116 protein-coding genes, 1 rRNA gene, 3 pseudogenes and 1 riboswitch are annotated in these 115343 nt (G+C 56.4%); of the genes and pseudogenes, 91 read left to right on the top strand and 29 right to left on the bottom strand.

From position 1 onward, the window contains the following. The first annotated feature begins 176 nt into the window (after positions 1-176). The 12 genes from HPY58_12340 to HPY58_12285 all read left to right on the top strand — a co-directional run bounded on the left by HPY58_12340 (position 177) and on the right by HPY58_12285 (position 9773). Positions 177-671 (top strand): polysaccharide deacetylase family protein, encoded by a 495-nt coding sequence (locus tag HPY58_12340; protein ID NPV30409.1) that lies wholly within the window; start codon positions 177-179, stop codon positions 669-671. Between the two features lie 286 nt (positions 672-957). Further along, positions 958-1371 carry a transcriptional repressor gene (locus tag HPY58_12335; protein ID NPV30408.1) on the top strand — a complete coding sequence of 138 codons (414 nt, stop codon included), beginning with the start codon at positions 958-960 and terminating at the stop codon, positions 1369-1371. Positions 1372-1398: 27 nt separating this feature from the next. Beyond that, entirely contained in the window at positions 1399-2610 is a 1212-nt protein-coding gene (locus tag HPY58_12330; GenBank protein ID NPV30407.1) for an HD domain-containing protein, read from the top strand. 222 nt (positions 2611-2832) lie between these two features. Then, positions 2833-3549: a nitrite reductase gene (locus HPY58_12325; protein NPV30406.1), complete on the top strand. Its 717-nt coding sequence runs from the start codon at positions 2833-2835 to the stop codon at positions 3547-3549. A gap of 3 nt (positions 3550-3552) precedes the next feature. Continuing rightward, positions 3553-4011, top strand: a complete 459-nt coding sequence (locus tag HPY58_12320; protein ID NPV30405.1) for a hypothetical protein — start codon at positions 3553-3555, stop codon at positions 4009-4011. 399 nt (positions 4012-4410) lie between these two features. Continuing rightward, positions 4411-4626, top strand: a complete 216-nt coding sequence (locus HPY58_12315) for a hypothetical protein (GenBank protein ID NPV30404.1) — start codon at positions 4411-4413, stop codon at positions 4624-4626. Between the two features lie 269 nt (positions 4627-4895). Then, the gene (locus tag HPY58_12310; GenBank protein ID NPV30403.1) at positions 4896-5108 is read left to right on the top strand and encodes a hypothetical protein; all 213 of its coding nucleotides are present in this window, start codon (positions 4896-4898) and stop codon (positions 5106-5108) included. Positions 5109-5413: 305 nt separating this feature from the next. Continuing rightward, positions 5414-6025 (top strand): aminodeoxychorismate/anthranilate synthase component II, encoded by a 612-nt coding sequence (locus tag HPY58_12305; protein NPV30402.1) that lies wholly within the window; start codon positions 5414-5416, stop codon positions 6023-6025. A 26-nt stretch (positions 6026-6051) separates the two neighbouring features. Next, on the top strand, positions 6052-6930 hold the full coding sequence (gene aroF / locus HPY58_12300) for a 3-deoxy-7-phosphoheptulonate synthase (GenBank protein NPV30401.1): 879 nt from the start codon (positions 6052-6054) through the stop codon (positions 6928-6930). Continuing rightward, positions 6920-8356, top strand: coding sequence for an aminodeoxychorismate synthase component I (gene pabB / locus HPY58_12295; GenBank protein NPV30400.1), 1437 nt, complete (start codon positions 6920-6922; stop codon positions 8354-8356). Before aroF ends, pabB begins: the two co-directional genes overlap by 11 nt. Beyond that, the gene (locus HPY58_12290; protein NPV30399.1) at positions 8335-9195 is read left to right on the top strand and encodes a hypothetical protein; all 861 of its coding nucleotides are present in this window, start codon (positions 8335-8337) and stop codon (positions 9193-9195) included. Before pabB ends, HPY58_12290 begins: the two co-directional genes overlap by 22 nt. 152 nt (positions 9196-9347) lie before the next feature. Beyond that, entirely contained in the window at positions 9348-9773 is a 426-nt protein-coding gene (locus HPY58_12285) for a hypothetical protein (GenBank protein NPV30398.1), read from the top strand. Between the two features lie 6 nt (positions 9774-9779). On the opposite strand, the gene HPY58_12280 is transcribed toward HPY58_12285, so the two are convergent. Further along, complete coding sequence (locus HPY58_12280; protein NPV30397.1) at positions 9780-10904, bottom strand: HD-GYP domain-containing protein; 1125 nt, start codon at positions 10902-10904, stop codon at positions 9780-9782. A gap of 169 nt (positions 10905-11073) precedes the next feature. On the opposite strand from HPY58_12280, the gene HPY58_12275 reads away from it, so the two are divergent. The 6 genes from HPY58_12275 to HPY58_12250 all read left to right on the top strand — a co-directional run bounded on the left by HPY58_12275 (position 11074) and on the right by HPY58_12250 (position 17337). After that, positions 11074-12123 carry a DUF1786 domain-containing protein gene (locus HPY58_12275; protein ID NPV30396.1) on the top strand — a complete coding sequence of 350 codons (1050 nt, stop codon included), beginning with the start codon at positions 11074-11076 and terminating at the stop codon, positions 12121-12123. Positions 12124-12138: 15 nt separating this feature from the next. Then, the gene (locus HPY58_12270) at positions 12139-13068 is read left to right on the top strand and encodes an FAD-dependent oxidoreductase (protein ID NPV30395.1); all 930 of its coding nucleotides are present in this window, start codon (positions 12139-12141) and stop codon (positions 13066-13068) included. A gap of 124 nt (positions 13069-13192) precedes the next feature. Continuing rightward, the gene (locus HPY58_12265) at positions 13193-13510 is read left to right on the top strand and encodes an ATPase (protein ID NPV30394.1); all 318 of its coding nucleotides are present in this window, start codon (positions 13193-13195) and stop codon (positions 13508-13510) included. A 131-nt stretch (positions 13511-13641) separates the two neighbouring features. Beyond that, positions 13642-15279, top strand: coding sequence for a multicopper oxidase domain-containing protein (locus HPY58_12260; GenBank protein ID NPV30393.1), 1638 nt, complete (start codon positions 13642-13644; stop codon positions 15277-15279). 298 nt (positions 15280-15577) lie between these two features. Beyond that, positions 15578-15745 carry a hypothetical protein gene (locus HPY58_12255; protein ID NPV30392.1) on the top strand — a complete coding sequence of 56 codons (168 nt, stop codon included), beginning with the start codon at positions 15578-15580 and terminating at the stop codon, positions 15743-15745. After that, positions 15739-17337, top strand: a complete 1599-nt coding sequence (locus tag HPY58_12250) for a recombinase family protein (protein NPV30391.1) — start codon at positions 15739-15741, stop codon at positions 17335-17337. Before HPY58_12255 ends, HPY58_12250 begins: the two co-directional genes overlap by 7 nt. Positions 17338-17399: 62 nt before the next feature. On the opposite strand, the gene HPY58_12245 is transcribed toward HPY58_12250, so the two are convergent. After that, positions 17400-17705, bottom strand: coding sequence for a hypothetical protein (locus HPY58_12245; protein NPV30390.1), 306 nt, complete (start codon positions 17703-17705; stop codon positions 17400-17402). Positions 17706-17999: 294 nt separating this feature from the next. Between HPY58_12245 and HPY58_12240 the strand changes: the two genes are divergently transcribed. From HPY58_12240 to HPY58_12095, 30 genes and pseudogenes are all read left to right on the top strand, one after another. Beyond that, entirely contained in the window at positions 18000-18791 is a 792-nt protein-coding gene (locus tag HPY58_12240) for a methyltetrahydrofolate cobalamin methyltransferase (protein ID NPV30389.1), read from the top strand. 142 nt (positions 18792-18933) lie between these two features. Beyond that, positions 18934-19563 carry a cobalamin-binding protein gene (locus HPY58_12235; protein NPV30388.1) on the top strand — a complete coding sequence of 210 codons (630 nt, stop codon included), beginning with the start codon at positions 18934-18936 and terminating at the stop codon, positions 19561-19563. Further along, positions 19564-20670 carry a uroporphyrinogen-III decarboxylase gene (locus tag HPY58_12230; GenBank protein NPV30387.1) on the top strand — a complete coding sequence of 369 codons (1107 nt, stop codon included), beginning with the start codon at positions 19564-19566 and terminating at the stop codon, positions 20668-20670. 119 nt (positions 20671-20789) lie between these two features. Next, positions 20790-20951: pseudogene (locus HPY58_12225) on the top strand (cobalamin-binding protein). Further along, a complete protein-coding gene (locus HPY58_12220) occupies positions 20952-22058 on the top strand; it encodes a uroporphyrinogen-III decarboxylase (protein ID NPV30386.1) in 1107 nt (368 codons plus the stop codon). 117 nt (positions 22059-22175) lie between these two features. Beyond that, on the top strand, positions 22176-22898 hold the full coding sequence (locus HPY58_12215; protein ID NPV30385.1) for a GntR family transcriptional regulator: 723 nt from the start codon (positions 22176-22178) through the stop codon (positions 22896-22898). A gap of 18 nt (positions 22899-22916) precedes the next feature. Further along, positions 22917-23594 (top strand): cobalamin-binding protein, encoded by a 678-nt coding sequence (locus HPY58_12210; GenBank protein NPV30384.1) that lies wholly within the window; start codon positions 22917-22919, stop codon positions 23592-23594. Between the two features lie 12 nt (positions 23595-23606). Next, on the top strand, positions 23607-24314 hold the full coding sequence (locus HPY58_12205) for a DUF1638 domain-containing protein (protein NPV30383.1): 708 nt from the start codon (positions 23607-23609) through the stop codon (positions 24312-24314). A gap of 14 nt (positions 24315-24328) precedes the next feature. Beyond that, positions 24329-24919, top strand: coding sequence for a cobalamin biosynthesis protein P47K (locus HPY58_12200; GenBank protein ID NPV30382.1), 591 nt, complete (start codon positions 24329-24331; stop codon positions 24917-24919). Beyond that, positions 24906-25256, top strand: a complete 351-nt coding sequence (locus HPY58_12195; GenBank protein ID NPV30381.1) for a hypothetical protein — start codon at positions 24906-24908, stop codon at positions 25254-25256. The genes HPY58_12200 and HPY58_12195 overlap by 14 nt, the downstream gene beginning before the upstream one ends. Positions 25257-25526: 270 nt before the next feature. Beyond that, positions 25527-25697 (top strand): hypothetical protein, encoded by a 171-nt coding sequence (locus HPY58_12190; GenBank protein NPV30380.1) that lies wholly within the window; start codon positions 25527-25529, stop codon positions 25695-25697. Further along, a complete protein-coding gene (locus HPY58_12185; GenBank protein NPV30379.1) occupies positions 25691-26668 on the top strand; it encodes a hypothetical protein in 978 nt (325 codons plus the stop codon). The genes HPY58_12190 and HPY58_12185 overlap by 7 nt, the downstream gene beginning before the upstream one ends. A gap of 200 nt (positions 26669-26868) precedes the next feature. Then, positions 26869-27810: a hydroxymethylbilane synthase gene (gene hemC, locus HPY58_12180; GenBank protein NPV30378.1), complete on the top strand. Its 942-nt coding sequence runs from the start codon at positions 26869-26871 to the stop codon at positions 27808-27810. After that, the gene (cobA, locus tag HPY58_12175; GenBank protein NPV30377.1) at positions 27803-29359 is read left to right on the top strand and encodes a uroporphyrinogen-III C-methyltransferase; all 1557 of its coding nucleotides are present in this window, start codon (positions 27803-27805) and stop codon (positions 29357-29359) included. Before hemC ends, cobA begins: the two co-directional genes overlap by 8 nt. Next, positions 29331-30506, top strand: coding sequence for a putative heme d1 biosynthesis radical SAM protein NirJ1 (gene nirJ1, locus HPY58_12170; GenBank protein ID NPV30376.1), 1176 nt, complete (start codon positions 29331-29333; stop codon positions 30504-30506). Before cobA ends, nirJ1 begins: the two co-directional genes overlap by 29 nt. Positions 30507-30528: 22 nt before the next feature. After that, positions 30529-31569 carry a putative heme d1 biosynthesis radical SAM protein NirJ2 gene (gene nirJ2, locus HPY58_12165; protein ID NPV30375.1) on the top strand — a complete coding sequence of 347 codons (1041 nt, stop codon included), beginning with the start codon at positions 30529-30531 and terminating at the stop codon, positions 31567-31569. Beyond that, positions 31535-31996 carry an Lrp/AsnC family transcriptional regulator gene (locus HPY58_12160; GenBank protein ID NPV30374.1) on the top strand — a complete coding sequence of 154 codons (462 nt, stop codon included), beginning with the start codon at positions 31535-31537 and terminating at the stop codon, positions 31994-31996. The genes nirJ2 and HPY58_12160 overlap by 35 nt, the downstream gene beginning before the upstream one ends. A gap of 1 nt (position 31997) precedes the next feature. Further along, positions 31998-32474, top strand: a complete 477-nt coding sequence (locus tag HPY58_12155) for an Lrp/AsnC family transcriptional regulator (protein NPV30373.1) — start codon at positions 31998-32000, stop codon at positions 32472-32474. 5 nt (positions 32475-32479) lie between these two features. Continuing rightward, positions 32480-33787 carry a glutamate-1-semialdehyde 2,1-aminomutase gene (gene hemL, locus HPY58_12150; protein NPV30372.1) on the top strand — a complete coding sequence of 436 codons (1308 nt, stop codon included), beginning with the start codon at positions 32480-32482 and terminating at the stop codon, positions 33785-33787. Positions 33788-34524: 737 nt separating this feature from the next. Next, positions 34525-35412: a branched-chain-amino-acid transaminase gene (ilvE, locus tag HPY58_12145; protein NPV30371.1), complete on the top strand. Its 888-nt coding sequence runs from the start codon at positions 34525-34527 to the stop codon at positions 35410-35412. 47 nt (positions 35413-35459) lie between these two features. After that, on the top strand, positions 35460-37145 hold the full coding sequence (gene ilvD, locus HPY58_12140) for a dihydroxy-acid dehydratase (GenBank protein NPV30370.1): 1686 nt from the start codon (positions 35460-35462) through the stop codon (positions 37143-37145). Continuing rightward, positions 37142-38809: a biosynthetic-type acetolactate synthase large subunit gene (gene ilvB / locus HPY58_12135; protein NPV30369.1), complete on the top strand. Its 1668-nt coding sequence runs from the start codon at positions 37142-37144 to the stop codon at positions 38807-38809. The genes ilvD and ilvB (HPY58_12135) overlap by 4 nt, the downstream gene beginning before the upstream one ends. Before the next feature lie 3 nt (positions 38810-38812). Next, positions 38813-39304: an acetolactate synthase small subunit gene (ilvN, locus tag HPY58_12130; GenBank protein ID NPV30368.1), complete on the top strand. Its 492-nt coding sequence runs from the start codon at positions 38813-38815 to the stop codon at positions 39302-39304. A 7-nt stretch (positions 39305-39311) separates the two neighbouring features. Then, positions 39312-40310, top strand: coding sequence for a ketol-acid reductoisomerase (ilvC, locus tag HPY58_12125; GenBank protein ID NPV30367.1), 999 nt, complete (start codon positions 39312-39314; stop codon positions 40308-40310). 60 nt (positions 40311-40370) lie between these two features. Beyond that, positions 40371-42047: a biosynthetic-type acetolactate synthase large subunit gene (gene ilvB, locus HPY58_12120; protein NPV30366.1), complete on the top strand. Its 1677-nt coding sequence runs from the start codon at positions 40371-40373 to the stop codon at positions 42045-42047. A gap of 42 nt (positions 42048-42089) precedes the next feature. Beyond that, positions 42090-43649: a 2-isopropylmalate synthase gene (locus HPY58_12115; GenBank protein NPV30365.1), complete on the top strand. Its 1560-nt coding sequence runs from the start codon at positions 42090-42092 to the stop codon at positions 43647-43649. An 11-nt stretch (positions 43650-43660) separates the two neighbouring features. Beyond that, positions 43661-44938, top strand: a complete 1278-nt coding sequence (gene leuC, locus HPY58_12110; GenBank protein NPV30364.1) for a 3-isopropylmalate dehydratase large subunit — start codon at positions 43661-43663, stop codon at positions 44936-44938. Then, complete coding sequence (leuD, locus tag HPY58_12105; protein ID NPV30363.1) at positions 44928-45428, top strand: 3-isopropylmalate dehydratase small subunit; 501 nt, start codon at positions 44928-44930, stop codon at positions 45426-45428. Before leuC ends, leuD begins: the two co-directional genes overlap by 11 nt. After that, positions 45421-46545 (top strand): 3-isopropylmalate dehydrogenase, encoded by a 1125-nt coding sequence (gene leuB, locus HPY58_12100; GenBank protein ID NPV30362.1) that lies wholly within the window; start codon positions 45421-45423, stop codon positions 46543-46545. Before leuD ends, leuB begins: the two co-directional genes overlap by 8 nt. A gap of 9 nt (positions 46546-46554) precedes the next feature. Further along, complete coding sequence (locus HPY58_12095; GenBank protein NPV30361.1) at positions 46555-48174, top strand: citramalate synthase; 1620 nt, start codon at positions 46555-46557, stop codon at positions 48172-48174. A 63-nt stretch (positions 48175-48237) separates the two neighbouring features. Here the strand turns inward: HPY58_12095 and HPY58_12090 are convergent, their stop codons facing one another. From HPY58_12090 to HPY58_12080, 3 genes are read right to left on the bottom strand one after another with little or no spacing between them, the layout of a single operon-like run. Further along, positions 48238-48927: a DUF881 domain-containing protein gene (locus tag HPY58_12090; protein NPV30360.1), complete on the bottom strand. Its 690-nt coding sequence runs from the start codon at positions 48925-48927 to the stop codon at positions 48238-48240. After that, positions 48920-49297: a small basic family protein gene (locus HPY58_12085; protein ID NPV30359.1), complete on the bottom strand. Its 378-nt coding sequence runs from the start codon at positions 49295-49297 to the stop codon at positions 48920-48922. Before HPY58_12085 ends, HPY58_12090 begins: the two co-directional genes overlap by 8 nt. 3 nt (positions 49298-49300) lie before the next feature. After that, positions 49301-50077, bottom strand: a complete 777-nt coding sequence (locus HPY58_12080; GenBank protein ID NPV30358.1) for a DUF881 domain-containing protein — start codon at positions 50075-50077, stop codon at positions 49301-49303. Positions 50078-50325: 248 nt separating this feature from the next. Between HPY58_12080 and HPY58_12075 the strand changes: the two genes are divergently transcribed. From HPY58_12075 to HPY58_12040, 8 genes are all read left to right on the top strand, one after another. Next, the gene (locus HPY58_12075; GenBank protein NPV30357.1) at positions 50326-51117 is read left to right on the top strand and encodes a TIGR00159 family protein; all 792 of its coding nucleotides are present in this window, start codon (positions 50326-50328) and stop codon (positions 51115-51117) included. 20 nt (positions 51118-51137) lie between these two features. Next, positions 51138-52091: a hypothetical protein gene (locus HPY58_12070; protein ID NPV30356.1), complete on the top strand. Its 954-nt coding sequence runs from the start codon at positions 51138-51140 to the stop codon at positions 52089-52091. A 67-nt stretch (positions 52092-52158) separates the two neighbouring features. After that, a complete protein-coding gene (locus HPY58_12065) occupies positions 52159-53499 on the top strand; it encodes a phosphoglucosamine mutase (GenBank protein NPV30355.1) in 1341 nt (446 codons plus the stop codon). 248 nt (positions 53500-53747) lie between these two features. Beyond that, positions 53748-55577 (top strand): glutamine--fructose-6-phosphate transaminase (isomerizing), encoded by a 1830-nt coding sequence (glmS, locus tag HPY58_12060; GenBank protein NPV30354.1) that lies wholly within the window; start codon positions 53748-53750, stop codon positions 55575-55577. 216 nt (positions 55578-55793) lie between these two features. Next, positions 55794-56276: a purine-binding chemotaxis protein CheW gene (locus HPY58_12055; protein ID NPV30353.1), complete on the top strand. Its 483-nt coding sequence runs from the start codon at positions 55794-55796 to the stop codon at positions 56274-56276. Between the two features lie 171 nt (positions 56277-56447). Next, positions 56448-56858: a holo-ACP synthase gene (locus HPY58_12050; GenBank protein NPV30352.1), complete on the top strand. Its 411-nt coding sequence runs from the start codon at positions 56448-56450 to the stop codon at positions 56856-56858. Beyond that, positions 56858-58447: an NAD(P)H-hydrate dehydratase gene (locus HPY58_12045; protein NPV30351.1), complete on the top strand. Its 1590-nt coding sequence runs from the start codon at positions 56858-56860 to the stop codon at positions 58445-58447. The genes HPY58_12050 and HPY58_12045 overlap by 1 nt, the downstream gene beginning before the upstream one ends. A gap of 3 nt (positions 58448-58450) precedes the next feature. After that, entirely contained in the window at positions 58451-59680 is a 1230-nt protein-coding gene (locus HPY58_12040) for an alanine racemase (GenBank protein NPV30350.1), read from the top strand. Here HPY58_12040 and nagA read toward each other — a convergent pair. Beyond that, the gene (gene nagA / locus HPY58_12035; GenBank protein ID NPV30349.1) at positions 59619-60806 is read right to left on the bottom strand and encodes an N-acetylglucosamine-6-phosphate deacetylase; all 1188 of its coding nucleotides are present in this window, start codon (positions 60804-60806) and stop codon (positions 59619-59621) included. The genes HPY58_12040 and nagA overlap by 62 nt on opposite strands. A 139-nt stretch (positions 60807-60945) precedes the next feature. Between nagA and HPY58_12030 the strand changes: the two genes are divergently transcribed. The 8 genes and pseudogenes from HPY58_12030 (at position 60946) to thiM (ending at position 68686) form a co-directional block, all read left to right on the top strand. Next, positions 60946-61806, top strand: coding sequence for a hypothetical protein (locus HPY58_12030; GenBank protein NPV30348.1), 861 nt, complete (start codon positions 60946-60948; stop codon positions 61804-61806). After that, complete coding sequence (locus HPY58_12025; protein NPV30347.1) at positions 61791-62510, top strand: gamma-glutamyl-gamma-aminobutyrate hydrolase family protein; 720 nt, start codon at positions 61791-61793, stop codon at positions 62508-62510. The genes HPY58_12030 and HPY58_12025 overlap by 16 nt, the downstream gene beginning before the upstream one ends. A 386-nt stretch (positions 62511-62896) precedes the next feature. Next, complete coding sequence (locus HPY58_12020) at positions 62897-63202, top strand: nucleotidyltransferase domain-containing protein (GenBank protein ID NPV30346.1); 306 nt, start codon at positions 62897-62899, stop codon at positions 63200-63202. Beyond that, positions 63192-63701: pseudogene (locus tag HPY58_12015) on the top strand (HEPN domain-containing protein). Before HPY58_12020 ends, HPY58_12015 begins: the two are co-directional and overlap by 11 nt. A gap of 219 nt (positions 63702-63920) precedes the next feature. After that, a riboswitch (TPP riboswitch) is annotated at positions 63921-64019 on the top strand. 69 nt (positions 64020-64088) lie between these two features. After that, on the top strand, positions 64089-64871 hold the full coding sequence (locus HPY58_12010) for a thiazole biosynthesis protein (GenBank protein NPV30345.1): 783 nt from the start codon (positions 64089-64091) through the stop codon (positions 64869-64871). Positions 64872-64926: 55 nt separating this feature from the next. Further along, a complete protein-coding gene (gene thiD, locus HPY58_12005) occupies positions 64927-66459 on the top strand; it encodes a bifunctional hydroxymethylpyrimidine kinase/phosphomethylpyrimidine kinase (GenBank protein ID NPV30344.1) in 1533 nt (510 codons plus the stop codon). A 31-nt stretch (positions 66460-66490) separates the two neighbouring features. Then, complete coding sequence (gene thiC / locus HPY58_12000) at positions 66491-67789, top strand: phosphomethylpyrimidine synthase ThiC (GenBank protein NPV30343.1); 1299 nt, start codon at positions 66491-66493, stop codon at positions 67787-67789. Positions 67790-67879: 90 nt separating this feature from the next. Further along, positions 67880-68686, top strand: a complete 807-nt coding sequence (thiM, locus tag HPY58_11995) for a hydroxyethylthiazole kinase (GenBank protein NPV30342.1) — start codon at positions 67880-67882, stop codon at positions 68684-68686. Here the strand turns inward: thiM and HPY58_11990 are convergent. Genes HPY58_11990 through HPY58_11965 form a run of 6 tightly spaced genes read right to left on the bottom strand, consistent with a single transcriptional unit; the run spans position 68683 to position 72695 of the window. Next, positions 68683-69231: an ATP-binding protein gene (locus tag HPY58_11990; protein NPV30341.1), complete on the bottom strand. Its 549-nt coding sequence runs from the start codon at positions 69229-69231 to the stop codon at positions 68683-68685. The two genes, thiM and HPY58_11990, sit on opposite strands and share 4 nt — an antisense overlap. Positions 69232-69234: 3 nt before the next feature. Beyond that, positions 69235-69975, bottom strand: a complete 741-nt coding sequence (locus HPY58_11985; protein NPV30340.1) for a PHP domain-containing protein — start codon at positions 69973-69975, stop codon at positions 69235-69237. Between the two features lie 15 nt (positions 69976-69990). Next, positions 69991-70332, bottom strand: a complete 342-nt coding sequence (locus tag HPY58_11980; GenBank protein ID NPV30339.1) for a serine kinase — start codon at positions 70330-70332, stop codon at positions 69991-69993. Beyond that, on the bottom strand, positions 70329-71762 hold the full coding sequence (locus HPY58_11975; protein ID NPV30338.1) for a 4Fe-4S dicluster domain-containing protein: 1434 nt from the start codon (positions 71760-71762) through the stop codon (positions 70329-70331). Before HPY58_11975 ends, HPY58_11980 begins: the two co-directional genes overlap by 4 nt. Positions 71763-71786: 24 nt before the next feature. Further along, on the bottom strand, positions 71787-72326 hold the full coding sequence (locus HPY58_11970; protein NPV30337.1) for an anti-sigma regulatory factor: 540 nt from the start codon (positions 72324-72326) through the stop codon (positions 71787-71789). Between the two features lie 9 nt (positions 72327-72335). After that, a complete protein-coding gene (locus HPY58_11965) occupies positions 72336-72695 on the bottom strand; it encodes a hypothetical protein (protein NPV30336.1) in 360 nt (119 codons plus the stop codon). A gap of 204 nt (positions 72696-72899) precedes the next feature. Between HPY58_11965 and tsaE the strand changes: the two genes are divergently transcribed. From tsaE to HPY58_11930, 7 genes are all read left to right on the top strand, one after another. After that, the gene (gene tsaE / locus HPY58_11960) at positions 72900-73379 is read left to right on the top strand and encodes a tRNA (adenosine(37)-N6)-threonylcarbamoyltransferase complex ATPase subunit type 1 TsaE (protein NPV30335.1); all 480 of its coding nucleotides are present in this window, start codon (positions 72900-72902) and stop codon (positions 73377-73379) included. Next, on the top strand, positions 73367-74047 hold the full coding sequence (tsaB, locus tag HPY58_11955) for a tRNA (adenosine(37)-N6)-threonylcarbamoyltransferase complex dimerization subunit type 1 TsaB (protein NPV30334.1): 681 nt from the start codon (positions 73367-73369) through the stop codon (positions 74045-74047). Before tsaE ends, tsaB begins: the two co-directional genes overlap by 13 nt. Further along, on the top strand, positions 74016-74525 hold the full coding sequence (rimI, locus tag HPY58_11950; protein NPV30333.1) for a ribosomal protein S18-alanine N-acetyltransferase: 510 nt from the start codon (positions 74016-74018) through the stop codon (positions 74523-74525). The genes tsaB and rimI overlap by 32 nt, the downstream gene beginning before the upstream one ends. Positions 74526-74531: 6 nt before the next feature. Then, positions 74532-74747 carry a DUF3006 family protein gene (locus HPY58_11945; GenBank protein ID NPV30332.1) on the top strand — a complete coding sequence of 72 codons (216 nt, stop codon included), beginning with the start codon at positions 74532-74534 and terminating at the stop codon, positions 74745-74747. 317 nt (positions 74748-75064) lie between these two features. Then, entirely contained in the window at positions 75065-76066 is a 1002-nt protein-coding gene (gene tsaD, locus HPY58_11940; GenBank protein ID NPV30331.1) for a tRNA (adenosine(37)-N6)-threonylcarbamoyltransferase complex transferase subunit TsaD, read from the top strand. A 221-nt stretch (positions 76067-76287) separates the two neighbouring features. Beyond that, complete coding sequence (lgt, locus tag HPY58_11935) at positions 76288-77064, top strand: prolipoprotein diacylglyceryl transferase (GenBank protein ID NPV30330.1); 777 nt, start codon at positions 76288-76290, stop codon at positions 77062-77064. Positions 77065-77112: 48 nt separating this feature from the next. Then, positions 77113-78459 (top strand): DUF512 domain-containing protein, encoded by a 1347-nt coding sequence (locus tag HPY58_11930; GenBank protein NPV30329.1) that lies wholly within the window; start codon positions 77113-77115, stop codon positions 78457-78459. A 119-nt stretch (positions 78460-78578) separates the two neighbouring features. Here HPY58_11930 and HPY58_11925 read toward each other — a convergent pair whose 3' ends face one another. Then, positions 78579-79343 (bottom strand): LysM peptidoglycan-binding domain-containing protein, encoded by a 765-nt coding sequence (locus tag HPY58_11925; GenBank protein NPV30328.1) that lies wholly within the window; start codon positions 79341-79343, stop codon positions 78579-78581. 511 nt (positions 79344-79854) lie between these two features. Between HPY58_11925 and nuoE the strand changes: the two genes are divergently transcribed. The 4 genes from nuoE (at position 79855) to fdhF (ending at position 85346) form a co-directional block, all read left to right on the top strand. Continuing rightward, positions 79855-80343: an NADH-quinone oxidoreductase subunit NuoE gene (gene nuoE / locus HPY58_11920; GenBank protein NPV30327.1), complete on the top strand. Its 489-nt coding sequence runs from the start codon at positions 79855-79857 to the stop codon at positions 80341-80343. A gap of 98 nt (positions 80344-80441) precedes the next feature. Next, positions 80442-80810, top strand: coding sequence for a (2Fe-2S) ferredoxin domain-containing protein (locus tag HPY58_11915; GenBank protein NPV30326.1), 369 nt, complete (start codon positions 80442-80444; stop codon positions 80808-80810). Between the two features lie 26 nt (positions 80811-80836). Continuing rightward, a complete protein-coding gene (nuoF, locus tag HPY58_11910) occupies positions 80837-82630 on the top strand; it encodes an NADH-quinone oxidoreductase subunit NuoF (GenBank protein ID NPV30325.1) in 1794 nt (597 codons plus the stop codon). A 31-nt stretch (positions 82631-82661) separates the two neighbouring features. Beyond that, complete coding sequence (gene fdhF, locus HPY58_11905) at positions 82662-85346, top strand: formate dehydrogenase subunit alpha (GenBank protein ID NPV30324.1); 2685 nt, start codon at positions 82662-82664, stop codon at positions 85344-85346. Between the two features lie 803 nt (positions 85347-86149). Here fdhF and rlmD read toward each other — a convergent pair. Beyond that, positions 86150-87454 (bottom strand): 23S rRNA (uracil(1939)-C(5))-methyltransferase RlmD, encoded by a 1305-nt coding sequence (rlmD, locus tag HPY58_11900; GenBank protein NPV30323.1) that lies wholly within the window; start codon positions 87452-87454, stop codon positions 86150-86152. A 563-nt stretch (positions 87455-88017) separates the two neighbouring features. On the opposite strand from rlmD, the gene HPY58_11895 reads away from it, so the two are divergent. From HPY58_11895 to HPY58_11880, 4 genes are all read left to right on the top strand, one after another. Further along, positions 88018-88245, top strand: coding sequence for a hypothetical protein (locus HPY58_11895; GenBank protein ID NPV30322.1), 228 nt, complete (start codon positions 88018-88020; stop codon positions 88243-88245). Positions 88246-88694: 449 nt separating this feature from the next. Further along, positions 88695-89039 carry a PadR family transcriptional regulator gene (locus HPY58_11890; GenBank protein NPV30321.1) on the top strand — a complete coding sequence of 115 codons (345 nt, stop codon included), beginning with the start codon at positions 88695-88697 and terminating at the stop codon, positions 89037-89039. 66 nt (positions 89040-89105) lie between these two features. After that, positions 89106-89852: a radical SAM protein gene (locus HPY58_11885; protein NPV30320.1), complete on the top strand. Its 747-nt coding sequence runs from the start codon at positions 89106-89108 to the stop codon at positions 89850-89852. Positions 89853-90067: 215 nt separating this feature from the next. Next, positions 90068-90643, top strand: coding sequence for a hypothetical protein (locus HPY58_11880; protein ID NPV30319.1), 576 nt, complete (start codon positions 90068-90070; stop codon positions 90641-90643). 276 nt (positions 90644-90919) lie between these two features. On the opposite strand, the gene HPY58_11875 is transcribed toward HPY58_11880, so the two are convergent. The 9 genes from HPY58_11875 to HPY58_11835 form a co-directional block, all read right to left on the bottom strand. Next, on the bottom strand, positions 90920-91693 hold the full coding sequence (locus HPY58_11875; GenBank protein ID NPV30318.1) for a P-loop NTPase: 774 nt from the start codon (positions 91691-91693) through the stop codon (positions 90920-90922). Next, positions 91690-92961: a hypothetical protein gene (locus tag HPY58_11870; GenBank protein ID NPV30317.1), complete on the bottom strand. Its 1272-nt coding sequence runs from the start codon at positions 92959-92961 to the stop codon at positions 91690-91692. Before HPY58_11870 ends, HPY58_11875 begins: the two co-directional genes overlap by 4 nt. Continuing rightward, positions 92952-94301 carry a hypothetical protein gene (locus tag HPY58_11865; GenBank protein ID NPV30316.1) on the bottom strand — a complete coding sequence of 450 codons (1350 nt, stop codon included), beginning with the start codon at positions 94299-94301 and terminating at the stop codon, positions 92952-92954. Before HPY58_11865 ends, HPY58_11870 begins: the two co-directional genes overlap by 10 nt. A 427-nt stretch (positions 94302-94728) precedes the next feature. Beyond that, on the bottom strand, positions 94729-95763 hold the full coding sequence (locus tag HPY58_11860; protein NPV30315.1) for a methyltransferase domain-containing protein: 1035 nt from the start codon (positions 95761-95763) through the stop codon (positions 94729-94731). Positions 95764-95779: 16 nt separating this feature from the next. Beyond that, positions 95780-96529 (bottom strand): DUF4198 domain-containing protein, encoded by a 750-nt coding sequence (locus HPY58_11855; GenBank protein NPV30314.1) that lies wholly within the window; start codon positions 96527-96529, stop codon positions 95780-95782. A gap of 164 nt (positions 96530-96693) precedes the next feature. After that, positions 96694-97356: a class I SAM-dependent methyltransferase gene (locus HPY58_11850; protein ID NPV30313.1), complete on the bottom strand. Its 663-nt coding sequence runs from the start codon at positions 97354-97356 to the stop codon at positions 96694-96696. 19 nt (positions 97357-97375) lie between these two features. Further along, a complete protein-coding gene (locus HPY58_11845; protein ID NPV30312.1) occupies positions 97376-98665 on the bottom strand; it encodes an ABC transporter substrate-binding protein in 1290 nt (429 codons plus the stop codon). A gap of 92 nt (positions 98666-98757) precedes the next feature. Next, positions 98758-99843, bottom strand: a complete 1086-nt coding sequence (locus HPY58_11840) for an iron ABC transporter permease (GenBank protein ID NPV30311.1) — start codon at positions 99841-99843, stop codon at positions 98758-98760. Between the two features lie 97 nt (positions 99844-99940). Continuing rightward, positions 99941-100726, bottom strand: coding sequence for an ABC transporter ATP-binding protein (locus HPY58_11835; protein ID NPV30310.1), 786 nt, complete (start codon positions 100724-100726; stop codon positions 99941-99943). An 852-nt stretch (positions 100727-101578) separates the two neighbouring features. Between HPY58_11835 and HPY58_11830 the strand changes: the two genes are divergently transcribed. Genes HPY58_11830 through HPY58_11820 form a run of 3 tightly spaced genes read left to right on the top strand, consistent with a single transcriptional unit; the run spans position 101579 to position 103753 of the window. Beyond that, positions 101579-101986: a PadR family transcriptional regulator gene (locus HPY58_11830; protein ID NPV30309.1), complete on the top strand. Its 408-nt coding sequence runs from the start codon at positions 101579-101581 to the stop codon at positions 101984-101986. A 45-nt stretch (positions 101987-102031) separates the two neighbouring features. Beyond that, positions 102032-102961 (top strand): ATP-binding cassette domain-containing protein, encoded by a 930-nt coding sequence (locus HPY58_11825; GenBank protein ID NPV30308.1) that lies wholly within the window; start codon positions 102032-102034, stop codon positions 102959-102961. An 18-nt stretch (positions 102962-102979) separates the two neighbouring features. Continuing rightward, complete coding sequence (locus HPY58_11820) at positions 102980-103753, top strand: ABC transporter permease (GenBank protein ID NPV30307.1); 774 nt, start codon at positions 102980-102982, stop codon at positions 103751-103753. A gap of 43 nt (positions 103754-103796) precedes the next feature. On the opposite strand, the gene HPY58_11815 is transcribed toward HPY58_11820, so the two are convergent. From HPY58_11815 to HPY58_11795, 5 genes are all read right to left on the bottom strand, one after another. Continuing rightward, complete coding sequence (locus tag HPY58_11815) at positions 103797-104012, bottom strand: hypothetical protein (GenBank protein NPV30306.1); 216 nt, start codon at positions 104010-104012, stop codon at positions 103797-103799. A gap of 12 nt (positions 104013-104024) precedes the next feature. Beyond that, entirely contained in the window at positions 104025-104180 is a 156-nt protein-coding gene (locus tag HPY58_11810) for a hypothetical protein (GenBank protein NPV30305.1), read from the bottom strand. After that, positions 104177-105937, bottom strand: coding sequence for an aminotransferase class V-fold PLP-dependent enzyme (locus HPY58_11805; protein NPV30304.1), 1761 nt, complete (start codon positions 105935-105937; stop codon positions 104177-104179). Before HPY58_11805 ends, HPY58_11810 begins: the two co-directional genes overlap by 4 nt. 62 nt (positions 105938-105999) lie before the next feature. Next, a complete protein-coding gene (locus HPY58_11800; GenBank protein NPV30303.1) occupies positions 106000-106395 on the bottom strand; it encodes a winged helix-turn-helix transcriptional regulator in 396 nt (131 codons plus the stop codon). Positions 106396-106552: 157 nt separating this feature from the next. Continuing rightward, the gene (locus HPY58_11795; GenBank protein NPV30302.1) at positions 106553-107305 is read right to left on the bottom strand and encodes a DUF72 domain-containing protein; all 753 of its coding nucleotides are present in this window, start codon (positions 107303-107305) and stop codon (positions 106553-106555) included. A gap of 192 nt (positions 107306-107497) precedes the next feature. Between HPY58_11795 and HPY58_11790 the strand changes: the two are divergent. The 5 genes and pseudogenes from HPY58_11790 to HPY58_11770 all read left to right on the top strand — a co-directional run bounded on the left by HPY58_11790 (position 107498) and on the right by HPY58_11770 (position 110645). After that, positions 107498-107746: pseudogene (locus tag HPY58_11790) on the top strand (TIGR04076 family protein). Between the two features lie 24 nt (positions 107747-107770). Continuing rightward, positions 107771-108253: an NUDIX hydrolase gene (locus HPY58_11785; protein NPV30301.1), complete on the top strand. Its 483-nt coding sequence runs from the start codon at positions 107771-107773 to the stop codon at positions 108251-108253. A 31-nt stretch (positions 108254-108284) separates the two neighbouring features. Further along, positions 108285-109040, top strand: coding sequence for an SAM-dependent methyltransferase (locus HPY58_11780; GenBank protein ID NPV30300.1), 756 nt, complete (start codon positions 108285-108287; stop codon positions 109038-109040). After that, on the top strand, positions 109013-110131 hold the full coding sequence (locus HPY58_11775) for a Nif3-like dinuclear metal center hexameric protein (GenBank protein ID NPV30299.1): 1119 nt from the start codon (positions 109013-109015) through the stop codon (positions 110129-110131). The genes HPY58_11780 and HPY58_11775 overlap by 28 nt, the downstream gene beginning before the upstream one ends. A 106-nt stretch (positions 110132-110237) precedes the next feature. Beyond that, the gene (locus tag HPY58_11770; GenBank protein ID NPV30298.1) at positions 110238-110645 is read left to right on the top strand and encodes a ribonuclease HI family protein; all 408 of its coding nucleotides are present in this window, start codon (positions 110238-110240) and stop codon (positions 110643-110645) included. Here the strand turns inward: HPY58_11770 and HPY58_11765 are convergent. Beyond that, positions 110628-111668, bottom strand: a complete 1041-nt coding sequence (locus HPY58_11765; GenBank protein NPV30297.1) for a bis-aminopropyl spermidine synthase family protein — start codon at positions 111666-111668, stop codon at positions 110628-110630. The two genes, HPY58_11770 and HPY58_11765, sit on opposite strands and share 18 nt — an antisense overlap. Positions 111669-111748: 80 nt before the next feature. On the opposite strand from HPY58_11765, the gene HPY58_11760 reads away from it, so the two are divergent. The 4 genes from HPY58_11760 to HPY58_11745 all read left to right on the top strand — a co-directional run. Beyond that, positions 111749-112897: an iron-containing alcohol dehydrogenase gene (locus HPY58_11760; GenBank protein NPV30296.1), complete on the top strand. Its 1149-nt coding sequence runs from the start codon at positions 111749-111751 to the stop codon at positions 112895-112897. Between the two features lie 82 nt (positions 112898-112979). Then, positions 112980-114224, top strand: a complete 1245-nt coding sequence (locus HPY58_11755; protein ID NPV30295.1) for a tyrosine--tRNA ligase — start codon at positions 112980-112982, stop codon at positions 114222-114224. A gap of 73 nt (positions 114225-114297) precedes the next feature. Then, a complete protein-coding gene (gene yunB / locus HPY58_11750) occupies positions 114298-114948 on the top strand; it encodes a sporulation protein YunB (protein NPV30294.1) in 651 nt (216 codons plus the stop codon). A 312-nt stretch (positions 114949-115260) separates the two neighbouring features. After that, positions 115261-115343: ribosomal RNA gene (locus HPY58_11745) — 16S ribosomal RNA — on the top strand; the annotation flags it as partial.

The raw sequence follows: 115343 nt of genomic DNA, 5'->3' as shown, positions 1-115343 counted from the left end.
GTGGTAGACCGGTTAATGTTCTGCACCAGATGGAAAAACCAGAGCGGGATAAAATCTTGCAGAAAATCAAGGAAATAGAGGGGAGTAGCCTCAGACAGATTGCGAGGATAACATAACAGGGTTGACTGTTAAAATAAAGCCTGAAGGGGACAAACAGCAGAACCGTCCCCCTGTTTGTGCTTGTGTGCTTGGCAGCGAGCGGGCTTGTTACCGTAGGTTCCCACACCCACGAGGGGCACAGTACCGTTGGCGGACAGCCGTACTACCAGGCAAGACTCCATAGTCCCTGGACGGGCCGGCCTGAAACCGGAGACGAACGCCGGGCCCGGATCTGGAACGATCTTGTGGTATCCCGCGCTGTTCTCGAGGAGATCGTGGGGAGGCCGCCGTCCGCGCTTTCCCTGCCCTTCGGTTGCACGGGCAGGGAGGTCCGGGAGGCCGCCCGGAGGGCCGGTTTCCGCTGCATTTTTGCCGGGCGGGAAGGATTGGTGGACCGGAAAACCGACCTCATGGACCTTCCTCGCGTCAGGTGGGAGCGGGGGCCGCTCCTCAAACAATTAAAAAATCTCGGCCACCAACCCGGACTCCCCCGGTACAAGAAAGAGAAGCGTCAAAAACAGGCGGAGGGTTATTTTCCACAAAGCTCCTTCGCCTCTTTCATTCATGGTTAATAACGTAGCGGTTGCGCTTGATAGTAATAAGATGATGCCCAAAGGCTCCCCTTACTGTTCCAGTGGCAACCTGGAGACTAAGGGAGTTTCCTGGCGGGATAGACTGCGGCACAAGGAAAGGCAGGCTGTAGAGGCATCAAAAGACACAGGCTGCGGCTATTTCATCGAATGTCTCAATGATTGCAATTTAATTACTTTTAATCAATAATAATTACAAAAGCGTATTTATTGTAGGAGCCAGATATCTATGGGAGCCAGTACAAAGAATTTCGGCGAAAAAAAGAGGATGGCCTTGTCGGAAAAGCTGAACCGGCTGGGGTTGAAGGCAACTCCCCAACGACTGGCAATTCTTGAATTTCTTGACGGCAATACGTCGCATCCTTCCGCGGAGGAGATCTACCAGCGGCTTAAGCCGCTCTACCCGTCCCTTTCCCTGGCAACAGTCTACGGCACGGTGGAAACCCTCGCAAAAGCGGGGGAACTGCAGGAATTGAATATCGACCCGGTGCGAAAACGTTTCGATCCCAATCCCCAGCCCCACGGTCACTTCCTCTGCCGGGGCTGCGGCAGGGTTTACGATATCGAACTGGATTTTCCCAGGCTGGACTTGCCCAGGGAGCTGGGCGAATTTCTGGCGGAGAGCTACGCCGTCAACCTGTACGGCATTTGTCCCGGTTGCCGAAAGAAACGCCAGAAATAAGGAATGCACGACACAAGGTGATAAGCCATGAAAATTAATCTCGTAAGATTGCTCCTGAACCTGTCCCACAGTCTCGATTTCGCCGGCACGGGAATCACGCACCACCACAAGCGGGTTGCGCTGATGTCCCTGCAGCTGGGAAAGTCCGCCGGGCTGGGCAAAAATGCCCTGTTTGAGCTTTTCAAGGCATCCATCCTGCACGATGCGGGGGCGGTGACCTGGCGGGAAAAGCTGGATCTGGCAAGCTTCGATATTATGGACACATACGATCACTGCTTGCGCGGTTATAAGTTATTTTCCAGCGGGTTCCTCGATTCCATCGCCTGTATCGTCCTCTCCCACCACGATCGCTGGAAGGGAGGAAACCAGACAGGAAAGAGCAGAACGGATATACCGCTCGCCAGCCGCATTATTCACCTGGTTGACCGGGTTGATGTCCTGCTCCGGAGCGATCTCAACATACTCGACCAGCGCCGGGAGATTTTAACCCGCCTGCGGGAACTTGCAGGGGAGGTGTTCGACCCGGATCTCGTCTCCCTGTTCGAAAAGCTTTCGAATAAGGAGAGTTTCTGGCTGGAGCTGCAGTCGCCCTGGATAGACGAGCACCTGATCCCCCTCATTCCTTACCGTTCCATTGCCGTAGAAACGGGCGATCTGCTCAAAATAGCGGAATTGTTCGCCAGGATCATCGACGCCAAAAGCCCTTTTACCTATGGGCACTCCCTCAGGGTCGCCCGGACAGCGCGCCTCCTCGGCCAAAAAACCGGATTGCTGCAAGAAGACTGTGCCTTGCTGGAAGTTGCAGGTTTGCTGCACGATCTCGGAAAAGTAACCGTTCCCGAGGAGTTGCTTGAGAAGCCAGGTGCCCTCACCGAAACCGAGTTCAATATCATTAAACAGCACCCTTATTACACCTACTGGTGGCTGAAGACGGCAGCCCCGCAATCGCCCCTGGCGGAATGGGCGGCGTTCCACCACGAGCGGCCCGACGCCAATGGTTATCCTTTTAGAAAGACCGGCAGAGAGCTGGACCTGCCATCCCAGTTGGTTAGAGCCGCGGACATTTTTACCGCCCTCAGCGAAGAGCGGCCCTACCGGCATCGCCTTAAATGGGAAGAAGTTGAAGGCATTTTGAATCTGCAGGTAAAAGAACGCTTAATGGAAAGGAAAGTTGCAACGGCCCTCTTGTCGAGCAAGACCGAACTTGCCCCGTTTTTCGAGTCGGCATCTCCCGGTTAAATAAAGTGATGCCGACGGGGCTGTGGTAACTGTTGCATTTTTTTGTCCATTAAATTATAATGATTACAAAATTGGATTTGTTCCAATAGCTGTTTTAGATTACTCTGCGCCTGTAAATGCGGACAACTATGCTCTCCACATGAAAAAAAACATAAAGGATAATATTTTTGCTTCCAGTTGCTTGACAGCTGGACAGTATTCAAATAAGAGGAGTGATCAAGAGTGGGAGACGCCATTTTCAGACAACGTTCAGGGGTCCTTGGCGTCGGAATTGTATCCAAATGCGGGCTGCTGACCCCGGCACAGCTCGCCGGACTGGGGAAGCTGGCGGAAACAACCGGTTGCCAGTACTGCAAGATGACCACCCGCCAGACATTGATCTTTTTAATACCGTCGGACAGGCTGGAAGAACTGAGAAAAGGAGTTGCCGCGCTGGGTTTGCGCATCGGGGTTTTTGGAGAAATCGTTCGCAACGTCAAGGCCTGCGCCGGCAACAAAGACTTGTGCCAGCGCGCCCTCAGCGACGTTTTCAGCCTGGGTGGGGAACTGCAGGAGAGGTTTATGAACCGCCCCACACCCCGGGATTTTAAAATCTCCGTTGCCGGCTGCCACCGGGGCTGTACGGACCCGTACTGCGCCGATTACGGCATTGTAGCCACAGGTGAAGATGCGTACAGCATCTACCTCGGGGGACGGGGGGGAAGCCGGAAGCCGGTACACGGAACGCTGATAGCCGAAGGTATTAACGGCGAAGGTGCCGTTGCTTTGCTGGAAGCCATTCTCGAGACCTATACGGAATGCGCCGAGCCGAAAGAGCGGATCTGCAACACCATCGAAAGGGTCGGCCTCGAAAGGTTTCTTCCTTCCGAAGATTTCCTCGCGAAGTACCGCAGCCAGGAAGAAAGCGACTTTCTCAGCTTTGCCGGACTGGGGGGTTGAGCCGTGGCTTCCGGAGACATCAACCTCGAAAAGGTACGGGCGGCAGTGGACCGCTGCTGTAAAACCGAAGCGGAGTGCAACAAATGCGAAAAGGTCAGCTGCCTGATCGGGTACTGCCAGATAGCCCTCGACTATTCTCAACAAAAGCACTCCTTTAGAATTCCCGGGGGCACCCGGCATCTTCCCAGGCGCGACTTCCGGGCCTACTACCAGCCCGACCTGATCCTTGCCCTGGCAGAGGTGCTGCTGCAGTGCCAGGGATGCCGCGACAACCACGAAGAGGAATGCGTCATTAACGTCACCCGCAGCGCCCTGGAACTGGCCTTGCTGGGGGAAAACATCAATTACGAGGGGATTGCACTCCTCTATCTGATGCAGGTCAGCCGGCTCAACCCGGACATCGGCAAGGAACTGCTTCAGTTATACGAGCAGAATAAGTTCGGGAAAATGCCTGTAGTGTGAACTGCAGTAATGAACCTACACAAACAAAGGCACACACAAACAAAGGGACGGTCCTCATGTTTGCGCATCCAAACAAAGGGACAAACAGTAGAACCGCCCCCCGTTTGTAAGCCATGAAGGGGACAAACAGCAGAACCGTCCCCCTGTTTGCCCCCTGTTTGTGCCCCTGTTTGTGTTTGTGCCTTTTTGAACCGTACCGGTCTGTAAGAAAATCAAACGAAGTTCGGTAAAAATCTATGGAACGCTTTTCTTCAGGAAGGCAGGAAGTTAAACAACTAAGGGTAGGAGGAGGACCATGTTTTTTGTAAGCAGGCGGGATTTCTTCTTAAGCTGCGCCCTTTTGTTGCTTGCCGTCTTCCTGTTGCTGCCGGGCGGAAGCTTTCTGTTGCTGAATACCCTGTGGATGCGGATGAGGCTCAGGTGATGGCCGAAAATGCCTTTGAAAGGCAGAACCCGGATCTGGATGCCCGGGGAGGGCGCCATGTCTACTTCGATCTCTTCGCCTACACCATTGAAGTGTACGGCTACGCGAAAGACGGGGAAGATCAGGTTCCGGTGAAAAAGGAAATCTACCGGGTTTACTGGTGGGGAAAAGCCGCCAGGTTTCGATTATGAAGCTGGAAATTTCCTCTCCGGGGCTCCCGAGGTCGTTGAGGGTGCGCTCCGCTGCCAAAATCTTAGCTACTTTTGCCTGCGCGGGAGGCGCCAGGAGGCTGGGATGTTAAGCGTGAGTAAAAATGTCAGGTGGTAGCTATGAATAGGCAATTACCGGTGATAAAAAGTTTGGAGGCAAGGCGAAAGTTTGGGGGTAGGATTATTGAGGCCATGGCACACTAATCGATTGAGAAAAACAGTGATATGACGGGCCGGACCGGGAGCAACTGTTGAATGAGGCCGACAACTGCGCGATAAGCAAAGAGGCTGTGGACAGGTTCAGCGAAGAGTTCTTCGGCAGGAGAATCAAGACGCATCAATCGGTCATGGGGTTTGACTATGTGGACGGGAAGTACTACCCTGCCGGGATGGACGACCACAATTTCAAAACTACTCACATTCAGAAGTTCATCGAAAATGGATACGGCGCACTTGCGGTTTAAGGCTGCCAGCTTGAAACTAAACTTGGGGAGCTTTCGAAATTGAGCCGGAAATGCAGGTTGACACCTGGAGGCGGCTGTGGTAAAGTTAAGGGCAGGGTATAGGAGTGAAATTAAATTAATTTAAAACTGCATAAGATGAGTTGAGACGAGGTGAGCCGAGGGAAGCCGAGATGAGACGACGCGGAGCTGTCTGGGATGCGGACCAGTACTTCGGTACTGGTTTTTTTGTTACTGAAGAGTTGGGCAGGTTGGGAACGTTCGGATTGGTGTAATCCCGATTGCAGGCAATTTAGGGAGGGGATACCTTGCTTTTGATGATCGACAACTATGATTCCTTTACTTTTAACCTGGTTCAGTATCTGGGGGAAATGGGTCAGGAGATCAAGGTCTACCGGAACGATGCCATTACGCTGGCAGAAATTGAGGCGCTGGCTCCAACGGCAATCCTCCTTTCACCGGGCCCCTGCACCCCCAACGAGGCAGGGATCTGCCTGGATTTGATTGCCCGCTTTGCAGGAAAGATCCCCATTTTAGGCGTTTGTCTCGGCCACCAAGCGATCGGCCAGGCCTTCGGAGGGGAAGTCGTCCGGGCGCCCCGCTTGATGCACGGGAAGACCTCCCTCATTTACCACGACGGGCGCACGATTTATACCGGTTTAAAGAATCCTTTCGAGGCGACACGCTACCACTCCCTGATCGTGCGGCGGGAAACCCTCCCTCCCTGTCTTGAGATTGCCGCCGAAACCGATCAGGGGGAGATCATGGGGATCCGGCACAGAGAGTTTTTTGTGGAGGGGGTCCAGTTTCATCCGGAGTCCATCCTCACGGAAGAGGGGAAGCCCCTTCTGCGCAACTTCTTAGAGCAGGCAGAGGCCTGGAACAGGAATTTTGCCCGGGCGGGCAGGCCTGTGCCGTGAACCGATTCGGAAGGGGGGTTATTGCAATGGAAGACCACCTGCAGCCCCGCGAGCCCAAGAAGACGGTCGCGGTGGGAGAGGTTGTTTTCGGGAGCCCCGAGGTCGTCCTGATGGCGGGGCCCTGCGCTGTGGAAGAAAGGGAGTCCCTTCTGGCCTGCGCCCGCGCCCTGCGCCAGATAGGGGTGCGGGTGCTGAGAGGGGGAGCTTTCAAGCCCCGGACCAGCCCTTACAGTTTTGCAGGCCTGGGCAGGGCTGGGCTCCAGATCCTGGCGGAGGCCAGGGAGTTCACGGGAATGGCTGTTGTCACCGAGGTCCTGGACCCCCGGGACGTGGAGCTGGTGGCGGCTTACGCAGACATCTTGCAGGTTGGGAGCCGGAACATGCAGAACTTTGCCCTGCTCCGGGAGGTCGGGAGAAGCGGACGCCCCGTTCTGCTGAAGCGGGGCATGGCTGCAACCTGCGAGGAATGGCTGCTGGCGGCGGAGCACATCAGGGCGGCAGGGAATGAGGAAATTATCTTGTGCGAACGGGGAATCCGCACCTTCGAGACCCAGACCAGGAACACCCTGGACCTGAGTGCGGTGCCGGTCCTGAAAGAGCTGGGCCCCTATCCGGTGGTGGTGGACCCCAGTCATGCCGCCGGGAAGCGGGAGCTTGTCGGAGCGCTGGCGCGGGCCGCCGTTGCCGCCGGGGCCGACGGCCTCCTCATCGAAGTGCACCCCAATCCGGCAGCGGCCCTCTGCGACGGCCGGCAGTCTCTGAACTTGAAAGAATTTTCCCGGCTGGTGCGGGATTTAAGAAGGGTGGCGCGGGCCGTCGGCCGTCTGGTCAGGGATGAAGAGTGGATTTGCCGCGCCGGGAGAACACTGAAAATCAGCCAGGGGGTTGCCAATGATGATTATTAAAGAAACCGGCCCTTTCGATCCGGTTCAGGTCTTCGAACTCTTAAGGGAGCGGCCCTTCAGCTTCTTCCTGGACAGCGGAATGAACCCCGAGCGTTTGGGGCGCTACTCTTTTCTGGGAAGCGACCCCTTCCTGGTCTTCAGGTCGAAAGGGGACCGGGTTGCCATCTGGGAAGGGGGAGCCTGGCGGGAAAGAAGGGCCAATCCCTTTCCTGTTTTGAAAGAACTGCTCCGGCGCTGCCAGGTTCCTTCTTCTGCTCCGGTGCCGGTGGCCGCGGGTGCCTTCGGCTACTTTGCCTATGATCTGGGCTGGCAGCTGGAGAAGCTCCCTAACTGGGCCGAGGACGACCTGGGGTTGCCTGACTGCTATCTGGGATTTTACGACCGCCTGGTGGTAATAGATCACCTGGAGGGGAAGGCATACCTGACCTCCACCGGATTGCCTGAGTCGGGCGAAAATGCCCCGGCGCGGGCGCGCCGGAGGCTGGAAGAGCTTGAGGCCCTTGTTTCCCAGAGCTTTGCCCGGCTTCCGGCACGTGAACAGGAGGAGCCCTTTCTGCCGGGAAATGCCTCGAAGATTACAGGGCACTTCACCCGCGAAACCTACCGGAGGGCGGTCCAGCGGGCGAAGGATTACATTGCAGCAGGAGATATTTTCCAGGTCAACCTTTCCCAGCGCTTTTCCTGCCCGCTGGCAGGCTCACCCTGGTCCCTCTACTGCAGGCTGCGCAGGATCAACCCTGCCCCCTTTTCTGCCTACCTCAATTACCCCGAAGCAGTTGTTGCCAGCGCTTCACCGGAGAGGTTTCTCCAGGTGAGAAACGGGGTGGTGGAGACGCGCCCCATCAAGGGGACGCGCCGGCGGGGGAGAACCCCTGCCGAGGACCGGCGCCTCCGGACGGAGCTTTTAAACAGCGAAAAGGACCGGGCGGAACTGGTGATGATCGTCGACCTGGAGCGCAACGACCTGGGGCGGGTATGCAGCTTTGGAAGCGTTCACGTCCCGGAACTGATCTGCCTTGAGGAGTATGCCACCGTGTTTCATCTGGTCTCGACGGTAAGGGGAACCCTTGCTCCAGGCAGGGACCTGGTCGACCTTTTGATGGCGACCTGCCCGGGCGGCTCCATTACCGGAGCTCCTAAAATCAGGGCGATGGAAATCATCGAGGAACTGGAGCCTGTCAAAAGGGGAATCTATACCGGCTCCCTCGGTTATTTGGGATTTGACGGATCTGCCGATTTAAACATCGTGATTCGCACCTTTATCATCAAAGACGGGACCGCATACTTCCAGGTGGGAGGCGGGATTGTCGCCGATTCGGACCCCGATGCGGAGTACTGGGAAACCATTTACAAGGCGCGCGCCCTTCTCCGGGCGCTGGGGTACGAAGAGGGGGTGGTTGAGGAGTGCCTGGCTTTGCCTGGGTGAGGGGGCGCCTGGTCCCCGAGAACGCTCCCTCGCTGGGGATTGGAGAAAGGGGGTTCCTTTACGGGGACGGCCTGTTTGAGACGGTTCGGGTCTACCGGGGAAAACCTTTTGCCTGGAGGCGGCACCTGGCGCGGCTGGCGGCGGGGTGTCAGGTGCTCCAGATACCCTTTCCAGGTGAAGAGCTTAAGACCGGTGTGGAAGCGCTCCTTGAGGCCTCGGGCCTCGCCGAGGGGTCTCTGAGGGTGACGGTAGCCCGGGGGGAGTCCCCCCGGGGGCTGCTTTCCCCTCCTGGCATCAAACCTACCGTTGTCATTACTGCCCACCCGGGGGAACCCTACCCCCCTGCTGCTTATGCGCGTGGTTTTCGCGCCGCGACCGTCAGCTTTCCCCGCAACCACCTTTCCCCTCTTGTGAGGTTGAAATCCCTCAACTATCTGGAAAATGTGCTGGGGCGCCGGGAGGCGGCCGCGGCCGGGGCGGATGAGGGGATCTTTTTGAACATCAAAGGGGAGGTGGCCGAAGGGACGATCAGCAACGTTTTTCTTGTTTTCCAGGGCCGCTCGATCATCACACCCCACCCGGAGAGCGGGCTTCTGCCGGGGATTACCCGGGAAATCGTCCTTTCTCTCGCCGGCGAACTTGGGTTTTCGGTTGCGGAGAAAATCGTTTTGCCCGAAGACTTCAGGAAGGCCGAGGAGGCTTTTCTCACCAGCTCCCTGCTTGAGGTGATGCCTCTCGTCTCCCTGGACGGGTTCCCCATCGGTTCGGGAAGACCGGGACCGGCTGCGGTGAGCCTGCGCGCCGCCTACCAGGAATACGTACGGCAGAATCCTGTTTAGGGCATTTTAATGCGCGGAACCTGCTCCTGCTGTCGAAGCATGGGGCGAATTTTTTTTCGGTGCAGGAAATTACTATAAAGATAAAGAAATTCTTAAAATTAGCAGGACTGGTTCTGCCAGGCTCAAGCCGTAAAACAGGAGTGCAGGCCCCCGTGATTTCCTATACCGTCCAGCATATCCTGATTTTGCGTCTCCTCATGTGTTATACTTTTGAGTCTGCCCGTTCCCTTCACAACCTTCTTTTTCTGGTCAGCGCCGAAAAAACGGAGCGGCAGCAGCTGGGTTTCTATGATTTTGTCCGCACCCGGACCGGGGCCCACAGCCGGATCGTCCAGCGCATTCTTGAAGATTTAAAGAAGGAAAAGCTTTTTGAAGGGCCCGGCCTGCGGATTACGGATAAAGGAAGGGCGATTTACGCGAACCTGGGCGCCTCCCTTAATCCCTTTTCATCCTTCTGGAATTTGTGCATTGATATTGTGGAACGCTATGGAGGAAATCCGGAAAATTTAAACAAAGCGGTTTTTTATCATCTTGCCTTCAGACGCGCCAAGATCGGGGAGCGGATTCTGCTGCCTTAAAGTTTTTCACGGCCGGGAGGGAGAAACCGTTTCCTCGGCGCAGAAGCTGGTTGGGGGAGGAAACTCCCCCGGAGCCAGCACGCGGGCGATATAGATGTTTTCGTGTTTCGCCAGGTCTATTTCGTGGAAGCCGGGGATTTCCTGGAGGCTGCCGTCGAAAAGAACCCGGACCACCGGACGGTGCTGGCGGCCGCGGTTGACATCCACCACGATCCCGATTTCTCCCGTATTTAACTGTACCATAGTGGTTACGGGATACGGGGCAATGTTTTCTAAAAAAGCATTGACGACAACGCGATCAAACAGCACCCCGGCCTGCGCCGTAATTAAATCAAGGGCTTCGTGGGGCAGGAAGCCCCGGCAGTAAACTCTGTCCGAGGTCAGGGCGTCGAAAACATCGGCAACAGCCGTGATCATCGCGTAGGCGTGAATTTCCTGTCCCCGCAAGCCGCGGGGGTAGCCGCTTCCGTCGAACCGCTCGTGGTGCTGGAAGGCGACGTGGGCCGAAAGGAGCGAAAGTTCCGGATACTGGCGCAGGATCTCGAAGCCTTCTGCGCTGTGTTTTTTGATCACTTCGAATTCGCTGACGCTGAGGGGCTCGATCTTGTTGAGCAGGCTGCGGTCGATCCGGGTTTTTCCGATGTCATGGAGCAGGGCCCCGATCCCCAGTTCGCAGAGTTGATTTCTGCTAAGGTTGAGGGAGATGCCGGTGACGATGGAGAGGACGCAGACGTTCACGGAGTGGGCAAAGGTGTAGTCGTCATAGGCGCGGACTTCCGCCAGATTAATCAGGGCGTTTTTATTGTAGAGAATTTCGCTGATGATGTTGTCTACGGTTTTGCGGGCGCCTTTGATGTTCAGGCGCCGGGCATCCCACGCTTCTTGAAAGAGATTTTTGACCGTGGCAAGGGCCTGCAGCCGGGTTTCTGCAGAAACCACGTCGACGATCTCAATCCCTTCGGTAAGCCGGTCGCAGACGTAGACCGCAGGAATCCCGAGTTCTTTTAGTCTGGCGAGGTAACGCTCATCCAGCCTGACCCCGGCTGCCAGCAGCACTTTGCCCTCGGCGCTGCAGATGTCTCGAGCCAGAATCATCCCCGGCCGGGTGTTTTCAAGGCTGATTCTGATCATCGCCTTCCCCTCTGGACTTTTGGTCTTGTTATTTTTCTTAAAGTCTTATTGAAAAAATAAAGGTTTTAGCATAATTCTTCTTTTAAAAAGCCAGTTCCTGCTGGATTGGCCAGATTGAACCGAAATTTGTTCGTAGGATCCTGCCACAAGTTCAAAGGAGGTTATTGCCTTGCCGGACAGGTTTTCTGTCCTGGCCGTTGATGTCGGGGCCGGGACGCAGGATATTCTGCTCTACGAGGAAGGGAAGGCGGTGGAGAACTGCGTCAAGCTGGTGCTTCCCTCTCAGACCCAGATCTTCGCCGGCCGCGTTGCTCGGGCAACGGCGCGCGGCCAGAGCGTTTTTCTGTGCGGGAATCTGATGGGGGGAGGGCCCCTGGTGCGTGCCTTAAAAAGGCACCTGGAAGCCGGGCTGCGGGTCTACGCCACACCCCGCGCCGCAAAGACCATCCGGGACGATCCCCGCGAAGTAGAAGCACTGGGTGTACGAATCGTTGAGCAGCCTCCCGAGGAAAACTGCATCGGCCTTTACCTGCAGGATGTGGTTCTGGACGATCTCCGGCAGGCGCTGGCTTTCTTCGATGTGGAGCTTCCGGAGACCGTGGCGGTTGCGGTCCAGGATCACGGTGAGGCAATTGGAAAAAGCAACCGGAAATTCCGCTTTGAACACTGGGAGCGGTTTCTTGCCCAGGGGGGACGGCTTGTTGACCTGATTTACCGGGAAATCCCTCCTTACCTGACCAGGATGCGGGCGGTGCAGGAGGCTGTCCCGGGCGCCTTTTTAATGGATACGGGGGCTGCGGCAATCCGGGGCGCGCTTCTGGACCCTGTAGTGGCGGCGCGGCAGCAGGCCGGAGTGATGGTTGTGAATGTGGGAAATCAGCATGTCCTGGCCGCACTTGTCCGGGGGGACCGCATCTGGGGAATTTTCGAGCACCACACAGGCTTGATGACTCCGGAAAAGCTGCGGAATTTCCTGGCCCGGTTCCGGGAGGGGAAAGTGGCCAACGAAGAGGTTTATGCAGACGGCGGGCACGGCTGCGCCTGGCACCCGGAGGCGCCCGATCCCGGCTGTTTTGAGTTCGTGGCGGTTACGGGCCCCCGGCGCAGGCTTGCGGAGGGCCTGGGCTACTTTGCGGTTCCCTGCGGAGATATGATGCTGAGCGGGTGTTTTGGGCTGGTTGCGTCTCTCAAAGAATTTCTAGAAGCTGATAGAGGCTGATGGGGGTGATCGAACTTGAATCAGGCAAAACCTCAAGTTTGGGATTTGCTGATCGTGGGGGCGGGCCCCGCCGGTCTGGCGGCGGCGGTTAACGGGCGGCTCCGGGAGAAAAGCGTGCTCATTTTGAGCGCGGAAATGGGCTCCCGGCGGCTTGAAAAGGCCCCGGAAATCAGAAATTATCCCGGCTTTCCCGAAATTTCAGGCGTGGAACTCCAGCAGCGGTTTCTTGAGCACGCCCGGGGCCTGGGTGCGGTGCTGGAGCGGGAGCGTGTCGAAAACATCTACCCCGGAACGGAATTCACCTGTGTGACGCGGGAGAACCGGATCTACCGGAGCCGGGCGGTGATTCTGGCAACAGGGGTTCAGCAGGCCCGTTTTCTGCCCGGCGAAAAGGAGCTTTTGGGGCGGGGTTTGGGGTACTGTGCCACCTGCGATGGCCCCCTTTACCGGGACCAGGATGTGGCGGTGATCGGGGAGACGCCCCAGGCCGAGGAGGAGGTTAACTTCCTCGCCGAAATCTGCAGGAAGGTCTACTTCTTTCCCCGCTACCACGGGGAAATCAGGGTGGATCCCCGGGTTGAAGTGCGGCGGGAGCAGCCCCTGAGGGTTTTGGGCCGGGAAAGGGTAACGGGCCTTGCCCTGGCTTCAGGGGAACTGCCCGTGGCCGGGGTCTTCATCATCCGGGAGGTGGCTCCTGCCGAGCGCCTTGTGGAAGGGCTCCGGATCCAGGATGGCGCCATTGTTGTGGACCGGGGGATGGCGACAAACATCCCCGGCGTCTTTGCCGCAGGTGACTGCACCGGAAAACCCTATCAGGTGGGGAAAGCGGTGGGTGAGGGCCTCACAGCAGCCTTAAGCGCCGTCCACTACCTGGACCAGAAACGGGAAGAAGCTGCCTTGCCGGTGCAGAAAGCTTCAAAAAAAGCTGATCCTCTTCAGGAATAATTGGGGAGGAGGCCTAATAAATTAAATAAAGATAGTGAGAGGAGCGTCTCGCGGTAGACGCTTTTTTTGTGATCTTTTGTGTGAAGCCTTAGCCAACCAAGTTTTTCGAGAGGGGGTTTTCGTTTTGGGTAAAGGGAAGGTCAGGATGGTTTTTCCCGGCGGGAATACCTGCCTCGGATTCTATTCCTTTTACGACAATATCATCGAAGAGGACGCCGCCAGGATTTTTGTTATTAAAGGGGGTCCCGGTGTCGGGAAGTCCACTTTTATGCAGCGGATTGGGGAAGAGATGCAGGAACGGGGTTATGATATCGAGTTTCACTGGTGTTCCTCCGACAACGAATCGCTCGATGCCGTTGTGATCCCGGCTTTGCGCGTTGCGCTGATCGACGGCACAGCCCCGCACGTGGCGGTTCCCGTGTGCGAACGTGGGTTTACTTAGGTAATCGGTTGTTGCCATTCGTCGGCGCTTCAGCATCAGTGCGGAGATCGAAAACCGGGAACCGATTGTACCGGTAAATCATAAAATATAAAAACCATCAACCACTGACTTGGTTTTTAAGGGGGTTAATCATGCCAAAAAGGTATTTCTGGAACCTGTTTGCAACTGACGGTTTCATCAACCTGCCGACCGACCCCACCGGGACAGCACCACGCAAGAAAGTCTATGTTTTCGGGTTTGTTGGCGGGCTCTATAAGGTGCAGTCAATCGATGACTGCGGGAGACCTGCGGGTCCTGAAAAAATAGTTAATCCTCAGTTTGACACGACGCTGCCGGAAAATCTGGATGCTCTGAGGGGGAAGGCAGTAATACCTTCTCCGAGAATCGACATTGAGGTGGGGGATGAGCTGTATCTCACTCTCACCAATCTCGGATTGTTCCTTACCGACCCGCCGATACTCGATCTCCATACGATTCATATCCATGGCGCCCACATCGCGACCCAGCTCGATGGCGTTCCCGAAACTTCGTTTGGTGTGCCTGTAACACCGCCGGGTACACCGGGAATCACCGTAACATATTTCTTCAAACCGGAACGCCCCGGCTCGTTTTTCTACCACTGTCACCACGAAGCCTCTGAGCACGTCCAGATGGGGATGTACGGCGCCTTGATTGTTTACCCTTCCATGAAAAGCCTTGCCGAAGCGGGAATCCGGAAAGATAAACGTAGAGGCTGGACCTTGAATTGGATACCGCAGCCCCAGATTCCCGTTACGGCTACTAACAGGAACTTTGCCTATAACGATATAAATACCTTTTTCAATAGCGATTGGGTTGTACTTCTCTCAGACATTGATTCCAGATGGCACCAGGCGGTGTTCGAGCAGACCGAATTCAACCCGGTTGATTACAAACCTGATTGGTGGCTCATTAACGGCCGCGCCTTTCCCGATACCCTCCTCCCAACCACCTTGCCGGAAAACCTGGTACCCGATTTCGGCTACAGCATCCCTGATGGTTATGATGCTTATGTCAGGGTATCTACAGGAAGAAAGAAGCACTCAAAAACGCCTTTCTTTGGGGACTCAGAACATGAGGATTATGAATACCTGGACGATGCCGAATCTGCCGAAACCCTTCATCAGAATAAGATACGGCCTCCAGATAAATTCCTGCTTCGCCTGATTAACGTGGGGTATCAACCCGTACCTTTCCATACACACGGGTGGATGGGCCTGATCGTCGGGAAAGATACCCACCCAAGGGTAGCTGATATGAATAATCCGGCTCACGAAATGAATTTTACCACCCTTGTCGGTTCCGGCGAGAGCTACGACGTCCTTTACACCGCCGACGATAAGCGGAGCACCTATGCTGATTACATTTTCTGCGGTAAAGCGGGTTTCCCGTCACTGAAACAGCAGGTTGCCAGCGCCACAGAACGCTCAAAAGAAGCCGGTACCTTTATACCGCCTTCCCCCGGTGCAAGAGATTTGTGGACGGACATCATCTTGCAAACAGGTCTGGGGCGCGGCTCTTTTATCTCTCCGTATAACTGGGCCGCCTGGAACTATGGTTCGGCTACGGCGGACAACTTTTTCTTCCCGCAGTTTTACATCGCCCATAATCATGACGATTACAAGGTCACCAATAATGGTGTCTATCCCGGCGGGCAGTTGATGATAATCGAAACCGATTTCCCTGGATCTGACTATAAGGCGGACCCGCCTGCCATAACCGAACCGCCCCATACATGCCCTCAGGATTGAAGCAGGGAACGGTTCGTGTTGTGGTTCCATGTTTATGGGCAGCGGTTGACAGATGCTAAAGGGGGTGCCGCATGGCGCCCTTTATTGTGCGCCGGCATGGGCACTCCTAACCCCGATGAAAAGGGGACTGAGATTACATACAGTGCCACTAAAAAGATGGAGAGTACCCGGGTCAATGACCGGGTTTTTCGTTTTTCGGGGGTGATTTTTTTGTGAAAGACGGCAGCAACCAGAATTTTTTCCTGTCTTAATAAGACAACCTACCGCCAGCGTAGAATTTAGGGGGTGGATGGAGTGCATGGCGAAGAAAAAGGTGGAGCGGAAAGCGCCGGTACAGTACACCGTCCGGGTAGTTTTCACCGGCACCGAGGAAGAGAGCCGGAGGGTCCTGGCTGAAGCGCGCAGGTACGCCTTCGCCCGGGTCCTCGAGAAAATCCGGCGGGAAAAGGGTGAACCCCTGTGCTAGCCGTAGTGTACATCAGGGTTTCTACAGAAGACCAGGCGCGGCACGGGTACTCCCTGGAGGCACAGGAAGCAGCCTGCAGAAAAAAGGCCCGGGAACTGGGCGCAGCGCAGGTGGAGGTCTACCGCGACGAAGGGGTTACCGGGGAGATTCTGGAGCGCCCCGGTCTCCAGGCGGCCCTCACCGCTGTCAACGCAGGAGCCGCCTGGTTTGTCGTCTACGACCCGGACAGGCTCTCCCGGAGGCTGGCCCACCAGCTGCTCCTGATGGAGATGATCGAAAAGGTCGGCTGCAGGCTTGAGTTCGTAACGTGCGAATGGCAGGACACCCCTGAGGGAAGGCTTTTCTACTCCCTCCGGGGCGCCATCGCCGAATACGAGAAGGAGAAGTTTAAAGCGCGGAGCCGCTTCGGAAAGCTGGCGAAGGCGCGCCGCGGCCTTTTGACCCACGACCCGAGGGTGTACGGCTACAGGCACTCCAGCGGAAAGCTGGAGGTAGACCAAGACCGGGCGGCGGTATACCGCCGCATGGTGGAGATGGCCCTGTCAGGGATGTCACCGGAAGCGATAGCAGCGCAGTTCAACGCCGAAGGGGTGCCTGCACCGCAGGGGGATAAATGGTACAGGGCGACGGTGCGGCGGATATTGAAAAACCGAACCTACGTCGGCGAACTGTATCTGAACCGTTACAACGCCGAGGGAATCAAGGCCGCCCGGCAGCGCGGCCAGAAGGCGACCTGCCGGGAGCGCCCTAAAGAAGACTGGATTGCCGTGCCCGTTCCCGCCCTCATAGAGCCTGAGAAGTGGGCTGCCCTGCAGGAAAAACTTTCTAGAGCAAAGAAAGGCCGCCGCGGGGGGCGCGTCCACAGCTACCATTTGTCGGGGCTGGTGGCCTGCGGTCTCTGCGGCCGCGCCATGGCAGGCCAAAGCGGCCACTCTAAAAACAGGACGTACAGGTACTACGCCTGCCTGAACACCTGGGACCGGGCCAACGGAGACCGCCGGGAGCCTGCACCCAAATGTGCGAACAGAATGCACCGGGCAGACGTTCTGGAGGAGGCGGTCTGGGCAAAAGTGAAGGAATGGCTGAACGACCCCGAGGCGCTGTTCAGGGACGCACACCAGGAGGCAGGCGGACGGATTGAGAATGAGATAAACCTTGTGCAGAAGAGATTGGAACAGTTGAAGCGGGAGCGGGAGCGGGCCTTTGAGGCCTACCGCCGGGGGCTGGTGGATGTGGAGATGTTCGAGCGGGCGGTGCTGGACGTCGGGCGGGAAAAGGCCGTCCTGGAGGCGCGCCTGAAGGAGCTCGAAGAGGCGCGCCAGGCCGCTCTTCTTGCCGAGCGGGGAGTAGAGGCCCTGCGGGAGCTTGCCCGCCAGGTAGCCGGGCGGCTTGACGACCTGAGCTGGGGAGAAAAGGAAAAACTGATCAATCTTCTTGTTCGACGGGTGGTTGTGCGCGAAGGAGAGGTCCTGGTGGAGGCCCGTGTTCAGGCCGCAGCAGGTGTTTCGCGTTCCGGAACGGCGCCGCACGTGGCTGTTCCTCCATCGAAACCCTTCGAGGCGGCCGCGGCGGCGCAGCTGCCGCGGCGTTGATGTCATAAGCAGCAGTTTGCGCGGCCGGCCTGCTTGATTTTCTCAACTGGCCGGTTTGTTTTTCAAGGTAACGGCAGGTCTGTTTTTATTTTTTTGCGGAACGGGAACATTTCGTTGCTCATCGTTTTTCTTGCGTATTGATGGAGCAGCAGTTCGTTCTTCAGGTAATCGAACTGCTTGAGAAAAAGGGGGATGGCAGGATTGGTGTTGCTGGATTTGTATATTATGCTTCTTGTAATGACGCAGTCTTCGTCCTCAATATCGACAAAGGTGCTGCACGGATTGCTTTGTTTTTTCATGTTGGCCGACAGCACCGCTATTCCAAATCCCGATTGGATCGTCAGCAGCAACGTTTCGTAATCGTTCACAAGTGCGGGTTCTTTCGGTTCGAAGCCGTGCCTGCGGCGTAATTTTACTTACTTCCCCTTGTTTGAGCGGGGCCTGGCTTGAGGCCCGGGCCGGTTTTCAACACCGAGGAAGCGGACAATAAATTGGTTGATCTCCCGGCAGAGTTATCATATAATTAAAGTAATCTAGTTATATATCCATGTTGAAGAAGTTGGTGCGGGCTGTGCTCCGGCTCCGGAAGCATCGCCGGGGCGGCCCCGGTGAAAGAGGGAGAATTCCCGAGGAAACTTTAAGCGCAAAAGGGGATTGGCCGGATGATTATCATCGGTGAGAAGATTAATGGCACCCTCAAAACCGTGGGTGAGGCCATCGCGAGGCGGGACAGGGAGTTTATCCAGAAGCTGGCCCGTGACCAGGAGGCTGCCGGCGCCGATTATCTCGATCTCTGCGCCGGGACCGAGCCGGGCAGGGAAGTGGAAAGCCTGCGGTGGCTGGTGGAGACGGTGCGGGAAGTGGTGCACATCCCCCTGTGTCTGGACAGCCCCAGCCCCGAGACTCTGGCTGAGGTGATCCCTTATGCCGGTGAGCGGGGGTTGATCAATTCCGTTTCCGGGGAAGGGGACAAGCCGGAGAGGATTTTCCCCCTGGCGAAGCAGTACGGCTGGGATGTGATTGCACTCACCCTCGACGACAGAGGGATCCCGAAAGACGTGGAGACTCGCCTGGACATTGCCAGAAGCCTGCTCGGCAAGGCTCAGGAATTCGGGATCTCGCCCGACAGGATCTACATCGACCCCCTCGTGATCGCCCTTTCTACCGACGGCCAGTCGATGTTGAAATTCGTGGAAGTGATGCGCCGCATCAAGAAAGAGTTTCCGCAGGTGAAGATCACTTCCGGTTTAAGCAACATCTCCTTCGGACTGCCGAAGCGAAAGGTAATCAACCGCCATTTCCTGATCATTGCCCTCTACGAGGGAATGGATTCGGCGATTCTCGATCCCCTCGATCGAGACCTGATGGGGAGCATTTACACCACGGAAGCCTTGATCGGGAAGGACCGCTACTGCCGCGCCTATCTGAACGCTTACCGCAGAGGGATGATATGAAAGTCTAGGTGGCACGCCTTCAATTTTCCGGTGGGGAGGTGGAGATGGGGTAAACGGTTAAACCGAAGTTTCCTTCGATGTATGCGCTTCCGGCGGTGAAGCAGGTGTGAAGAGACTATTTCAGACTGGAGGGGAAGCAAAAATGGGCGAGTCTTTGGCTACCTTCATGGGCGACCTGATGGAGGAAGAGGTTTACGCCGAGGTGAAGAGGCAGCTGGAGGAGGGAGTTCCTCCGGAGCAGATCTTCGGAGCACTGCAAAAGGGAATGGAGATCATCGGAGAACGCTACCAGGCCCAGGAGTATTACCTTTCCGAGCTGATCATGGCAGCAGATATTTTTAAAAAGGCGGTAGAGCCCTTGCAGGAAAAACTCAAGGGAAGGACGGGGGAGACCGTCGGGACGATGGTGCTGGGAACGGTGGCCGGCGACATTCACGACATCGGCAAGAACATCGTGGCCCTTGTCTTCACCAGCAACGGCTTCAACGTGATCGACCTGGGAGTGGATGTCCCCGTCCAGAAGTTTGTGGAGGCGGTAAGGGAGCACAAACCGCAGCTTGTGGGTTTATCCTGCCTGCTGACCACCAGCTTTGAAAGCCTGAAGGCCACCGTCGAAGCCCTGGAGCAGGCCGGGCTCCGGGAGGGAGTGAAGGTCCTGGTGGGCGGAGGACCCGTGGATGAGGCCACCTGCAGATACGCGAGGGCGGATGCTTACTGCGTGGACGCCCCGGCAGGTGTGGAGATTGCCAAAAAGATGCTGGGGGTGGCGTAAATGGCAACTGCCAGGGAGCTGTACGAGGAGCGCTTAAACCGCATCAAGACGGCCGTGGCCCTGGGCAAGCCCGACCGGGTGCCGGTGGTGCCCCTGGGCAACGCCGTGTTTGCAAAGTACATGAACGTTAAGCTCTCGAGGTTTTGTACGGAGCCGATGCTTGCCAATGAAACCATTCTCAGGGCCGTTGCGCAGCTGGGGGATGTGGACGGGATCCAGCAAACCACGTACAATGTTTACTCCCTCTGCCTCCTGTGGCTTTCCGATGTGAAAATACCTGGACGCGATCTCCCTGATGACGACCTCTGGCAGGTTAATGAACAGGAATTGATGAAAGAAGAGGACTACGACGTTATCATCAACAAGGGGTATGGTTATTTCCTGAACGATTATTTCACCAACAGGCTGGGCAACGTGCAGGAAAAAGTCAGACCCTTTTTAGAGAGCATCCCGCAGACCATCAGGGCTACGGAAGAGCAGGGGCTCGTTCCCCTGTCGCCGGGGGTTTTAACCATACCTTACGAAAACTTTTGCGGCGGTCGCTCTTTGAGCGTTTTTCTGAGGGATCTTTACCGGCTGCCGGACAAGGTAAGGGCTGCCATGGACGTAGCCATGGCGGAAATCATCAACGACGCAAAGGCTCTTTGCCAGAACCTGAAGCCGATTGCCGTCTGGGTCGGGGGCTGGCGCTCTGCCAGCGAGTTTCTGTCCCCGCGGCTGTGGCAGAAGTTCGTTTTTCCGTATTACAAGCAGCTGGTTGAAGCCGTCACGGACGAAGGCGTGATCGCGATTCTGCATTTTGATTCCAACTGGACCCGGGATCTTGAATACCTGCGCGCCTTCCCGAAGGGAAAGTGCGTGCTGGCGCTGGACGGAGCCACCGACATCTTCAAGGCCAAGGAGATCCTGGGAGATCACATGTGCATCATGGGGGATGTGCCTGCCTCTATGTTTGCCCTGGGAACCCCGGATGATGTGTATAGTTACTGCCGGAAATTGATTGACAACATCGGCCCCGCCGGCTTTATTTTGTCATCAGGCTGCGACATACCCACAACTGCGAAGCTGGAAAACGTCAAGGCGATGATCGAGTCTGCCAAGGGTTGAGTCCTTCCGGATTTGCCTGTCCGGGTGCCCGCATCTCTTCCCCCCGGAAGCGGGCGCCCGGGTCTGTATCGACCTGACGGGATTCCTTGGGGGAAGGCCCTGACGAACCGGAGATTGCCGTCGAGGTTCCGGAGCAGGCCGGGCTCCGGGAGGGAGTGAAGGTCCTGGTGGGCGGAGGACCCGTGGATGAGGCCACCTGCAGATACGCGAGGGCGGATGCTTACTGCGTGGACGCCCCGGCAGGTGTGGAGATTGCCAAAAAGATGCTGGGGGTGGCGTAAATGGCAACTGCCAGGGAGCTGTACGAGGAGCGCTTAAACCGCATCAAGACGGCCGTGGCCCTGGGCAAGCCCGACCGGGTGCCGGTGGTGCCCCTGGGAGATTCGTTCTGCGCCAGGCATATGGGTGTCAAGCTGGCGGATTTTTGTATGGACCCCGAATTGTCTCATAAGACCATCCTTGAATCCTTCTCCAGGCTGGGTGAGGTCGACGGCTTGCAAGGGGCTTCATTCTATGTTCTGACCCTCCAAACCCTCTGGCTCTCTAAAATTAAGATACCGGGCAGGGATCTGCCGGATGACGAACTCTGGCAGATCGACGAGCAGGAACTGATGACGGTGGAAGATTACGATGCTATAGTTGAAAAGGGTTACAACCGTTTTCTCATGGAGTACTACAGGGACAGGCTCGATAATTTAGGGGAAAAACTGCAGCCGTTTTTGGCGTATCAACCTAAGGCTGCAGAAAATTTGAAAAATCGGGGGATTGTGCTTTTCAGGGGAGGAAACCTCACCATCCCGTATGAAAACTTCTGCGGAGGCCGGTCTTTGCAGGCTTTTTTGAAGGACCTTTACAGGATTCCCGATAAAGTTCAGGCTGCCATGGATGCGGCCATGGTGGACATAGTTGAAAACGCCAGAAAGTCGCTGCGCGCCACCAAACCCCTCGGTGTCTGGGTAGGGGGCTGGCGTTCGGCGAGCGAGTTTTTGTCTCCGCGGCTGTGGAGGAGGTTTGTTTTTCCCTATTTCAAGCAGCTGGTGGAAACGGTGGTTGAGGAAGGAGTAATTGCCATTCTGCATTTCGATTCCAGCTGGACCAGGGACCTGGAATACCTGCGGGAGCTTCCCAGGGGTAAGTGCGTCTTCTCCCCGGACGGGTCCACCGACATCTTCAAGGCCAAGGAGATTCTCGGGGACCACATGTGCATCATGGGGGATGTGCCGGCGGCCCTGCTGTCCCTGGGAACTCCGGATGAGGTTTACGGCTATTGCAGGCGTCTGATCGAGAACATCGGGCCCTCCGGATTCATCCTCGCCCAGGGCTGCGACATTCCTCCCAACGCCAAACCGGAAAACGTCAAGGCGATGATCGATTCAGTCAGGGGTTAGACTGCCTGCCTTGGGGAGAGTTTCCGGATTTATCGGGTGTATTAAAAAAACATAGACCGGGCACCTGTCTCTCCGCCGGGGCGGCGGGTGCCCGTGTTCACGGGAGTGTGTAAGATTTTGATGAAGACCCGCACCTCTTTTGTTCCCGCCTACTACCGGGTGGCGGAAGACCTCAAAACCAAAATCGACCGGGGCGAACTGAAGCCCGGAGACATGATCCCCTCAACAGCCCAGCTCGCCAGGCAGTACGGTGTCAGCCACATGACCGTGCGCCACGGGCTGGAGCTGCTGGCAAAAGACGGCTATATCGAGTCCGTCCAGGGGAAGGGGAGCTTTGTTGCATCCCCCCGCATGGACACCCTGGTGCTGGATTTCTCTGAAGAAAAGATCTTTGAGAAGAACAGGGGGTTCGGCGTCCAGCTCCATGAGGTGGAAATTATTCCTGCAGATGAAAAGATTTCGCACAAGTTGGGTGTGAAAAAGGGGAACAAAGTTCTGAAGATCAGGCGCATCCTTTCTGATGAAAGGGGGCCGGTTGCCGTTGACTCCCGCTTTCTGCCTTATGTCAGAGGAGCTCCTCTGCTGGAAAAGGAAATCGCCTACGCCGCCTTTCCGGACCTGGTAGCCCGGCACACCGAGCTGGTATCTGTGAAAAATGTCCTGGAGGTTTCTCCCTGCATCCTGACAAAGGAGGAGGCAGAGCTGCTGGATGCCAGGGCAGGACTTCCCGCCCTGTGCATAGAACAGATCATCTATGCCGCAAAGAACCGGCCCATCGGATGGTCGAAGATGATCTGCCGCGGCGACCGTTTTACTTTGAAGGCTGTTTCACGACCATGAGAGGGGAAGTGATCGGCGATGGAGGCGGTGCGCAAGCTCATAGTTTCTGCTGTTGCAGGGATCCAGGAGGAAAAGGCCATTTCCCTGGTCCGCAACGGCCTGGCAAGGGGGATGGATCCCTTTATGCTCCTGGAGGAGGTAAGGACCGGGGTGGAGATTGTGCTGGAAAGGTACAACAGGGGGGAGTACTTCCTGGCCGATGTGGTGATGGCCGCCGATATCTACAAGCGCGCCCAGCAGGTTGTGTTGGGACCCGCCGGTGGGGCCGCAGGCCAGGGCCGGCCTCCTCAGGTTGTGTTCGGCACCGTGGAAAAGGACATCCATGATATAGGCAAAAACATTACGATTGTGACGATGCGCCATTACGGGCTGGAGGTGCTTGATGTGGGCGTCAACGTGTCTCCGGTGACATTCCTGGAAAAGCTCCGGCAAACCGGCGCTCCCATACTCTGCCTGTCCGGCCTGATCTCTGACGCATACGATTCCATGAAAAAGACCGTTTGCCTGATAAAGAGGCGGATGGGGAAACGGCGCCCGGTGATCGTCATCGGGGGCCTGGTGAATGAAGTCGTCTGCAGCTACACCGGCGCAGACTACTGGGCGAAGAATTGCACAGAAGGCGCCGAACTCTGCAGCAGGCTGCTTAAGGAACGCGGCAAGGGCAGGTACGCTGCCTGCCACAGGACGGCCAGATGAGGTTGCGCGGCCATGAGCACGATCGTTATCGCATGTCAGACCATAAGCGATGAGGTTAATATGGCAATTGCCGAGACCGGGGTGAGGCACCCGGTAATCTGGGTGGAATCGGGGCTCCACAACCACCCGGAGGCCCTGCGTATGAAACTGCAGGAAACGGTGAGCAGAATCACCAATGTGGAGGACATCATCCTCTGCTACGGGTACTGCGGCAACTCGCTGCTGGGCCTGCACTCTCCCGGCGCCCGGCTGATCGTGCCCAGGGTTGACGACTGCATCTCCCTCCTGTTAGGGTCCTATGAAAAGAGAGAAGAGTTGTCACGGGAAATGGTCAGTTACTTTTTGACCAGAGGGTGGATCGTTAACGAAAACAACATTATCAAGGAATTTGAGCGCTGCGTCGAACGCTACGGCAGGGAGCGGGCGGAGCGGGTTTTGAAAATGATGCTGGCGCACTACAGGCGGCTCGTCCTGATCGATACGGGGGCCTATCCCCTTGACGATGCCTGTCTGGCCAAGTCTTACGAAATCGCCGAAATGCTGGGGCTGAAGCACCAGGTGGTGAAGGGATCCCTCCAGATGCTGAAGCAGCTGCTGACCGGCCCCTGGGATGAAAGATTTATCGTTCTGGAGCCCGGGGAAAAGCTTTCCATGGACTACTTCATGGACATAAAGGATTCCATTTTGAACCTTTCGCAGTTTGATTTCGGAAGGGGGTAGGCATGAGGGTCGTTCTGGTAGGCGGCTTCCTGGGCTCCGGAAAGACCACGTTCATCAGGCATCTTGCCGGGTACCTGGTCGTGCAGAAGGAGCAGAGAGTTGTCATCATCGAGAATGAGGCCGGAGAAGTAGGGATCGACGACCGGTTTCTTGCCCGGGAGGGCTTCCAGGTACGGGAGATCTACGGGGGCTGTATATGTTGTCAACTGACTGGTGAACTGACCCTTGCGGTGAACCAGATCGCGGAACGGTTTAACCCCGACTGGCTGATCATCGAAGCCACCGGGATTGCCAGACCCAGCACGATACTGAATACTCTCGGGAAGTACGGGAAAGGAATTGACAATATATTCACCCTGGTTATTGCCGATACCGGCCGCTGGGAAGAGCTTACGGAGATCATGCCGGAACTGATCTTTGCCCAGATCTCGGAGGCAGATCTGGTCGTTGCCAGCAAGATCGACGAAGCGAGTGAAAGTGCCCTGCAGAGCCTCATGGCGAAGGCAAAAGAGATCAATCCTCGGGCGGAGGTGCTGGCCGCTTCCCTCATTAAAGGCCTTGAGGAACCGGTCCTGAGGAGGTTGTTGCAATATGCATATGCATGAGGCGGCGGTTTCCAGAACGATGGAGTTGAAGCCGTCCCGGCCGATGAGCGCCGAGGAGGTTGAAAAGATCGTTTCCAGGCTGCTGTTGCGCTTGGCGGAAAGGCTGAGCATCAAAGGAGTGGTGCCCGGCCACATCAAGGCCTTTGTTACAGAAGGGGAGCCTTACGCCGCTTTCAGCTGCACAAAGCCCGGTAAGGTGATCACCCGGGCCTCGAAAGACTGGAGCGGCGCCGTTTTTTTTAAACCCTCTCTCAGCCTGAATGTCGTGGTGTTCGGCCCTGCAAAGGATGAGGTGCAGAATCTGGTGGAGGAGTGCCTGGCCGGCTTGCAGCAATAGACCCCTGCCGGGCGACTACCGGTGCAAAGGTTTGGTCTGCAGCCCTGAGGGAAGATCCGGAAAGGGAGGATGCGGGCAGGAGATCTGGACGGTTACGGCCCTCTGCATGGCGGACCCGACCACGGTGCCCCCTTTGTGCCGCAGCCAGAAGGAGCTGCGGCGACACCTTCCTTCCCGGTCGGGTGTCCGGGCTTTTCTTTTTTTTCGGGGAATTTTTCCTGTCTTAATAAGACAACCCACCGCCAGCGTAGAATTTAGGGGGTGGATGGAGTGCTGGCGAAGAAAAAGGTGGAGCGGAAAGCGCCGGTACAGTACACCGTCCGGGTGGTTTTCACCGGCACCGAGGAAGAGAGCCGGAGGGTCCTGGCTGAAGCGCGCAGGTACGCCTTCGCCCGGATCCTCGAGAAAATCCGGCGGGAAAAGAATGAACCTCTGTGCTAGCTGTGGTATACATCAGGGTTTCGGGCGCCATCGCACTGTTCGATCTTCTTGTTCGACAGGTGGTTGTGCGCGAAGGAGAGGTCCTGGTGGAGGCCCGTGTTCAGGCCGCAGCAGGTGTTTCGCGTTCCGGAACAGCGCCGCACGTCTTCGATCCCAGGAACCCCGGAGCCGTTGACGAGATCGTCCACCTCGGGGACTACTGGGACGAGTCGAAGCTGCGGAGCCGCAAACAAGAAATCATCGCGGCCAACAGGCGGGTGGCGCGCCATTTTGCAACTGCCTACAGCAGCCTCCGGGTGGCGAAAATCGCGCGAGAAGAAGAAAAGTCCTGCCGGAGCGAGGGGATCAGGATTGAGCGGTTGAATCAACTGGCCGGAGACCTGATCCGGCAGGTCTTCGGGAAAGAGATTCCCTGCGGGAATGGAGCACCGAAAGATCGGCACCTTTTTGCCTCGGCCCTCACGCCTGGAGGGATCGTTCACCACCTTCCGACGATTCTGGAGGTGGAGCGCCTTTTCGTCCTCAAGGGGGAGCCCGGGGCCGGGAAAGAGAGGGTTCTTCAGGAACTGGCCGGGTTTGCTTACCGCTGCGGGTTCAGATTTGAGGTTTACCACTGCGCCTTTGACCCGGCCCAGATCGACCTGCTCCTCCTCCCGGAGCAAAGAACTGCGGTTTTGAATCTCTTTCCGGAGCTTGATTTTGTCCCGACGTCTCTGCCTGGTTTGAACCTTTACCGGGAGTACGATTTCGATTTCTGTCTGGATCCGGACTCTATAAATGCCTGCCGGGAGGAGCTGAGAGAGGCCCGGGAGGTGTTTGCCCGGTCCCTGGCACGGGCGATTGCCTACATTAAAAAGGCAAAAGAGGTGCACGATGAGATGGAGCAGTTTTACGTTGAGGCAATGGACTTTGAGGGAGTGGAAAGGCGCCGCCAGGAGATTCTCGCCCGGATCCTGGCCTTTGCCCCTTAATAAGGACATTTCTTTGCTGCCAGGCGGCAACGGCAGGCGGCTTAGAAGGAATTTGGGGCCGGACCCTCGAAGTCTTTTATCTGGCCGTTTGAGGGGTCTGCCGGGGCGCCCGGAGGAGTGGCGGCGCCTGCGCCGGAACGGTGCTTCCGGGCAAAATTTCGGAATCACCCGGCCAACTTTTTTGGATAGGGGGCCAGGAGGTGAAAAAAGAGATCATCATCGGCACCCGCACAAGCCGGCTTGCCCTCTGGCAGGCACGCTGGGTCCTGCGGCAGCTCGAAGAGATGCACCCTGACCGGGCCTTTGCCCTGCGCGGAATGAAAACAACAGGAGACCGGATTCAGGATGTCTCCCTCGCCAAGATCGGAGACAAAGGGTTGTTCACTAAGGAGCTGGAAGCAGCCCTGGCGCGGGGAGAAATCGATCTGGCGGTGCACAGTATGAAGGATTTGCCAACCAGGCTGCCTCCAGGTCTGGCGCTCGGTGCCATCTGCAGGCGGGAATACCCGGGGGATGTGCTCATTTCCCGCACCGGATCAACCCTCGAGCACCTTCCACCCGGGGCCCGTGTTGGCACCAGCAGTTTGCGCCGGACCGCCCAGCTGCTCCATTTTCGGTCCGACCTGGAGATCGTCCCCCTGCGGGGGAACCTGACCACCCGCTTGCGCAAGCTCGAGGCAATGAACCTCGACGCCCTGGTGCTGGCCTACGCCGGGGTGCATCGCCTGGGCCTGGACGACCTGATTACCCAACGCATCCCTTTTAGCGTCTGCCTGCCGGCGGTAGGTCAGGGAGCCCTCGGGATCGAAATCCGGGCGGCCGATGAAGAGATCCAGGAAATGGTAAGACCGCTGGATGATCCCGCCTCCCGCGCCTCCATCACTGCCGAACGGGCCTTTCTGAGAAGGCTGGAGGGGGGATGCCAGGTTCCGGTCGGGGCCCTGGGAGAGGTCAGGGGCCGGGAGCTGGTGCTGGAGGGAGTTGTGGTTAGTCTTGACGGCAGGCATCTGGTGCGGGACCTCGTCCGGGGGCCTGCCGGCCGGGCGGAGAGCCTGGGGGAGGGGCTTGCAGAGAGGCTGGTTTCCCGGGGTGCGGGAGAGATTCTGAAAAAGGCGAGACAGGAGTTCGGTATCGATGCGTAAAGGGATGGTTTATCTGGTGGGAGCAGGCCCCGGGGACCCGGGACTGATTACGGTAAAGGGTCTGGAGTTGATCCGGAAGGCGGAGGTGATTGTTTACGACCGCCTGGTCAACCCCTGCCTGCTGGCCCAGGCTGCTCCCGGGGCCGAACTGATCTATGCCGGAAAAGGCCCTGCCGGCCATGCCATGACCCAGCAGGAAATCAATGCTCTTCTGGTGGAAAGAGCAGCGCGGGGAAAGGTGGTGGTGCGCCTGAAGGGAGGAGACCCCTTTGTCTTCGGCCGGGGGGGAGAGGAGGCCGGGGCCCTGGCAGAAGCCGGGATCCCCTTTGAGGTGGTGCCGGGGGTTACTTCGGCCCTTGCGGTGCCGGCCTATGCCGGGATACCTGTGACCCACCGGGACTGCACCTCCACTCTTGCCATCATTACAGGAAACGAGGACCCCGCAAAAGAACGCTCCAGGATCGACTGGGACCGGATTGCAACCGGTGCCGGGACGCTGGTCTTTCTCATGGGGATGGCCAGCCTCCCGCAAATAGCAAGCCGGCTGGTGGCATGCGGACGCTCCCCCCAGACGCCGGTTGCCGTGATTTCCTGGGGGACGCGCGCAGAGCAGCAGACCCTGGTGGGTACACTGGCAGACATCGCCCCAAGGGCCAGGGAAGCGGGCCTGGCAAACCCGGCGGTGATCGTGGTGGGGGAAGTGGTGGCTTTCAGGGAAAAGCTGGCCTGGTTCGAGAAGAAGCCCCTCTTCGGAAAGCGGGTGCTGGTCACCCGGGCGCGGGAGCAGGCCGGCGCCCTTTCCCGGGCGCTCGAGGCCCTGGGAGGGGAAGTTGTGGAATTCCCCGCCATTCGTGTGGTGGAACCGGAGAACTATGAAGCACTGGATGCCGCCATCGCCCGGTTGGAATCCTACAGTTGGGTTGTTTTCACCAGCGTGAACGGTGTGCACTTTTTTGTCCGGCGGCTGCGGCAAAAGGGAAGGGATATCCGGGCTCTTCACAGAGCAAAGATTTGCGCGATTGGACCCAAAACCGGACAGGCCCTGGAGAATTACGCCCTTCGGGTTGCCTGCATCCCCGGGGAGTACCGGGCAGAAGCGCTTGCTGCCAGTTTGCAGGGAAAGGTCAAACCAGGCGACCGGGTGCTCCTGCCCCGGGCCGATCTTGCCCGGAAGGTGCTGGGGGATGCCCTGAGCAGCCTGGGGGCGGAAGTTGATGAAGTGGCGGTCTACCGAACCCTTCCGGGGGAAGGTGACGGCCGCCTGGTCCGGGAGCTGCTTGCAGCAGGGAGGATCCACGTGGTCACCTTCACCAGTTCCTCAACAGTTCGCAACTTTGTGCAGCTCCTTCAGGAGCCCGACCTCTCCCGGCTGCTGGCGGGGGTGACGGTGGCCTGCATCGGCCCCGTGACCGCACGCACCGCCCGTGAGGTGGGCCTCCCCGTCCATATTGAGGCCCGCAGGTATACTGTTGAAGGCCTGATAGAGGCTCTTTTAGAAGCGAGCCAGGGGAGAGGTGGAGATGATCAGCATCAGCAAGCTGCTCTGTGAAAGCGAAAATTTCGGCGATTTCCTGCGTTACAGCCCCTCCTCCCGGGAGCAGCGCCATGGGGCGGCGGCAGGGCAGGGCCCGGTGGTGGTGTGGAACATGACCCGCGCCTGCAACCTCCGCTGCATGCACTGTTATGCCAGCGCTCATCCCGAAAAACACCCCCGGGAACTGAGCACCGCGGAGGGGAAAAAGTTTATCGACGACCTGGCCGCCTTTAAGGTGCCGGTGCTCCTCTTTTCCGGCGGAGAGCCGCTGATGCGCCCCGATTTTTTCGAGCTGGCCGCCCATGCCGCCGGCCGGGGGATCCGCGCTACAGTTTCCACCAACGGCACCCTGATTACCCCGAAGGCAGCCCGCAGGCTGAAGGAGATCGGTGTAGGGTATGTGGGAATCAGCCTGGACGGGATCGGAGAGAGCAATGACCGCTTCCGGGGGAAGGCGGGAGCCTTTGAAGCTGCCCTGCAGGGAATCCGTAACTGCCTGGAGGCAGGAGTGCGGGTGGGCCTCCGTTTCACCATCAACCGGCACAATTACAACGAGCTGGAGCCGATTTTCGAACTGGTCGAGAGGGAGGACATCCCCCGGGTCTGTTTTTACCACCTGGCATACAGCGGCCGGGGGAAGGGGATGCGCGGGGACGACATTTCTCATGCCCAGTCCCGTGCCGCCCTCGATTTGATTATGGAGCGGACCCTGGACTTTCACCGCCGGGGGAAGCCCCGGGAGGTCCTGACGGTGGACAACCACGCCGACGGGGTTTACGTCTACCTGAAGCTGCTTCAGCGAGACCCCGCCCGGGCGGAGCGGGTCTACCGGCTGCTCAGGCAAAACGGCGGCAACCGCTCAGGTGTTGCCATCGCCGCCGTGGACTGGGAGGGTTGCGTCCACCCGGACCAGTTCACCTTCCACCACACCTTCGGCAATGTGCGGGAGAGGAGCTTCGGCGAAATCTGGACCGACCTTTCCCACCCCATCCTGGCGGGCTTGAAAAACCGGCATCCCCTCTTAAAGGGGCGCTGCGCCCGCTGCCGCTGGCTGGAGCTCTGCAACGGCAATTTCCGGAGCCGGGCGGAAGCCGTCTACAACGACTTCTGGGCCCCGGATCCGGCCTGCTATTTGACTGACGAAGAGATTGGCATTGCCTGATTTCGCGGGAGGAGTGAACCTGATGCTGGTCTCCTGGAACACTACCAACGCCTGCAACCTTGCCTGTGTCCACTGCTACCGGGATGCCGGCGACCGCGTCCGGGAAGAGCTGGACACGGCCGGAGGCATGGCTTTGATCGACGAAATCGTCCAGGCCGGGTTCAAGGTCATGATCTTCAGCGGGGGAGAGCCTCTGTTGAGGCCGGATCTTTACGAACTGTTGGGGCACGCCTCCAGAAGGGGCCTGCGGCCGGTTCTGGGCAGCAACGGCACCTTGATTACCGGGGAGGCGGCGAGAAGGTTGAGGGAGGCCGGCGCCCTCACCGTTGGCATCAGCCTGGACTCTACTAGTCCGGAGCAGCACGACCGCTTTCGGGGCACTCCCGGAGCCTGGCAGGCGGCGGTGGAGGGGATGGCAGCCTGCCGGAGGGAGGGTTTGCCCTTTCAGGTTCACACTACTGTTGTTGAGTGGAACTATGAACAGGTGGAGGAGCTGACCGATCTGGCAGTCCGGATGGGGGCCGTGGCCCACCACGTCTTCTTTTTGGTTCCTGCCGGTCGGGCGGTAAACATCGAAGAAGAGTCCCTGAGGGCCGCCCAGTACGAGCGTTTGCTGCACCGCCTGATGAGAAAGCAAAAGGAGGTGCCAATTGAGGTTAAACCTACCTGCGCCCCCCAGTTCATGCGGATTGCTGCCCGGCTTGGCCTGAACCTGCGCTTTCAAAAAGGGTGCCTGGCCGGGACCGGCTACTGCGTTGTCACTCCTGCAGGCGAGGTTCAGCCCTGTGCCTATTTGAACATTCCGGTGGGGAACGTACGGGAGATCCCTTTCAGCCGCATCTGGCAGGAAAGCCCGGTTTTGAAGCGGCTGCGCACGGAGGATTACGGGGGTGGGTGCGGCGTTTGTGATTACAGGAAGATTTGCGGGGGCTGCCGCGCCCGGGCCTACTTTTATTACGGTGATTACATGGCGGAGGAGCCCTGGTGCCTGTACCGCAAGAGGAAGTCAAGACAGGGGAGGGGCGGCCGTGAGGCTGGACAGTCTGGACAGGCAGCTCCTTAATTTAATCCAGTCATCTTTCCCCATCACGCCGGAGCCCTACCGCGAGCTGGCGGAAACCCTGGGCACCAGTGAAGAGGAGGTCCTCGCCCGTCTGGAACGCCTGATCGCCTGCGGAGTGATCCGGCGGCTCGGCCCCGTTTTCGACTCCCGGATGCTGGGCTACTGCGGCACACTTGCCGCCCTGAAAGTGCCCCTGGAGCGGATTCCGGAGGTTGCCGCCGTTGTCAACAGCTTTCCCGGGGTGACCCACAACTACCTGCGGGAGGGGGACTACAACATGTGGTTCACCCTGCTTGAGGAGAATCCTGACCGGCTCGAAGCAGTCCTTGAGGAAATAAAAAAGCGCACCGGAATCACGGAGGTCCTGAACCTCCCTTCAAAAAGGGTCTTTAAGATCAGGGTGAATTTCGACCTGGGGGAGGAGTGAGATGCTCTCACCAAGGGAAAAGGAAATGATCCGGGTGCTGCAGGAGGGAGTTCCCCTGGTAAACCGCCCTTACCGGGTACTGGCGGAAAAGCTCAGGATGAGCGAAGAGGAACTGCTGGATGTTGTTAAAGATTTCATCAGGCGGGGGATTATCCGGCGCTTCGGGGCGCTGGTCCGCCACCAGGATTTAGGGTATGGCGCCAACGCTCTTGTAGTGTGGCAGGTTCCGGAGGAGCGCATCGAGGAGGTGGGGCTGCTGATGGCTGCCTTTGACGAAGTGAGCCACTGCTACCAGCGCCCTCCCCGCCTGCCCGACTGGCCCTACAACCTCTTTACCATGATCCACGGGCGCAGCCCGGATGACTGCCGGGAGATTGCCGCCCGGCTCGCCCGGGCGAGCGGTATCGAGGACTACCTGCTGCTTTTCAGCACTGCCGAGTTAAAAAAAAGCTGTATGAATTATTTCCTGGAGGAGTGATCCGGATGCAGCGGGAAAGATTTCAGCGGTCGCGGGAAATGTTTGCGGAGGCCTGCCGGTATCTGCCGGGTGGCGTAAACAGCCCGGTGCGGGCCTTTAAAGCGGTGGGAGGCGGCCCGGTGTTTATCGCCCGCGGGGAGGGGGCGCTGCTCTATGATGTGGATGGGAACGAATATATAGACTACGTGGGTTCCTGGGGGCCGCTGATCCTGGGTCACCTGCACCCGGAGGTGGTGGCGGCCCTGCAGGACTGCCTGAAAAAAGGGACCAGCTTTGGAGCTCCCACCGAACTGGAAACAGAACTGGCGCGGGCGATTGTGGAGGCGGTCCCTTCCGTGGAAATGGTGCGCCTGGTCAACTCCGGGACGGAAGCCACCATGAGCGCCCTGCGCCTGGCGCGGGGCTACACAGGAAGGAATAAAATTGTCAAGTTCGAGGGCTGCTACCACGGGCACGCGGACTTTTTGTTAGTTAAGGCGGGATCGGGAGCCCTGACCCTGGGTGTACCCGACAGCCCGGGCGTTCCTGCCGGCACGGCGGCCAGTACCATTGCCGCCCCCTACAACGACCTGGAGGCTCTCAAGATGATCTTCGCGCGGGAAGGGGAAGAGATTGCAGCAGTTATTGTGGAGCCGGTTGCCGGCAATATGGGTGTGGTGCCCCCGCGGGAGGGTTTCCTGGAGGGTTTGCGGGAAATCACCCGGCGCTACGGGGCCCTCTTGATTTTCGACGAAGTGATCACGGGTTTTCGCGTTGCTTACGGGGGCGCCCAGGAGCTTTACCACATCGATCCCGACCTCACCTGTCTGGGCAAGGTGATCGGAGGCGGGCTGCCGGTGGGCGCCTACGGCGGGAAACGGGAGATTATGGAGCAGGTGGCCCCCGCAGGCCCGGTTTACCAGGCCGGCACTCTCTCAGGCAACCCCCTTGCGGTGACTGCCGGGCTGGCGACCCTCGCGGTGCTCAGGCGGCCGGGAACTTATGTGGAACTGGAGCGCAAGTCCTCCCTTCTGGAGGCAGGGCTGCGCGAGGCGGCCCAGGAGGCAGGCCTTCCGGTGACCTTCAACCGGGTCGGGTCGATGTTCTGCACCTTTTTTGCGGAAGCGCCGGTGGTGGACTATCAAACCGCCTGCACCTCTGACCTCCGGCGTTATGCTGCCTTCTTCCGTTCCATGCTGGAGCAGGGGATTTACCTTGCCCCCTCCCAGTTCGAAGCAGGCTTCATGAGCCTTGCCCATACAGATGAGCAGATCGAGCGCACGGTAGATGCTGCTCGCAAGGCTTTTTCGGCTGCCAGGAACAACTCTCTATAATAGTTGTTTTTTAATCTCTCCCGGGTCTTCACCTGACAATCAGCATTGGCGTTACTTCGCTCTGGAATTTAAACCGGCGCCAGGAAGAAAAACAGGTGGAGGAAGTAGTGGATCTCTTGTTGACCAGTGCGGATCAGGCTCTTTACGCGGCAAAACGGGAGGGGCGGAACAGGACCAGGCGCCAGTTGCATCCCGAACTGTATTCTCTTCCTTTTTGAAGGAATTTTTTTATTTACAAAAAAACCTAAAAGCTATTGACATGAACCCGGTATTTTTCTATACTGGTTAGAAAATATTTTGCTTTGAGTTCATCTTCATCCTGTTTATTTTATAGAAGAAAAGTGCAATAGAAGAAAAGCCATGACGGGAGCACGCCCCACTGGCGCGCTTGGGTTCAGAGAGCTGGGGGAGCTGCGAACCAGTCCCTGTCGCAGTGGTGGTATCGTCCCGGAGAGCTGCCATCCGAACGGCTTTTTTGCCCAGTAGGTGGTGCCGGACTTGTCCAGACTTGAGGTCCGTTAAGATTTTGTGGACACACTGAGAGGTTGTCCGGGAGGACAGCAAGCAGGGTGGTACCGCGGGGTCCCTCTCGTCCCTGACAGAGATCTGTCTTGGCGGGAGGGGTTTTTTGTAATTATTTTCATGTATACAGGATTTTTTAATCTGCAGGGGGTGGAAGAGGCCCGGTTGTCGTTTTGCTGCCTGGAAAGTTAAGAGGGGGAAGGAGAGGAACTCAGTTGGGGCTTGTCATCTATTTAAATGGAGCCTTTGTCGACGAGGAAGAGGCAAAAATTTCCGTTTTCGACCACGGACTGCTTTACGGTGACGGGGTTTTCGAAGGGATCCGCGCCTACAGCGGGAGGGTTTTTCGCCTCCAGGAGCATATTGACCGCCTCTATGAATCCGCCAAGTCCATTCTCCTGGAAATCGGGATGCCGAAGGAAGAAATGTTTGAAGCTGTTCTGGAGACCCTGCGCCGCAACAACCTCAGGGATGCCTACATCAGGCTTGTGGTCACCCGGGGAAGGGGGGATTTGGGGCTCGATCCCCGCAAGTGCCCGAAGCCTACCGTTTTTATCATCGCGGCCCAGATTCAGCTCTACCCGGAGGAAATGTACGAAAACGGCCTGGAGGTGGTAACAGTTCCCACCCGCCGGAACATTGTCGAAGGTGTCAACCCCAGGATCAAGTCCTTGAATTACCTGAACAACGTGCTTGCCAAGATCGAAGCAAACCTTGCAGGGGTGCCCGAGGCAATTATGTTGAACAACGAAGGATACGTTACCGAGTGCACGGGGGACAACATTTTCATCATCAAGAAGGGGGAAGTAATCACACCACCATCCTTTTTGGGAATTTTAGAAGGAGTTACCCGTAACGCAGTCCTCGAACTGGCAGCGAAAATGGGGTATAAGACCGCCGAAAAAGTTTTTACCCGCCATGATCTTTTTGTTGCAGATGAATGTTTCTTAACCGGAACGGCAGCTGAGTTGATTCCGGTCGTGAAGGTAGACGGCCGCGTCATCGGGCAGGGGAAACCGGGCGAGATTACAAGGGCCTTGATCAGGGAGTTTCGCAAGTTAACGGAGTGGGATGGTCCGGAAATCTACCCCTGTGTTCGTTGAACGGGGAGGGTACCAGGACCAGAGAAAAATTGGGGGAGGGGTAAGCTATGATCAGCAGCAGGGTTAAGCATGGTGTAGAAAAGGCCCCCCACCGGTCCTTGTTGAAAGCACTTGGCCTTACGGAGTGGGAGATGGGGCGTCCCTTTGTGGGAGTTGTAAACTCGCAAAACGAACTGGTGCCCGGACATCTTCACCTGGATCAGATTGCTGCGGCCGTGAAGGCAGGCATCCGGGCAAACGGGGGAACACCTTTTGAGTTTCCGGCAATTGCAGTTTGCGACGGCCTTGCCATGAACCATGAAGGAATGTGCTGTTCCCTCGCGAGCCGGGAACTGATTGCGGATTCCATCGAGGTGATGGCGGTTGCCCACGCCCTGGACGCCCTGGTACTCATTCCCAATTGCGATAAGGTGGTCCCGGGGATGCTGATGGCGGCGGTCCGGTTGAATCTTCCTGCAATTGTGATCAGCGGAGGCCCCATGCTGGCCGGGAGGTTCCAGGGCCGGGAAGTGAGTCTCAGCACCGTTTTTGAAGGGGTGGGAGCTTTCAGTGCCGGAAAGATCACGGCAGAAGAACTCTCCGAACTGGAGGCCCAGGCCTGTCCCGGCTGCGGTTCCTGCGCCGGAATGTTCACGGCGAACACGATGAACTGCCTGGCGGAGGCCCTGGGCATGGCTTTGCCGGGCAACGGAACAATTCCCGCCGTCGCTGCAGCGCGGCTCAGGCTTGCGAAACAGGCCGGCTGGCAGGTGATGGAACTGCTGAGAAACGGGATCCGGCCCCGGGACATTCTCACTCAGGCCGCCCTTTGGAATGCCCTGGCCGTTGATATGGCGCTGGGGGGTTCCACAAATACCGTCCTCCACCTCCCGGCCCTGGCGAGGGAAGCGGGGTGGGAGCTTGAACTGGATCTTGTGGATGAGATCAGCCAGAAGGTGCCGAATCTGTGCAAGCTGAGCCCGGCCGGGAACCAGCACATCCAGGACCTCGATGAGGCCGGAGGGATCCCTGCAGTAATGAAGGAGCTTCTCGGGCATGGTTTGATTTCTGGGGATGCCCTGACGGTTACAGGGCGGACTGTGGCAGAGAATCTTGAGGGAGCGGAGATTAAGCGGCCGGACGTGATCAGAAGCGCTGCCGATCCCTACAGCCCCACCGGGGGTTTGGCCATCTTGAAGGGGAACCTGGCACCTGAAGGGGCCGTTGTCAAGCAGTCTGCCGTTGCTCCGGAAATGCTTGTGCACACGGGGCCGGCGCGGGTGTTCAACGGCGAAGAGGAAGCCGTTGCTGCAATCTTAGGGGGTCGGATCCGGCGCGGGGACGTGATCGTCATCAGGTACGAAGGACCAAGGGGAGGGCCCGGGATGCGCGAGATGCTGACACCGACCGCTGCCGTTGCGGGAATGGGGCTGGACCGGGAGGTCGCTCTCATTACCGACGGGCGCTTTTCCGGGGCAACCCGGGGCGCTTCCATCGGTCACATCTCTCCGGAGGCAGCCGTGGGAGGGCCAATCGCCCTGGTGGAAGAAGGGGATCTCATCAAGATTGATATCCCGGGCCGGAAGCTGGAGCTTCTGGTCTCCGAAGAAGAGCTTGCGCGGCGCAGAAAAAACTGGAGGGAGCCTGAACCCAGGGTGAAGTCGGGCTATCTTTCCCGCTATGCGGCGCTGGTTGCCTCGGCCAGCAAGGGCGCCGTCCTGTGCCCAGGAGGGCATGGGGGGTGGCCGGCTTGAAGCTTACCGGCGCCGAAATCATTGTGAAAGCCCTTGAGGCCGAGGGTGTGGAAGTGGTTTTCGGGTACCCGGGCGGTGCCGTGCTTCCTCTCTACGATAAGCTTTATGACTCCTCCATCAGGCATATTCTGGTCCGCCACGAACAGGGTGCTGCCCATGCCGCGGACGGCTATGCCCGGGCGACGGGAAAGCCCGGTGTCTGCATCGCCACTTCCGGCCCCGGGGCAACCAATCTGGTGACGGGGATCGCGAACGCCTATATGGATTCGATTCCGATTATTGCCCTGACGGGTCAGGTTGCCGTTTCCGCGATCGGACGCGACTCTTTTCAGGAGGCGGATATCACCGGAATTACTTTGCCCATCGTCAAGCACAGCTACCTGGTAAAAGATGTGCGCCAGCTGGCTCCTGCTATCCGGTCTGCCTTTCACATTGCCACAACAGGAAGGCCGGGCCCGGTTCTCATCGACCTCCCGAAAGATGTGACGCTGGCCCAGGCGGAGTTTGAATACCCGCCGCAGATTTCCTTCCGCGGTTACCGCCTGCCCGAAAAATACAGCGCCACTCAGATTTACCAGGCCGCCAAAGCAATTGGGGAATCCCGCAGGCCGGTGATCTACGCGGGCGGAGGCGTGGTTTCTTCAGGGGCCGCCAGGGAGCTCCTGGAGCTTGCAGAGAAGGCCCAGATTCCCGTAACCACCACTCTGCTTGGGAAGGGGGCGTTCCCCGAAACCCATCCCCTTTCCCTTGGGATGCTGGGGATGCACGGCACGAAATATGCGAATTACGCCGTTTCCTACAGCGATCTCATCATCGCGGTGGGGGCGCGCTTCGACGACCGGGTGACGGGCAGGCTGGATACCTTTGCGCCCCACGCCCAGGTGATCCACATTGACATCGATCCGGCCGAAATCGGAAAAAACGTCCGGGTGCACTACCCCCTGGTCGGCGATGTCAAGGAGGTTTTAAGGGATTTAATCCCCCGCGTTGAAGTTCCGCAGACCAGGGAGTGGCTGGAGCAGATCGCGCAGTGGAAGGCGGAGCATCCCCTCACTTATGCAAATGAGGAGGGCATACTTAAGCCCCAGTATGTCATTGAGCAGATCTGGGAAGTCACGAAGGGAGAGGCGGTCATTACCACCGAGGTGGGGCAGAACCAGATGTGGGCCGCCCAGTATTACAAAGCAATTCATCCCCGTACTTTCATCTCTTCAGGCGGGCTCGGGACCATGGGCTTCGGTTTGCCTGCTGCCATCGGCGCCCAGGTAGGGCGGCCGGATGCCGTTGTTTTCGATATTGCGGGAGACGGAAGCATCCAGATGACGTCGCAGGAACTGGCGACTGCGGTTCAGTTCCGGCTGCCCATCAACATCGCGATTCTGAACAACCGTTATTTGGGGATGGTGCGGCAGTGGCAGGAACTGTTCCACGGCAGGAGGTATTCCCAGACGGATCTTGCCGATACGCCCGATTTTGTGAAGCTGGCGGAGGCGTACGGGGCCGAGGGAATCCGCGTCACCCGCGCCGAGGAGGTAAGGCCTGCCCTGGAGCAGGCGATTGCCTCGCCGAAGCCGGTTGTGATCGATTTCGTGATTGCCCGGGAGGAAAATGTTTTTCCGATGGTCCCGCCAGGGGAGTCACTAACAAAAATGCTGGGGGGGTAAGAGATGAGACATACACTGGCGGTTCTGGTGGAGAATCAGCCGGGTGTTTTAACCCGGGTGGCCGGGTTGTTCAGCCGGCGCGGTTATAACATCGAGAGCCTGGCCGTAGGTCAAACCCACGAACCGAGCATTTCCCGCATGACAATTGTGGTAGACGGCGATGACAGGGTGATCGAGCAGGTTACAAAGCAGCTTGATAAACTCATCGATGTCATTGAAGTACAGGATATTACAAACGTCGAGTATGTGGACCGGGAACTGGTTTTAATCAAGGTCAACGCCGAACCCCCAGTGCGCGGGGAGATTATGCAGATTGTGGACATTTTCAGGGCGCGTATCGTGGACATCGGCCAGCGAACTCTCATCATCGAGTGCACCGGTGATGAAGGGAAGATCCGGGCAATCGAAAAATCCCTGAAACCTTTTGGGATTCTGGAGCTGGTACGCACGGGCAAAATTGCCATGGTCCGGGGCCCGAAGTACGAAGAAGACTGAGAGGAGGATGTATACCATGAAAATTTATTACGATCAGGACGCAGATCTGAAGTTTCTCGAGGGGAAAACCGTTGCCGTGATCGGCTACGGGAGCCAGGGCCATGCCCAGGCCCTCAACCTGAGGGACAGCGGGGTAAACGTGATTGTGGCCGAGGCTCCGGGGAGCGGGAACTGGAAAAAAGCAGCCGAGGCCGGCTTTCGGGTAATGACCGCGGCTGAGGCTGCCGCCCAGGCCGACGTTGTTCAGATTTTGATTCCCGATGATAAGCAGCCGGCCGTTTTCCGGACCGACATTGCCCCTCACTTGAAGCCGGGCAACGCAATTGCCTTTTCACACGGTTTCAACATCCACTACGGCCAGATCGTTCCGCCCCCCGAGGTTGATGTGTTTATGGTGGCGCCAAAAAGCCCGGGACACCTCCTGCGGCGGATGTACGAGCAGGGGGCCGGGGTTCCTGCCCTTGTGGCGGTAGCTCAGGATTATACGGGGCAGGCAATGCAGCTCGCGCTGGCGTATGCCAGGGGAATCGGTTCGACCCGGGCCGGGGTTATCGAGACCACCTTTAAAGAGGAAACGGAAACCGATCTCTTTGGTGAGCAGGCCGTGCTCTGCGGCGGGGTTACCGAACTCGTCCGGGCCGGTTTCGATACGCTGGTGGAGGCCGGGTACCAGCCGGAAATTGCCTATTTCGAGTGCCTGAACGAACTGAAGCTGATCGTGGACTTGATGTACGAGGGCGGGATCAGCTGGATGCGCTATTCCATCAGCGATACCGCCGAGTACGGCGATCTGACGCGGGGGAAGCGGATCATTACGCAGGAAACGCGCGCCGAAATGAAGCGCATCCTCGAGGAAATCCAGAACGGGAGTTTTGCGCGGGAATGGATTCTGGAGAACATGACAGGGCGGCCCGTCTTCAATGCGCTGGCAAAGAAGGAAGCAAACCACCTGATTGAAGTCGTGGGCAAGAAACTCCGGGAAATGATGCCTTGGCTGAAGAAGTAGGGAAGCGATGAGGCCTCGCCCGAATCTGGCAGCAAGAAAGGAGGCCGTAAAGTGAAAACGATGATTTCGGGCGCGGAAGCCCTGATGCGGGTTTTTCGCGAGGAAAATGTGGAGCTCATTTTCGGGTACCCCGGCGGCGCCCTCCTTCCGGTCTACGACGCCCTCTACCATACCGACTTCAGGCATGTTCTCGTCCGTCAGGAGCAGGCTGCTGTCCATGCGGCGAGCGGCTACACGAGGACGACGGGGAAGCCTGCAGTCTGCATGGCAACCTCGGGCCCCGGCGCCACAAACCTTGTTACCGGAATCGCGACTGCCTACATGGATTCGATTCCGGTGGTGGTGATCACCGGCCAGGTGGGCACCGGAATGGTGGGGACCGATGCCTTTCAGGAGGTCGATACAAAGGGGATTACCCTTCCCATCACAAAGCATAATTACCTTGTCAAGCACCCTCAGGAACTGCCCCGCGTCATCCGGGAAGCCTTCTACATCGCACGCACAGGGAGGCCGGGGCCTGTTGTCATCGACCTCCCCCGCAACGTTGCGGAGGCCCAGATCGAATGGCGCGAGAGGGAGAGGACGGAACTCCGCAGCTACCACCCCCGGTACGAGCCGGATCCCGACCTTGTAGATCAGGCTGCAGAAATGCTGAACAGGGCGGAGCGCCCGGTTATTCTGGCCGGGGGTGGGGTTCTGAGTGCCCGCGCCCCTGAAGAACTGCTTGCACTGGCGGAAAAAATGCGTGTTCCCGTTACAACCACTTTAATGGGAATCGGGGCCTTTCCCGAGGACCACGAGCTTGCGCTGGGAATGCTGGGGATGCACGGGACCGCGTACGCCAACTACGCGGTCAGCGCGGCCGACGTTTTGCTGGCCCTGGGCGCCCGTTTTGCAGACCGGGTAACGGGAAATGTCAAGAAATTTGCTCCCCATGCGAAAATAATCCACGTTGACATCGATCCTGCAGAAATCGGCAAAAACATCCCGGCGGCCCTTCCCGTAATCGGTGATGTCAGGTGCTTCCTGCGCGCTTTGCTTCCCCTCGTTCAGGAAAAGGACAATCCGGCCTGGCTGAAGCAGATCGCCAGGTGGAAGGAGGAGCACCCGCTGCGTTTTTGCGAGGACGGAAGCCTGAAACCCCAGCAGATCATCCGGGCCCTGGGCGAGATCACGAAGGGGGACTGCATCGTCGCGACGGATGTGGGGCAGCACCAGATGTGGGCTGCGCAGTTTTTCAAAGTCCGGAAGCCCTACACCTTCCTTTCCTCGGGCGGACTGGGAACGATGGGCTACGGACTCCCAGCGGCCCTGGGCGCCCAGCTTGGCAACCCTGAAAAGCTGGTTCTCTCCCTGACCGGAGACGGAAGTTTTCAGATGAATATGTTTGAGCTGGGCACCGCCATGCAGGAAAAACTCCCCCTGAAAATCTTTATCTTCAACAACCACGCCCTGGGAATGGTTAAACAGCTCCAGTATTTTTACTGCGCCAGGCGCTACAGCCAGGTTAACTTTACTTTTTGCCCGGATTTCGTGCAGCTGGCGCGGGCCTACGATGCGGTGGGGATACGCCTCGAGCGAAGCGAAGACATCTATCCGACCCTGGACGAAGTCCTGGCAAACGGGAGGCTGACGATCGTAGACTGCATCATCGATCCCGATGAACTGGTCTACCCGATGGTCCTGGCCGGGAAGGGAATCGGGGAATTAATCGAACTTCCAGATAGTGTTAGATGATTTTGCCCCGAAAAAGGGATGTTCTTGGGAGGTTAAACGGCTTTGTCAGAGCGGATTTACATCTTTGATACAACGCTCCGGGACGGCGAACAGTCTCCCGGGGTGAGCCTGAACCTGCACGAAAAACTGGAGATCGCCCGCCAGCTTGCAAAGCTAAACGTAGACGTGATTGAAGCAGGGTTTCCCATTGCTTCACCGGGTGACTTTGCGGCGGTCCAGGCGGTTGCCAGGGAGGTGCAGGGCCCCGTCATCGCAGGCCTTGCCCGCGCCAACCGGACCGACATCGACCGGGCCTGGGAGGCTCTGAAAGAGGCGGAGAGGCCCCGGATCCACACCTTCATCGCCACCTCCGACATCCATCTCCAGTACAAGCTGCAGAAGAGCAGGGAAGAAGTCCTGAACCTTGCGGTGGCTGCGGTGAAGCATGCCAAGGGCTACACCGAGGATGTGGAGTTTTCCGCCGAGGATGCTTTTCGCAGCGATCTCAGTTTTTTGTGCGAGGTAATCCAGGCCGTAATCGAAGCCGGGGCAACGGTTGTCAACATCCCTGATACCGTAGGGTACGCCACTCCCTACGAATTTGGGGATTTTATTGCCCAGATCCGGGCGCGCGTGCCCGGCACCGACCGGGTGATTTTAAGCGTCCACTGCCACAACGACCTGGGGCTGGCGGTTGCAAATTCCCTGGCTGCGATCCGGAACGGAGCCCAGCAGGTGGAATGCGCGGTCAACGGCCTGGGGGAGCGGGCCGGGAATGCTGCCCTGGAAGAGATCGTGATGGCGCTTTATACCAGGCGCGCCTACTACCAGAAGGAGACGAACATCAGGTACGACGAAATTTACCGGACGAGCAGACTGGTCAGCACCCTGACCGGGATGCCCGTCCAGCCCAACAAGGCAGTTGTGGGGAAAAATGCTTTCCTCCACGCCTCGGGAATCCACCAGGATGGTGTTTTGCAGGCGCGCGCAACTTATGAAATTATGAATCCCGAATTGGTCGGGTTTCCCAAGGCCAACATCGTTTTGGGGAAGCTCTCGGGGCGCCACGCCCTCAGGGAGCGCCTGGCAGAACTGGGATATATCCTTTCTGACGAGGAACTGGAAAAAGCCTTCCAGCGTTTTAAAAACCTGGCGGACCGCAAAAAGGATATTACCGACCGGGATCTGGAAGCAATTGTGAAAAATGAGATTAAGGTTGCTCCGGAGCTGTACCAGCTTGCCTACCTCCATGTCTCGAGCGGCACGACGGTTGTTCCCACGGCGACGGTGGGCTTGAAGCGGAACGGGATCGTCAGGGAGGAGGCGGCCTGCGGGGACGGGCCGGTGGACGCGGCCTTTAAGGCTGTTGATAAAATAACCGGAATCAACAACCTCTCTCTGGCCGATTACTCCCTGAGCGCAATTACAGGAGGCAAAGATGCTCTGGGCGAGGTTGTGGTCCGGGTGGAGTACGGAGGGAAGACCTTCATTGGGCGGGGTTTGAGCACCGACATCATCGAAGCAAGTGTAAAAGCTTATTTGAACGCCGTAAACAAGGTGATTTGCGAAGTGGGGGAAGATGCAGCTTTCTTTTCCGCCGCAACAAATCAGGATGGGGAATAGGAGGACATGACATGGGAATGACCATTACCGAAAAGATCCTGGCGGCTCACGCCGGAAAGGAGCGGGTTGCTCCGGGGGAACTGGTCAACTGCCGCCTGGATCTTGTCCTTGCAAACGACATCACGGCGCCTGTTGCCATCAAGGAGTTTCTGAAACTGGGGCTTGACCGCGTTTTCGATCCCGCCCGGATCGCCCTGGTCCCGGACCATTTTACACCGAATAAGGATATCAAATCTGCCGAGCAGTGCCGGGAAGTGCGGGAGTTCGCACGGAAATTTGGAATCGTTCATTACTTTGAGGTAGGGCGCATGGGGATTGAGCACTGCCTTCTTCCCGAGCAGGGGCTCGCGCTCCCCGGCGACCTGATCATCGGAGCCGATTCCCATACCTGCACCTACGGGGCGCTGGGGGCTTTTGCAACAGGGGTCGGGAGCACTGATCTCGCCGCGGGAATGGCCCTGGGTGAATGCTGGTTTAAGGTGCCGGAGAGCATGAAGTTCATCTACCATGGAAAAATGCTCCCCTGGGTTACCGGAAAGGACCTGATTCTCTACACGATCGGGGACATCGGGGTTGACGGCGCCCTTTACCGGGCGATGGAATTTACCGGGGAGGCGATTGAAGCTCTTTCCGTCGAAGGGCGCCTGACCATGTGCAACATGGCCGTCGAGGCCGGAGCAAAAAACGGCATCATTGCTCCGGATCAAAAAACCCTTGCCTACGTGCGGGAGAGGGCCCAGCGTTCCTTCCAGATATTTGCCAGCGATCCCGATGCCGCCTACGTTGAGGTGCGGGAGTACCAGGTGGAGGAGATCGACCTTCAGGTTGCCTTTCCCCACCTTCCCGAAAATGCCCGGCCGGTTGCGGAGGCTGCAGGGATCGAAATCGACCAGGTGGTGATCGGCTCCTGCACGAACGGGCGGCTCGAGGATTTGCGAATCGCGGCGCGGATTCTCAAGGGAAGGAAGGTTCACCCGCGCCTGCGCCTGATCGTGATTCCGGGGACCCAGGAGATATATTTAAGCGCCCTCCGAGAGGGGCTGCTGGAAATTTTTGTTCAGGCCGGGGCGGTTGTGAGCACTCCCACCTGCGGCCCCTGTCTCGGCGGGCACATGGGGATCCTGGCGCGGGGCGAGAGGGCCCTTGCCACTACGAACAGGAATTTTGTGGGCCGGATGGGACACCCGGAGAGCGAGGTTTACCTTGCAGGGCCTGCCGTTGCCGCAGCCTCGGCGGTAACCGGCTGTATTTCACACCCGAGGGAGGTTGTGGCGAACAATGCAGATTAAGGGGCGTGTTTGGAAATTCGGCGCCAACATCGATACGGATCTGATCATACCGGCGCGTTATTTAAATACGACCGACCCGGCAGAACTGGCGGCCCACTGCATGGAGGACGCCGACCCCGACTTTGCCCGGCGCGTCTCTCCGGGAGACATTGTGGTTGCGGGAAAGAATTTTGGGTGCGGCTCCTCCCGGGAGCATGCCCCCATCGCGCTGAAAGGGGCAGGGGTAGGCTGCGTCATCGCCGCCTCCTTTGCCCGGATTTTCTACCGCAACGCCATCAACATCGGACTTCCCATCCTGGAGTCTTCTGAGGCTGCAGCAGCCCTGGAAGAAGGGGATCTGGTTGCGGTGGATCTGGCCTCCGGCATGATTAAGAATCTTTCGCGGGGCGGGGTTTATCAGGCGGCTCCCTTCCCTCCCTTCATGCAGGAAATCATGCGGGCAGGTGGATTGATCAATTACGTGCGGGAAAGGATGACGAAACGTGCCTAAGATTTTGCTTTTGCCCGGAGACGGAATCGGACCCGAGATCGTCCCCGAAGCGGTCAAGGCCCTGGAAGCGGTGGGAAAACGCTTCCAGATCTCCTTTACGTTCCAGGAGGCCCTGGTGGGGGGCGCCGCCTACGACGTTTACGGCGTCCCCCTCCCCGAAGAAACCCTCAGGCTCTGTGAAGAAAGCGACGCCATTTTGCTGGGAGCAATCGGGGGGCCGAAGTGGGATCACCTGCCCCCTGCCCTGCGCCCCGAGGCCGGTGCGCTCCTCCCCCTGCGCAAACACCTGGGCCTCTACGCAAATATCAGGCCGGCTGTTCTCTTTCCTTCCCTGATCGAGGCTTCGCCTTTAAAAGAAGAAATCGTTGCAGGGCTCGATCTTGTTGTGGTCCGGGAGTTGACCGGAGGGCTTTACTTCGGCGCGAAGCAGAGGGAAAAGATAGGCGAAGAAGAACGGGCACTGGACACCCTCGTCTATTCAACAGGAGAGATCGTCCGCATTGGGCGCCTCGCCTTCGAGATGGCACGCAAGCGGCGGGGCAAAGTCACTTCTGTGGATAAGGCAAACGTTCTGGAAAGTTCGCGGCTCTGGCGCGAGGTGATCACAGAACTTGGGAAAGATTACCCTGATGTGGAGCTTGAACACATGTACGTGGATAACTGCGCCATGCAGCTTGTGCGCAACCCCCGCCAGTTTGATGTGATCGTTACGGAGAACATGTTTGGGGATATTCTCACAGATGAAGCCAGTGTTTTGACCGGCTCCATCGGAATGCTCCCTTCGGCCAGCCTCGGGGGGAAGGTTGCCTTGTATGAGCCGGCGCACGGTTCGGCCCCCGACATTGCCGGCCAGCAGAAGGCAAACCCTCTTGCCACGATTCTTTCTGCTGCTTTGATGCTCCGCTATTCCTTCGGTTTTGAGGAGGGGGCGCGCGCCATTGAGGAGGCCGTCCGCAGGGTGCTGGAAGAGGGGTACCGGACCCCCGATCTGATGAAGCCGGGCGCGCGGGAGGTTGCAACCGCCGAAATGGGCTCCCTGGTCGCTGCTTTTTTAAGAGAAGCGGGCAGCCTTGATGCTGCGAAGAGCGGCAACGCCTTGTTCGGAACCGAAGACTGACAAGAAAGGATGAGAAGTGGTGGGGATTTAAAAGAGAAGTGCGGGGATGTAAAGGTATTTGTTTACGACACGACGCTGCGGGATGGGGCACAGGGTGAAGGAATCAGCCTGACGGTCGAAGATAAGCTGAAGATCACGAGAAAACTGGACGAACTGGAGGTTCCTTACATCGAGGGGGGATGGCCGGGGTCCAATCCCAAGGACCTGGAGTATTTTTACCGGGTCCGGAGGCTTCCTTTGAAGCACGCGAGGATCGCGGCGTTTGGCGCGACCCGAAGGGCAGGGGTTCCCGTGGCGCAGGACGCCAATATCAGGGCGCTGCTTCAGGCGGAAACCCCCTGTGTTACAATTTTCGGAAAAAGCTGGGATTTCCATGTGACAACAGCCCTCCAGACCTCCCTGGCAGAGAACCTGAACATGATCCGGGAGAGCGTGGGCTACCTGAAGGCGCAGGGGCGCGAGGTAATTTACGATGCCGAGCACTTCTTTGACGGCTTCAAAGCGAATCCGGACTACGCCCTGGCGACCTTGAAAGCGGCGGCCGAGGCCGGTGCGGACTGGATCGTCCTGTGCGACACCAACGGCGGCAGTTTGCCCCACGAGGTTGAGCAAATTTTTGAACGGGTCTGCCGGGCCGTCAAGTTGCCGCTGGGCATCCACGCCCACAACGACGGAGATCTGGCCGTCGCCAACAGCATTGTTGCAGTAAGATGCGGGGCGCGTCAGGTTCAGGGGACGATCAACGGTTTTGGGGAGCGCTGCGGCAATGCCAACCTCTGCTCGATCATTCCCAATCTCCAGCTCAAACTAGGATTTTCCTGTCTGAGCCCCGAAGCCCTGCGCCGGCTTACGGAAGCGTCTCATTATGTGAGCGAGATCGCGAATATGACCCCCCACAACAACCAGCCCTTTGTCGGAGCCAGCGCCTTTGCTCACAAGGGGGGAGTCCACGTCAGCGCAATTTTAAAGGACCCTGCGACCTACGAGCACCTCAACCCCGAACTGGTTGGAAACAAGCGCCGCGTTTTGGTTTCGGAGCTGTCGGGAGCCAGCAACCTGTTTTACAAGGCGCAGGAGCTGAACCTCGATCTCACTCAGGACAGTCCCCGGGCGAGGGAAATCATCCAGAAAATCAAAGAACTGGAGTACCAGGGTTACCAGTTTGAGGGAGCCGACGCTTCCCTGGAGCTTTTGCTGCGGCGGGCCTTCGGGCAGTACGAAGAATTTTTTACCCTCGAAAGCTTGAAGCTCCTGGTTGAAAAGCGGCCCAACGACGGTGATCTGATCAGTTCCGAGGCCACGATCAAGCTGCGCGTCGGGGACCAGATCATCCACACTGCGGCCGAAGGGAACGGCCCCGTGAACGCCGTGGACAATGCCCTCAGGAAGGCTCTTGAAGGCTTCTACCCGGTTCTCAAGGAGATGCACCTGGTTGATTACAAGGTCCGCGTTCTGGACGGAAAAGACGGGACGGGGGCAAAGGTGAGGGTTCTGATCGAGTCTGCCGATGCCGCCGGTTCGTGGAGCACCGTCGGGGTTTCGGAGAACATCATCGAGGCAAGCTGGCAGGCCCTGACCGACAGCATGAACTACGCCCTGCTCCGCAGCCTTAATAAGGTTAAAAGTTAAAAATTGAGGCAAGTCTGACTCGAGATCGAGAGGCCCGGACAGGTTTAAACCCTGCTCCGGGTCTTATGTTTGGGATCTAGGCCGGAGATAATGCAGGGTGGGCGGGGGTGCGGCGGGAAGTTCTATTTCCTCAACCCGCCTGATCACGGGGTAGACCTTGTAGATGGCAAGGTCGTCCAGAACTCCTCCGAGCAGCCGCAGTCCCGATTCCAGCTTTTCCTGGTCCCCGATGGCTTTAATGGTGCAGGGAAAGAGGACTTCTTTTCCGTTGATGGTGAGGGTTAAATCCTCTTTATTCCAGAAAATGCTTGTCCAGGGGGTAATGCGCTGGTTGTTGATGGCAATTGCTTCTGCCTGAGATGCCCAGAGTTCGTTGACGATGTCAACCAGATCAAGATAGACGATTGGGGAATCGGTGGTAATGGTGATGGTAATCCCCGGCCCTTTGACAGGGTCGAGTCCAAGGGCATTTCGCAGGCGCGCCGATTCCTTTTTCAGGCCTTCTGTCAGGGCCTCTCTGCTGCTGACATCCGCCTGGAAGGTTTGCTGCTGCCGGTCCAGCTCCCTCAATTCTTTTTCCAGTTCGCCCCTTTTATCGTGGAGTTTTTTCAGCATGAGCACAAGGACGTCAGTCTTCTGGAGCGACAGATCGCTGAGGAAGTTCTGCTGGGTCTGGAACTGGACGGAAAGGAGGAAGCCCAGGAAGAGAAATACAACGAAAACGGGAAGCTGCCACCGCTTGAGACTACCCATTTTTTCCTCCTCCCGGCGACGTAAGGTGCCTCTTCCGCAGCCAGGCTGCCAGAACCTCTCTCCTGATAATGGCGAGGTTCTGGAAAAGCCGGACCCCAAAAACGAAAACTGCTGCGAGGTAAAGATCGACGCCAAGGCGGTCTCCTAAATAGGCTAGAAGCGCGGCAAGCAGAGCATTGGTAAAAAAGCCGGTGAGGAGGACCGCGCTGTCAAATTTTTCTTCGAGGATTGCCCTCAATCCCCCGAACGCCGAGTCCAGAGCGGCCAGTACTGCCACTGATAAATATTTTACATACGCACCGGGGATCGGGAAGGCAAGCGCAGAGCCGATTCCGATTCCAATGAGCAGGCCCAGGAGAGGCAGCCACATCAGCTATTCCTCCTTTGGTTGCGTAAAGGTGAACTGGTAGCTCCCTTTGTAAGGGGGGATTACAATATTCGGGTGCTTTTCGAGATTAACGGGGAAACCCGCCATTTTGAGAATATTATACTCGCTCTCCGGCGCCTCCAAAACCCTGGCAAGGCTGTCCGGATTCCCGATTGCTTTAACGACGTAGGGTGGAGCAAGGCGGGTTGTATTCACCAGGATCATTGGCCCCACACATCTGATGTCCGAAGAAGTTACAATGCGCTGGTCGTTGACGGAAATGGCCTCTGCCCCTCCAACGCGAAGTTCGTTAATGATGTAGAGGATGTGTTTATCATGGATCAGAAAGTCTTCTGCCTGAAACTGGCCCGGGTTTTTCGCCTGGGCTGCTTCGGCTCCCTTCCGGTTGTCATCCAAAAATACTACAATGCCCGGCCCTTCCACCTCGACAAGGCCCGCCTGGACTTTTAGCTCCCGCAGTTTGTTCTGCAGGTTTTGCAGTTCTGCTTCGCCTGCGGCGAGGGCCTCCTGGGAGCGGGCGAGGGAGGCTCTCTTTTCTTCAATTTCTGCCTCCAGCCTTTTGATGATCCTTTCCTGTGTTTGGATCATGGCCACGAGGTTTTCGTTTTTCTGGCGCCAGGGGGTTTGGTTGCTTGCCGCCAGACTGCGCAGCACTGATACCAGCAGGATTCCGGAAATCAAAAAAACCAGGGTGAGGGGAAGCTGCCATTTTTTGAGTTTAATCTTGTTGCAAAGGGCTTTCAGATTGTGATGAATTCTCATCTTCTTTCCCTCCTCGGGGCCAACTTTAGTATTTTTTCTAGACCGTTTGCAAAACTCCTTCTTGGGTGTTGCTTCAGATGCCGGGAGGCTTTTCCATGACCTGGAACCTCAGGAGCTTGATTTTTGACAAGGAAAATGGGAGGGAGGCGGAGAAGTTGTAATCGTTTCCGGAGGGAATAAAGATAAGCTGGCATACCAGGTGATTTTGGGGTATATTTTTTCAGAAAAGGTTTTTGAAGGTGGGTGTGATGGCGAAGGTTCTGGCCTATTTGAATTATTTCGATCTGCGAACGGTTATCGATATTCTCATTGTGGCTTTCGTTTTGTACAAGTTCCTGATGCTGATCAAGGGGACGCGGGCCGTTCAGCTTTTGAAAGGGCTTGCAGTTCTCGTGATTGCATCCAGTTTGAGTGAGCGCCTTAATTTATATACAACTAACTGGATCCTGGACAAAACCTGGACGATGCTTTTTGTGGCGCTCCCTGTGGTCTTCCAGCCGGAACTGCGCCGCGCCCTGGAGCAGCTGGGCCGGGGTGGTTTTTTCGGCCGCTCCTTTTTTCTGGCGGAGGCGGAAGCGAGGCGGGCTGCCCATGAGGTTGTCCGGGCAGCGGAAGCCCTGGCGCGGCGCCGCGTGGGGGCTCTTGTAGTCTTTGTGCGGGAGACCGGGTTGCAGGAATACGTGGAAAGCGGGGTCAAACTTGACGCCCTGGTTTCGGCCGAGGCCCTTGTCAACATTTTTGAGCCGGGCACCCCCCTTCATGACGGGGCGGCGATCATTTACGGGGACCGGATTCTGGCGGCGGGCTGTTATTTGCCCCTCACCGAGAACCCCTTTTTAAACAAAGAGCTGGGAACACGGCACCGGGCTGCGCTGGGGGTTACGGAGCAGAGCGATGCGGTTGCGGTGGTGGTTTCCGAGGAAACAGGGCTGATTTCCCTTGCTCAGGGGGGGAAACTTCTCCGGGGATTAAAAGGAGCTGAGCTGGAGAGAAAACTGGAGGAGCTCACCGGGCCCGGAGGCAAAAAGGTGCGGGATTGAAAGGAAGCAGAGGAAAAAAGATGAAAGAGGGAACGATTAAAAACTGGTTTCTCCGTTACAATATCGGCTACAAGGTGCTGGCTCTGCTGCTTGCCTTTCTGCTCTGGTATTTTGTCACGGGGCAGCGCGACCCCCTCGTGGAACGCACCTTCTCCCGTCCTTTGGAACCGCGCGGTCTCTCCTCACAACTGGTTCTGGCTTCATCCCTTCCCGAGGTAAAAGTTACAGTGCGAGGAGCAAAAAGTGTAATCCAGGGCCTGGGTCCAGAAGAGATCCGTGTTTTCGTAGATCTTGCAGGCCAGAGCGCAGGAGAGGCCCTCCTGCCGGTTAAAACCGAAGTGCCCTTTGGTGCTCTCGTCGCCAATCTTGAACCCGAGAGGGTGCGGGTTTACCTGGATTTTTGGGGGGAGAAAAAGGTTCCGGTTCGGGTCGCGGTCCTCGGGGAACCGGCGGCCGGCTATCTTCTGCTGACTCCCGTCGCCACCCCCTCCCAGGTCTTGGTGGAGGGGCCGAGCTCCCTCCTGGCGCGGGTTCAGGAGGTTCAGGCTGTTTTGCGGGTTAATGAGGCGCGGCAGAATGTGACTCAGAGAGTGCGCATCCGGATACCTGGCGCATCGGGGGAAAAGCTTAAGGCCCGGCCTGAGGTTGTGGAGGTGCTGGTTCCCGTAACGACGCGGGGGCCCGTCAAGTCCGTTTTCGTGGCTGCGGATATTCGGGGTGAACCCCAACCCGGGTTTGCTGTAAAAGAAGTTCTGGTGGATCCGCCCCAGATTCAGGTCACAGGCCCTCCGGATGCCCTGGCCGCCCTCACCGAAGTGCGCACCCGGCCGGTAGATATTTCCGGAACCGGGGCGAGCATGGTTCGAGAAACGGAGTTATCTCTTCCTCCGGGGGTTTTTTCTGTGACCCAGAATCAGGTAAAGGTGACCGTGGAGGTGGGCCGCTCTGACACAGGGCAATTACCAGAAGAGTAAAATAATGATAAAAATAAAAAAATGAGATATAATAAACTCTGCAATCTGGAAGGAGGGTCTGCGCAGGATGGGGCTTCTTTTCGGAACAGACGGCGTGAGAGGGGTTGCCAACCAGGAGCTGACGCCTGAACTGGCCTTTCGTCTGGGGAGGGCCGGGGCTTTTGTCCTGAGCCGGGACGGAAAGCGCCCCCGGATCATGCTGGGAAAGGATACGCGGGTTTCGGGAGATATGCTGGAGGCTGCTTTAATTGCAGGGATTCTCTCCGTAGGAGGCGACTGCCTCAGGGCCGGGGTGATCACGACACCAGGCCTGGCCTACCTCACAAGGGTCTCGGAATGCTGTGCTGGGGTTGTGATTTCTGCCTCCCACAACCCGGTTCCCGACAACGGGATTAAATTCTTTGGCGGAGATGGCTTCAAGCTCCCCGACGCGGTGGAGGAAGAAATCGAGCGACTGGTTTTAACGGATGACTTCGCCTTTCCCCAGCCTACCGGCGCCGGGATCGGAAGGGTCTATGAGGAGGACGGGGGGCTTAACCGGTACCTGGCCTTTCTCAAAGAACAGGCTGCTGTTGATTTAAGCGGGATCAGGCTGGTCATCGACTGCGCCCACGGGTCTGCTTCCAACCTGGCACCCCGCCTCTTTGCGGAGCTCGGCGCGGACCTGACGGTCCTGCACAATGAGCCGAACGGGGTCAATATCAACGAAGGGTGCGGATCCACCCACCCCTATCCTCTCCAGCAGGCTGTCGTGAGCCTGGGGGCCGATTTGGGGCTTGCCTTTGATGGTGATGCCGACCGGGTGGTTGCCGTAGATGAAAAGGGTAACCTGGTAGATGGAGACCAGATTCTTGTAATCTGCGGCCTGGCCCGGAAGCGCAAGGGCCTGCTCCCGGGCGGCAGGGTTGTGGTTACGGTCATGAGCAACCTGGGTCTGCGAGAGGCTTTTCAGAGAGAAAATGTTGAGGTTATCGAGACAAAGGTGGGGGACCGCTACATCCTCGAGGAGATGCAGAAAACGGGGGCGGTGCTGGGAGGCGAGCAGTCAGGCCACATCATTTTTCTCGACCGCACGACAACCGGAGATGGTCTCCTGACGGCGCTGGAGCTTTTGAAAGTTGTCAGGGAATCGAATGAGCCTCTATCCCGACTGGCGGCCCAGATGACCCGTTTCCCTCAAGTACTGGTGAACGTTCCGGTTCAAAACAAGCGGGGGCTTTTTGACAACCCTGTGATCGCCGAGGCCATTCGTCTTGCCGAGGCGCGGCTTGCCGGGCGCGGCCGGATTCTGGTGAGGCCGTCCGGAACCGAGCCGGTGGTCCGGGTCATGGGGGAGGGGCCCCACGAAGAGGAACTGAAGGAGGTGGTTGGCGGGGTCGCGCAGGTAGTGAAGGCCAGTTTGGGGTAACGGTGCAAGGTTAAATTAATCAAAATTAAATTTTAATTGCTTTCCACGCCGAAAACCGATTTCTTAGCGCCTGGACCGGTTTTTTCGGCCGGTTGACGAGGAAGGGGTTAATCGAAGGATTCGGCGGGTGCCCCTCGGTGGCCCACCACCGTGAGAATACCTTCAAATCCGGAAAGCAATTTCCGGGACAAAGAGGTATTCGGTGGGAGGAAACCGCGTGGGAAGCAGCAGGGAGGAGAAACTGAATCATGTGCGGAATCGTCGGTTACCTGGGTAATCAAGACGCGGTTTCGGTTCTTCTCAACGGTTTGAAGAGGCTGGAGTACCGCGGGTACGACTCTGCAGGGGTTGCTTTTTTGAACGAGGGCGCCCTCAAGGTGCACAAGAAAGCCGGGCGGATCGCGGTTTTAGAGGAATGCCTGGGGGCGCTTGCACCCCAGACCCGGATCGGGATCGGCCACACCCGGTGGGCGACGCACGGGCGCCCCTCGGACCGGAACGCCCACCCTCACTGCGACTGCACCGGGAAGTTTGCCGTTGTCCACAACGGGATCATCGAAAACTACGGAGAACTGCGGGAACAGCTGGAGGGGCGCGGGCACCGTTTTACCTCCGAAACCGATACGGAAGTCCTGGCGCACCTTGTCGAGGAGGCCTACGCCGGGGACCTGTGTGCGGCTCTCAGAGAGGCCCTGAGGCAGGTGCGCGGCTCCTACGCAGTTGTCCTTTTGAGCGAATACCACCCCGACCGGCTCGTTGCCGCCCGGAAAGACAGCCCGCTGGTGGTCGGGCTCGGCCAGGGAGAGTATTTCCTGGCTTCGGACATCCCCGCCTTGCTTCCCTATACCCGGCAGGTCTATCTCCTCTCCGAGGGAGAAATGGCGGAACTCACCCTGGATGGAGTCCGGATTATGAACTCCCGGGGAGAGCCCGTTACCAGGGAAGTATTTCACGTGGGTTGGGACGCCGCGGCTGCGGAGCGGGGCGGTTTTCCTCACTTTATGCTCAAGGAGATTTGCGAGCAGCCGCGCGCCCTGCGGGACACTCTGAGAGGCCGGATCACCCCGCAGGGTGACGATGTTGTCCTGAAAGAAATCGCTCTTGCGCCGGAAGAGATCCGGAGCTTCTCAAAAATTGCCGTTGTCGCCTGCGGCACTGCTTACCATGCCGGTCTTGTGGGAAAGTACGTCATCGAGAAGCTCGCCCGGATCCCGGTAGAGGTCGATCTTGCCTCCGAGTTTCGCTACCGGGACCCCCTGCTGGATGCCCGGACCCTGGTTGTTGTAATCAGCCAGTCGGGGGAAACTGCGGATACACTGGCCGCCCTGCGGGAGGCGCGGGCGCGGGGCTGCCGGGTGCTGGCCGTGACCAACGTCGTGGGAAGCACGGTGGCGCGGGAGGCTGACGAGGTGATCTACACCTGGGCGGGACCGGAGATTGCGGTGGCCTCCACCAAGGCGTATACGACCCAGGTTCTGGTGATGTATCTGCTGGGGCTTTTGTTTGCGAAGGCGCGGGGAACGCGCACCGGCGCCGAAGTTGCGGAAATCACAGCAGCACTGAGGAAACTGCCCGACCAGGTGGATCTGATTTTAGAGCAAAAGGAATACCTTGACGAGGTGGCCAGGAAATATTGCCGGTGCGAAGATGTATTCTTCATCGGCCGCGGCCTCGACTACGCCGTTGCGCTGGAGGGGGCCCTCAAGCTCAAGGAAATCTCCTACATTCACGCCGAGGCCTATGCTGCCGGCGAACTGAAGCATGGAACCCTGGCTTTGATTGTCGAAGGGGTGCCTGTGATTGCTCTTGCCACCCAGGACGATCTCCTGGAGAAACTCCTGAGCAATGTGAAGGAGGTCAAGGCGAGGGAGGGGACGGTGATTGGGGTCTGTCTGGGCCGCAGGGAGGAGGTTGCCCGGGAGGTCGACCATGTGATCAGTCTCCCCGAGGCTCCTTCTTTCGTGGCTCCCATTCTGGCCGCGGTTCCTCTGCAGCTTCTGGCTTACTACATGGCGGCAGCCCGCGGCTGCGACATCGACAAGCCCCGTAATCTGGCCAAAAGCGTCACCGTCGAGTAAGCTGCCTCCTTTGCGTTGTAGGCCTGGCTGGGGAAAATCTCTTCCCAACCCGGCTCTTTTCCAGGGGGTTTGCGCGGGCGATTTGGGCTCTTTACCCCATTCTGATTTTAGAAAAATTACCACAATTTAATGCGGTTAGCAGGAATTACCCCCTGTTGCGAAGAATGTAAGCAAAAAAGCTGGTTGAGGAGGTGAGCCCTGGGACAGGGGTCCGGTATGGAAGAGAAAGAAACAGGTGAAATTCAACTGGTTGTTTTTCGTTTGGGAGCCGAGGAATACGGGGTGCCGATTACCCAGGTTCAGGAAATCAACCGTCTTACCACTCCCACCAGGATTCCGAAGGCCCCGGCCTTTGTGGAGGGTGTCATTAATTTGCGCGGCAAGGTGCTTCCGGTAATCGACTTGAAGAAGAGGTTCGGGCTGGAAGGTGCGGCATACACCGATGAGGCCCGGATTGTGGTGGTGGAAATCGCCGGCCACACGGTTGGTGTCATCGTGGATGTGGTCTCCGAGGTGCTCCGGCTTCCCGTGACCAGTATCGAACCGCCGCCGGCGGTCATTGCCGGGATTACGGCAGACTATTTGCGGGGTGTAGGGAAATTAGATGACAGGTTGCTGATCCTGCTCGATCTCAACAAGATCTTGACGGAAACGGAGCAGAGCCAGCTGAGGGAAACGGCGGAAGCCCTTGCGGGCTGATTTCCGGGGAAGCCGGAAGATTTATGAGATCCCGTTTGAGCTTGTCAGGCTTGGACGGGATTTTTTGTCCTTTTGCAATCCTGAAATGGCAGGAACCGGAATGCTCCTCAGGTTTGTGATATAATAACTTCAGGCTGTTTGGCAATTTTTAAAAATTCGTGGCGGGGGATTATGGTTAGAGGGATCGGGATTGATATTATTGAAATTGACCGGATGGAAAGGGCGCTCGCGCGGCAGCCCCGTTTGCGGGAACGCCTCTTCAGTTCGCGGGAAATTGCTTACTGCCTGCAAAAGAGCCGTCCGGCCGCATCATTTGCGGCGCGTTTTGCGGCGAAAGAGGCGGTTCGAAAAGCCTGCGGGGCGGGAGGAGGAATGCCCTGGCGCGAAATTGAGGTCCTCCTCGGGGAAGGTCCCCCCCGGATTCATCTTTCCCAAAATGCGGCCCAACTCGCCCGCCGGCTGGGGGTTGAAGATTTTGTGGTGAGCCTTTCCCACAGCAGAGCCTGCGCCTGCGCCGTTGTCCTGGCCCTGGGGGCCCGCAGGAATTTTTTTGAGAATTTTGCTGCGAAGGGGGATGTTTGATGAGGTTGGTCAAAGCCGCGGAAATGCGGGAGCTTGACCAGGAAGCAACGCGGCGCTACGGAATTCCCGGTATAATCTTAATGGAGAACGCGGGTCTCAATGTGGTTGCAGCTGTCCTCTCGCGGTTCTGGGGGGAGGGCCCCCGGGGGAGGACGGCGCTTGTGCTCGCGGGCCCTGGAAACAACGGGGGAGATGGTCTGGTGGCAGGGCGCCACCTGTTCAACCGGGGGGCGCGGGTGAATATCCTGCTTACAGCCCCGCCGGAGTCTTATCAAGGCGACGCTGCCGCCAACTTGAAGATCGTGACCGAAATGGGGATTCCGTGCCAGGTCTTTACCGGGGAAAAGATCGCCGATTTAAAGGAGGCCCTGGTGCAGTCCGATTTGGTTATCGATGCTCTTTTCGGGACGGGGTTTCGGGGCACCCCCCAGGAGCCTGTCGCCACGGCAATCAGAATGGTCAACGAATCGGGAAAACCTGTACTCAGCGTCGATCTTCCCTCGGGATTGGAGGCCGATACCGGGCGTGTTGCAGGGGAGTGCATCCGGGCGCGGCTTACGGTCACCCTCGGCCTTCCCAAGCTCGGGCTCTACCTGGAGCCGGGAGCCAGCTACGCGGGGGAGATCGTGATCGGCGACATCTCTTTTCCTCCCGAGCTGCGAAATGAAGACGAGGGAACCTTTTTTTTGATCGACCAGGCGATGGTGGCAAGAATCCTTCCTCTCCGCCTTCCTCACCACCACAAGGGTGACTACGGCCACGTGGTGGTGATCGGAGGCTCGCGGGGCTACACCGGGGCCCTGGCGCTTGCGGGCAGCGCTGCCCTCCGGGGCGGGGCAGGGCTGGTGACGGCGGTGGCGCCCGCCTCCCTTTATCCGGTTCTGGCAGCAAAGCTTACCGAGGTCATGACCCGTCCTGCTCCGGAAGCCTCAGAAGGAGGGGGGTTTGCCCGGTCGGCCCTGGCGGCCCTCGAGGACCTTTTAGGGCGCGCCACGGTGCTGGCAGTCGGCCCGGGCCTCGGACAGGATCCCGAAACCGGAGTTTTTCTGCAGAAACTCTTGAAAAAGATCAGGCTTCCTGTTGTGCTTGATGCTGATGCTTTGAATTTGCTGGCGCGGGAGAGGGAGTTCCTGGAGGATCCCGTGCTCCGGGAGCAGCGGAAGCGGTGGGTGCTCACGCCCCACCCCGGAGAAATGGCCCGGCTCCTCAATTTGAGCGTTTCTGCGGTTCAGGCGGACCGGGTTGGGAATGCCGTTTGGGCGAGCCGGAAGTGGGGGGCGATTGTGGTCTTAAAGGGGGCGCGCACGGTGGTTGCGACACCCGAAGGAAAGGTTTTTATCAACCCCACAGGCAATCCGGGTCTTGCCACGGGCGGGACAGGAGATGTTCTAACCGGTTTGATTGCGGCGCTGATCGCGCAGGGAATGGGTCCGGTTCAGGCCGCCTGCGCCGGGGTTTACATTCACGGCCTTGCTGCCGACCGCCTTGCGGCCCAGAGAGGAATGGCTGGAATGGCTGCCGGTGATTTGCTGAACGAGATTCCTTATGTTTTAAAGGATCTCTACGAATCTGCGAAGCGGAGGGAATAGGAAATGGAGCGTCCTGCCTGGGCGGAGATCGATCTTGATGCACTGATGAACAATGTACGCGAAATCCGCCGGGTGACGAATCCCCGGGCCCAGGTCATGGCTGTTGTGAAGGCGAACGGATACGGGCACGGCCTGGAGCCTGTCAGCAGGGCCGCGCTGAAGAGCGGCGCCGCCTGGCTCGGGGTGGCGCTGCTTCAGGAGGCCCTTTTCCTCCGGGAAAAAGGAATCCAGGCACCTATTGTGGTTTTGGGTTACACCCCGGACCAGGATGCCGATGAGGTTGTGAGGCATGAGATCAGCCAGACGATCTTTACCTGGGAAGGGGGGCTTGCCCTGGCGGCAGCAGCCCGGCGGGTTGGGAAGAAGGCAAGGGTTCACATTAAGGTGGATACGGGAATGGGGCGCCTGGGATTTCTTCTCGGAAAGGAAACGGTGGAAACCATCTACCGCCTTGTCCACCTGCCGTCCCTTGAAGTTGAGGGAATCTACACCCATTTTGCGGCGGCCGACGAACCTGACAAAGAGTACACGGAAGAGCAGTTCGTCAGGTTTCAGTGGCTTCTCAAGCAGCTGGCGGCGCGGGGGGTATTCATCCGCTGGCGGCACTGCGCAAATTCTGCTGCAATTCTGGACCTGCCTTATACCCATCTCGATCTGGTCCGTCCCGGGATCACCCTCTACGGTCTTTTCCCCTCCCCGGCAGTGCGCCGCGACCTTGTCAGGCTGCGGCCCGTGATGAGCCTGAAGGCGCGGGTTGCTTTTGTCAAGGAGGTGCCTCCTGGAACCAGCATCAGCTACGGCCGAACCTACATAACCCCGGCGCGCACCCGTGTTGCAACAGTTCCCCTGGGTTACGCCGATGGGTACTCCCGCCTCTTCTCCAACAAAAGCGAGGTGTTGATCAGGGGCCGGCGCGCTCCTGTGATCGGGAGGGTTTGCATGGACCAGCTGATCGTGGATGTGGGTCACATCCCGGATGTGGCGCAGGGGGATGAGGTGGTGCTGCTCGGCCGCCAGGGGGAGGAGGAAATCACGGCAGATGAACTGGCCGCCCATCTGGGCACCATCAATTATGAGATCGTCTGCATGATCAGTGAAAGGATTCCCAGGGTTTACCGGGGAGCGGTTGCGGAAGAGCAGGAAGAGGAGGTGGAAGAGCCGCACATGGAGTTTACCCGGGGAGCCCCGGCAGATCGAGCCGGGGGGACCGGTAGACCACCCTCCCCTGCTTGAGGGTGAGGAGGGGAACCCCTTCCTTGCTGAAGACGGCGAGGTCGCCCTCGTACCCCGGGGCGAGGCGCCCGATTTTGTGGTCCATGCCAAGGACGCGGGCGGGATGGGTGGTGGCGAGAGGGAGCACCTCTGCAAGGGAAAGACCGGTGACCTTCTGGACGTAGAAAACCGCGAAGGAAAGGGGGCGCGCGGAGCCGGCAAGGTGCCCGTGGGAGGTGCGCACCTCGTTTTCCGTTGCGGTTATGGTTTGGCTTCCAAGCCGATAGGTGCCGGGGGGAAGCCCGGCGCACGGGACGGTGTCGCTGGCAAGCACCAGTTTTTCTCTTTTGATGCCGGCGAGAATCTTGAGGAGGGCGGGATGAAGGTGCACCCCGTCCGCAATCGCCTCTACGGTGATTTGGGGGTGGGTGAGGGCGGCGCCCGGCAACCCGGGGGCGCGGTGGTGCAGGGGGGTTGTCCGGTTAAAGAGGTGGGTGGCATAAGAAAGCCCTGCGGCAACTGCACTGAGGGTTTCCTCATAGGTGGCTCCTGAGTGCCCTGCAGCGACGGTAATTCCCAGTTTCACAGCTTCGGGGATCAGTTCCAGGGCGCCGGGCAGTTCCGGCGCAAGGGTAAGAAGGGCAACCGGCCCCCCGTTCTTAAGCAAAAAGGCGAGGTCTTTGCTTGAGGGCCGGCGGAGAAAAGCGGCTTCATGGGCACCCGCATAATCGGGGTTGAGAAAGGGGCCCTCCAGGTGAACACCCAGAAGGGAGGCACCCGGGAGGGCCCCTTTCTTTTTTTGAATTCCGGCGGCCGTGGCCAGGATTTGAGCCAGTTCTTCCAGGGGGGCGGAAAAGGTCGTGGCGAGGAAGCCGGTGACTCCCTGGGATGCCAGTATTTTGCTGAGCCCGGCAAGCTGGAGGGGGTCGGCGCTCACGGTACAGCCCCCGAAGCCGTGGGTATGGAGATCCAGCAGTCCGGGCGCGACGATGAAATCAGGGTTCAGCTTCAGAATGGAAAAGGAGGACCCCCGGGGCGGCCTTTCCGGTCCCGCGCCGGCTATTTTTCCTCCTTCAATTACGACTGTTCCCCCGGGAAAGTGCACCTCCGGGGTGTACAGAGCTGCACCGGTCAAAGCGAGCTTCACGGCTGCTCCGCTCCGCCACTTTCAGAACTTGATGATAAAACAAAACTGAATTTTATAAATTTTAACCTCGCGAGAAAGGAAAATGCAAGTTATTGTTGAAATATTAATGCAATTTGTAATTAATTGCCCATTTCATTCGATGTTCTGGGTGAGAGCTTTGGCCGAACAGCAGGTGCTTGAAGACGAAGCAAGGGGAAAATCTTTAAAAATCGTCTGCTTAAGCGGTTTTGAGCTGTACCGGGAAGGGTGTTTGGTTTCGCGTTCCGTCTGGAAGAACCGGAAGTCGCTCCTCCTTTTTCTCTATCTTGTCATGCACCGCGACCGTCCGCTTTCCCAGGATCACCTGTTGAAGCTCTTCTGGCCGGGCAAGGCGGCCCGGGAAGCGCGCCACAACCTTTCAGTTGCCGTTTACAACATCAGGCACATTCTCGAACCGGAATTAGAAAAGGGGCGGAAATCTTCTTACATCTCAAACCGCTGCCATGTTTGCCAGTTTCATTCCCCACCCCATTTCTGGTATGATGTTGATGTCTTTACCCGCGCCTGGGAGAAGGGGAGCGCCCTCATCCGCCAGGGTGAATACTCCCGGGCCTGGGAGGTTTTTACGGTGGTTGAGCAGCTCTATAAAACCGGGTATCTTTCCGAAATTCAAAACATAGGATGGATTGAAGAGGAGCGCAGGCGGCTCCGCGAAATCTACATTGAAATGGTGTTGTGGCTCTGCAGCGAGGCCTACCGGCGGCAGGATTACAATGCGGCAGTCTGGTACGCCCAGAAGGTGCTTGCCCAGGACGGGTGCCGGGAAGAGGCGCACCAGCTGCTGATGCGCACCTACCTGCGCCTGGGCAAGAGAACTGCAGCCATTCGCCAGTACGAGATCTGCTCTGATCTTTTAAAGAAAAGCTACGGTCTGGCTCCTCTCAGGGAAACCCAGGACCTTTACCGGAGGATTCTCCAGGGTGAAGAAGAGGAGGATGAGCGACCTTGGCCCGGCCCCTGATCGGAATTACAACTGCCCATAATCTCCAGGAGGATTATTTTTTTTGCCGCGGGCAGTACATTGAGGGAATCGAACGGGAGGGCGGCAGCCCTCTTCTGCTCCCGCCGGTAAGAGATGAGGCTTTGATTAAGGCTTACGCCGAACTGATCGACGGTCTTCTTCTCTCCGGAGGGGGAGACCTCCACCCCCTTTATTTTGGGGAAGAGCCCCACTGGAAGCTGGGGGAAGTCTCTCCGGAACGGGATCACTTTGAGGTTCGTCTGATCCAGGAGATCCTGGCGACAGGGAAGCCTGTTTTGGGCATCTGCCGGGGAATCCAGGTTCTTAATGCCGCCCTGGGGGGGACGCTTTACCAGGATCTGCAGAGCCAGCTGCCCCATTCCCTGCAGCACCAGCAGGAGGCTCCCAGGAGGCATCCGACTCACAAGATCAGGGTGCTGGAGAACAGCCGCCTCGCCCGCGTTTTGGGTACAACAGAGCTCCGGGTCAACAGCCTGCACCACCAGGCTGTAAAGGATGTGGCTCCCGGGGTGCAGGCCGTAGCCTGGGCCGAAGATGGTGTAATCGAGGGAATCGAAGCACCTGATTATTCTTTCCTGGTGGGTGTCCAGTGGCATCCCGAAGCCTTGCGGGAGACCGATAAGGCCTCTGCCGCGCTTTTCCGCGCCTTAATTGAAGCCGCTGCAAAGTCAGGCAGGAATTGAGGCGGTCCTAAGAACTCCTGGCCAAGGGGCCTGATGAGTTCATGGTTCCGGAAAACGAAATTCATAGCTGTGAGATAACAAATTAGTTAATCTTGTTGGGTTAGATCTTTAAATGAGTGAGCTAGTGATCTCTGGGTAAGATTTTTTCATGAGTTGACACGTCGCACGTCCTGGTTCGGGGGCGGTAAGGTCTTAGGGTTCCTACAGTGGGTTGACACGATCCCAGCGGCGGAAGGAGTTGAGTTTGAGCATTCTACATGGTATAATCTTACAAAAGAAGCACCGATAACCCAAATAAGTAGTGGTAATTATGACCTTCTTCAAAGAAAAACTCCTAGTTTTAGGGAGTAGTGGCTTTTTCTAGGACAAAAAAAGGGGGGTTCCCTGTGGAAGAAGTACTTAATTTAGTAGTCGAAAAGATAGTGAAGACTGTAAACCCCGATAAAATTATTCTTTTTGGATCCAGGAGCAGGGGACAGGAAGGATCGTATAGTGATTATGATCTTTTGGTACTAAAGCGAGGAATAAATAATCGCCGCGCTTTAGCCCACCAGATCTATAGAATCCTGGTCGATGTTCCAGCTGCCGTGGACATACTTGTAGAAACCCCGGAAAAAATAGAAAGGTACTGTAATTCACGAGGGTTCGTGTATGCTGAGGCCGCAAGAGGGCGGGTAGTTTATGAGCGATGAACTATGGCGCCTGTGGTTCCAAAGAGCAAAAAGTAACCTCGCAAGGGCAGAACTTGGCAGGCAAAACTCAGATATTCTCTACGAAGATCTTTGCTTTGATGCCCAGCAGGCAGTTGAAAAGTCCCTTAAAGGTATAATGGCATTCCTGGAAATGGATACCCCGAAAACCCATTCTATTGGGTACCTCTTGAAGTTAATTGAAGAGTCCGGGAAAGTTTAGGTTCCCGAAAGACTGTAAGAAGCCGCGATTCTTACTGATTACGCCGTAACAACCCGTTACCCGGGAGACTGGGAACCAATAGATGAAGCTGAATACAAACGGGCAGTCTCGTGGCCCAAGAAGTTTACCGGTGGGCGTTATCCCTCACCAACCAGGATGGAGAAAAATAAGCTCCGTAGAAGAACCGTCTTATTACCGGCCCAATCCACAAACATCTTCTCTCCGGCCCGGTGCACCTGGCGCAGGGACGCGTCCAGAGTTTTGCACTACCGGCGGTAGAGGTCGCAAAAACGGCTGTACTGGTAGCCATCTGTATGCTCAGGCTTATACTCCTGCCATAACCCGCGGGGGATCTTTATTAATCCTAAGCAATATTGAGCATTTCTAAGCCACAGCAACTTATTCTATCAAACACACGCGCCGATGTTTCCGGCGTTTTTTCAACGCTTTACAGGGGTTGCTGGCTGTGGTATGATCAAATGCAAAAAATAGATAGGCGGGTCCCACTAGGGGTGCCGGAGAGGCTGAGAGGCAAGATGCCGACCCTTGGAACCTGATCTGGGTAATGCCAGCGGAGGGAAGTGGGGAATTGAAGGGGTTTTTTGCTGCACTCCCTTGGTTGGAGTGCTTTTAATTTTTTGCCTCAGTAAATGCGGAGGTGGAAGAGTGGGTTTCCAGATCGATGACATCCTGATCTCCCGCCTGATCCTCGAGGAGTACGCCGAAAGGTTGAAAGATTCCCTCCAGGTGGACGCGGCCGTTGTGGGCGGGGGCCCTGCCGGGTTGACGGCAGCCTTTTACCTGGCGCGGGCCGGCTGCAAGACTGTGGTGTTCGAAAGCCGCCTGAGCATCGGGGGCGGCATGTGGGGGGGCGGGATCATGTTCAACCGCCTCGTCTTCCAGCCTGCGGCGCGGCCCGTCCTGGATGATCTGGGCTGCCGCTGCCGGGAGCGGGAAAACGGCTACCTCACTGCCGATGCTGTAGAGACTGTGGCCCGCCTGGCGGTCAGAGCCTGCGAGGCAGGTGCCGTAATTTTAAACGGTTTTACGGTGGAGGATGTCATGTACCGGGAAGGGCGGATCTCGGGGGTTGTGGTAAACTGGACGGCGGCCCTCAGGGCCGGCCTGCACGTGGACCCCATCACGGTGGGCGCCCGGGCTGTTGTTGATGCCACCGGGCATGACGCCTCTGTGGTCAGGGTGGCCCACGAGAAGTCAAAAATAGCCCTCAAAACACCCGATGGCGGAATGCAGGGGGAGGGCTCCATGTGGGCAGAAGTGGGGGAGAAGCTGATCGTGGAGAACACTGGCGAGGCTGCACCGGGGCTTTATGTAGCCGGAATGGCCGTAAACGCCGTCTGGGGAGGGCCCCGCATGGGCCCCATCTTCGGGGGGATGCTTTTATCGGGGAAAAAGGTGGCGGAGCAGATCCTCCGGGCCCTGAAATAAAGAGGGAAGCACCTGACGCGGGGGTGCCCAGATGAAGCGAGGAGGTGAATGTTAAATGCCGCAGGGGAGACAGGAAGACCGTGGCGGAATTAAAAAAGCCCTCAGCATCGCCGGGTCCGACTCGGGAGGGGGAGCCGGAATCCAGGCCGATTTGAAGACCTTTGCGGCCCTCGGCGTCTACGGGAGCAGCGTGATCACCGCCGTCACCGCCCAGAACACCCTCGGCGTCCAGGGCATCTCCGGCCTTGCCCCCGAATTCGTCTTGCAGCAGATGGAAAGCGTCCTTGCCGATATCGGGGCCGATGCCGTAAAAACCGGAATGCTCTATAATGCCGCGATCATCAAGGCGGTTGCCGGGAAGCTGAAGGAATCCCCCGTTCCCTGGCTTGTGGTGGACCCGGTCATGGTTGCCACAAGCGGGGACCGGCTGCTCACCCCTGATGGTGAAAGGGCGCTTCGCGAAGAACTGCTGCCGCTGGCCTCCTTCATTACCCCCAATGTGTCCGAGGCCGCCGTCCTGTGGGGCCGCCCCATCGAAGGGGAAGAAGACCTTTGCCGCGCCGCCCGCGCCCTGCACGAACTGGGGCCCAGGTTTGTAGTGATCACCGGGATCCGCCGGAACACGCGCTCCCTTGACCTCTGCTTTGACGGGAAGGAGTTCCGGGAGCTGGAGGGCCCCTTCTTCGAAACCCCCCACACCCACGGGACGGGATGCACCTTTTCTGCAGCCCTGGCTGCCCTGCTGGCCCGGGGCTTTTCTCCCTGGCAGGCCCTGGCCCTCGCCAAGGAGTATGTCGCAGCAGGCCTCCGCTATGCCTATCCGGTGGGCCGGGGAAGGGGCCCCCTGAACCACCTTGCCCCCTTCTTCCCCGGGGACTGGGGCGATCCGGGCATCTCGAAAATCCGCGCCTTCATCTTTCAAAACTGGGGAAGCAGGCCGGACCTGGGCCCCTTCCCCGCCCTCTACTGCATTATCGGGGGTGTTTTGCGCGGCTCGAGGAGCTATGCCGAGCTCGCCAGGGTTGCGGTGCAGGAGGGAGCGCGGCTCGTCCAGCTCCGGGAAAAGGAGGGGGAAAGCCGGGAGCTTGTCCGAATTGCCCGGGAGATGCAGGAGGTCTGCCGGAGCCACGGCGCCCTCTTCATCGTCAACGACCGGGTCGATGTGGCGGCTGCAGCAGGAGCCGACGGCGTCCACCTCGGCCAGGAGGACCTCTCGCCCCAGGCGGCGCGGGCGATCCTGGGGCCCGGGAAGATCATCGGGGTCTCCGTAGACAACCTGGCCCAGGCGGAAGCAGCGGCGGCGGCAGGCGCCGATTACCTGGGCCTGGGGCCGGTTTACCCCACCGCAAGCAAAGACTGCGGTGTTCCCCCCTGCGGCCCTGATCTGGTGGAGGAAGTTGCAAGAAGGGTTGGGCTTCCTGTTTTTGCCATTGGCGGCATTACCCCTGAGAACACCCTTCCCCTCCTCCGGGCCGGGGCTGCCGGTGTTGCCGTAATTTCTTCCTTCCTGGGTGCGCCTGACCCCCGGAAGGCGGTGCGGGCCTTTCTTGACGTGTTTCACGCTTTCAAGTCTCGAAAGGATTCTTGAGGAATGGACTTTGAGATTGGGAGGGGAGAAAATGACCCAAGTGGAGAGAGCGCGGCATGGAGAGATCACCCCTCAAATGCGGGAGGTCGCAGCTGCAGAAGGGGTTGCCCCGGAAACCCTCCGGGATCTGGTGGCGCAGGGGCTGGTGGTGATTCCCTGCAACCGCGAGCACCGGGGGCTGAAGCCGTGCGGAATCGGGAAGGGTTTGCGGACGAAGGTAAACGCGAACCTGGGCACTTCCCCGGCCTTTCCGGATTGGGAAAATGAAATCAAAAAACTTGAAGTTGCCCTCGAGGCGGGGGCCGATACGGTGATGGATTTAAGCACAGGCGGCGAAATCGGGACCTGCCGCCGGGAGATCCTTGCCAGGTCTCCGGTGCCGGTGGGAACGGTTCCCGTTTACGAAGCGGCCGTCCGCGCCCGGGCGCGCTACGGGTCTGTAGTGGAAATGAAAGAGGACGACCTCTTTCAGGTGATTGCCGAACACGCGGCAGATGGAGTGGATTTTCTTACCGTTCACTGCGGTGTAACTCGCCGGATTGTGGAGGGGTTGAAAACCAGGCCCCGCCTGCTGGGGATCGTGAGCCGGGGAGGGGCGCTCCTGGCGGGCTGGATGCTCCACCGGGAAGAAGAAAATCCTTTGTATGCCCGGTTTGAAGATCTTCTGGAAATTGCCAGAAAGTACGATGTTACCTTAAGTCTGGGGGATGGTTTAAGGCCCGGCTGCCTGGAGGATGCTACCGACCACGCCCAGCTTGAGGAACTGATGGTTTTGGGAGAGCTGGTGAAGCGCGCCCGCGCCGCCGGGGTGCAGGTGATGGTAGAGGGCCCGGGTCATCTTCCCCTCGACCAGATTGAAGCAAACGTGAAGCTCCAGAAAAGGCTTTGCTCTGATGCTCCTTTTTACGTTTTGGGACCCCTTGTTACAGATGTAGCACCCGGCTACGATCACATTGCCGCGGCCATCGGCGGGGCGCTGGCTGCAGCTGCCGGAGCGGACTTTTTGTGCTACGTTACCCCTGCAGAACACCTGGGCTTGCCTGCCCTGGATGATGTGCGGGCGGGGGTTGTCGCAGCGCGTCTTGCGGCCCATGCGGCGGACCTCGTGAAGGGGGTTCCGCAGGCACGGGCTTGGGACCGGGAGATGGCCGAGGCGCGCAAAAGCCTGAACTGGGAGAGACAGATGGAGCTCGCCCTCGATCCCAAGGAGGCAAGAAAGCTCCGCCTGGCGCGCAACCCCATTCCTCAGGAGGTCTGCTCTATGTGCGGGGAGTTTTGCGCCATTGACCTGGTCAACCGCTATCTGGGGGCGAAAAGCCCCCGGTGTTGAGCCCAACAGAAGGAAAATTAACCGGAGATAGAGAAAATCACTTAATCAACGCCTGGCAACTGATGAGTTTGCCGGAATGGAGGAGCGAAAATGGAAAACTTGGGGGCACGGGCGGGTGCTCTTCTCGCCAGGCTGCGGGATGAAAGGCCGCTCGTCCACAACATTACCAACTGGGTGGTAACGAATGTCACCGCGAATGTCCTGCTTCAGGTCGGAGCACTGCCGGTCATGGCACACGCGCGGGAAGAGGTGGAAGAAATGGTCGAGGCAGCCGGAGCCCTGGTTTTGAACATCGGGACCCTCACTCCCCAGCTTGTGGATGCCATGCTCCTTGCCGGGAGGCGGGCAAACGAACTGGGGATCCCGGTTGTTTTCGATCCTGTTGGGGCCGGAGCCACAAATTTGCGGACTGAGAGTTCCCATTTCCTCTTAAGGGAGTTGAGCGTCAACATCCTCCGGGGAAACGGCGGGGAAATTTCTGTTCTGGCGGGGTTCGGCGGTGAAGTCAAAGGGGTTGAGGCTGTTGCCAGCGGCGGCGAACGAGGCGAAATCGCCCGCCTCGCGGCGCGCCAGTTTAACACTGTGGTTGCCCTTACCGGACCGCGGGACTACATTTCCGACGGAGAGCGCCTGATCGCGGTGGACAACGGCCACCCTCTTTTGAGTGCCGTCACCGGCACCGGCTGCATGGCAACGGCAGTGATCGGAGCCTTTGCTGCAGTTACCGACGACTACCTCCTGGCCGCGGCGGCAGGGCTGGCGGCCTTCGGCCTTGCGGCAGAAAAGGCGGGAGAGGTGAGCAAGGGGCCCGGCAGCTTCCAGGTAGCGCTTTTTGATGCCCTCTACCGCTTAACGGGGGCCGACCTCGAGGCAGGAGCGAAAATCAGAGTTCTCTAAGCGGTTGAATTGATTTCCTGCAGCCCTTCTTGCAGGTAGCCCCTGATCCAGTTGAGAACAGCAGGGGTGTTTAAGGGGACCCCTTCGAGTTCTGCGCGGAGCTCGCGGGTATCCAGGGTAAACTCATTTTCGTCTACCCGGTGGGTGTAAACGAGATCCATTTCTGGATTTGCTGCAAGAAAAACCACGAGACTCTCGACGAGGTTGCCAAGGGGGGCCCTGTCGATGTGGCTCAGCTGAAAGCAGGCATGGAGGGTGGCTCCTTTGCCGGGTGCGGAGGTAATTCTGGCATCACCGTTGCAACGCTGGGCTGCTGCCTTGAGGAGGGGCAGCCCCAGGCCCACTTTCCGGCAGGTTCGGGTGGTTACAAAGGGGTCGAATACCTTTGCCGCAAGTTCCGGCTCCATCCCGCGCCCGTTGTCGGTAATGGTGATCTCCAGGCGGTCCTTTTTCGTGTCTTCGTTAATTTCGAGTCGAATCAAAGACGCTCCCGCCACCCTCGAGTTTTCGAAGGCATCCAAAATGTGAAGGGAAAGCTCGCGCATTTTTTAATCCACCTCAATCCTTTCCCGGCACCGGTCCCAGAGGGCCTCGGCGAGGGCCTGGAAGCCGGGTTCTCTCATCCTGATCCAGGTCCGGGGCCGGTTAATCTCGGCGAGGCGGTGGGCATCGGAACAGCACAGAAGATGGTAGCCTTTTAGAAAGGGGAATTTTTCCAGAGCCCGCGCCCGGTTGATGTTCCGGGAAATTTCTACAGCAGGAATCTGGAGTTCCTGGGGGATAAAGCCCAGACTTCCGATGACGCTGAAGGCAGGACGGTCCACGTGGGCCGGATAGCAGACCCCGTTTCGCGCCTGCACTTCTGCCACAACCTCTTCAAGCGAAAGGTCTGTTGAGGTGAGGAGGAGCCTTTCTTCAATTCCCGTAACTTCGCCTGCGGCATTGAGCAACTGCTGGACTCCGAAGACCCTTTCGTTGTTTTTTAAGGGGGGCAGGTGGGCGTAAACCACTTCCTGCCAGGCCAGGGCCTCCTCCGTACCTGCAAAGAGGCAGACGAGGTGCACCTCTTCGCGGGTCTGCACCTCCATCCCCGGGATTACGGTTACGGGCCCTCCTGCCGCGGCTTCAACAAAGGCAGGAGTGTTGGCTGCAGAGTTGTGGTCCGTGATTGCGATTACCCGGAGCCCGCTGGCGGCAGCTCGGGCGAGGACGGCCGGAGGGGTCATTTCCCCGTCGGCGCAGGGGGAGAGGGCAGTGTGAATGTGCAGGTCAACGGCGAACTTTTCCATCCCCATCCCCCGCTTTTACTTTGCAGCACCGATCAGCTGGTAAAGGCGTCCCGCCACTTCAAAGGTAGGTTGATTTGTTGTCAGCACAGGGATTCCCTCTTCATCTGCCCTGGACAGGGTTGCAGCTTCCGGTTCTGCCCCCCGGCTGATGATGACGGCTGCAAGATTAAGAAGTGTTGCAACGGCAATTACGTTGGGGTGGATCTGCAGGGTAATCCAGATGTTCCCTTCCTGTGCATGTGCCATGACGTCGCTGAGCAGATCGGAAACGTAGACCCCGCTGACCTCCTGGTCGAGCTTCGCGGCTCCGCTCCGCACCTTGAGACCGAGAGCCTCTGCTACCTCCTTCACCGTCACTCTTCTTCCCCTCCTTTTTTCTGATTGCTTTTCTGGTTCCGTTTTGCGAGCACGGGAGGAAGTCTTTTGGCAAGCTCCAGGACTTCCCGCTGGGTTTTCATGATCTGGCGTTGCACCAGGGTGACGGGGGGGACCTTCAGGGCGAGCGCCAGCATCTGCTCCGCCAGGGACTGAACCTGCTCGCGCAGCTTGAAAATGCAGTCTGTTTCCGTCGCAATCCCGCAGACAATGTCCTCCGCAAGGGTGCGGCAGGTGGGGCAGCCGCAGGAACCGCAGTCAAGCCCCGGCAGCTGTTTCAAAATCTTTTCGGACTGCTCGACCATGTAAATGGCCTTGGCGATGTCCTTGTCAAGGCTCATGATGGAGTAGGGTTCAACCTCTTTTTCGGCCCGGTAATACCCCTTGCGGTTGTACTCCAGAACCTTTTGTTCCTTTTCGGCCTCCAGTTTGGGCCGCAGCTGGCCCGCCATTCGCCTCAGCGTCACCCGCGCCACAAAGGGGTTTTCCACCGTAAACGCGCCGCCTACGCAGCCCCCCTGGCAGCACTGGCATTCCAGAAAGTCAATATTGTTGTCGAATTTGCCCAATTCAATTTCTTCAAGCACCTGGAGGAGGTTGTAGATTCCATCTACCGCCAGGTAGTTGTCGGATTGCACGGCCCGGGTCTGCCCTCCTACCCGCCCCCAGGTCAGACCAAGGGCGGTTGCCTTGACCGGCTCGCCTTGCTCCCGGGCTCCGGCAATTTTTTCCCGGAGTTCGCAGTAGAGGTCGGAAATGGCCAGCGCCCCATCCACATAGGAATGCTCCAGGTGGTAGGGGGCGCGGATCGCGGTGACCTGGGCGGGACAGGGAGTCAGGTAAAAGCAGCCAATCTCCTGCTGGGGGATGTCCAGCTGCCAGCTTGTTTCCTCCTTGGCCAGCTTTGCGGCGACCTCTACGGGGGAGAGGATCGGGAGGATTTGCTCGGTCAGGCTGGGAAACCGCACCTGGATCAGGCGGATGACGGCGGGACAGGAGGAGGAAAGCCACGGCCCCTCACCCCTGTGTTCCCTGATAAATTCCCGGATCGCAATGCTTACCGCGTCGGCCGCCCAGGCCACTTCGTAAACGCCGTCAAAGCCGAGGGCAAGGACTGCTGCAAGGATCTGGCGGGGAGAGGGTTTTGTTTTGAACTGGCCGAAAAGGGCAGGATCAGGCAGGGCGATTGTGTATTTGAACTGCTTTGTTTTTTCTCTGGAATCGGACTGGGGAATAGGCGCGTGGTTTGGGCAGATCCGGATGCATTCACCGCAGTCGATGCAGCGGTCCGCCAGGATCTTTGCTTTTCCGTCCCGGACGCGGATTGCCTCGGTGGGGCACCGCTTGATGCAGTTTGTGCACCCCGTACACCGCTCTTCGTCAAGGAAAATGGAGTACGTGCTTTTTTTCATAGCCACCATCTTTCCGGACCCTGTTTACTTTTCTCTTTCGGGCCCTGTTTTATTAAAGATGACCATTTTCAGCCTGGTTCCTGCCCCGATCACCGTCTCAATTTCAAGGATGTCAGAGCATTTTTTAATATTGGGAAGCCCCATTCCGGCTCCAAATCCCATTTCCCTGATGTAATCGGGTGCAGTTGAATAGCCCTCCTGCATTGCCAGTTCGATGTCCGGAATTCCGGGGCCCTCATCCTCGGCCCAGATCGTCACCGTTTTCGGGGTGATTTCTGCTTTCAGGGTTCCGCGGTTGGCGTGAATGATGATGTTCATTTCCGCCTCGTACGCGGCGACTGCAACCCTGCGAACCAGAGGGGCAGGGAAGCCGATGTGCTGCAGGGTGTGCTTGAGGCGGCTTGAAGCCTCCCCGGCGGCGCGAAAATTTTTTCCTTCTACTGCAAATTCCAGGGTGACTTTATGCTCAAACGGGCTCTCGGCACCGGTTTCGTTCTTATTTTCACAATTTTTAAAATCAGATGTTACTTCCGGTTCCTGAAACAAACAGGAAACCCCTTTCATCTCAAGACTTTAAAACCCTTTATGGGGTTTTTCTTCCCGGAGACCGGCACAGTACAGGATGCCGCAGCTTTCGTAAAGGGGCAGCCGGGTAACCAGCAGGGGAATCCCCTTTTCCTCCGCTAATTCCACCATGTCGCTGTGGGGGCGCTTCCCGCGCACGAAAATGATTGCCGCAAGGTCGATGATTTCCGCCGTCCGGATCACCTGGGCATTGTTAAGGCCTGTGAGCAGCAGCGTTTTGTTGTGGCTGAAGGCCAGCAGGTCGCTCAAGAGGTCTCCGGCGCAGACAGATTTGATTGGGAGGTTGAGCTTGTCTTTTCCGCAGATAACTTCCGCGGATAGGAGTGCTTTTACCTCTGCCAGGGTCATTAAACTAAACTTCTCCCCCCTCTTTTCAAGTCCTGGTCTATATTCGCCAGATATGTTTTTTATTCCTGCTTGCTTTCATTATATCTCTCTCTTTTTAACTGCTTCCTGCTCCGTCGTCCCGCAATCGGGTGTTTTCTTTTCTTTTCTTGTGGGGGCGGTTAAAGAAGGATATAATAAAAAGTGGACGACTAGGTGGTGGACATGATGTGGGAGATAGTTTCTTCCGGCCCCCAGGTTACCCAATTGCTGGGGGAGGAGCTGGGAAAGCTCCTGGCTCCGGGCGATGTCGTCTCCCTGGTGGGGGAACTGGGAGCGGGAAAAACTGTTTTTGTGCATGGAATTGCGCGGGGCCTGGGTGTCAGTTCCCCCGTATCCAGCCCGAGTTTTATTTTAATCCAGGAGTACGAGGGGAAGTACCCGGTTTTTCATTGTGATTTTTTTCGCTTGCAGTCGTACCAGGAACTGGAAGAGATTGGGTGGGACGAGTACCGGAAACGGGGAGGGGTCATTTTAATCGAATGGGGAAATCGGATCCCTGAGGCCCTGCCCGAAGAGTACCTGGAAGTAGTTATTGCTTACTGCGACAGTTCCGAGTCCACCCGTCGGATTCAGTTTCGGCCGCAGGGCGGCCGCTACGAAGCGAAGATCAAGGAGTTGAAAGATGCGTGCGGGTGCTTGGAATAGAAACCTCAACACCGGCAGTTTCTGTGGCCGTGGCGGAAGAAAACCAGCTTCTGGGAGAAGTTACCTTATCTACAAAACAGGCACACATGGAGCGCCTGCTCCCCTTAATTGAGTATCTGCTGTGCGGTTTGGGCTTGAACCTGGAAGATCTGGACGGGTTTGCGGTCACCACAGGTCCGGGTTCTTTTACATCACTTCGGGTTGGCCTGGCGACCGGGAAATCTTTTGCTCACGTTCTGGGAAAGCCTTTAGTCGGAGTCCCAACTCTTGATGCCCTGGCCTGGGCGCTGAAAGGTGTACCGGGCCTGGTTTGCCCGGTTTTGCCTGCCCGTGCTCAGGAGGTTTACGCGGCCTTCTACGTGAGCACGGAAAGCGGGATGAAGCGCCTCAGCAGCTATTTAGCCCTGGACCCTGTTCAGCTGTGCACTTCTCTGGAGGAGGAATTGCGCGCCCGGATCACCTTTACAGGCGAGGGGGCCCAGTATTACTGGGCGCTCTTTCAAGAAAGGTTGGGGGAACGTGCTTGTTTAGCGGAATTGCCCCAAATCCTGCCGCGGGCCGGCATCATTGCAACTCTGGGGGTTGCTGCCCTTCTTGCCGGGGGAGGAAAGGCACCCGGAGCGGTTAAACCCCTCTATGTCCGGCCGCCGGCGATACGGCACAGTTAAGGCAGGGAATTTTGTGGAGGTTACGGTTCGCCCTATGGAAATCGATGACATTCCACAGATCCTTCCAATCGAGAACTGTTCCTTTCCTTCTCCATGGTCTTACCAGGCATTCTGCAATGAATTAAAAAATAAATTTGCTGTCTATTTTGTGGCCCTGATTGAGGGGCGCGTGATCGGCTATGCCGGAATGTGGCTTTTTTCGGGCGAGGCCCACGTGACTACAATTGCAGTGGATCCCGCTTATCGGGGCAGAGGTTTGGGGAGGCTGCTGATGAGCACCTTGATGGAATACGCCAGGGTTCAGGGCGCCGATACCATGGTGCTGGAGGTGCGGCCCTCAAATGTTGCCGCCCTTAATCTTTACCGCAGCCTGGGCTTTCGCCAGATCGGGTTGCGAAAAAATTACTACATCGAAACACGGGAGGATGCTGTAGTGATGCTGCGGAACCTGCAGCAAGAAACTTTTCAAAAGGAATGAGGGACAGTGAGGATCAGAGGAGTTGTGGATCGGATTGAAGGGGACCGTGTTGTCGTTTTGCTGGGAGATGAAGGGTTTGTTTTAAGCTGGCCGCGCATTCTTTTGCCAGATGTCCAGGAGAGCGATCTCCTCTGCTTTGAGGTGAAGCTGGAGCTCCCGGCGTCTGAAGTCCGGAAGCTGTCTCCTAAAAGTCTGCTTGAGCGCTTGACCTGGCGGCGGTAACCTGCACCAGATTCCCTAGTAGAAATTCGGTCCCCCGGGTATACTAGATTCTGGACGGAACTTGCAATTCAGTGGTTGAAAGGGGGAACCAGGGAGATGCCTGAAGGGAAAAAGCAGAATCCGGCTGCTGCCGGGGAAAAGAAAAGGCCGGCTGGAGATGGCTGGGCCGAGCAGACCGGGAAGAACCCAGACGACCTTGAAATCATTCCTGAATCTCAAGACTTGTAAGCTGCAAGCTCAAAGGATGGTGCGTTTTGGGAGAGCGGAGGAAGCTTTTTTCCAGGGAAGAAAGCCCTAAAAACAATCCGCCGGTTGACATTTTAGGGATCGAGACAAGCTGTGACGAAACCGCAGCGGCGGTTGTGAGAGATGGAACTGCAGTTCTTTCAAATGTTGTTGCCTCCCAAATCAGGATCCACCGGCAGTATGGGGGAGTGGTTCCCGAGGTTGCCTCTCGCAAGCATTTGGAAAACATTACAGATGTTGTGGAGGCTGCCCTCCAGAAGGCGGGGGTTGATTTCGCCGATCTCAGCGGGGTTGCCGTCACCGTAGGACCGGGGCTTATCGGTCCTTTGCTCGTGGGAGTTGCTGCCGCCAAAGCCTATGCTTTTGCCCGGCAGATCCCTCTGCTTGCCGTCAACCATTTAGAGGCCCATATCTATGCCAACTTTCTCGCCCATCCTTCGCTGATACCCCCCCTTGTTTGCCTGGTTGTCTCTGGGGGGCACACCAGTTTGGTTCTCGTGCGGAAGCACCTTTCTTACGAATTGCTGGGTTCGACAAGGGATGATGCTGCAGGTGAAGCCTTCGATAAAATCGCGCGGGTTCTGGGCCTTCCTTATCCCGGCGGCCCCGCTTTAGAGGAACTGGCCCGGGGGGGAAACCCCCGCGCCATTTCTTTTCCCCGCGCCTGGCTTGGGGACGAAAGCCTGGACTTCAGCTTCAGCGGCCTGAAAACCGCAGTTATCAACTACCTCAGGCGGGAACAGGAAAAGGGGAAGGATGTCCCGCTGCAAGATGTGGCGGCCGGTTTCCAGGAGGCGGTGGTGGAGGTTCTGGTCGAAAAAACGCTCCGGGCGGCCCGGGCTGCGGGGGTATGGCAGGTGGCGCTGGCAGGTGGTGTCGCCGCGAATCTTGCCCTGCGCACCCTCTTCCAGGCCAGGGCCCGGCAGGAGGGGATTCGTTTGTACTTCCCTCCCGGAGACCTCTGTACCGATAATGCGGCAATGGTGGCCTGCGCCGGTTATTATCATTACCTCGCCGGCCGCTTTGCTCCTTTGACCCAGGAGGCCTTCGCCCGCTACCCTTTGATCCGTTAAACTGGGGGACCCTGTGAATCAAGAATGTTGTGAATTTTGTGGATAATTCTGTGGCTTTTTGAGAAAAAGGAAAAATATAAGAGGAATTATTCGTTTCCATTCAAAACTCAAGATCTGTTAATACTGGGGATAGTGCAGGGGAACCCTGACAGGAGCAGGGAAACGTCTGGGGATAACCCTGTGGATATGTGGATTGCTTGAAAAATCTAGGGAGTGAAATCGTGCATCCTGTTCTGTTTCAACTGGGAGGACTGCGGGTTTACAGCTACGGTTTTTTTGTGGCGCTTGGTTTGCTGGTTGCCGCCTGGTGGCTGGCCAAAAAGGTCAAGAAAAAGGGAGGCTCTCTCCAGTTCGTGATCGACCTCGTTCTTCTCGTTCTGGTGGCGGGGATTGTCGGGGCGCGTCTGGCATACATCATCCTCTACGATCCCTATTTTTACTTTACCCATCCCTGGCACATTCTGATGCTCCAGGAGGGGGGACTGGCCTTTTACGGCGCCTTTGTTTCAGGTCTGGCAGTTGCGTTTTTTTACCTGCGAAAGGCGCAAATTCCCTTTTTATCCTTTCTCGATCTCGCCTCACCTTCCCTCGCTCTTGGCTATGCCGTGGCCCGGATCGGCTGTTTCCTGAACGGGTGCTGCTACGGAAGACCTACCGGTCTTCCGTGGGGAGTGGTCTTCCCTGCGGTTGACGGTTTAACCCGGCACCCGACTCAGCTCTACTCACTGCTGGCGGGGCTTGTGATCTTTCTGGTTTTAGAATACTTAACCCCCCGCGCCCGGTTCCGGGGGCAGATCTTCAGCATGTTTCTGGTGTTATACGGCTTATCCCGCGCCGGCATCGAACTCCTCCGGGAAAATCTCCAGCTTTCCGGCGGTGCCGGGATGGCCGCCCTGGCCGCCCTCACCCTGGCGGTAGGAGGAGGCCTGTTCTATCTTTACCGGGCGCGTCGTCCCGGGGAATTTGCTTCCCCGGGTTTGGGCATTGACGGGAAGTAGCTATGCCGGCCAGGCCCGGCCGCGCGGGCTTTCTGTGAGGAGCGGAAAATGCTGTTTGCTCTCCAGAAAATAGTAAAATTAGAGAATATCCTTCCGCTCACCTCCAGGTGCAATCTGAGGTGCATTTTCTGCAGCAACACCCAGAATCCGAGGGGCGTGAAGGTGTTCTCCCTCCCTCCCCTTCCCCTGCCCCTGGCAAAGAGGCTCCTCCCTTTTTTAAACCCGCGGCGAAAAATTGTCATCGGGGAGGCCGCCTCCCGCATTACCGAAGGAGAGCCCCTTACACACCCGGATTTCTGGAAGATCCTTGAAATGATCCGAAACCTTTACCCTGAGACGCCCCTCCAGATCACCACCAACGGAACCCTTTTGGACCGGGAAGCAGTCCAGAGGCTGAAAAATTTTCTGCCCCTGGAAGTAAACCTTTCTCTCAACAGCGCCGCCCCGGCGGGAAGGTGGCTTTTAATGGGGGACCGCGGAGAGCGGGCTCTCCTGGTTGCAGAGCTTCTGGGGCGCGCCGGAGTGACCTACCATGGGAGCATTGTCGCCCTGCCCCACCTGGTCGGGTGGGAAGACCTTCGCAGCAGCTGCAGGTTTCTGGAGGCTTCGGGTGCGGCAACAATCCGGCTTTTTCTTCCCGGATTTACAAAGCTGGCTCCTCCTCCCCTGCGTTTTCCTCCCGAGGTGATGTACCGGGAGCTGGAAATTTTCTGGAGAGAAGAGAGAGCATCCCTGGGCGTTCCCCTGCTCCTGGAGCCGTCTTTCGTATCCGATGTGGAGGCGAATTTTCTGGCTGAACTGGCAGGGGTGATTCCCGGTTCCCCTGCGGCGCGGGCGGGCTTGAGAAAAGGTGACATCGTGAAAACCGTGCATGGAAGAGGTGTTCGCTCGCGGGTTGACGCCTTCCAGCTCATCCAGGCGTCCCGCTGCCCCGTGCTGGAGATCGAGCGGGGTGGGGTGCTGGCGGCGCTTTCTTTCCGAAAGAGGAAGGGTGCGGGTGGGGGAGTCGTGATGGCCTGGGACCTGGACTGGGGGGTCGTGGAAAAGGTGAAGCGGGTGATCAGATCCTGCCGGGGGCGCAGGGTCCTGGTCTTGACCTCGGAATGGGGTTATCCCTGGCTCAAAAAAGTGCTGCCGGAGTGGGAGAAGACGGGAGCGGAGGTCCATCTGGTTGCGGTTCCCAACCGCTTCTTCGGGGGCTCCATCGCCTGCGCGGGCCTCCTGACCACCGTTGATTTTCGGAGGGCACTCCGGGCAGCAATTTGCGTTGCCGGGCGCGACTTCGATCTGGTCTTGTTGCCTGCTGCAGCCTTTGATTTCCGGGGAAAGGACCTCTTGGGGAAGCATTACTCCCTCTTGCGGTACCAGACAGGGGCCGCTGTTGAACTGGTTTAGCCTCTGCCACCTCGAAAATGCCCGGGGATGATTACGGCTCTCTCTCCCGGGCAGGCGCGGGATACCACAAGCCCCTGCGAGGCAAGGAATTAAAAGCCCCCGGTTGGGGGCTTGCGAAATTACCGGTAGAAAACGTGGTTGCCGATCCGGCATAAAAAGGTGAGGAACCTTTCAAAAAAGGTGCTCTGTGACTTCTCGGGGTTGTAGAAAAAGAGGGCGCCTCCTGTGGGGTCCCAGCCTGCAAGGGCGGCGTAAGCGGCCCGCAACGCAGACTGGTTGGGGGGAAGGTAGATCTGGCCGTTCAGAACCGGCTCGAACTGGTAGGTTCCGTTTTCGTATTCAAAGATGATGTCTTTAATTGTTTTCGGGAATCTGGGATCGAGGAGCCGGTTGAGCACAACGGCACCCACGGCGACCTGGCCCTCAAAGGGTTCACCCCGCGCCTCGGCGTGGATGAGCTGAGCGAGGAGGTAGATGTCGCGGGTGGAAATCCCGGCACGCGAAGCGGTGGGTGAAGCCGCTGGGACGCCGTCGGGAACAAGCAAGATCTGCCCCGGGTAAATTGTCGTCGAGGTAAGGGAATTTAATGACATCAGGTTTTCGACAGTTGTCCCGTGTGCCAGTGCAATCCGGTAAAGAGTATCACCGGGTCTTACCGTGTAGCGGCTGGGGACGGGGATGGTTAAAATTTGACCCGGCCAGATCTCGGTTCCCTCAAGCCCGTTGGCCGCCATCAGCATCTCAGGGGTGAGACCGTAGGCCCGGGAGATCAGGTAAAGGGAGTCTCCCGGCCGGACCGTGTAGTAATCCGCGGCGTAGCCTGTCCCTCCTAAGACCAGAAAAGACAAAATTAACCACAACAAGACGAAACCTGCTCTGCGCAATTCCTCTTCCTCCTTTCGCTGCCTCCGGGGTAAGCTGATGGGTTCGGTTGAAAGGATAAGACCCTACCCCGCACTCAACTCCATTCCCAGCTTTACAGTTCAGTCTTTTGTGCTCCTTAATTTCGTTCTGTTGGAGACGGCAGATAGTTTGGCTTGAAGTTGAGTGCGGGGATTCACCCCCTCACCGCCTTCGCGGGGTGCGCCGGCGGTGAATCGTTGGTTCCCCCGTACCGTACTTTTGGCAGAAGAGTACGGATTCGGCAAATATTTTGCGCAGTGGTAATTATGCCATGGTTTACATAACTAGTCAAGTGGAAAATTTTAGGGAGTGAACGGCGTAATTTCCATGTTAGTTTTTTCATAAGCTCAGGAGGTTTTTTTGATTTGTTGTCGAATAGATATAAGGTGAATTTTCGCTCAAATCAGGTGCAGGCCGGGAAATTTCCTGTTACCGAACTTCAGTTCGGGAAACAGGTTATTATATGGAAAAATCGGAAAGGAGGGGAAACAGATGTGTGAATGCGGCTGCACGCATCCTGCCGGGGACGAAAAAGAAAAGGAACTGGAGGCGCTTTTTGAAAAGTGGCGCGGCGTCAAGGGGGCTTTGATCCCGATTCTGCAGGGAGCACAGGCAATTTACGGTTACCTGCCCAGGGAGGTTCTTTTGCGGATTGCCCGGGAATTGAAGCTCCCGCCGAGCAGGGTTTTCGGAGTGGCAACCTTTTATGCTCAGTTTCACCTGAAGCCGAGGGGACGCAACATTGTCAGGGTCTGCCTCGGCACGGCCTGCCATGTCCGGGGAGGAGCCCGCATTTTCGAGCGGATGCAGCAGGAACTGGGAGTGGGGAATAACGAAACAACACCCGATCTCAGGTTTACCTTGGAAACCGTTGCCTGCCTCGGTTGCTGCGGCTTGTCTCCCGTGATCATGGTTAATGATGACACCCACGGCCGTCTTACTCCCGATAAGTTAAAGGACATTCTGGCGGGGTACCAGTAATAAGTGTTTTTTTCAAAAATAAGGGAAAGGAGGTGAAGACACCAGGGTTTGCAGGGCGCAAAAAGCCAGGAGAGCAAAACCTGGTGGAAGACATGAAGCTGAAGAGCAGAGAAGATTTGAAGCGGCTCCGTGAGGAAGCGAAGGGACTGGTCTCGGCGCGCGGGCCCGAGGGGATGACGAAGATCATCGTTGGCATGGGAACCTGCGGAATTGCTGCCGGCGCCCGGGAGGTGATGGCCGCCATTCTGGAGGAACTTAACAAGCGCAACATCCAGGCAACGGTAACCCAAACCGGGTGCATCGGGATGTGCGAAAAGGAGCCCCTCGTGGATGTGCAGCGGCCCGGGGAAAAACGGATTACCTATGGAAAGGTCAAACCGTCCGACGTACCCCGGATCATTACCGGTCACGTCCTGCACGGGAACATCGTCGAAGATCTCGTAGTTGCCCGCTTTGAAGAAATCTAAAAGCTTCCTGGAAGGAGGGATTTACGTTGCAGCTGGTCAGAGCCCATGTTCTGGTTTGTGGCGGCACCGGATGCACCTCTTCAGGTTCCAAACAGGTGCAGGAGGCTCTTACCAAAGAACTTGAGAAGCACAAACTGGAACAGGAAGTTAAAATTGTGGAAACCGGTTGCCACGGTTTCTGCGAAATGGGCCCGCTTGTGATTGTTTACCCTGAGGGGACCTTTTACGTGAGGGTGACACCTGAGGATGTTCCCGAACTCGTGGAAGAACACCTGCTCAAAGGGCGGATCGTCACTCGCCTGCTTTACAAAGCTCCGGTTACGGAAGAGCAGATCCCAACCTATAAAGAAGTCACTTTTTACAAGAAGCAGCTGCGGGTTGCTCTACGGAACTGCGGCTCCATTAACCCGGAGAACATCCAGGAGTACATTGCCCGGGGCGGGTATGAGGCTCTGGAGAAGGTTCTCTTTGAGATGACCCCGGAGCAGGTGATTGATGAAATCAAGCGTTCGGGATTGCGCGGGCGCGGCGGCGGCGGTTTCCCGACGGGGTTGAAGTGGGAGTTCTGCCGGCGTTCTCCCGGTGACCTGAAGTACATTATCTGCAACGCTGACGAAGGAGACCCGGGGGCTTTCATGGACCGGAGCGTGCTTGAGGGGGACCCGCACAGTGTCATTGAAGGAATGGCGATCGGGGCTTACGCCATCGGCTGCCGCGAAGGTTACATTTACGTCCGGGCCGAGTACCCGCTGGCAATTAAACGCCTGAAAATCGCCATTGCCCAGGCGGAGGAGCTCGGTCTGCTGGGAGAAAACATTCTCGGATCCGGATTCAGCTTCGATCTACACATCAAAGAAGGAGCGGGGGCTTTTGTCTGCGGCGAAGAGACGGCCTTAATGGCCTCGATCGAAGGCAGGCGCGGGATGCCCCGGGTGAGGCCGCCCTTCCCGGCGCAGCGGGGCCTCTGGGGCAAGCCGTCCAACATCAACAACGTTGAAACCTTCGCCAACGTACCCGTGATCATCATGCGGGGAGCCGAATGGTTTGCCAGCATGGGTACGGAAAAGAGCAAGGGAACCAAGGTCTTTGCCCTTACGGGAAAGGTTAACAACACAGGTTTGGTAGAAGTCCCGATGGGAATCACGTTGCGGGAGATCATTTTTGAAATTGGCGGCGGAATTGTGGGGGGCAAACAATTCAAGGGTGTTCAGATCGGAGGCCCTTCAGGCGGTTGTATACCTAACGAACTTATCGATACTCCGATAGATTACGAATCCCTCATTGCGGCGGGGGCAATGATGGGTTCCGGTGGTTTGGTCGTGATGGACGAAACCACCTGCATGGTTGACCTGGCGCGCTTTTTCCTGAATTTTACCCAGGCCGAGTCCTGCGGCAAGTGTACACCCTGCCGGGAAGGGACGAAGCGGATGCTGGAGATTTTGACCAGGATTTGCGAGGGCAAGGGTGTGCCTGAAGATATCGAGACTCTGGAGCGTCTGGGCCGTGTTGTGAAAGGGACCGCCCTCTGCGGTTTAGGAAACACCGCTCCAAACCCGGTCCTTTCTACACTCCGTTATTTCCGCCACGAATACGAAGCCCACATTTATGATAAACGGTGTCCGGCTCACGTTTGTACCGCGCTGCTCGTCTATACAATTGATGAAGAGAAATGCATCGGGTGCGGACGCTGCCTGAAGGCGTGTCCCGTCGGCGCAATTTCCGGGGAGAAGAAAGAACCGCACAAGATCGATCCCGAGAAGTGCATCAAGTGCGGGACGTGCTTTGAGAAGTGCCGCCAGGACGCGATCTTGCGCTTGTAAGGTATCTTAGGGGAAAAGGAGTGAGAGAAAAGTGGCTCTTGTAACCGTCACCATTGATGGCCAGACGGTGCAGGTTCCGGAAGGCACTTCAGTCCTGGATGCAGCCCGGTCGATCGGGATCAAAATTCCCGCCCTGTGCCATGATCCGGACCTGACCCCTGTCGGGGCGTGCCGTCTCTGTGTTGTAGAAATAGATGGAATGCGCAACCTCCCCGCTTCCTGTGTCACGATCTGCACCGAGGGGATGGTGGTCCGCACCAATACCCCGGCCCTGATCGAAGCGCGGCGCACCATTCTCGAACTGCTTATTGCCAACCACCCCCTCGATTGTTTAACCTGCGAAAAAAGCGGCGCCTGTTTGCTCCAGCAGTACTGCTACGAATATGGAGTAACCTCTGCTCCCTATCAAGGCGAAAAGCACAACTACCCGATCGATGACAGCAATCCCTTCTACCTGCGGGACATGAACAAGTGCATTGTCTGCGGGCGCTGCATCCGTGCCTGCGAGGAAATCGTCGGCCGGAGTGTCCTCGATTTTGCCTACCGGGGCTTCCGGACCAAGGTGGGGCCCTTCATGGATACCCCCATTGGAGAGTCGGAATGCGTTTACTGCGGCAGCTGCGTTGCAGTCTGTCCGGTCGGAGCGCTGACGGAGAAAGACATGGTGGGGAAAGGGCGCAAGTGGGAAGTAACCAGGGTGAAGACGGTCTGCCCGTACTGCGGCACCGGCTGCACCATTGACCTCAACGTCAAGGACGGCAGGGTGATCGGTGTTACCGGCAACCCGGACGGAGAAGTCAACGGCCGCTTCCTCTGCGTCAAAGGGCGCTTCGGCTACCAGTTTATCCACAGCGAAGACCGCTTGAAAACTCCGCTGATTAAGAAGAACGGCGAGTTCCAGGAGGCCACCTGGGACGAGGCTTTGAGCCTTATTGCTGCGAAGCTGAAAGAGGTCAGGGAAAAATACGGCCCCGACTCCCTTGGCGTCCTCAGCTCGGCCCGCTGCACCAACGAGGAGAACTACCTTTTGAGCAAATTTGCCCGCGCGGTGCTCGGCACTAACAACATCGACCACTGCGCCCGCCTCTGACACGCTCCCACTGTCGCTGGTCTAGCGGCAGCATTCGGGAGCGGTGCCATGACCAACTCCATTGAGGAGATTGCCGGGGCGGATTTCATCCTTGCCTGCGGGACCAACACCGTGGAGTGCCATCCCGTCATCGGGTATAAGGTGAACCAGGCCCTGCGCAGGGGCGCGCAGCTTGTGGTCGTCGACCCGCGGAAAACCGAGCTTGCGCAGATGGCAAACGAGCACCTCCAGCTGAAGCCGGGAACGGATATTGCCTTGTTCAACGGGCTGGTCAATGTGATCATCAGCGAAGGGCTCTGGAACAAGGAGTTTGTTGAGTCCCGGACGGAAAACTTCGAGGCTCTAAAGGAAACGGTCGCAAAATATACTCCTGAACACGTTGCAGAGATTACGGGAGTTCCTGCGGAAAAGATCAGGGAAGTGGCGCGCGCCTACGCCAGAGCAGAAAAGGCAACCATTCTCTACACGATGGGTGTAACGCAGCACACGCACGGCACGCACAACGTTTTCTCCGTTGCCAACCTCGCCATGCTCTGCGGCCAGATCGGGCGGGAGTCCACCGGGGTCAACCCCCTGCGCGGCCAGAACAACGTCCAGGGTGCCTGTGACATGGGGGCGCTGCCCAACGTTTTGACGGGCTACCAGAGCGTGACCGATGCGGGAGTCCGGGAGAAATTCGGCCAGGCCTGGAACTGCACCATCCCCGAGAAACCCGGGCTCACTGTTGGTGAAATGATGACGGCTGCTGCACATGGAGACATCAAGGCGATGTTCATCATGGGAGAAAACCCGGTGGTGAGCGACCCGGACGCCGACCATGTGGTGGAAGCCCTGGAAAAGCTTGAGTTTCTCGCGGTGCAGGACATCTTCCTGACCGAAACAGCCCGGTACGCCGACGTAGTGCTTCCTGCCGCCTGCTTTGCGGAGAAGGACGGCACCTTCACCAACACCGAGCGGCGCGTCCAGCGGGTGCGCAAGGCCGTCGAGCCGCCCGGACAGGCCCTGGCTGACTGGGAGATTCTCTGCCGCCTGGCAACCTTGATGGGCTACCCGATGCACTACTCTTCTCCGTCTGAGATCATGGACGAAATCGCCCGGCTGACCCCGTCTTACGGTGGCATCTCCTATGCCCGCCTTGAAGAGAAGGGGATCCAGTGGCCGTGCCCCAGCGCGGACCATCCGGGAACTCCGTACCTGCACAAAGACAGGTTCGCACGCGGGCTCGGGAAGTTTCATCCGGTTGAGCACGTGCCGCCTGATGAACTGCCCGACGCTGATTATCCCTTTATCCTGAGCACCGGACGCCGCCTCTACCACTACCACACCGGCACCATGACCCGCAAGGGGATGCTCCAGGAGTTCTACCCGGCGGAGTACCTGGAAATCAGCTGCAGCGATGCGGAACGGCTCGGAATCAGCGATGGGGACAAGGTCAGGGTTGCCTCCCGGCGCGGTGCCATCGAAATCACGGCAAAGGTCACGGATATTGTGCCGCCAGGTGTTGTTTTCACCTCCTTCCACTTCGCCGAGGCGCCCATCAACAAGCTGACCAACCCGAAGCTCGATGCCATCGCGAAAATACCGGAGCTTAAAGTCTGCGCCGTTAAGGTGGAGAAGATTGCCTGATCCCCTTGACAATTAAATAATTTTCGATTTATGCTCCGAGCCTTTCTGCCTAAGGCAAATCGCTAGGGCAGGAGGCCGTCAGGCCAAGTCTGGAAAGGGATTGCCTCCTGGGGTTGAAGAGGAACTGTTGACCTGTTGATGAAAGGCCAGGTTCCCGCAAGTCAAGGGGACCTGGCCTTGATTTTTGTTAGGCCCTGTTTCCGGGAAGCGGCAAGTTTGGACTCCTCCAGCCCCGGCTGTAATTTTTATCGCTGAAATTCAAAGAACGGTCCGTTAAGCGTGGCAGCAAATTTCGACACTTTTTGTGCAAATCCTGGCTTATAATCCAGATGATAAAGGCATTGCAACGAGGTAGGTGATCTTTGTGGAGAGGATTCTCAAGCGAATCAATTACTTGAATGCGAACCAGCGTTTTTGCATACAGCGATTAAAAAATGAATGCCAGTGATTTATAAAATAAAGTAACGCTTTTCCCAGGTGGTCTGGTTTTGTGGTTGCAGCCTGCCTTCTTGGTATTTTAGTTGCAGTTATTTGTTGGCAGTGGAAGCTGAAAATGCGTAAAGTATCATTGATAGAGAAGGAGATTTCCAAAAGATAATATTTGAAGACGGAGTTGCTTATGGTTTAATGCCCAGATATTTATCGCATCCCTATCCGCGAGTAAGAAATTTCAAATTTGGAAGGTTGCCACATGAGGTTCAAGGGGATGGACTAAACCAAACACTTGCGGAATCCGAAAGTTTGATTTTTTAGCTGGATCTCTTCATTGAGATACCGGAAGCTGTCGGAGTTTGGTCGAACGGTTACGTTTCCCTCGCAAGCAGTGCTACGGATTCGATGTGGCTGGTTTGGGGGAACAGGTCCAGGGGCTGCACCTTTAGGGTCTGGTACCTTTTGCCGAGAAGGGAGAGGTCCCGCGCCAGGGTGGCCGGGTTGCAGGAAACGTAGACGATCCTTTCCGGGGCGAGTTCGCCGATTTCTTTCAGGGCCCTCCCGGAGCAGCCGCCGCGGGGAGGATCCAGGATTGCCGTGTGGGGGGCGACCCCTTTTTTCTTCAGCAAGGGGAGGACATCTTCCACCCTGCCGCAAATGAACTTTGCGTTTTCGATCTTGTTGATTTGGGCGTTGGCGCAGGCTGCTGCCGCTGCGTCCCTGTTTTCTTCGATCCCGTATACCTGCCCGTACATCGGGGCCAGGGCAAGGGAAAAGAGCCCCACTCCGCAGTAGAGGTCGAGGAGGACCCCTCCCGGCCTGGGCTCGCAGAAGGATTTCACCGTCTCCACCAGGGTCACCGTTTGCAGGGGGTTGTTCTGGAAAAAGGCAGAGGCGGGGACGCGCAGTCGAAGCCCTGAGACCACCTCTGTGTAGTAGTCCCGGCCAAAGAAAACCGCCCGCGTGCGGGGAGTCTGCCCGAGCAGCCCCACGAGGGCCGGGAAGGCGGCGGTTATCTCCTCTAGTCCCGGGAATTCGGTCTGGGGAGGAAGCTCCTCCAGGTGAAAAAGAACCAGGAGTTCCCCGGTGGCATAACCTTTCCGCAACACCACTTCTTTCAAACCTTTTCCCAGGGTATCGCCCCGGTGATTCAGGAGCTCCGAAAGGGCCTTCAGGAGCAGGGAGCAGTCAGAGGGGAGGAGCAGGCAGTCTGCGATTTCCTCCACCACATGAGTCTTGCCTTGGTAGTAACCGAGGGCCGTTTTATTGGTCTTCCGGCTGACGTGAAGGCGCGCCGTATGGCGGTAGCGCCAGGGGTGCTCCATTCCGCGCGCAGGGTTGACAGGGGGATTTTCCAGGCCGCCGATTCTCCGGAGCGCTGCCGCGACTCGCTTCCGTTTGAAGTAAAGCTGTTCTTCGTAATCCATATGCTGCAGCTGGCAGCCGCCGCAGTCCGGGTAGCTGGGGCAGGGCGGAGAAACGCGCCACGGGGCCGGCGCGAGGATCTCCACCATTTCGCCCTGCAGATAGTCTCTCTTTTCCTGGACGATCCTGAACCTCACCGTTTCCCCGCGCAGCGCATGGTGAACAAAGACGGTTTTTCCGTCAAGCTTTCCCACCCCTGCTCCGTTGTGGCTGTAGTCGTAGATCTGAGTGATCCAGGTAGACTCGCTCATCGGTAATTCCACCTTCCGGATAATTCTGCGCCTGACTGCTTTTTGTACTCACCCCGGTGCCTTCGCTTCTTTCACCAATATATGACTTGTCGCTCCATCCATCCGGCTCATCCTGCCTGAGCATTTTTATTTCATTATTTATTTATTGTACCCTGGAAAATCCGGGTTTGTAATATTCAAGTTTGCTGTCTGCTCTAGGGCTAAATGGCGTGCCATGCGATCCCTGCTCCCAGATGGCCATTCCGTCTGTGAGACCGACAAAAGTATGGCAGTTATCGAGGCGTGGTCCACCGGGCTTTCCGCTGGAGCTCGAGGGCCACGCCATCGGCCTCGATGCAAATTCATATCCGTATTCAGCCTGGCTGAATGTTCAGATAGAGATTATAAAAAGATGCTGGTGATCGAGATGGAAGTGGATTATTGCGAAGACTAAAAAGATTTGTTGCACCAGGAGGTAATAGAAAGCCTGTCGGAACTTGCAGGCCGACTGACTGATTGATTCGGCAATAGAACCTTGACATATAACATATATGGCAGCTACATTTTACTCGAGGTGATCAGGAATGAGAAAGACAATGATTTATTTAGAAGAGGACCAGTTTCTTATGCTGAAAAAAGTGGCGGCTTCCTCAAGAAAAAAAGTCTCCGAAATCATCCGCGAAGCTCTGACAGCCTACCTTAAAGAAAAAGGGAAGGTTGACTACTTTTCCTTTGTGGGCATCGCCGAAGGGCCCAAAAACGGAAGAACATCGGAGGATGCCGAAGATATCCTCAGGGAGGCTCTGCGTTGATTTTCGTAGATACCGGGGCGTTTTACGCCTTGATTGACAGGAACGACGTGAACCATAGCCGGGCCAGGGAGTTTTATAGAAGCGTAGCAGGACAGGAAATCCTTTGCACCTCTCTACCCGTTCTTGCTTAAACACTTCTCTATTTACAGGCCACAGTTCACCGACAGCCTGGATTTGATTCCATAGTGATCCGGGCGGCTCCCCTTACCCTCGGCCGGGTAGCTGGACGCTCCCGAAGTGATGGGGGAACTCGGCCAGTTCGACCTCCCAGAAAATGCTTGACTTTAATCGAGAAGTTGATCTATGATTAAACTGCAATTATATGCAAAAAGCAAATAAGGATAAGGAGGAAACCAAAAATGTGTATGCAAAAACCCCATCACGGGTGCGGACATGGACACCCCGGGCACGGACATGAGGAGTGCGGCTGCCCGAGTCCGCCTGGGGAGATGATGTGGGGGCGCCAGGAAAACCTGATCCAGCCTGCTTTGCTGCTGCTTCTCTGCGAGAAGAGCGCTCACGGCTACGAGCTTCACGAGCGGCTGACCGGCTTCGGATTTGATTTCAGCATTGATCCCACTACCGTTTACCGGTATCTCAGGCGCTTTGAGGAGCAGGGGTTTGCGACCTCTCACTGGGAGACTCAGGACGCGGGACCGGCTCGCCGCCTCTACGAGATCACTCCTGAAGGCAGGGGATGCCTCCAGGCCTGGGTGTCCATCTTGCGGAAGCGCCGGGATCTCCTGAATTTCCTTTTGGCCCGCGCCGACGACATTTTCGATGTAGGACGATGATTACCGCTGGTTAAGGTCTACGTAAGAGAGTGCCGGAGCGCCCTGAACCGCTCCGGGATCCCGGGGATGGATTACTGCCTCAATCCTTACACCGGCTGCGAGCACGGTTGTGTTTACTGCTACGCCAGCTTCATGAAGCGCTTCTGCGGCATCGAGGAGAAGTGGGGGTCCTTCGTCCAGGTGAAAATCAACTTTGCGGCCCGGCTCGCGGCCCAGCTGCGGCACTGCCGGCCGGGCCGGGTGATGCTTTCCAGCGTCACCGACCCCTACCAGCCCCTGGAACGCCAGTACCGCCTGACCCGCTCCTGCCTGGAGCTTCTGGCGCAGTCGAATTTTCAAGTTTCTATTTTAACAAAATCCGATCTCGTCCTGCGGGATCTGGACGTGCTGAAAAAAATCCCGGAGGTTGAGGTGGGTTTTACCATCACCACGGCAGACCGGGATGCCGCGCGGTTCCTGGAGCCCCGCGCCCCCTCCCCGGACCGCCGGTTCGAAGCACTGGCTCGGCTTGCGGAGGCGGGAATCTGGACGTGGGTTTTTATTGCCCCGGTTGTGCCCGGCCTGGGGGATACCGAGGCAAACCTTACCGCCATTCTTGAAAAAGCCAGGCGCGCCGGGGTGCGGGAGGTGGATTACGATCCCCTGAACTTCTACTCCACCTCCGTTGCGAACTTAAAATCCCTTTTCCGCAGGTGCTGGCCCCGGCTTCTTCCCGTTTTCCAGGCGGCCTGCGAGGATCAGACCGGCTACCGGGCACGCCTTTCCAGCCTCGCGCGCGAACTCTGGCCACTTTACGGTTATGCCGTCACCTGACTAATGGTTCATTTTGATGCATTTGTTTTCCCCGGGAATCTCAAGCGGAAATATGAAAAGTCGCTAAGCTTTTCCATGGGATGACTTTGGTGTCGCTGGCCAGGAAGCATCGGAAGGTTCTGCCAACATCTCCTCCAGAAATATACTTTCCGGAAAAAGGTAATCAGCGATTGAACGGCGAATAATAAAAGAGTTCCTTCACAGAGCATGAAAGGATGATTGATATGGAAAAAATGTTGAAAGAAATTTTGGGAAAGTTAGATAATCTTCAAGGCGAACTGACTGAATTTAAACAACAAACCAGTCAACGCTTTGACAAGATCGAAACGAACCAAACCAAAGCCGATCAACGCCTTGACGGAATCGAAACCCGACAGCTCGAAATAAGCTCCCGCCTCAACAGAATCGAAACCCAGCAAACAGAAATGAATTCCCGCCTTGACAGAATCGAAACACAGCAATCCGAAATGAATTCCCGCCTCGACGGAATCGAAACCCGGCAATCTGAAATGGACTCCCGCCTCGACAGAATCGAAACCCAGCAAACAGAAATGAGTTCCCGCCTTGATAGAATCGAAACACAGCAATCAGAAAACACCCAGCTAATCCGGGCATTAATACACGCCAGCGAAGTCCACAAGGCCGATATTGATAACCTCACTCACCAGGTAGCCCACTTATCCCAGGAAATGAAGGCCGGGTTTAAGGAATTAACCGAAGTCAGCAAATCGCTACTGGAAATGTACGGGGAACACGAAGCTGAGATAAGGACAATCAAACGCCGGTTTTAACCCCGTGGCGTTCGAAAAAGCAGGCTTAAACCTGCCAGCGGGCCACAAAATGATTTCTTTCCACTCCTTTTAAGTCAGGCCTTTTCTCGCAGATGTTGCTTGCCTTTGACCAGTATGGATAAAATTTGCAAAGGGTGTTGCGGATTCTCGCAAACTTTTTCTACCGGTCCTATTTCAACAATGCCTCCGGCATACATGACAACTACATGACCGTTTCAGCCGGGGCTCCCTTTAAAGGCAACTGCTCTTCCGCTTCCACTGGATAGTGGCTACCCCTTATACATTTATGTCGTCGAAGGCCGTCCTGCCCCCTGCTATTATTTCAGCCAACCTGTGGTAGATCCCGGCCAGAGGAGAATCCGGTGCCCCCTCCACCACCGTTACATTCCTTTCCTCACATAACTGCACGGTAGAATCGCGGGGGATTTCAATTATCACCCTCGTACCCATCTCCTCAGCCGCAGCCTTTACCAGGGCGGCCTCATTTGGCACACCCCTGGCATTGAGAATGATACCCTTCAGCCGGGCATAACCGCGGCCCTTGAACTGTTCAACTGCCCGGGCAATGTTCCGGGCGGCAAACAGTGACATCTTTTCTCCTGAGGTTACAATGTAGATCTCTTCGGCGTACCCTTTACGAAGCGGCATGGCAAAACCACCGCAGACTACATCGCCGAGTACATCGTAAAAAACTATATCTGGTCGGTAAACTTCAAAGGCCTTTAAAGATTCCAGAGTTTCAAAGGCAGCGATGATGCCCCTGCCGGCGCAGCCCACCCCAGGGGTTGGCCCGCCGGATTCGGCACACAAAACCCCACCGAAACCCGTGAAGACGATATCCTCCAACCGGACGCCATTCTTCTTTTCCCTTTGCACATCCAGTATTGTGGGGATCTCCCGGCCGCCCATAAGCGTCCTGGTGGAATCTGCCTTGGGATCGCAGCCGATCTGCATCACTCTATAGCCCTGCCTGGCCAGGGCCGCGGACACGTTAGCTGTAGTAGTGGACTTGCCAATGCCGCCTTTGCCGTAAATAGCTATCTTTCTCAAAACTGCAGCACCTCCCGGTGACGGTTGAGCGAGTTAATCAGGGTCTGGGTGAGGTAAAGGTTCCCCCTGAAGCCAATAAAGGGAGTGCCGTCGTAAAGATAGAGGTAATCGTATGCAGGTATAGCAGCGTGGATTTGAATGGGCACCTCCGGTGCCAGCTGAAAATCATAGGAATTTCCAAAAAGAATATGCGGCTTGATTTCTGCCGTGGCTGCCTTGAATTCTCCGGGCTCAGGAGTGATGAGGACCTTTGGTACTCCTAACGCGGTGAACATTTCCTTTGTTTTAGGATTTTCCGATGCTGTTGGCAAGGTCACCATTGCTACCTCAAGGCCCCATTCTTCCCGGACAAACCGGGCTAAACCCAGAGCATAGTCATAAGGACAGGAGATAACTACCTTCAGGTGTTCATAACGCTGCCACCAGGAGGTCAGCTCGGCCAGTGTATAGCCGTATTTATTCAGTTCAGCCGCAATTTCTTTTTGCTCTATGGTAAGGCCAAGCTTCTGGGCTACCTGTTCCAGCCAGGCAACGGTACCTTTCGACCCAAAGGGAAGGCCGTAGTGATAGGGGATACCAAAGCGCTCTTCCAGCAGTTCAGCGGCTTCCAATCCAATATCTCTGGTAACTACATTGAGAGCAGCAGAAGGAAGGCTTTTTATCTGCTGAACATCCGTATTAGTGGTAAACACTGTGCTGACCTCTAAGTTGAGCAGTCCAAGCAACCTTTTAAGTTCCGCATAATCTGAGGGATGATTGAAGGTATCAATGGTGGGACCGATAATATTGACGGCCCGGGTATTCTTCTCTGCCGGTTCAATTACCACCTCATTAACCAGAACGCGAAAAACTTCTTTGATTCCTTGCGTATAATCACCGCGAAAGCCTCCGCCCGGGAAAGCCAGTAATTTTGCATTTACCTCAGGCTGCAGTTCCTCGATTATACCATACAGGTCCAGGCCAATTACCGAGGTTACGGCGGTAGCCACTAAGGAAATTATGTCCGGTTTATACAGCTCATCCAGTTCTCTGGCGGCCTGAATTATTTTATCTTCGCGGCCCATAACTACATCGTCCTCATCCAGGCCGGTGGTAAAAATAATCCCTTTGGGAGACTGTTTATTCATTACCCCGAAGCTAACGGTGTTGTAGAAGGCCGTTCCGGTAGCCCCGTGCTCCAGGATTAACGCGTTTTTAATCCCTGCCAGAGCCCACAACACTCCAAAATAATCCGAAGGAACAGGGGCACTTTTCAATACTAAATCCATATTGACATTTCCTCCGCATTCTTGATGATTTGTTCTTTGTAATGCAGGATCTCTGAACCGGACGGCTCCTGGTTCAGCAGGCGCAGTACCTGCTTAGTACCGGCAAACCCCGGCGTATGGTAGGCAAACAGTAAATTGCGCGCCTCGATGCCCAACCTAGCCAGCACCCTGCGGTCACCGTAACCGATATAATAATCGGGCTTCAACTCGGCCAGGAGCTTTTCACTCTGCAGGGCATTACCGCTCTTCACCACAAGGGGATCAACGCCTGTGGAAAGAAGGTCCTGAATATCCTTATGGTCGCCTGGAAGAATACGGTTCAAGCAAATTAAAACCGGCTTCATGCCCAGGGTAACCAGGAACCTGGCCAGGTCGAAGGTTCTCCCCTGCTGGATATCGAGAGCAAAAGTTTTGCCGGCCAACCTGCCTTCAAATCGCAGAATAGTTTCCTCTGTTTGCTTTTTCAGCGCAGCTATTTCCTGGGTGAGGTCAATGCGCAGCACTTCGGCAATCTGCCAGTACCAGAACTCAACTGAATCTAGAGCATAAGGCCGCTCGCAGTAAATATACTCCGTACCGAACATTTCCTTCATTTTTTGAGCAAGAGGCAAAGCATAGTGTTCCAGAACGATGTTTAACCGGGCCCCTGGAGCACGGGCAATTTCAGCCGGGGTACTGTAAGAGGGTATCACGTTCTTGATTTTGATTCCCTTGCTTTCCAATAGTCGAACCGGCTCTGTTTTTCTTCCTCCAGGTGCACGTAGACCCAAAAGGTTAACTGATTTCTCTTCGACAGCCTGAGGCTGCATCAAATCGGCAAGAGCAAGAAAAGTTCGCTCTATTCCCGGTGCCATATCTTCACAAGTAAAGTTATCGGTATGAATTACCAGCAGTTTCGCCCTTACTTCCGGGCGGATTTCTTCAATGGCTGCATCGAAGTCCTCGCCGATGATTTCCTGTGTGCAGGTAGTAACGACAAACAAAACCTCAGGCTGGTATTTCCTGTCCACCTCAATCACAGCCTGCTTAACTTTTTCATGGGCACCGAAAATGATGTCTTCCTGGGAAAATGGAAGAAGCAGCAAGTTATCCGGGCGGGGATCTGATGTCAAAGCCCTGAGACTAATGGTCAGCTTGGCATTATACAAACAGATGGCCGGCCCTAACAGCAAGGCGTAGCTATTGGTGATCAATGGAACCATTCCAGCTACTCCAAAAAAAGCACAGTGAAAGCCGGGATACTGGGCGTAAGCCGTCGGGGACAGAACGGTGTCTTCTGTAATTTCGCTTAAGCGCAGGTATTTCCCGGGCAGGGATAATTTTTCCGGTAATACCTTCATTTTTTTCCTCCAGTCAAAGAAAAATGACACACATGGTCTTCATTTCTTCGCCGCGGCGGCTAAGAGTAACCATCTACAAACAGGACTTGACAGGAGCCGCTTTTTTGCTTTTGCAGCAGGGCAGAAGGTGGCTTTGTCTGGCCAGACCGCTTCCCTGCCAGAAGCGTTCCCGTATCTTACGTCCAGAGCCCCCCGTGTGCATCAAGTTTTAGCAGGTGTTTCTGCGAAAAGGTGCTGGCTCTCATTCTGGAAGTCTCTCGTGGGACTAACCTTAAAATGGCAGAAGGAAATCGAAGATGGAGACCTCGCTCCTCCTTCCTTTCAATGGTGAGCTAATTTTTTGTGAGCGAGGCCTCCTTTGCTGGCACCTGCTGAAATTTTACACAGCCAGTCATGTGCTCTCTACCATCTGAACTGCTTCCTCGCTCTATAATCCGCTACTTGCCCCTGATGCATCGGTCCCTTCTTTCCTGGCTATAAACAACGTGGAGTCTCCAACAGGAGTGGAACCCTCGATTTGATAACCTATATTAGTAAGTATTTCTTTCATCTCTTGTAAACTGTAGAAGTGCCCCCAATCCAGGGCGGCAAGAACTGCCCGCTTCGGTCTGGTTCGGGTGTCATCAAGGAGCCAGTGCTTGGTAAAGAGGTAGCTACCTGGCTTTAGCGCCCGGTAGACCTTTGTCCAAACTTTCTCTGCTTGCGCAGGCACAGTATAGAGAATATCAAAGGCCAGAACGATGTCCTGCTCCGCAGGAAGCTCGTCTTTATAAAAGTCGCCTCCCACGAAGACAACCTCCGTATTGTACTGGCGGGAATACTCTTGAGTTACCTGCTCTACGTGGGGAAGATCGAAGACTATTGCCTCCAATTCTGGCTTAAGTTGCTTCAGGGCAATAGCATAAAGGCCATGCCCTCCACCCAGGTCCAAAAGCCGCTGCGCTGACTGAAAGGAACTGTGATTGGCAATTGCTAAAATGGTTTCTTTAAATCCTTTATGCCCCAGCGCGGCCTGCGCCATCGCCCGGATGAAGGAGGGGTTAAACACTTCATCAGGTTTCTCATTTCGTTCCACTTCCTCTCCTTTTAACCAATCGATGACGTTTTCCCATCGGCGGCGCCGGTCGGGAGAAAGCTGAAGATCGAGCAGATCACCCTGATAAAATTTGCTTCGGGAGGAAAGAAATGTTTGAGCAACTTCAGAATTGGTATAGGTATACCCTCTTTTCTCAACAAGCCCCAGAGCCACCAGCGCATCTAACACCAAAACGACGCGTTCGGGAACACCTCCAATTTCCCGAGCCACTGTTTCAGCGTTTTTTGGCCCATCAGCCAGAGCGTCAAATACCCTTGTTTTAAAAGCCTGATACAGAAGTAAAGACTCCTGATATCCCCTGGCCATTTCCACCAGAGGGTTTCCATCTACCGGTGGCTCAAAATTGCGCAACTTTTCCTCAAGCACGGCAATACCTCCCGGTTCATCGGGTTACAATTAACGGTAAAGTGGCTGTCAAACGGCGCTGATCGTAATAACCTTCTTTACGTTCAGTATGGTCCACATGCCGGACCAAAAGCAGGTAATTCCCCGGTTGGTGTAAAGTAAAACCTGCACAACCGTCCTCCCCAGTTTCTTTTGCTAAAGGCTCACCAGCACCAAGTAAATCAGCAGATATAAGGTTAACTGTGGCTCCAGCTACAGGCTTTTCCTGGTAAAGAACCTGTAAGTTTATGACATCCCCGGCTTTCCACGTTTTCCACTGGAGCGGCACCAGTTCCAGAGCGTTCCCCACGCGTTCCACTTTGCCTTCTAAATCATGGCCCACAGGCAATATTGCCCTCGCGAACTGCGTAAAGGCAAATGACTCTGAAGGATTGTCGCAGTCCTTCTTCGGTAAAAGCAGGTGTTTGCCGTCTGCCGTGATTGTTAAAATTCCGCTTGTTTCTACAACAATCTGGTAAAAGCCCTCCTGTTCCGGGATAAACGAAATGGCATAGGCTTCCTCATCATGCTCATTAATACTTAGTTCCTTCCGATTCCCCTCGGGGTCGAAAACATAGGCAGTTAGCCTTTCTTTTTGAGGCAACCCGTCAGGCTTCATGTCATGTCCCCACTTAAAAAACACCTCTACAGGATGACCGGCGTGGTAATGCGTCCTCGCAGCATCAATCCATCCTTCGTGACCCTGTCCCACCAGATGGGTAGTATTCCGATACATTATAAAATTCATCAATATCCCCTCCTCGGTATCAAGAGAGTTTGATTATTTGCGACCGGCAATGTCTCCTTGCAACCCTGCCGGTCCGATAAATTGCCCCCTGGTCCCTCAGCCTGGTGCATTTTTATCTTTTCCCTTCTTTCCGGAGGATAGCCCTGTTCCCCGGGCACACCAGCTCATGCCGGGGAACCCTTGAACCCGCAAACGAGATAAGTCGTCCGGGTGTGCCGGGAAGTCCGCGGAAGCTCCTCTACCCGAACGTCAACGAAACCGGCCCTGGTAAAGTAAGCGGCCAGTTCCCCCGGCTCGATGTTTTTGGCCAGCGGTAGTTTTTCCCCAATTTCCACCGGATAATGTTTGCCAAGCATGTCTGGAGAGCAGTGTGAATAGTCGGCCATCACCTGCCCTCCGGGTTTCAGCACCCTGAACCACTCGTTGAGGGCTTGCTGCGGGTCAGTCAGGGTCCAGAGCAAATGCCGGGCCACGACGGCATCAAAAGTCTCCGCCGCAAAAGGTAGATTCTCTGTTTCAGCTAAAGCGAGAGAGATTGCCAATTTTTTCTGCCGGGCCTTTTCTTCGGCCCGTGCCAGCATTGCCTCGGACCAATCGACAGCTGTCACCCGGTGACCCATCTCGGCGAGGAGGCAAGCGATAAATCCCGTTCCGGTGCCGACGTCCAGTACGGAAAGGCTACCATCTCCCAAACACCCAAGGATCTTTTTCCACAGCTCTGTCTCTTCCGGAGATTTTACTCCGTGAGCATCTATCTCGTCATAAATCTCGCCGCTCTGGTTCCACCGTGCGCGTATAACCTCAAGTTCTTCCTGCTCAAATCTCATATAAAAACCCTCCTTACTCCTACTTTTTGCTGAGGGGGTAGATATACACGGCATAATCTTCATATTTCCGCCCGTGGAAGCGCTCTAGAAATTCTTTCAATACGGCACTTTCATCCACATCCTGGAACAGATCGGGATACAGCAACTTGGACAATAGGACAATGGAAAGGGTGCGCTCATTTCCGACCTCACGGGAAATTATGTAGACGTTTCCATTCTTCACGGCTTTTAATTCACTCCAGCCAGGCCGGGCCATCAGTTCTTTTTTCAACTCTTCCATGTGTTTAAGGACTCCCCGGGCGTAACCCGACCATTTAAAACCGATATGAGGATCCTTTATAATCACGTCCGGATTTTTGCGAATTACCTCTTCAGCGTCGACAGTAAAATTGCGGTGCTCCAGATAGTCGCCCTCAAAAAGTTCGGCAAAAACGTTTACCCCTCCAGCACCTTGAATTATGCCATCAGCTCTCCCCATAACCTGATAATCGCCGATAAATTCGTAGTAAACGCTCTTTCTTTCTTCAGGCTTTAATTGGCTTAACCTCTGCCTGACAAAATCAACATAGGACCGGCTCCACTTAATAAACTCTTCCGCTCTTTCCTTTCCTCCCATTATCCAGCTCAAAGTCCTCAGTTCTTCCAGATACTTCTCAGGCTTACCACCCAGGTCCAGCTGCACTACTGCTATGCCGAAGGGCTTCATCTTTTCAACTACCTCAAAGGCGTAAGCCGGGTTTGCAGAAGCAATTACGAGGTCTGGATTGAGGTTCACAATTGCTTCATAGTTCGGCTCCGGCCACCCTACTGCCGGTTTGCCCTGGTGTTCCGGGTAAAAGGGGTCGCCGGTGATCATCCCGTTGATGGCGATGATCATGTCGCCTTTTCCCAGGATTCTAAGGGCTCCGGCTGGAGCAGAAGTGGAAAAGGCAACCACTTTTTTCACGGGCAACTTTATCTTTACAATTCTACCAGCAGTATCCAGAACGAAAAGCTCCTCCGCTTCCTCCCCGATCAGCTTCTTTACCTGCTTTATGTCCTTTTCGTCGATTACTCCGTCGTTATTGGCATCCGCCAGGGAGGTCTTGGGTCTCTTCCCGGCAATGATCTCCCTCAGATATTCGATGTCATGCTCGTCAATAGTACCGTCCTCATTGGCATTCCCAAGTATTTGCAGCGTGTAGGTAGTTGCTTTGTCCCTCCCCTTAGGCGCAAACAGGTTTGACCAGTTCAAAAGGCCCACAACCAGCAAAAGAGCGATGGCCACGCCCGCCAGGGCAAGCCATTTGGTGTTGAACACTCTGCCCACTTTGGACCACCTCTCCTTTTTTCGAAGTTTCGTTGGTCATCTCCCAACAGAGGTGCTCAAAGCTATGCAATCTTCCTTTTTGTTTTTTAAACTCAGGCCTGCCAGTAATCCCTCCTCCTCTTTATGATCAGATAGAAAAACAGTGGCCCTCCCATGAACGCCGTGACAATGCCCACCGGCAGGACTATGGGGGCCATAATTGTCCGGGCAATTGTATCCGCGCTTAACAGCAACACACCCCCGAAAACCGCTGAGGCAGGGATCAAGTATTTATGGTCGCTACCGATAACCATCCGGCATATATGCGGGGCCACGAGCCCAATAAAACCTATAGCCCCGGTAAAAGAGACTACTCCGGCGCTCATCAACGAAGCGACGACCAGGATGAAGACCCGTGTTTTTTCAACGTCAACGCCCACACTTTTTGCACTTTCGTCTCCAGCATTCATCACATTGACATCCCTGGATTTCCATACCAGCAGGATAAAACCGACCGTCACAATAATGAAAGGAAGCATAAGATTTTCCCATGAAGCTCTTCCCAGAGAACCCACTGTCCAGAAATAAGCTTCTCTCACGGCATCCGACTCGCTGAAATACATCAACAGCGTTGTAAACGCTTGAAACATGTAGGTAGTGGCGATACCTGCCAGAACAATCGTCTCTGGTGTTGCACGCCTGTAGCGCGTTAAAGCGAGGATAATGAAGGTGGGAATCAGCGAAAAAACGAAGGCATTGCCGATAATTAGATACTTGCCGCCGACCAATCCTGCCCCTAAAAGAATCCCTACTGCTGCGCCAAAGGTTGCTCCGGCAGAAATACCAACCGTCCAGGGACAGGCAAGGGGGTTTTTTAAAATTCCCTGCAGGGCAGCACCTGCCGTGGCAAACCCGGCCCCCGCGATTATTCCCAGCAGAATCCTGGGCAGCCGAAGCTCCCAGATGACGATCTCATGGGTTGCCTGAAGAGTTTGAAAAAGCCCGCGCCAAATTGTTACATAAACTTCCCATATGGGGATGTCGTAAGAGCCCAGAATGGCAGATATGCCCGAGACAAGAAGGAGTAAAATGAGCGAACATACAATGAAAAAGATTTTCCGACCGACATATTTTCTGTAATCATCCTTAATTTTTCTTTGGGCTTGGTTTAGCGCCGAGGCTGCCATCAAGTTGCTCATTTCCATGCCGCTTCTTTTCCACCTCCGGAGAAAATGAAATGAGTATCTGTCTTTTTACCGGAGCCGACCACCCTTATTAGCTACTAAGTTTTTGTTACTACCCTCTTTCATCGCGAATCGGTGCAAGAGGAATGATCCAGGGCACGTCAAATTCTTCCACAACAATAACCTCGACACCGTAGACGAATTTGATGTTTTCCCGGGTTAGGACTGACCGGGGTTCACCTGCCGCGAAAATTCCACCTTCTTTCATCAGGATCACTTTGTCTGAATACCTAGCCGCCAAATTGAGGTCATGGAGCGAAATTATTGCAGTTATACCTCTTTCTTTCACCGCGCTTTTAATGATCTCCATTACCTCCAACTGGTGCTTAATGTCGAGATTCGAAGTCGGTTCATCAAGCAAAAGCACTTCTGGCTCCTGCGCCAGGGCTTTGGCAAAAAAAACGTTTTGCTGCTGGCCGCCGCTAAGCTCGTTTATGTCCCGCATGGCAAGGTCCTCTATCTTCAGCAATTGGAGCACTTCCAGCACTTTTTCTATATCTCGCTCACTAGTTTTCCAGCCGGCGTGAGGATGCCGTCCCATTAGGACCACTTCGAAAACTGTCACAGGAAAGGCCAGTAAAGCCCTCTGGGGAATGTACCCCATTTTTCTGGCGACTTCCAGCCTTTTCATCTCCTTAAGATTTAATCCATCCAGCAGAATGGTTCCTTTTTGCGGAAACAAGATTCTGTCTATGCACTTCAACAGCGTGGACTTGCCTGCTCCATTTGGCCCTACTATGCAAAGCACTTCTCCTTCGGAAACACTCAAGCAAACACCCTGTATCACAGGGTCGCATGCATAGCTGAACTCAACATCTTTCACTTCCAGTTTAGCCAATCCGTTATTACATCTTGCCACTACTTCCCTCTCCCCCCTGCATGAACGGGAACACCGCATTGAAATGCCACAACTAATATCTGCCGGCAAGCCCCCAGCCTTGCCAGTTTTCCAGCCCGAAAGGAGCGCCACTCTGAGAGCCTCAGCAACAAAGGGATACCCCTGGGAGGAAGCGTCTCTGCCGGATAAAAACATAAAACCACGCAAGCACATCGCGCTTCTCCTTCTGGAGGCGCCTAGACCTGCGTGGTCCAATTTCCTGAAATTGGGTAAAACCTTACTAGCCTGCCTTTTTGGCCAACCCGCTTTTATTTACATCCCCAGGCAGCTTTGCTTCCGTAGCAAAGCTTTCTTCTTCCAAAGGAGCAATATTCGACGCTAATTTCAATTCCTTCTGGTTTAAATTCCTAATGAGAAAAAAATTTCATGACCTGTGTCCTTTATACCTCATTTTCTCCTCTACCAGGCAGATAAGCTTCGCACAACCTTTGATGAGGTGAACAACCAAATAAAAGCCACGAAGGATCTGCCCTGTTTCGGCAAGGCAACAGACCTTCGTGGCCTGATCTTAAACTTCCTAGAACTCCGAGCGACTTCATGCCGTTACTCTAGAGCACTAATTCGATACAGGATAAAAAATTCCTGCTTCCTGTTACCATCTGGAAGCAGAGGACCGCCCTCGCCTGCCCATAGTCTCTCGCACGCCGGGCCCGGGAAAGAACATCTACTGAGGCTTTAATCGCCTTGGTGGGGATGCGGCTTTATAATCAAAAAACTTACCAGACTATTGACAAAATGTAATATAATGATAATATGTCAGTAGTGATAAGTCTACCATAGGAGGGACATGCAATGTGCGGAATTGCTGGAGATGGCTGCAACTGTTCGGACCAGCACCTGAAACGCGGGAGCCTGACAATCCCGTCGCTCCTGCTGCTTTTGAAGAAAAAACCGTCGCATGGGTATGAACTTGCGGAGAGGTTGAGCACCTTATCGTTTCTGGAAGGAGTGCCGGATCCTGGCGTGATTTACCGCCACCTGCGGCATTTAGAGGAGAATGGGATGGTGGAGTCGCGCCTGGAGCCGGGAAGTGGGGGGCCGGCGCGCAAGATTTACTCGCTGACTCCGGAGGGAGACAGTTATCTCCGGACATGGGCCTTGACGATTCAACAGAAAAAGAAATCTTTAGAGGGTTTTCTCCTTGAATTTAATCGGTGCCTTGCACAAGAGGCGGAAAAGGAAAATTTGAGCAGCGAGTAAGCAGCGCAAAGTTTCGCGCTGTTAAGCCAGGGGAGTTGAAAGTAAGTGAACTTCGAAGCAATCCAGGCAAGGAACCTGTTTAAAAAATATGGAAATGTTCAGGCCGTTGCCGGGGTTACTTTCTCGGTAGCGGCCGGAGAAGTATTCGGTTTTTTGGGTCCAAACGGAGCCGGAAAAACTACCACCCAGCGAATCCTGACGGGGATCGTTGAGCCGGATCAGGGAGAAGTTTTAATCATGGGCTATCACTTGAAAAAGCAGCCGTATCATGCAAAGCGGATGATGGGTGTGGTGCCGGAACTGGCCAATGTCTATGTTGATTTATCCGCCTGGGACAATCTTTTGTTTATCGGAGAACTTTATGGAGTCCCTAAAAAGATGCGTGCGAAGCGGGCAGATGAACTTCTCGAGATCTTCGGATTAAAGGAAAAGCGGCACTTTAAAGCCAGGGGCTTTTCCAAGGGGATGAAGCAGCGGCTGCTGCTTGGCATGGCGCTGATGAGCGATCCGGAAGTTCTTATTTTAGATGAACCTACCTCAGGGCTTGATGTTCAAAGCACCCACCTGATCAGGGATCTGATTAAGAAATTTAATGAGAGGGGAAAAACCGTTTTCCTGACCACCCACAACATCGAGGAAGCCGGCCAACTCTGCGACCGGGTTGCCATCATTAATCAGGGAAAACTGGTGGCTGTGGACCGGCCGGAAAAACTGAAATGTATGCTGCAGCGCCTTCAGTCGGTTGTGGTGGCTTTTCATCCACAGGTGGTTGAATCACAACTCCTCGCCGCTCTTAAGGGTGTAAATCAGGTGAAGAAGTCGGGTGACAGGTTTATCCTCTACACCGATCACCCGGGGGATGTTGTATTGGCGGTTGCCGAACTGGCCAGGCGGGAAAACTTAAAGATCCTTTCCCTGCACACCCAGGGACCAACCCTGGAAGATGTTTTTCTACACCTGACGGATCAGCAATAAAGAGAGGAAGGAGCGAAAGTGTCTGCTGAAAAATCCTCTGGCAAGTTAACCCTCATTGAACACTGGATGCTTTCCCTTGCGATTGCTAAAAAAAATGCGAAGATCTATTATCTCAAGCCGCCGGTGTTGATCTTCGGCCTTCTTTTCCCGGTTTTTATGTTTCTCGCCTTTGCGGTGGGCCGCAACCTGCCTGCCGCCAGCATGGTTCCCGGGCTGATTGGGATGACGGTTTTGTTTGCGGCCTCTTCGGTGGGACCGCTGATTGCCCCCTGGGAAAGGCAGGCTAAAACTTACGAGCGCCTGCTGACCACCCCTGTCTCCCTGTGGCACATTGTCCTGGGTGATGTCTGGGCCGGCTTTCTCTACGGCCTGGTTATTTCCCTGGTTCCCCTGGCGCTGGGAGTTCTTGTTTTTGGAGCGCTGCTTTTTGAACCGGCTGTTTTTCTTGTTACTTTGTTTCTGGCGGTTTACTGTTTTGCCTCGCTTGGTGCCTTGCTCGCAGCCCTTCCGACGGACATGCCGTCGAACGTGATGATGCTGGCTACACTGGTCCGGTTTCCGCTGCTCTTTGTGAGTGGGGTCTTTGTTCCTCTCGAGCAAATGCCGGCCTGGGGCCGCTCCATTGCCCTTTTTTCGCCTCTTACATATACCATGGATTTAATCCGCCTTGCGTTCGGGGAGCAGCCCCAGATTGGACCGCAGTTTGACATGACGGCTCTTGTCGCCTTTACGGCATTATTTCTGGGAAGCGCCTATCTTCTTCAAAAGAAAGGTCTTTCCAGAGTGTTCTAGCTTCAGAGCAATCCGGTTCCAGGCCAGGCTGGAAAACACCCGTTTACACCGGACCCTGCATTTTCTTGCTCTCCAGGTCCTGTTTTTTAAGCAGGAAATGCTGGTAAGGAGTGAGGGGAACACCGTCTTCGTAAAGAATTTCTGTAAAGTATGGGCATTCACCGCTTGCCGCGAGGTCCTGCCTGGAGAACTTCTTTTTAAACCAGAAGCACTCACTGTTCAGGGTCGAGAAAAGGCCGCACTTTAGACACCTCGACATTTTATCCCTCCTTTACTTTTTTCCGTCTAAACAACTGATCTCTTTTTTAATCTTGGGCCAGAGCGTGAACTGGAGAAAATTCCACGCCTCTTCTGCATCGTGCTCCATCAGGATCCCCTGCAGCCTGAGGATTTCCTGGGGTTCCAGGACGATGAAAACCTTTTTCATCTGAGCAGCTCCTCCCCGGCAGGCAAGAGGCCCTCCAGGTATTCGGCCAGGAGTTTCTCAATTGCCTGCTTTTGCTGCGCGTAAGCCGGCTCTTTCAAGAACGGGCACTGCTCTGCTTCGTAGCGCCCCTGGATGACCCCAGTTGCGAAGGCGAGGCAGGTTAGCTCCCCGCACTCCCTGCAGTTGGTGCGGGGGAGGTGTTTGTAGAGCATGAAGGGGCTCAGTTGGGTTTGAGGTTCTGTAGTGGGAGTAATTCTATCTCTGGCTGCGGCTACTCTGTTCAGCATTTTGACCACATTCTCCAGGATCTCGTTTGCCTTAGCGATGTTTTCGGTCTTGCCCAGGATAATCTGTCGGGGCTGGAGAACCACAGGCCGGCCTTCGTAAGAGAAGGTAAACGACTTTCCTGCTTCGTGATAGCTCCCTCTGAGCACGGCGTTTAAATAGGGGAAAAGCGTTTCAACATCATCTGTCAGGGAGGCGATCACCCTGATCTTCCTGGCATCGGCGTAGCAGGGGGCGGCCTGGATAATCTGGTAGCCTTTTACGAATTCTCCAACTGCTGCGGCGCCCTCTTTTCCTGGACGAACGGGGTGGGAGGGGCCGGGGGCTGCTTTCCGGGCGATTTCCCGGATTGCCTCCAGGAAGTACTCGATATCTGCGACTGTATTAAAGTAGCCGGGGCTGACGCGCACCGTTCCCGTCTCCAGGGTGCCGATGGTCCTGTGGGCGCGGGGCGCGCAGTGCAGCCCCGTCCGGACCATGATATTGTAAATCTCATCCAGTACCGCACCCACCTCTTCAGGGTTGACATCTTGAATGTTGAAGGAAACTACCGCCACCTGGCGGTCGGGATCCCGGGGCCCATAGAGGACGACCCCGGGAATTTGCCCCAGCTTTTCCAGTAAAAGGGCCGTCAATTGATGTTCCTTTTCTCGGATTGCCGCAACCCCTGTCTTTAAAAGAAATTCCACCGCCGCCCCGAGGCCTGCCAGGCCGGGGCCGTTGGGGATGCCGGTTTCAAAGCGGTCGGGAAGTGTTTCAGGTTGGAAGGGGAAGAGGGAGTTGCTCCCGGTTCCCCCCTCCAGCAGGGGTTCCAGCTCCAGGCCAGGGGCAATATAGAGGGCGCCGGTTCCCTGGGGCCCCAGCAGTCCCTTGTGGCCGCTGCACGCCAGAAGGTCGATGCCAAGTTCGGCCACATCGATGGGAAAAACTCCGGCAGTTTGGGCGGCATCTACGAGCAGCCTGGAGCTGTGGGCATGGGCGAGTTCCGCCAGCTCGGCCAGGGGGAAAAGGGTTCCCGTTACGTTGGAGGCGTGCGTAAAAACCAGCAGCCTTGTTTCGGGCCGGAAGGCCCGCTTTACATCAGAGAGATCGATCTCTCCATGTGGGTTGCACATGACCTCTGAAAGAGAAATGGTTCCTTTCTTTTCAAGGGTTTTCAGGGGGCGCCAGACCGAGTTGTGCTCCATGCTGCTGGTGATCACGTGGTCGCCGGGGCGCAGAAAACCTTTGATTGCCAGGTTCAGGGCCTCGGAGCAGTTTTTTGTAAAAACAAGCCGTGAAGGATCTTTAACGTTGAACAGGCGGGCCAGGGCGTCACGGCAGTCCTCGATGATCCTGGTGGCCTCCTGGCTGCGCCGGAAAACCCCGCGCCCCTGGCTTGCCCCGAAGCGGCGCAGGAAATTATTCACTGCTTCGTAAACGCACTCGGGCTTGGGCCAGGATGTTGCCGCGTTGTTCAGGTAAACCTCCATTTAAAAACCTCCTCTCCTGAAGTACAAATCCCAAAAAGCAAAATCCTAAGAGAAAATTGAGCTTAATAAAGGCGAATCTCGGCCTTGGACCACGCGTGGCGGAGTTTGGCCAGGTGCTCTTTTCCCTCCCGTCGGTGCTGGAGGCAGTGCTTAAGGCGTACAATGTCCTCGGGCGCAACGAACTCATCCAGAAGTTGCTTAATTCCGGCTCCTGCATGTGCCCAGAGGGGGTGGGAAGGAACGAGGTGGTAAAAGACCATCTGGCCGTTCCGGCGGTCGGCAATCAGTCCGGCGTCTTTTAAAATGCCCAGGTGGTGGGAAACCCGGGGCTGGGGAAGATTGAGGATCAGTTCGATTTCGCATACACATAGCTCTGCATGGATGAGGAGCGCCAGGATTCGCAGCCTGGTTTCGTCTCCTAAGGCGCGGAATGCTTCTGCGATTTTCCGCATGATCATCCCCTTTTCTGGATAAGCTGGATTGAGAAAAGAAAGTTTCGATAAGATTTGATAAAGGTTGAAATTAATAAAAGTATCTAAATATCTAGATAAATAAATTATAAAACATAAAAAAGGAAAAAGCAATCGAAATTTGAGCTGAGGATCGGCCGGGGGATTATGCTTCCTGCCGGGCCCGGGTCAGGGAGATCAGGTCCCGGGCGTTGGCCACCGCCCAGCCTCCGGCATCGTTGTTGAAGTAGGCGTAAACATCCCTGCCGCTCTCCAGCCACTCCCGGATTCTTTTGGCCCAGCGTTCCAGTTCTTCCTTTGTGTAGCACGAAGTATAAACCTTCTCGCTTCCGTGAAACCGCAGGTAGACGAAGTCTGCAGTCACCTCAAGGGTCTGCGGCCACCTGGGGGAGTCCGCAATGCAGAGGCCGAAGTTGTTTTGGTGCAGGATTTCGTAAACCTCAGGGGAGAACCAGGAATTGTGGCGGAATTCAAAGGCGTGCCGTGCGGCGCGCGCGGTATCGTTGCCCTGTACCAACCTGCAGAATTCGGCGAGGAGCCCGGGGTCCCCCCGAAGGCCCGGGGGCAGCTGCCAGAGGACCACCGCGAGTTTTTCCTGGAGTTTTTCTGCCCGGCCGAAGAAGGCGGCAAGGGGTTCTGCGACATCCCTCAGGCGTTTTATGTGGGTGATCATCCTGCTTCCTTTGACGGCAAACCGGAAATCTGGAGGGGTGCTGTCATACCAGCTGGCGAAGGTCTTGGCCAGGGGGAGGCGGTAAAAGGTAACGTTCAGCTCTACCGTGTTGAAATGGGCGGCGTAGAAGTTCAACCACCGGCGGCCGGGAATTTCCTTTGGGTAGAAGGCCCCCCTCCAGTGCGGGTAGTTGTAGCCGCTGGTACCAACGCGCAAATCGGCCACGTGCCCACCCTCCTTTCGGCTTTTTCTTGACCTGGTTTCATTATACCTCTAAAATTGGAAGCAGAACAGCAAGGACTGTTTTTCCGAAGGGTGCCGGGTTGCAAAAAAGGCCGGAGCCGGGGGCGCGGGGAGCGGAGCGGCTTGGAGGAATTCAAGGTGGCGCAAACCTTAAAGATCGAAGTGGTAAAGGTAATGGGGAGCTGCCCTGTTTACCGGGAAGGGGATTGCTTCTATATTGAGGACGGCTACCGGTTGCGGCCGGGGCCAGGGCAGGCTCTCTGCATGCACGGGCTGTCCTCCCTGATGCCTTACTATGCTGCCCTTTCCCGGGGAATCAGGCCGGAAGAGCTGGGTCTTGCCTCTGCTGCGGGGCCCGGGGCCTACCTCCAGTGCCCTGATCCCTGTGCTTACACAGGAGGGGGGACCGTAATTTTTCGCGTTCTTCCTGGAGCTGCCTCTCACGTTTTGGAAGGCGTCCGGTCCAGTTCCCGGGCCTACCCGGCGCGCCCCCTGGTAGGAGTGGGGGGCGTAGTCTTGAAGGGAGAGGAGTTGTTGCTTGTCCGGAGGAGCGCGCCACCCAGCCAGGGGCTGTGGAGTTTTCCTGGAGGAGGCGTGGAAATCGGGGAGGAACTGGCCGAGGCCCTGAAAAGAGAGGTTCGCGAGGAATGCGGCATTTCCATTGAAGTTGGGCGCATCGTGGGTGTTTTCGATTTAATCTACCGGGATCCGGGGGGAGGGGTTGCATACCACTACCTCCTGGTTGATTTTCTGGCCAGCTACCTGGAAGGCGACCTCAGGGCCGGCTCGGATGTTGCGGATGCCGTTTGGGTGCCTTGCAGGGAAGCCCTGAAATTTGATCTGGCCGAGGGGGCCAGGCAACTCCTGATGTTTTTGCAGGGCAGCGGCCTTAAAAATTCGGATCTTTTTTACGGACGCATCGGAACCTGATAAGTCTTTTAAAAAACCGGGAGGGAGGCGCTTGAAATTACCGGAGAGGCTTGCCCGGATCGCGGCCTATGTCAAACCGGGCGCCATCGTAGCCGATATCGGAACAGATCACGCTTTGTTGCCTGTGTACCTGATAAAACAGGGCATTTCCCCCAGGGTGATCGCCGGCGAACTCCACCCCGGCCCCTTGGAGGCAGCCCGCTCGACGGTTGCCTTTTACGGTTTGGAAAAGCAAATTCAAGTCAGGGAAGGGGACGGACTTCAGGTCCTGCAGCCTGCCGAAGCAGAGACTGTGGTGATTGCCGGGATGGGAGGCGCAAAAATCAAGGACATCCTGGAGGCTTCTCCGGCCGTGCTCGAAAGGGTGAAGCGTCTTATCCTGCAGCCCCTGGGGGGCTCGGGAATTTTGCGCAACTGGCTGTTGAGCAACGGCTGGCTGCTTGTGGACGAAGATCTGGTTTTCGAAGGGGGACATTTTTACGAGATCATCGTCGCCGAACCAGGCTCCCCGGGAGGTGGAGAAAGAAAGGAGGGGGGAAGCCTCGGGAATCCTGACTCTGATTTGGAATCAAGGCTGCATCTCGAATTTGGGCCCAGGCTTTTGGAAAAAAGGCATCCCCTCCTTGTTCCTTTTCTGGAAAAGCAGGTTCGAGAGATGGAAAATGTGGTTAGAGCCCTGGAGCGTGCCAGGACCCCCGCGGCCCGGCAGATGCAACGCGAGTGGATTCGCAAGATTGAATTCTTTAAGAAGGTGATCGCATGCCAGTTAGATGCGAAAAGCTCATAACCTGGCTTGAGGAGTGGGCGCCGAAATTCCTGGCGCAGGAAGGGGACCGCACCGGCCTCCTTATCGGCTCGCGTTCCGGTGTGATTGAAAAGGTTCTGGTGGCTCTCGAAGTTACGGAAGAAGTGGTAAACGAGGCGGTGGATGTGGGGGTGCAGCTCATTGTCTCGCACCACCCCCTTTTCCGCGATCCCCTCTCCTCTTTGCCCTTTGACACCTTCCCCACTTCTTTAATTGCCCGGCTGGTGCAGGCTGGCATCCATCTCTACGTGGCCCATACCAATCTGGATGCAGCCCCTGGTGGGGTCAGCGACGTGCTGGCCCGCCGCCTGGGCCTGGCGGAGCTCGAACTCTTGCTGCCGACGCGTATCGAGAAGTTATATAAGGTTGTTGTCTTCGTTCCTCAGGGGTACGAAGATGCCGTGCGTGAGGCAATGTGCAGCCGGGGAGCGGGATGGATCGGGAATTATTCGGAATGCACTTTCCAGACCGAAGGCACCGGAACCTTTCGCCCGCTTCCCGGGTCCGATCCCTTCCTGGGTCGGGTGGGGGAACTGGAGAAGGCCCGGGAGTTCAGGCTGGAAACCATTGTCCCCGAGGAGAAGCTTTCCCGGGTTTTAGAGGCAATGCTGCAGGCCCATCCCTATGAAGAGGTGGCCTACGATGTTTATCCTCTCTGGAACCAGGGACGCTGCTACGGCTTCGGGCGGGTGGGGAAGCTGCCGGAGCCCGTTTCGCTTGACCGCTTTGCCGGAGAAGTTAAAAGGTTGCTGGAGTTGAAAATGGTGCGGGTGATCGGAGATCCCGGCAGGATCGTCAAGAAAGTGGCGCTTTGCGGGGGGAGCGGGATGTCCCTTCTCGCCCGGGCGCTGAAAGCCGGCGCCGATGTCTACCTTACGGGAGATGTCAGGCACCACGAGGCCCTTGAGGCAAAGGCGCACGGGATTGCTGTTGTTGATGCCGGGCATCACGGAACGGAGTGGGTGGTTGTCCCCGTCCTGGCCGGTTACTTGCGAGAAAGGGCAGAGAAAGAAAAAGTGGAGCTGGAGGTTCTGGTTTCCCGGGTCAACACAGATCCATTTCTATATTTTTAAAAATTTTAAAAGTGGAACGTCCTCTGGAAGGTCGCTTGCGGTGAGTTGACCGGAGAGCAGGGCTGCGGAAAGATAGGGAGGAACATCGATGCCGCACCAGAAAAAATTGGTTTTTTATATAGACGGCGCCTCCCGGGGGAATCCCGGGAGGGCCGGGGCGGGAGTTGTTGTCTGCAACGAGGCCGGGCAAATAATAAAAGAGAGAAAGGAGTACCTGGGAAAGGCAACCAACAACGTTGCGGAATACCGCGCCCTGCTGCTTGCGTTGCAGGAAGCCCTGGCGCAGGGCGCCACTCAAGTCGAAGTCTATACGGACAGCGAGCTTCTGGCGCGCCAGTGGAACGGGGAGTACCGCGTCCGGAGCCCGCACCTTGCTCCCCTCGTCCAGCAGGCGCGGTCCCTTTCCCGGGCGTTCTCGAGCTGCAAACTCAGTCACATCCCCAGAACGCAAAACAGGCGCGCCGATCTCCTGGCGAACCGGGCCATCGATGAGTCTTCAACTCCGGAGGGGTAAGGTGGCATGAGCCTCCTCGTCGAAGTAGAGTTCCCGGCCCAGCTGTACAGCCCCCCGGGTTAGAGGCCGCGGGTCCTGAACTGCTTCCAGCCGGATTAAGTTTGAGGTGTACCAGTTGACATCAGGAACGCTGAGGTTGAACGGGGAGGCCTCAATCACCGGGTAGTTTCGTTTAATAAAAGTGGAGCGCTCCAGGTCGTAGCAGTGAAAATTATAGATCAGGTCGGTGATTACGAAACCCATTTCCAGAAACATTTTCTGGATCGAGTACCATTTCTGGCGTGAAGCCTCCAGGTGGGTTAAGCCCAGATAGCCCGCGCTCTCCCTGCCTTTCAGGGCTTCGGTGCAGCGGGAGAGAAACAGTTTTAAACCGGGGAGTGTTTCCACAGGGTCGGTAAAAAAGGTGTCGTACTTGCCCGCGAGGCCGGCAGGGAGGGGCTCCCTGACGTCATATTTATACGTTTTGAGGTGGCCCCATTTCCGTTCTGCGGCTACCCGGTTGATAAAATCCAGGATGCGTTCGTCAATCTCCAGGACGGTGATCTCTTTGGGCAAACCGGTGAGCGCCACCGCAAGGCTCGTCAGATCATCATCCCCCAAAATGATGATTTTCTGGCCTTCCAGGTCGCCCCGGGCGTACATGAATGCCGCCCGGGCAACGGTAATTTCAGGTTCAATGTAGCCCTGATCGAACTCCGGGATGGCCTGGGGGCGGAAAGCCGCGATGCGGCAAAATTCCTGGGTTAGATTTTTAAAAAAGGACTCGAGAGAAATGCCGCGCCCGGCGCAGTGGGTGCATGTCACATTCTGATATGGGATTAAACCTTCTCTGCGCGCCGCTTCATTCCCCTTTTCGGTTAATTCCAGGAGATGATTTTTTTCCTTGACTAAATCCTGTTCAGCCAGGGAAGCAAGGGCCTGGGTATACCCTGCAAGGTGGGTGTTCTGGTCTCGAATCAACTGCCAAAAGCTTTTAGGTGAGTGTAGCAGGCTCCGCAGAATTTGTTTATGTACCCGGTTCATTTAGGATCCCTCCGCAAACATTTTAAGACCTGATCCGTTTTTTGGGCAAGTCCCTCTTGTTCTGGATTGGAGGCAGAAGAGTGCTTTTTGATTTGTTAGTTCCCCCGCGCATTATTTTTGGACCCGGAACTGCGGGGCGTTTAGGTGAGGAGGCGGCTCGTTTCGGACGGAGGCTCCTTCTGGTTACCGGGCGCCGCGCCCTTCAAGCAAGCGGGATGATTGACCGGATTCTCGCCCCTCTTTCTTCAGCAGAACTCGATGTCATTATTTTTAACGAGGTTCCTGCCGAGCCAACCCTTGAAGTGGTAGAGGCCGGTCTCGAAAAAGCCCGCCGCGCAAAGGTTGATTTCGTCGTCGGGGCCGGGGGAGGAAGCGTCCTTGATATTGCAAAGGCGGTGGCCGGTCTTTACCATGCGCAGGGGTCGGTGAAAGAATATTTCGAAGGACGGCCCGTTGAACAGGAGGGTATTTCCTGGCTTGCGGTTCCCACGACAGCAGGGAGCGGGGCCGAGGCTACCAGAAATGCCGTTTTGATTGATCCCGAAACCTGCCGGAAGCAAAGCATTCGTTGCGACATGTGGATGGCGGCAGTTGCCCTTGTGGATCCCGTTTTAACCATGACCATGCCGCCGGAGCTCACCGCGGTTACGGGAATGGATGCCTTAACCCACGCCTTCGAAGCCTATACCTCCCGCTGGTCGCATCCTCTTACGGAGGCGCTTGCCTTTGAGGCTGCAGTTCTTATCTGCCGGAACCTGTACACAGCTTACACGCGCGGGAATGACCGGGAAGCACGTGAAAAAATGGCATTGGGAAGTTTAATGGCCGGGATCGCGCTCAACAATGCCCGCCCGGGTGCGGCGCACGCCCTTGCCCACCCGGTGGGGGTCCGGTACTCCATCCCGCATGGTCTTGCCTGCGCCATTTTGCTTCCGTATGTCATGGAGTACAACCTGATTTTCGTTGAGGAAAAATTCGCCCGGATTGCGCAGGCCCTCGGGCTTGTTCCACCCGAAACTCCTTCGATTGAAGCAGCCCGCCGCCTTGTTTCATTTGTCGTTGCGCTGCGGGCCCGGCTCAAGATCCCCGCAAAGTTGAAAGATGTTGGTTTGCAGCAGGAGGATCTCTCTTCTCTGGCCGAAGCCGCGCTTGCGTCATCCTCTTTGGCTGCAAACCCCCGGGCCGCAGGATATTCCGACCTGGCGAAGATCCTCGAGGCCAATCTTTAAAGATTCCTTGTGTTAGTGATGAAAAAATGGTATTTTTATGCCCGGTGGATTAGTTTAACGTTAAAATTGGGAGGACTGGCTCGTGTCAAAACTGGTTCTGGATTTTGAAAAACAGTGGAAAACCATCAGCCGCGGTGCGGTTGAGATCATTCCCCAGGAGGAGCTTGTTCAAAAACTGCGGCGCTCTCTTGCGCAAAACAGGCCCCTCAAGATCAAATTAGGGCTTGATCCCACCGCTCCTGATATTCACCTGGGACATACGGTTGTTTTGCACAAGCTCCGCCAGTTTCAGGAGCTGGGCCACGAGGTCGTTCTGATTCTCGGCGATTTTACGGCCCGGATTGGCGATCCCTCCGGACGCACGGAAACACGGAAGCAGCTGACCGAGGCTGAGGTGATGGCCAATATGGCAACGTACAAGGCACAGATCGGGAAGATCATCGATCTCGACCGGGCGGAGGTTGTTTTCAACAGCACGTGGCTGGCACCCCTCTCTTTTGCCGAGGTGATTGAACTGGCGGCAAAGTATACCGTTGCCAGGATGCTGGAGCGGGACGATTTCGCGCGCCGTTACCGGGAAGGCCTTCCCATCGGAGTCCATGAATTTCTCTACCCTTTGATGCAGGCCTATGATTCTGTTGTGTTACGCGCGGATGTGGAAATCGGGGGAACCGATCAAAAGTTCAACCTGATGGTAGGACGGGATCTCCAGCGGGAATACGGGCAGGAGCCCCAGGTAGCCGTTTTAATGCCTATTTTAGAAGGGCTAGATGGTGTTCAGAAGATGAGCAAGAGCCTGGGCAATTATATTGGAATTACCGAACCCCCGGAAGAAATTTACGGGAAAACAATGTCTATCCCGGACGAACTGATCCTCCGTTATTTTGAACTTGTCACCCCGGTGGATCTGAACGAGATCCAGGAGATAAAAAACGGTTTGGCCGAAGGGTCTCTTCACCCCAGGGACGCCAAAATGAGACTGGCGCGCGAACTTGTTTCCTTATATTACGACGCTCAGGCCGCGCGGCATGCGGAGGAAGAGTTTATTGCCGTCTTTCAAAGAGGAGAGATGCCGGAAGAAATCCCGGAAGTGTTTTTGGACCCGGGAGAATTGGAGGAGGGTGAGAGGATCTGGCTCCCCAAGCTCCTGGTAAAGGCCCGCCTGGCAAACAGCACTTCGGCAGGGAAGCGGCTGATCGCCCAGGGTGCGGTAAAAATCGAAGGGGAAAAGATCCTGGATGCCGATGCGGTTGTCCCTGTAAATGACGGGATGGTGGTCCGCGTCGGGAAGCGAAAGTTTGTCCGCATCTTTCGAACCTCCGGATAAACTTTTAAAATGCTGGCACCTTCCTTTTCCCTGCTTCATATAATGGAGGTATGCCGGGGAGGGGGTGGCAGCATTGCGGCGCCGTACCTCAGGCCTCAAAATAGGTTTGCTCGTCTTTTTTGCAGCGCTCAGTTTGTTTTCTCTCACTTTTTTTATCTTCGAAAACAATCTCAAGCCCACAATTCGGGAGATTGCGGAGGCCAAGGCTCGCTGGGTGGCAACGGAAGCGGTGAACAACGCCATCAAACAAAAAATTGCGGAGTCGGTTGACTACCACGAATTAATTTTTGTTCATAAAGATAGCCAGGGACGGATCGTCCTGATGCAGCCTAACATCGTCCGGATTAACCGCCTGGCTTCCGACACAACACTGGCAATCCAAACCACTTTAAAAGAACTGGCTGATGACCAATTTTTCATTCCTGTAGGGCAGGTTCTGGGGAGCCAGTTACTGGCCAACTACGGCCCTCGCATCAGGGTTTCCATTTGTCCGGTCGGTACCGTACGGACCAATGTTTTTGATCGTTTCGAGGAGGCGGGAATCAACCAGACGCGCCACCGGCTCTACCTGGATATTCAGAGCCAGGTCAAGGTGGTGATTCCCCTGATTACCTCGAATGTAAAGGTCGCAACCCAGGTGCCGGTTACCGATACGATTATCGTCGGGCAGGTCCCGGAAACGTATGTCAAGTTTTATGCAGGGGCACCGGGTAAGCAGTTTTAAAATTTTTTATATAAATTTTTATAAAAAAGATTTGCTCCAGAAAGCGGATCATAATTCCAGGAAAAACAAGGATTCGCCTTTTTTGTCGGGTGATTCGAGGATTTTCTCAAACTTGCATGAAAAAAGGGGGGCGTGGTATATTAAAATTGCATCAAGAAAAGTTCCCGACAGAAAACTTCAAAAAATTAAAAAGTGCTCTTGACAGGGGAAATCAGCCGTGCTAAGATAGGCAACGGTGCTGCCTCTCAAGGAAGGAGAGAGGCGGCAAAGGTCCTTGAAAACTGAACAGCCGTATAGGGCACCTCGAAAAGATTCCACGGAGAGTTTGATCCTGGCTCAGGACGAACGCTGGCGGCGTGCCTAACACATGCAAGTCGAACGGTCCCGCACTCAAC

It is taken from the genome of Bacillota bacterium (assembly GCA_013177945.1).
GTDB lineage: Bacteria > Bacillota > DSM-12270 > Thermacetogeniales > Thermacetogeniaceae > Ch130.
The sequence above is the reverse complement of the archived record's forward strand: the minus strand, read 5'-3'. Positions and strand labels throughout refer to the sequence as shown.

Excerpts from the sequence above, each read along its gene's own strand:
- ilvD (NPV30370.1), top strand. The coding sequence starts at position 35,460 with ATGATCAGCAGCAGGGTTAAGCATGGTGTAGAAAAGGCCCCCCACCGG.
- HPY58_11800 (NPV30303.1), bottom strand. The coding sequence starts at position 106,395 with ATGATCATGCGGAAAATCGCAGAAGCATTCCGCGCCTTAGGAGACGAA.
- HPY58_12155 (NPV30373.1), top strand. The coding sequence starts at position 31,998 with ATGCTCTCACCAAGGGAAAAGGAAATGATCCGGGTGCTGCAGGAGGGA.
- HPY58_12205 (NPV30383.1), top strand. The coding sequence starts at position 23,607 with ATGAGCACGATCGTTATCGCATGTCAGACCATAAGCGATGAGGTTAAT.
- leuC (NPV30364.1), top strand. The coding sequence starts at position 43,661 with ATGGGAATGACCATTACCGAAAAGATCCTGGCGGCTCACGCCGGAAAG.
- HPY58_11880 (NPV30319.1), top strand. The coding sequence starts at position 90,068 with ATGATTGATATGGAAAAAATGTTGAAAGAAATTTTGGGAAAGTTAGAT.
- HPY58_12065 (NPV30355.1), top strand. The coding sequence starts at position 52,159 with ATGGGGCTTCTTTTCGGAACAGACGGCGTGAGAGGGGTTGCCAACCAG.
- HPY58_11975 (NPV30338.1), bottom strand. The coding sequence starts at position 71,762 with ATGAAAAAAAGCACGTACTCCATTTTCCTTGACGAAGAGCGGTGTACG.
- HPY58_12260 (NPV30393.1), top strand. The coding sequence starts at position 13,642 with ATGCCAAAAAGGTATTTCTGGAACCTGTTTGCAACTGACGGTTTCATC.
- HPY58_11775 (NPV30299.1), top strand. The coding sequence starts at position 109,013 with ATGCCAGTTAGATGCGAAAAGCTCATAACCTGGCTTGAGGAGTGGGCG.
- nuoE (NPV30327.1), top strand. The coding sequence starts at position 79,855 with ATGTGTGAATGCGGCTGCACGCATCCTGCCGGGGACGAAAAAGAAAAG.
- HPY58_12030 (NPV30348.1), top strand. The coding sequence starts at position 60,946 with ATGTTCTGGGTGAGAGCTTTGGCCGAACAGCAGGTGCTTGAAGACGAA.
- thiM (NPV30342.1), top strand. The coding sequence starts at position 67,880 with ATGGAAAACTTGGGGGCACGGGCGGGTGCTCTTCTCGCCAGGCTGCGG.
- HPY58_12230 (NPV30387.1), top strand. The coding sequence starts at position 19,564 with ATGGCAACTGCCAGGGAGCTGTACGAGGAGCGCTTAAACCGCATCAAG.
- HPY58_11970 (NPV30337.1), bottom strand. The coding sequence starts at position 72,326 with ATGAAAGGGGTTTCCTGTTTGTTTCAGGAACCGGAAGTAACATCTGAT.
- thiD (NPV30344.1), top strand. The coding sequence starts at position 64,927 with ATGCCGCAGGGGAGACAGGAAGACCGTGGCGGAATTAAAAAAGCCCTC.
- HPY58_11985 (NPV30340.1), bottom strand. The coding sequence starts at position 69,975 with ATGGAAAAGTTCGCCGTTGACCTGCACATTCACACTGCCCTCTCCCCC.
- HPY58_11840 (NPV30311.1), bottom strand. The coding sequence starts at position 99,843 with ATGAGCAACTTGATGGCAGCCTCGGCGCTAAACCAAGCCCAAAGAAAA.
- HPY58_11965 (NPV30336.1), bottom strand. The coding sequence starts at position 72,695 with ATGACCCTGGCAGAGGTAAAAGCACTCCTATCCGCGGAAGTTATCTGC.
- HPY58_12330 (NPV30407.1), top strand. The coding sequence starts at position 1,399 with ATGAAAATTAATCTCGTAAGATTGCTCCTGAACCTGTCCCACAGTCTC.
- HPY58_12055 (NPV30353.1), top strand. The coding sequence starts at position 55,794 with ATGGAAGAGAAAGAAACAGGTGAAATTCAACTGGTTGTTTTTCGTTTG.
- nirJ2 (NPV30375.1), top strand. The coding sequence starts at position 30,529 with ATGCTGGTCTCCTGGAACACTACCAACGCCTGCAACCTTGCCTGTGTC.
- rimI (NPV30333.1), top strand. The coding sequence starts at position 74,016 with ATGTCCGGCCGCCGGCGATACGGCACAGTTAAGGCAGGGAATTTTGTG.
- HPY58_12220 (NPV30386.1), top strand. The coding sequence starts at position 20,952 with ATGGCAACTGCCAGGGAGCTGTACGAGGAGCGCTTAAACCGCATCAAG.
- HPY58_12195 (NPV30381.1), top strand. The coding sequence starts at position 24,906 with ATGCATATGCATGAGGCGGCGGTTTCCAGAACGATGGAGTTGAAGCCG.
- HPY58_11895 (NPV30322.1), top strand. The coding sequence starts at position 88,018 with ATGAGAAAGACAATGATTTATTTAGAAGAGGACCAGTTTCTTATGCTG.
- HPY58_12040 (NPV30350.1), top strand. The coding sequence starts at position 58,451 with ATGGAGCGTCCTGCCTGGGCGGAGATCGATCTTGATGCACTGATGAAC.
- HPY58_12070 (NPV30356.1), top strand. The coding sequence starts at position 51,138 with ATGAAAGAGGGAACGATTAAAAACTGGTTTCTCCGTTACAATATCGGC.
- HPY58_12050 (NPV30352.1), top strand. The coding sequence starts at position 56,448 with ATGGTTAGAGGGATCGGGATTGATATTATTGAAATTGACCGGATGGAA.
- HPY58_11830 (NPV30309.1), top strand. The coding sequence starts at position 101,579 with ATGTGCGGAATTGCTGGAGATGGCTGCAACTGTTCGGACCAGCACCTG.
- HPY58_12085 (NPV30359.1), bottom strand. The coding sequence starts at position 49,297 with ATGTGGCTGCCTCTCCTGGGCCTGCTCATTGGAATCGGAATCGGCTCT.
- ilvN (NPV30368.1), top strand. The coding sequence starts at position 38,813 with ATGAGACATACACTGGCGGTTCTGGTGGAGAATCAGCCGGGTGTTTTA.
- HPY58_11990 (NPV30341.1), bottom strand. The coding sequence starts at position 69,231 with ATGCGCGAGCTTTCCCTTCACATTTTGGATGCCTTCGAAAACTCGAGG.
- glmS (NPV30354.1), top strand. The coding sequence starts at position 53,748 with ATGTGCGGAATCGTCGGTTACCTGGGTAATCAAGACGCGGTTTCGGTT.
- HPY58_12075 (NPV30357.1), top strand. The coding sequence starts at position 50,326 with ATGGCGAAGGTTCTGGCCTATTTGAATTATTTCGATCTGCGAACGGTT.
- HPY58_11855 (NPV30314.1), bottom strand. The coding sequence starts at position 96,529 with ATGAATTTTATAATGTATCGGAATACTACCCATCTGGTGGGACAGGGT.
- HPY58_11810 (NPV30305.1), bottom strand. The coding sequence starts at position 104,180 with ATGAAAAAGGTTTTCATCGTCCTGGAACCCCAGGAAATCCTCAGGCTG.
- ilvC (NPV30367.1), top strand. The coding sequence starts at position 39,312 with ATGTATACCATGAAAATTTATTACGATCAGGACGCAGATCTGAAGTTT.
- HPY58_12335 (NPV30408.1), top strand. The coding sequence starts at position 958 with ATGGCCTTGTCGGAAAAGCTGAACCGGCTGGGGTTGAAGGCAACTCCC.
- HPY58_12210 (NPV30384.1), top strand. The coding sequence starts at position 22,917 with ATGGAGGCGGTGCGCAAGCTCATAGTTTCTGCTGTTGCAGGGATCCAG.
- HPY58_11885 (NPV30320.1), top strand. The coding sequence starts at position 89,106 with ATGGATTACTGCCTCAATCCTTACACCGGCTGCGAGCACGGTTGTGTT.
- HPY58_11805 (NPV30304.1), bottom strand. The coding sequence starts at position 105,937 with ATGGAGGTTTACCTGAACAACGCGGCAACATCCTGGCCCAAGCCCGAG.
- nirJ1 (NPV30376.1), top strand. The coding sequence starts at position 29,331 with ATGATCAGCATCAGCAAGCTGCTCTGTGAAAGCGAAAATTTCGGCGAT.
- HPY58_12090 (NPV30360.1), bottom strand. The coding sequence starts at position 48,927 with ATGGGTAGTCTCAAGCGGTGGCAGCTTCCCGTTTTCGTTGTATTTCTC.
- HPY58_11765 (NPV30297.1), bottom strand. The coding sequence starts at position 111,668 with ATGAACCGGGTACATAAACAAATTCTGCGGAGCCTGCTACACTCACCT.
- HPY58_11865 (NPV30316.1), bottom strand. The coding sequence starts at position 94,301 with ATGAAGGTATTACCGGAAAAATTATCCCTGCCCGGGAAATACCTGCGC.
- HPY58_12240 (NPV30389.1), top strand. The coding sequence starts at position 18,000 with ATGATTATCATCGGTGAGAAGATTAATGGCACCCTCAAAACCGTGGGT.
- thiC (NPV30343.1), top strand. The coding sequence starts at position 66,491 with ATGACCCAAGTGGAGAGAGCGCGGCATGGAGAGATCACCCCTCAAATG.
- HPY58_11890 (NPV30321.1), top strand. The coding sequence starts at position 88,695 with ATGATGTGGGGGCGCCAGGAAAACCTGATCCAGCCTGCTTTGCTGCTG.
- HPY58_12235 (NPV30388.1), top strand. The coding sequence starts at position 18,934 with ATGGGCGAGTCTTTGGCTACCTTCATGGGCGACCTGATGGAGGAAGAG.
- cobA (NPV30377.1), top strand. The coding sequence starts at position 27,803 with ATGCGTAAAGGGATGGTTTATCTGGTGGGAGCAGGCCCCGGGGACCCG.
- HPY58_11870 (NPV30317.1), bottom strand. The coding sequence starts at position 92,961 with ATGGATTTAGTATTGAAAAGTGCCCCTGTTCCTTCGGATTATTTTGGA.
- HPY58_11930 (NPV30329.1), top strand. The coding sequence starts at position 77,113 with ATGCTGTTTGCTCTCCAGAAAATAGTAAAATTAGAGAATATCCTTCCG.
- pabB (NPV30400.1), top strand. The coding sequence starts at position 6,920 with ATGATTATTAAAGAAACCGGCCCTTTCGATCCGGTTCAGGTCTTCGAA.
- HPY58_12255 (NPV30392.1), top strand. The coding sequence starts at position 15,578 with ATGGCGAAGAAAAAGGTGGAGCGGAAAGCGCCGGTACAGTACACCGTC.
- HPY58_12280 (NPV30397.1), bottom strand. The coding sequence starts at position 10,904 with ATGATCAGAATCAGCCTTGAAAACACCCGGCCGGGGATGATTCTGGCT.
- hemL (NPV30372.1), top strand. The coding sequence starts at position 32,480 with ATGCAGCGGGAAAGATTTCAGCGGTCGCGGGAAATGTTTGCGGAGGCC.
- HPY58_11850 (NPV30313.1), bottom strand. The coding sequence starts at position 97,356 with ATGAGATTTGAGCAGGAAGAACTTGAGGTTATACGCGCACGGTGGAAC.
- HPY58_12095 (NPV30361.1), top strand. The coding sequence starts at position 46,555 with ATGAGAAGTGGTGGGGATTTAAAAGAGAAGTGCGGGGATGTAAAGGTA.
- tsaE (NPV30335.1), top strand. The coding sequence starts at position 72,900 with ATGTGGGAGATAGTTTCTTCCGGCCCCCAGGTTACCCAATTGCTGGGG.
- rlmD (NPV30323.1), bottom strand. The coding sequence starts at position 87,454 with ATGAGCGAGTCTACCTGGATCACTCAGATCTACGACTACAGCCACAAC.
- ilvB (NPV30366.1), top strand. The coding sequence starts at position 40,371 with ATGATTTCGGGCGCGGAAGCCCTGATGCGGGTTTTTCGCGAGGAAAAT.
- HPY58_12080 (NPV30358.1), bottom strand. The coding sequence starts at position 50,077 with ATGAGAATTCATCACAATCTGAAAGCCCTTTGCAACAAGATTAAACTC.
- aroF (NPV30401.1), top strand. The coding sequence starts at position 6,052 with ATGGAAGACCACCTGCAGCCCCGCGAGCCCAAGAAGACGGTCGCGGTG.
- leuD (NPV30363.1), top strand. The coding sequence starts at position 44,928 with ATGCAGATTAAGGGGCGTGTTTGGAAATTCGGCGCCAACATCGATACG.
- HPY58_11815 (NPV30306.1), bottom strand. The coding sequence starts at position 104,012 with ATGTCGAGGTGTCTAAAGTGCGGCCTTTTCTCGACCCTGAACAGTGAG.
- HPY58_12045 (NPV30351.1), top strand. The coding sequence starts at position 56,858 with ATGAGGTTGGTCAAAGCCGCGGAAATGCGGGAGCTTGACCAGGAAGCA.